Source organism: Janibacter sp. GXQ6167 (genome assembly GCF_041365945.1).
In the GTDB taxonomy this organism is placed as follows: Bacteria; Actinomycetota; Actinomycetes; order Actinomycetales; family Dermatophilaceae; genus JBGFSK01.
In genome coordinates, this window is the sequence record NZ_JBGFSK010000010.1 from 1 (window position 1) to 102365 (window position 102365).

The 102365-nt window shown below is 67.9% G+C and carries 91 protein-coding genes, 2 pseudogenes and 1 riboswitch; of the genes and pseudogenes, 31 read left to right on the plus strand and 62 right to left on the minus strand.

Annotated elements, in window-relative coordinates; translation table 11 throughout:
• Nucleotides 1-133 precede the first annotated feature (133 nt).
• Nucleotides 134-271, plus strand: coding sequence for a hypothetical protein (locus tag AB8K43_RS13460; protein ID WP_370894719.1), 138 nt, complete (start codon nucleotides 134-136; stop codon nucleotides 269-271).
• A 22-nt stretch (nucleotides 272-293) separates the two neighbouring features.
• Here the strand turns inward: AB8K43_RS13460 and AB8K43_RS13465 are convergent, their stop codons facing one another.
• The 13 genes from AB8K43_RS13465 to AB8K43_RS13525 form a co-directional block, all read right to left on the minus strand.
• Nucleotides 294-926: a hypothetical protein gene (locus tag AB8K43_RS13465; protein ID WP_370894720.1), complete on the minus strand. Its 633-nt coding sequence runs from the start codon at nucleotides 924-926 to the stop codon at nucleotides 294-296.
• A gap of 531 nt (nucleotides 927-1457) precedes the next feature.
• Nucleotides 1458-4067, minus strand: coding sequence for a hypothetical protein (locus AB8K43_RS13470; protein WP_370894721.1), 2610 nt, complete (start codon nucleotides 4065-4067; stop codon nucleotides 1458-1460).
• Nucleotides 4009-5223, minus strand: a complete 1215-nt coding sequence (locus tag AB8K43_RS13475) for a hypothetical protein (RefSeq protein WP_370894722.1) — start codon at nucleotides 5221-5223, stop codon at nucleotides 4009-4011. The genes AB8K43_RS13470 and AB8K43_RS13475 overlap by 59 nt, the downstream gene beginning before the upstream one ends.
• Nucleotides 5224-6633: 1410 nt before the next feature.
• Nucleotides 6634-6960 carry a helix-turn-helix domain-containing protein gene (locus tag AB8K43_RS13480; RefSeq protein WP_370894723.1) on the minus strand — a complete coding sequence of 109 codons (327 nt, stop codon included), beginning with the start codon at nucleotides 6958-6960 and terminating at the stop codon, nucleotides 6634-6636.
• A complete protein-coding gene (locus tag AB8K43_RS13485; protein WP_370894724.1) occupies nucleotides 6957-8060 on the minus strand; it encodes a tyrosine-type recombinase/integrase in 1104 nt (367 codons plus the stop codon). The genes AB8K43_RS13480 and AB8K43_RS13485 overlap by 4 nt, the downstream gene beginning before the upstream one ends.
• Before the next feature lie 262 nt (nucleotides 8061-8322).
• Nucleotides 8323-9129, minus strand: a complete 807-nt coding sequence (locus tag AB8K43_RS13490; protein WP_370894725.1) for a hypothetical protein — start codon at nucleotides 9127-9129, stop codon at nucleotides 8323-8325.
• Between the two features lie 163 nt (nucleotides 9130-9292).
• On the minus strand, nucleotides 9293-10240 hold the full coding sequence (locus AB8K43_RS13495) for an electron transfer flavoprotein subunit alpha/FixB family protein (RefSeq protein WP_370894726.1): 948 nt from the start codon (nucleotides 10238-10240) through the stop codon (nucleotides 9293-9295).
• A 32-nt stretch (nucleotides 10241-10272) separates the two neighbouring features.
• Nucleotides 10273-11052: an electron transfer flavoprotein subunit beta gene (locus tag AB8K43_RS13500; RefSeq protein WP_370894727.1), complete on the minus strand. Its 780-nt coding sequence runs from the start codon at nucleotides 11050-11052 to the stop codon at nucleotides 10273-10275.
• A gap of 204 nt (nucleotides 11053-11256) precedes the next feature.
• Nucleotides 11257-11583, minus strand: coding sequence for a hypothetical protein (locus tag AB8K43_RS13505; RefSeq protein WP_370894728.1), 327 nt, complete (start codon nucleotides 11581-11583; stop codon nucleotides 11257-11259).
• A complete protein-coding gene (locus tag AB8K43_RS13510; protein ID WP_370894729.1) occupies nucleotides 11580-12266 on the minus strand; it encodes an acyltransferase in 687 nt (228 codons plus the stop codon). The genes AB8K43_RS13505 and AB8K43_RS13510 overlap by 4 nt, the downstream gene beginning before the upstream one ends.
• A 3-nt stretch (nucleotides 12267-12269) precedes the next feature.
• Nucleotides 12270-13223 (minus strand): methyltransferase domain-containing protein, encoded by a 954-nt coding sequence (locus tag AB8K43_RS13515; protein WP_370894730.1) that lies wholly within the window; start codon nucleotides 13221-13223, stop codon nucleotides 12270-12272.
• Nucleotides 13224-14003 carry an enoyl-CoA hydratase/isomerase family protein gene (locus AB8K43_RS13520; protein ID WP_370894731.1) on the minus strand — a complete coding sequence of 260 codons (780 nt, stop codon included), beginning with the start codon at nucleotides 14001-14003 and terminating at the stop codon, nucleotides 13224-13226.
• Nucleotides 14000-14512, minus strand: a complete 513-nt coding sequence (locus AB8K43_RS13525) for a YbjN domain-containing protein (protein WP_370894732.1) — start codon at nucleotides 14510-14512, stop codon at nucleotides 14000-14002. Before AB8K43_RS13525 ends, AB8K43_RS13520 begins: the two co-directional genes overlap by 4 nt.
• Nucleotides 14513-14548: 36 nt before the next feature.
• Here AB8K43_RS13525 and glgX point away from each other — a divergent pair, with 36 nt between their 5' ends.
• Complete coding sequence (gene glgX / locus AB8K43_RS13530; protein ID WP_370894733.1) at nucleotides 14549-16693, plus strand: glycogen debranching protein GlgX; 2145 nt, start codon at nucleotides 14549-14551, stop codon at nucleotides 16691-16693.
• Between the two features lie 13 nt (nucleotides 16694-16706).
• Here the strand turns inward: glgX and glgP are convergent, their stop codons facing one another.
• Entirely contained in the window at nucleotides 16707-19298 is a 2592-nt protein-coding gene (glgP, locus tag AB8K43_RS13535) for an alpha-glucan family phosphorylase (RefSeq protein WP_370894734.1), read from the minus strand.
• Between the two features lie 158 nt (nucleotides 19299-19456).
• On the opposite strand from glgP, the gene AB8K43_RS13540 reads away from it, so the two are divergent.
• From AB8K43_RS13540 to glgB, 3 genes are read left to right on the plus strand one after another with little or no spacing between them, the layout of a single operon-like run.
• Complete coding sequence (locus AB8K43_RS13540; protein ID WP_370894735.1) at nucleotides 19457-21544, plus strand: alpha-1,4-glucan--maltose-1-phosphate maltosyltransferase; 2088 nt, start codon at nucleotides 19457-19459, stop codon at nucleotides 21542-21544.
• Nucleotide 21545: 1 nt separating this feature from the next.
• Entirely contained in the window at nucleotides 21546-22970 is a 1425-nt protein-coding gene (locus tag AB8K43_RS13545) for an aminoglycoside phosphotransferase (RefSeq protein ID WP_370894736.1), read from the plus strand.
• Nucleotides 22967-25276 (plus strand): 1,4-alpha-glucan branching protein GlgB, encoded by a 2310-nt coding sequence (gene glgB / locus AB8K43_RS13550; protein WP_370894737.1) that lies wholly within the window; start codon nucleotides 22967-22969, stop codon nucleotides 25274-25276. The genes AB8K43_RS13545 and glgB overlap by 4 nt, the downstream gene beginning before the upstream one ends.
• Nucleotides 25277-25362: 86 nt before the next feature.
• Here the strand turns inward: glgB and AB8K43_RS13555 are convergent, their stop codons facing one another.
• The 6 genes from AB8K43_RS13555 to AB8K43_RS13580 all read right to left on the minus strand — a co-directional run bounded on the left by AB8K43_RS13555 (nucleotide 25363) and on the right by AB8K43_RS13580 (nucleotide 30776).
• Entirely contained in the window at nucleotides 25363-25845 is a 483-nt protein-coding gene (locus AB8K43_RS13555) for a C40 family peptidase (RefSeq protein WP_370894738.1), read from the minus strand.
• A gap of 221 nt (nucleotides 25846-26066) precedes the next feature.
• Nucleotides 26067-26999, minus strand: coding sequence for a tetratricopeptide repeat protein (locus tag AB8K43_RS13560; protein ID WP_370894739.1), 933 nt, complete (start codon nucleotides 26997-26999; stop codon nucleotides 26067-26069).
• Between the two features lie 112 nt (nucleotides 27000-27111).
• Nucleotides 27112-28110 (minus strand): hypothetical protein, encoded by a 999-nt coding sequence (locus tag AB8K43_RS13565; RefSeq protein ID WP_370894740.1) that lies wholly within the window; start codon nucleotides 28108-28110, stop codon nucleotides 27112-27114.
• Between the two features lies 1 nt (nucleotide 28111).
• Nucleotides 28112-28975 carry a hypothetical protein gene (locus AB8K43_RS13570; protein ID WP_370894741.1) on the minus strand — a complete coding sequence of 288 codons (864 nt, stop codon included), beginning with the start codon at nucleotides 28973-28975 and terminating at the stop codon, nucleotides 28112-28114.
• Nucleotides 28976-29186: 211 nt separating this feature from the next.
• The gene (locus tag AB8K43_RS13575; RefSeq protein ID WP_370894742.1) at nucleotides 29187-29501 is read right to left on the minus strand and encodes an MTH1187 family thiamine-binding protein; all 315 of its coding nucleotides are present in this window, start codon (nucleotides 29499-29501) and stop codon (nucleotides 29187-29189) included.
• A 69-nt stretch (nucleotides 29502-29570) separates the two neighbouring features.
• Nucleotides 29571-30776 carry an acetyl-CoA C-acetyltransferase gene (locus tag AB8K43_RS13580; RefSeq protein ID WP_370894743.1) on the minus strand — a complete coding sequence of 402 codons (1206 nt, stop codon included), beginning with the start codon at nucleotides 30774-30776 and terminating at the stop codon, nucleotides 29571-29573.
• Between the two features lie 161 nt (nucleotides 30777-30937).
• On the opposite strand from AB8K43_RS13580, the gene mce reads away from it, so the two are divergent.
• Together mce and ccrA are read left to right on the plus strand one after the other, a co-directional pair.
• Nucleotides 30938-31372, plus strand: a complete 435-nt coding sequence (mce, locus tag AB8K43_RS13585) for a methylmalonyl-CoA epimerase (protein ID WP_370894744.1) — start codon at nucleotides 30938-30940, stop codon at nucleotides 31370-31372.
• A gap of 205 nt (nucleotides 31373-31577) precedes the next feature.
• A complete protein-coding gene (ccrA, locus tag AB8K43_RS13590) occupies nucleotides 31578-32918 on the plus strand; it encodes a crotonyl-CoA carboxylase/reductase (RefSeq protein ID WP_370894808.1) in 1341 nt (446 codons plus the stop codon).
• Nucleotides 32919-33002: 84 nt separating this feature from the next.
• On the opposite strand, the gene AB8K43_RS13595 is transcribed toward ccrA, so the two are convergent.
• The 3 genes from AB8K43_RS13595 to AB8K43_RS13605 all read right to left on the minus strand — a co-directional run bounded on the left by AB8K43_RS13595 (nucleotide 33003) and on the right by AB8K43_RS13605 (nucleotide 38094).
• Nucleotides 33003-35000 carry an ABC transporter ATP-binding protein gene (locus tag AB8K43_RS13595; RefSeq protein WP_370894745.1) on the minus strand — a complete coding sequence of 666 codons (1998 nt, stop codon included), beginning with the start codon at nucleotides 34998-35000 and terminating at the stop codon, nucleotides 33003-33005.
• Nucleotides 34997-36730, minus strand: coding sequence for an ABC transporter ATP-binding protein (locus AB8K43_RS13600; protein WP_370894746.1), 1734 nt, complete (start codon nucleotides 36728-36730; stop codon nucleotides 34997-34999). Before AB8K43_RS13600 ends, AB8K43_RS13595 begins: the two co-directional genes overlap by 4 nt.
• 212 nt (nucleotides 36731-36942) lie before the next feature.
• Nucleotides 36943-38094: a 3-hydroxyacyl-CoA dehydrogenase NAD-binding domain-containing protein gene (locus AB8K43_RS13605; RefSeq protein WP_370894747.1), complete on the minus strand. Its 1152-nt coding sequence runs from the start codon at nucleotides 38092-38094 to the stop codon at nucleotides 36943-36945.
• A gap of 213 nt (nucleotides 38095-38307) precedes the next feature.
• On the opposite strand from AB8K43_RS13605, the pseudogene AB8K43_RS13610 reads away from it, so the two are divergent.
• Nucleotides 38308-38445: pseudogene (locus AB8K43_RS13610) on the plus strand (endonuclease); the annotation flags it as partial.
• Between the two features lie 16 nt (nucleotides 38446-38461).
• Nucleotides 38462-39148, plus strand: a complete 687-nt coding sequence (nucS, locus tag AB8K43_RS13615; RefSeq protein ID WP_370894748.1) for an endonuclease NucS — start codon at nucleotides 38462-38464, stop codon at nucleotides 39146-39148.
• Between the two features lie 92 nt (nucleotides 39149-39240).
• Here nucS and AB8K43_RS13620 read toward each other — a convergent pair whose 3' ends face one another.
• Nucleotides 39241-39573 carry a hypothetical protein gene (locus tag AB8K43_RS13620; protein WP_370894750.1) on the minus strand — a complete coding sequence of 111 codons (333 nt, stop codon included), beginning with the start codon at nucleotides 39571-39573 and terminating at the stop codon, nucleotides 39241-39243.
• Nucleotides 39573-39857 (minus strand): ArsR/SmtB family transcription factor, encoded by a 285-nt coding sequence (locus AB8K43_RS13625; RefSeq protein WP_370894751.1) that lies wholly within the window; start codon nucleotides 39855-39857, stop codon nucleotides 39573-39575. Before AB8K43_RS13625 ends, AB8K43_RS13620 begins: the two co-directional genes overlap by 1 nt.
• 98 nt (nucleotides 39858-39955) lie before the next feature.
• A riboswitch (guanidine-III (ykkC-III) riboswitch) is annotated at nucleotides 39956-40022 on the plus strand.
• A 13-nt stretch (nucleotides 40023-40035) separates the two neighbouring features.
• Between AB8K43_RS13625 and AB8K43_RS13630 the strand changes: the two genes are divergently transcribed.
• Nucleotides 40036-40350 (plus strand): multidrug efflux SMR transporter, encoded by a 315-nt coding sequence (locus tag AB8K43_RS13630; protein ID WP_370894752.1) that lies wholly within the window; start codon nucleotides 40036-40038, stop codon nucleotides 40348-40350.
• Between the two features lie 324 nt (nucleotides 40351-40674).
• On the opposite strand, the gene AB8K43_RS13635 is transcribed toward AB8K43_RS13630, so the two are convergent.
• Nucleotides 40675-41556: an aldo/keto reductase gene (locus AB8K43_RS13635; RefSeq protein ID WP_370894753.1), complete on the minus strand. Its 882-nt coding sequence runs from the start codon at nucleotides 41554-41556 to the stop codon at nucleotides 40675-40677.
• Between the two features lie 98 nt (nucleotides 41557-41654).
• Here AB8K43_RS13635 and AB8K43_RS13640 point away from each other — a divergent pair, with 98 nt between their 5' ends.
• Together AB8K43_RS13640 and AB8K43_RS13645 are read left to right on the plus strand one after the other, a co-directional pair.
• The gene (locus tag AB8K43_RS13640) at nucleotides 41655-43430 is read left to right on the plus strand and encodes a biotin carboxylase N-terminal domain-containing protein (protein ID WP_370894754.1); all 1776 of its coding nucleotides are present in this window, start codon (nucleotides 41655-41657) and stop codon (nucleotides 43428-43430) included.
• Nucleotides 43431-43459: 29 nt separating this feature from the next.
• Nucleotides 43460-44872, plus strand: coding sequence for an MFS transporter (locus AB8K43_RS13645; RefSeq protein WP_370894755.1), 1413 nt, complete (start codon nucleotides 43460-43462; stop codon nucleotides 44870-44872).
• Nucleotides 44873-44882: 10 nt separating this feature from the next.
• Here AB8K43_RS13645 and AB8K43_RS13650 read toward each other — a convergent pair whose 3' ends face one another.
• Together AB8K43_RS13650 and AB8K43_RS13655 are read right to left on the minus strand one after the other, a co-directional pair.
• Nucleotides 44883-45311, minus strand: a complete 429-nt coding sequence (locus tag AB8K43_RS13650; protein WP_370894756.1) for a pyridoxamine 5'-phosphate oxidase family protein — start codon at nucleotides 45309-45311, stop codon at nucleotides 44883-44885.
• Nucleotides 45312-45363: 52 nt separating this feature from the next.
• Entirely contained in the window at nucleotides 45364-46764 is a 1401-nt protein-coding gene (locus AB8K43_RS13655) for an NAD(P)H-quinone dehydrogenase (protein ID WP_370894757.1), read from the minus strand.
• 86 nt (nucleotides 46765-46850) lie between these two features.
• Here AB8K43_RS13655 and AB8K43_RS13660 point away from each other — a divergent pair.
• The 3 genes and pseudogenes from AB8K43_RS13660 to AB8K43_RS13670 all read left to right on the plus strand — a co-directional run.
• Nucleotides 46851-46985 (plus strand): annotated as a pseudogene (locus AB8K43_RS13660) (spermidine/putrescine ABC transporter ATP-binding protein); the annotation flags it as partial.
• 227 nt (nucleotides 46986-47212) lie between these two features.
• Nucleotides 47213-48040 (plus strand): purine-nucleoside phosphorylase, encoded by an 828-nt coding sequence (locus tag AB8K43_RS13665; RefSeq protein ID WP_370894758.1) that lies wholly within the window; start codon nucleotides 47213-47215, stop codon nucleotides 48038-48040.
• 57 nt (nucleotides 48041-48097) lie between these two features.
• Nucleotides 48098-49774, plus strand: a complete 1677-nt coding sequence (locus AB8K43_RS13670) for a phospho-sugar mutase (RefSeq protein WP_370894759.1) — start codon at nucleotides 48098-48100, stop codon at nucleotides 49772-49774.
• A gap of 7 nt (nucleotides 49775-49781) precedes the next feature.
• Here AB8K43_RS13670 and AB8K43_RS13675 read toward each other — a convergent pair whose 3' ends face one another.
• Nucleotides 49782-50408: a hypothetical protein gene (locus AB8K43_RS13675; protein ID WP_370894760.1), complete on the minus strand. Its 627-nt coding sequence runs from the start codon at nucleotides 50406-50408 to the stop codon at nucleotides 49782-49784.
• Between the two features lie 19 nt (nucleotides 50409-50427).
• Here AB8K43_RS13675 and AB8K43_RS13680 point away from each other — a divergent pair, with 19 nt between their 5' ends.
• From AB8K43_RS13680 to AB8K43_RS13715, 8 genes are all read left to right on the plus strand, one after another.
• Nucleotides 50428-51045 carry a uridine kinase gene (locus AB8K43_RS13680; RefSeq protein WP_370894761.1) on the plus strand — a complete coding sequence of 206 codons (618 nt, stop codon included), beginning with the start codon at nucleotides 50428-50430 and terminating at the stop codon, nucleotides 51043-51045.
• Nucleotides 51046-51094: 49 nt separating this feature from the next.
• On the plus strand, nucleotides 51095-51868 hold the full coding sequence (gene deoC / locus AB8K43_RS13685; RefSeq protein ID WP_370894762.1) for a deoxyribose-phosphate aldolase: 774 nt from the start codon (nucleotides 51095-51097) through the stop codon (nucleotides 51866-51868).
• A gap of 27 nt (nucleotides 51869-51895) precedes the next feature.
• A complete protein-coding gene (locus tag AB8K43_RS13690; RefSeq protein ID WP_370894763.1) occupies nucleotides 51896-53185 on the plus strand; it encodes a hypothetical protein in 1290 nt (429 codons plus the stop codon).
• Nucleotides 53172-53831, plus strand: coding sequence for a DUF4129 domain-containing protein (locus tag AB8K43_RS13695; RefSeq protein ID WP_370894764.1), 660 nt, complete (start codon nucleotides 53172-53174; stop codon nucleotides 53829-53831). Before AB8K43_RS13690 ends, AB8K43_RS13695 begins: the two co-directional genes overlap by 14 nt.
• Nucleotides 53828-55036, plus strand: coding sequence for a DUF4350 domain-containing protein (locus AB8K43_RS13700; RefSeq protein WP_370894765.1), 1209 nt, complete (start codon nucleotides 53828-53830; stop codon nucleotides 55034-55036). Before AB8K43_RS13695 ends, AB8K43_RS13700 begins: the two co-directional genes overlap by 4 nt.
• On the plus strand, nucleotides 55033-56076 hold the full coding sequence (locus AB8K43_RS13705; RefSeq protein ID WP_370894766.1) for an AAA family ATPase: 1044 nt from the start codon (nucleotides 55033-55035) through the stop codon (nucleotides 56074-56076). The genes AB8K43_RS13700 and AB8K43_RS13705 overlap by 4 nt, the downstream gene beginning before the upstream one ends.
• Entirely contained in the window at nucleotides 56076-57371 is a 1296-nt protein-coding gene (locus AB8K43_RS13710) for a DUF58 domain-containing protein (protein WP_370894767.1), read from the plus strand. Before AB8K43_RS13705 ends, AB8K43_RS13710 begins: the two co-directional genes overlap by 1 nt.
• Nucleotides 57372-57473: 102 nt before the next feature.
• Nucleotides 57474-58400: a hypothetical protein gene (locus tag AB8K43_RS13715; RefSeq protein ID WP_370894768.1), complete on the plus strand. Its 927-nt coding sequence runs from the start codon at nucleotides 57474-57476 to the stop codon at nucleotides 58398-58400.
• Between the two features lie 53 nt (nucleotides 58401-58453).
• Here the strand turns inward: AB8K43_RS13715 and AB8K43_RS13720 are convergent, their stop codons facing one another.
• Complete coding sequence (locus AB8K43_RS13720) at nucleotides 58454-59449, minus strand: stage II sporulation protein M (RefSeq protein ID WP_370894769.1); 996 nt, start codon at nucleotides 59447-59449, stop codon at nucleotides 58454-58456.
• 83 nt (nucleotides 59450-59532) lie between these two features.
• Here AB8K43_RS13720 and AB8K43_RS13725 point away from each other — a divergent pair, with 83 nt between their 5' ends.
• On the plus strand, nucleotides 59533-60366 hold the full coding sequence (locus AB8K43_RS13725) for an RDD family protein (RefSeq protein WP_370894770.1): 834 nt from the start codon (nucleotides 59533-59535) through the stop codon (nucleotides 60364-60366).
• On the opposite strand, the gene AB8K43_RS13730 is transcribed toward AB8K43_RS13725, so the two are convergent.
• The 11 genes from AB8K43_RS13730 to AB8K43_RS13780 form a co-directional block, all read right to left on the minus strand.
• On the minus strand, nucleotides 60329-61531 hold the full coding sequence (locus AB8K43_RS13730; protein ID WP_370894771.1) for an adenosine deaminase: 1203 nt from the start codon (nucleotides 61529-61531) through the stop codon (nucleotides 60329-60331). The genes AB8K43_RS13725 and AB8K43_RS13730 overlap by 38 nt on opposite strands.
• 45 nt (nucleotides 61532-61576) lie before the next feature.
• The gene (locus AB8K43_RS13735; RefSeq protein WP_370894772.1) at nucleotides 61577-63499 is read right to left on the minus strand and encodes a hypothetical protein; all 1923 of its coding nucleotides are present in this window, start codon (nucleotides 63497-63499) and stop codon (nucleotides 61577-61579) included.
• Nucleotides 63500-63543: 44 nt separating this feature from the next.
• Nucleotides 63544-63960 carry a hypothetical protein gene (locus AB8K43_RS13740; protein ID WP_370894773.1) on the minus strand — a complete coding sequence of 139 codons (417 nt, stop codon included), beginning with the start codon at nucleotides 63958-63960 and terminating at the stop codon, nucleotides 63544-63546.
• Entirely contained in the window at nucleotides 63960-65240 is a 1281-nt protein-coding gene (locus AB8K43_RS13745) for a thymidine phosphorylase (RefSeq protein ID WP_370894774.1), read from the minus strand. Before AB8K43_RS13745 ends, AB8K43_RS13740 begins: the two co-directional genes overlap by 1 nt.
• A gap of 72 nt (nucleotides 65241-65312) precedes the next feature.
• A complete protein-coding gene (locus AB8K43_RS13750; protein ID WP_370894775.1) occupies nucleotides 65313-65723 on the minus strand; it encodes a cytidine deaminase in 411 nt (136 codons plus the stop codon).
• 4 nt (nucleotides 65724-65727) lie between these two features.
• Nucleotides 65728-66993 carry an ABC transporter permease gene (locus AB8K43_RS13755; RefSeq protein ID WP_370894776.1) on the minus strand — a complete coding sequence of 422 codons (1266 nt, stop codon included), beginning with the start codon at nucleotides 66991-66993 and terminating at the stop codon, nucleotides 65728-65730.
• Nucleotides 66990-68102 (minus strand): ABC transporter permease, encoded by a 1113-nt coding sequence (locus tag AB8K43_RS13760; protein WP_370894777.1) that lies wholly within the window; start codon nucleotides 68100-68102, stop codon nucleotides 66990-66992. The genes AB8K43_RS13755 and AB8K43_RS13760 overlap by 4 nt, the downstream gene beginning before the upstream one ends.
• The gene (locus AB8K43_RS13765) at nucleotides 68099-69559 is read right to left on the minus strand and encodes an ABC transporter ATP-binding protein (RefSeq protein ID WP_370894778.1); all 1461 of its coding nucleotides are present in this window, start codon (nucleotides 69557-69559) and stop codon (nucleotides 68099-68101) included. Before AB8K43_RS13765 ends, AB8K43_RS13760 begins: the two co-directional genes overlap by 4 nt.
• Before the next feature lie 252 nt (nucleotides 69560-69811).
• Entirely contained in the window at nucleotides 69812-70879 is a 1068-nt protein-coding gene (locus AB8K43_RS13770) for a BMP family protein (RefSeq protein WP_370894779.1), read from the minus strand.
• Nucleotides 70880-71008: 129 nt separating this feature from the next.
• Nucleotides 71009-72211, minus strand: a complete 1203-nt coding sequence (locus AB8K43_RS13775) for an amidohydrolase (protein ID WP_370894780.1) — start codon at nucleotides 72209-72211, stop codon at nucleotides 71009-71011.
• A gap of 67 nt (nucleotides 72212-72278) precedes the next feature.
• Nucleotides 72279-73379 (minus strand): mannose-1-phosphate guanylyltransferase, encoded by a 1101-nt coding sequence (locus tag AB8K43_RS13780; RefSeq protein ID WP_370894781.1) that lies wholly within the window; start codon nucleotides 73377-73379, stop codon nucleotides 72279-72281.
• A 268-nt stretch (nucleotides 73380-73647) separates the two neighbouring features.
• Between AB8K43_RS13780 and AB8K43_RS13785 the strand changes: the two genes are divergently transcribed.
• Together AB8K43_RS13785 and AB8K43_RS13790 are read left to right on the plus strand one after the other, a co-directional pair.
• Nucleotides 73648-74757: an ABC transporter substrate-binding protein gene (locus AB8K43_RS13785; RefSeq protein WP_370894809.1), complete on the plus strand. Its 1110-nt coding sequence runs from the start codon at nucleotides 73648-73650 to the stop codon at nucleotides 74755-74757.
• A gap of 84 nt (nucleotides 74758-74841) precedes the next feature.
• Complete coding sequence (locus tag AB8K43_RS13790) at nucleotides 74842-75999, plus strand: glycosyltransferase family 4 protein (protein ID WP_370894782.1); 1158 nt, start codon at nucleotides 74842-74844, stop codon at nucleotides 75997-75999.
• On the opposite strand, the gene AB8K43_RS13795 is transcribed toward AB8K43_RS13790, so the two are convergent.
• Together AB8K43_RS13795 and trpS are read right to left on the minus strand one after the other, a co-directional pair.
• The gene (locus AB8K43_RS13795; protein WP_370894783.1) at nucleotides 75996-76523 is read right to left on the minus strand and encodes a 2'-5' RNA ligase family protein; all 528 of its coding nucleotides are present in this window, start codon (nucleotides 76521-76523) and stop codon (nucleotides 75996-75998) included. The genes AB8K43_RS13790 and AB8K43_RS13795 overlap by 4 nt on opposite strands.
• Nucleotides 76524-76526: 3 nt before the next feature.
• Nucleotides 76527-77564, minus strand: a complete 1038-nt coding sequence (gene trpS, locus AB8K43_RS13800) for a tryptophan--tRNA ligase (RefSeq protein ID WP_370894810.1) — start codon at nucleotides 77562-77564, stop codon at nucleotides 76527-76529.
• 29 nt (nucleotides 77565-77593) lie between these two features.
• Here trpS and galK point away from each other — a divergent pair, with 29 nt between their 5' ends.
• Complete coding sequence (gene galK, locus AB8K43_RS13805; protein WP_370894784.1) at nucleotides 77594-78757, plus strand: galactokinase; 1164 nt, start codon at nucleotides 77594-77596, stop codon at nucleotides 78755-78757.
• 163 nt (nucleotides 78758-78920) lie between these two features.
• Here the strand turns inward: galK and AB8K43_RS13810 are convergent, their stop codons facing one another.
• Nucleotides 78921-79943: a DUF222 domain-containing protein gene (locus AB8K43_RS13810; RefSeq protein ID WP_370894785.1), complete on the minus strand. Its 1023-nt coding sequence runs from the start codon at nucleotides 79941-79943 to the stop codon at nucleotides 78921-78923.
• Nucleotides 79944-80013: 70 nt separating this feature from the next.
• On the opposite strand from AB8K43_RS13810, the gene AB8K43_RS13815 reads away from it, so the two are divergent.
• Nucleotides 80014-80313 carry a hypothetical protein gene (locus AB8K43_RS13815; protein ID WP_370894786.1) on the plus strand — a complete coding sequence of 100 codons (300 nt, stop codon included), beginning with the start codon at nucleotides 80014-80016 and terminating at the stop codon, nucleotides 80311-80313.
• A 154-nt stretch (nucleotides 80314-80467) separates the two neighbouring features.
• On the opposite strand, the gene AB8K43_RS13820 is transcribed toward AB8K43_RS13815, so the two are convergent.
• From AB8K43_RS13820 to AB8K43_RS13860, 9 genes are all read right to left on the minus strand, one after another.
• Entirely contained in the window at nucleotides 80468-80749 is a 282-nt protein-coding gene (locus tag AB8K43_RS13820; RefSeq protein WP_370894787.1) for a PqqD family peptide modification chaperone, read from the minus strand.
• The gene (locus AB8K43_RS13825; RefSeq protein WP_370894788.1) at nucleotides 80746-81639 is read right to left on the minus strand and encodes a nucleotidyltransferase family protein; all 894 of its coding nucleotides are present in this window, start codon (nucleotides 81637-81639) and stop codon (nucleotides 80746-80748) included. The genes AB8K43_RS13820 and AB8K43_RS13825 overlap by 4 nt, the downstream gene beginning before the upstream one ends.
• The gene (locus tag AB8K43_RS13830) at nucleotides 81626-83113 is read right to left on the minus strand and encodes a sugar transferase (protein WP_370894789.1); all 1488 of its coding nucleotides are present in this window, start codon (nucleotides 83111-83113) and stop codon (nucleotides 81626-81628) included. The genes AB8K43_RS13825 and AB8K43_RS13830 overlap by 14 nt, the downstream gene beginning before the upstream one ends.
• A gap of 154 nt (nucleotides 83114-83267) precedes the next feature.
• On the minus strand, nucleotides 83268-84425 hold the full coding sequence (locus tag AB8K43_RS13835; RefSeq protein WP_370894790.1) for a glycosyltransferase: 1158 nt from the start codon (nucleotides 84423-84425) through the stop codon (nucleotides 83268-83270).
• The gene (locus AB8K43_RS13840; RefSeq protein ID WP_370894791.1) at nucleotides 84409-85356 is read right to left on the minus strand and encodes a GDP-mannose 4,6-dehydratase; all 948 of its coding nucleotides are present in this window, start codon (nucleotides 85354-85356) and stop codon (nucleotides 84409-84411) included. The genes AB8K43_RS13835 and AB8K43_RS13840 overlap by 17 nt, the downstream gene beginning before the upstream one ends.
• A 4-nt stretch (nucleotides 85357-85360) precedes the next feature.
• On the minus strand, nucleotides 85361-86347 hold the full coding sequence (locus tag AB8K43_RS13845; RefSeq protein ID WP_370894792.1) for a GDP-mannose 4,6-dehydratase: 987 nt from the start codon (nucleotides 86345-86347) through the stop codon (nucleotides 85361-85363).
• 36 nt (nucleotides 86348-86383) lie between these two features.
• Nucleotides 86384-87400, minus strand: a complete 1017-nt coding sequence (locus tag AB8K43_RS13850) for a glycosyltransferase family 4 protein (RefSeq protein WP_370894793.1) — start codon at nucleotides 87398-87400, stop codon at nucleotides 86384-86386.
• The gene (locus AB8K43_RS13855) at nucleotides 87397-88608 is read right to left on the minus strand and encodes an O-antigen ligase family protein (protein ID WP_370894794.1); all 1212 of its coding nucleotides are present in this window, start codon (nucleotides 88606-88608) and stop codon (nucleotides 87397-87399) included. The genes AB8K43_RS13850 and AB8K43_RS13855 overlap by 4 nt, the downstream gene beginning before the upstream one ends.
• Nucleotides 88599-89150, minus strand: a complete 552-nt coding sequence (locus AB8K43_RS13860; RefSeq protein WP_370894795.1) for a low molecular weight phosphatase family protein — start codon at nucleotides 89148-89150, stop codon at nucleotides 88599-88601. The genes AB8K43_RS13855 and AB8K43_RS13860 overlap by 10 nt, the downstream gene beginning before the upstream one ends.
• 96 nt (nucleotides 89151-89246) lie before the next feature.
• Here AB8K43_RS13860 and AB8K43_RS13865 point away from each other — a divergent pair, with 96 nt between their 5' ends.
• Nucleotides 89247-90719: a polysaccharide biosynthesis tyrosine autokinase gene (locus AB8K43_RS13865; RefSeq protein WP_370894796.1), complete on the plus strand. Its 1473-nt coding sequence runs from the start codon at nucleotides 89247-89249 to the stop codon at nucleotides 90717-90719.
• Nucleotides 90720-90723: 4 nt separating this feature from the next.
• Here the strand turns inward: AB8K43_RS13865 and AB8K43_RS13870 are convergent, their stop codons facing one another.
• From AB8K43_RS13870 to AB8K43_RS13905, 8 genes are all read right to left on the minus strand, one after another.
• On the minus strand, nucleotides 90724-91815 hold the full coding sequence (locus AB8K43_RS13870; RefSeq protein ID WP_370894797.1) for a glycosyltransferase family 4 protein: 1092 nt from the start codon (nucleotides 91813-91815) through the stop codon (nucleotides 90724-90726).
• Complete coding sequence (locus AB8K43_RS13875; RefSeq protein WP_370894798.1) at nucleotides 91806-94082, minus strand: N-acetylneuraminate synthase family protein; 2277 nt, start codon at nucleotides 94080-94082, stop codon at nucleotides 91806-91808. The genes AB8K43_RS13870 and AB8K43_RS13875 overlap by 10 nt, the downstream gene beginning before the upstream one ends.
• The gene (locus tag AB8K43_RS13880) at nucleotides 94079-94819 is read right to left on the minus strand and encodes an acylneuraminate cytidylyltransferase family protein (protein WP_370894799.1); all 741 of its coding nucleotides are present in this window, start codon (nucleotides 94817-94819) and stop codon (nucleotides 94079-94081) included. Before AB8K43_RS13880 ends, AB8K43_RS13875 begins: the two co-directional genes overlap by 4 nt.
• 18 nt (nucleotides 94820-94837) lie before the next feature.
• Nucleotides 94838-95872, minus strand: a complete 1035-nt coding sequence (locus tag AB8K43_RS13885) for an RNA-binding protein (protein WP_370894800.1) — start codon at nucleotides 95870-95872, stop codon at nucleotides 94838-94840.
• A complete protein-coding gene (locus AB8K43_RS13890; RefSeq protein ID WP_370894801.1) occupies nucleotides 95863-96663 on the minus strand; it encodes a glycosyltransferase in 801 nt (266 codons plus the stop codon). The genes AB8K43_RS13885 and AB8K43_RS13890 overlap by 10 nt, the downstream gene beginning before the upstream one ends.
• Nucleotides 96664-96869: 206 nt before the next feature.
• Nucleotides 96870-97925: an NAD-dependent epimerase/dehydratase family protein gene (locus AB8K43_RS13895; protein WP_370894802.1), complete on the minus strand. Its 1056-nt coding sequence runs from the start codon at nucleotides 97923-97925 to the stop codon at nucleotides 96870-96872.
• A complete protein-coding gene (locus tag AB8K43_RS13900; RefSeq protein ID WP_370894803.1) occupies nucleotides 97922-98482 on the minus strand; it encodes a DapH/DapD/GlmU-related protein in 561 nt (186 codons plus the stop codon). The genes AB8K43_RS13895 and AB8K43_RS13900 overlap by 4 nt, the downstream gene beginning before the upstream one ends.
• Nucleotides 98483-98549: 67 nt before the next feature.
• A complete protein-coding gene (locus AB8K43_RS13905; protein WP_370894804.1) occupies nucleotides 98550-99473 on the minus strand; it encodes a glycosyltransferase family 2 protein in 924 nt (307 codons plus the stop codon).
• A 59-nt stretch (nucleotides 99474-99532) separates the two neighbouring features.
• On the opposite strand from AB8K43_RS13905, the gene AB8K43_RS13910 reads away from it, so the two are divergent.
• On the plus strand, nucleotides 99533-100546 hold the full coding sequence (locus tag AB8K43_RS13910; protein WP_370894805.1) for a glycosyltransferase family 2 protein: 1014 nt from the start codon (nucleotides 99533-99535) through the stop codon (nucleotides 100544-100546).
• Between the two features lie 10 nt (nucleotides 100547-100556).
• Here AB8K43_RS13910 and AB8K43_RS13915 read toward each other — a convergent pair whose 3' ends face one another.
• Nucleotides 100557-101624: a glycosyltransferase gene (locus AB8K43_RS13915; RefSeq protein ID WP_370894806.1), complete on the minus strand. Its 1068-nt coding sequence runs from the start codon at nucleotides 101622-101624 to the stop codon at nucleotides 100557-100559.
• A gap of 40 nt (nucleotides 101625-101664) precedes the next feature.
• On the opposite strand from AB8K43_RS13915, the gene AB8K43_RS13920 reads away from it, so the two are divergent.
• Entirely contained in the window at nucleotides 101665-102303 is a 639-nt protein-coding gene (locus AB8K43_RS13920; protein ID WP_370894807.1) for a capsular polysaccharide synthesis protein, read from the plus strand.
• Nucleotides 102304-102365: the final 62 nt, after the last annotated feature.

Here is a 102365-nt window from a genome sequence, read left to right on the forward strand (position 1 = left end):
GCCCGACGTACGCCGAGGCATCCGCGTCAAAACCGCATAAGCTTCGCGGGCAAAACTATGTGAGGCATCGACAACCTTTCGCGGGCATATTGACATGAGGCATTACGGAACATCGCAAGAAAGGTGCGCTCCCATGACCACCCACTTCTATACTGCTTCAAGCCTCGACGGGTTCATCGCCACCCCCGAGCATTCCCTTGAGTGGCTGTTCAAGCAGGACTTCGATTTCGAAGGCCCCATGGCATACCCGGCTCTTCGCGGTTCGTGGTGAATGACCCTGCCTAGGGACAGCGCTACATCTGAGAGGCTGGCCAACCTGCAGCGGTTCCAAGGAGGACCTGCCCTTCGAAGTGGCAGCTCATCTCGTTCGTCTGCTCGAAACTGAAGCTCTTGCGCTCGATCCGAACCGCATCGGCTAGGGGACTATCCCCGGGCCAGATTATCTGGCCACACGCAAGAATCGGGCCAATCGCACCTGGTGTCGTGAACTCGACCACTGCCTGTCCAGGCTCGGGTGTCGCGAGGTTGGTGATCGGAACCGACCAAGGTTCACCATACATAGTTAGCTCCCCAAAAACATCACAGGCTACCAGACCCAAGAGCCTGTGCGCGGCGGAGAATGCATCGGCATACACCCGGGCTGCGCCCGAAAGAGATTGAATGACGTCTTCCGTCGTGTGGGCGCGATACTGCGACCGTGGCACCGCCAACTCGGCCTCGTGCTTGTCGAGTTGATCGTCAGACAGTCTCGCGGTGAGTTCCTTACGCGCCGCGTGCAGTTCTTCTTTCGCGGGGCGATCAAGGGCCGCGGAAGCTTCGTCGAAGTGCACCCAAATGTCAGACTGGCCCAATTGGGCAGCAAGTTCGCGGCACGCTTCATTAATCCGCCGCTCAGTTGGCTGATCGGCGCCCAAGAGGTGGGCCACGTCGGGCGGAGCTGGCTGAGTGACTAATCCACTTGCTAGCTCCTCCCTACTCCAGATGATTTCCGAGGTCATTTCGTGCGTCGTGTAGGGAGTCCCTGAAGCAAGTTGAGGGGCGCGAAGGAGAGGATATCCGCTGAGGCGAGCCCGAAACCAGCCAAGTGTGTTTCGGTGCGCGCACTCAAGTCTCTGTGCTCGCTGAATCCAACTAGTCCACTCGCTATCGCCTACGTGTGGCCTCCCAAAGTCGGCAAGGTTCGGGTCAGCCATGAGAGCAGGCAACCTGGAACCGTGCTCGAGGGGGCTTCTCACCAAACCACTAACAGCGCTCTCAAAAAACTGAAGCAAGGCAGGAATTCCTGTCGCCCTGTCTCCTCGTTCCTGCAAGCCCTGGTTCCGAGGCAACTTCGCCGCGACCTCCTGAACTGTCGGAGTTTCAGACCATGCGTCAGCAAGTTGCCAAACGGCCTTCCACTGCATCGGCGTAACGCCAGCTCCAATTTTCACTTGATCACACCTTCGGTAGGACGGAATTCAAAGCCAACGGCTCCGGGTGACCTTGTTAATAGCGTCGGTGACGCGTCTAGCTGCTGTCTTCTCCGGCGAGATTGACAGTATGGACTCTACGGTGGTGCTGGTAGTGTGCTCTATATTAATAGTTGCAGAATCCACCTCACGATTCGGCGCCGCAACGAATGAGGTGCCCGGCGTCGATCGGTAGGTAACCGGCCACCTGGACGGGTTGTGGCCGCCGCTCTCGCGCGGATAGACGACACCAGTCGCTCCGAGTGGACCTACAGTTTGAGTGAGCCGGTCGACCGCTACCCGAGGTGCTACCTCTTGAACGAGGGCTCCCCCTTCTGTACAAGCCTCCCTGAAGTGAGCTTCTAGTAGCTCACATCCTTCTTCATCTGAGAGCGGTGACTTGGGCCTGAGTCGCTCACGACGTCGCAAGCGCTGCTGAAGGGTCAGCCTCCAGAGTCCGACAGCCAAGGTCACGGGGCCGTCATCGACCTCCCCGACGATGGTCAGACCATCGAATATTCCTGGAGCACTTGTCCACTCAACCCATCCTGTGCGCGACGCCCCGATCTGAGCGAAAGGACGCCCCCTGCCATCGCGCCACATTGTGACTTCAATGGGCTCAATCTCTGGCACAACGCGATTCAAGATCGCCGCCACCAATTGTGGGCTCTCATCGTCAAGCGGTCGATTACCCGCCTCGCTTATCCGCACCATACTGAACGGCAACTGTGCAGCCACCCGAAGCAACTCATCGCTGGACAACGCCCGCATCTGGGATGAGAAGAGGACGCGGTTCTCATCGCTGTCGGTCAGCGAATCCGGCAATTGCACGAGACCCTCGGCGTGGGCGAATGCCGCGAAGTAGTCACCGAACGAATCATGCACGGGCACACGGACACCTCGGTGACCGGCAACCTTTACAACCGCGTTAACCAACCCGGTGCGCTCCACGGCCTCTTGAATGGACACTGGGTCCACGGCCACTCCCTCGTTCAGCAGGGTGCTAACTGCCTCGCGGAAGAGTCGAGCCCACTCAAGAGGGTTTGCATAGCGCTTTCCCTCGTTCAGCAATTCCGAAAAAACAATTCCCAAGACAGCCGATGCCGTGAAAACGTCCCCAGCATTGTTGTCCTCAGCCATTCGACCAACAGTGAGTTGGTACACCTCTGCTCGGTCACTGAACTTCACCCCACCGGCTACCAACTCAAGTGCTAGTCGCAAGAGCATGGGGTTCCCGGCAGCGTCACCTATGGCATGTTCGACCTGCGCCAAGGCAGCGCTCTCGGGTAACTCAGTCGAAGCAATCCCGGCAAGTACGCACCTGGTCAACTCGAGCCGCTCGTCCGGCCCGAACGCCTGAGGGTAGACCCGCTGGATCGACACAGACGCTGGGAACGTGGATGCGCAGACGCTCTCATCTCGCCCCACTAGCACGAAGTGCGCGCTACGTCCTCCAGCAAGGTGGCCACGCAACTCCTTAGCTAGCTCGGCCCGAGTTCCGGCTGGCACCTCGGAAACCCCGTCAATGATGACCGTTGACTGCGGGTCCCCCAGCACATGCCGACCGACGACGCGCGAGAGGTCCCGCCCCACAACATCACTCACTGCGTCCGCCACAGCGCGATCGAGGCCCCGCGCTAGGTACCCCTCTGCGGGACAAACGATCACGCTGGAACCACACCCAGCAGCTTCCACTCGCCACAAGCAGGCAAGTGTCGATTTGCCCGTTCCGGTGCGTCCCGCAAGCACGAGATGTCCATCGTGGGCGCGCAGGTCATCGACGCCGAGATCGGTTTCGTACCAGCTCGCACGAACTGTGGGAACGACGATTTGATCGATACACTCGGCGGCAGCCTTCGTAACGTACTCAGCAACCAAGCCATCAGCCCATCGATCCTCAGCAGGTATATAGCTCAGCCCGCCGAGCACCTCGAGGATCTCTTCCCGCGAGATGAAGCGCTCCTCAGCGGGCTTGAATCCGGCCCGAGACGATATGAGTCGCCACAGCCCGTTTATCCGATTATTGGCTTCCTGCTCGCTATCGGGGTGGTTCGGCCCGTTCTCCAAAAGTGCTCGAACTTCGGCCTGCGCCTCCAAAAGCCGCGCTTCCACCGTCCAAGGTTCTATGACCACGCGCGCCCGACCGGCAATTTCACAAAGAGGGTCAGTGACTTCTACCTCTAGCATCGCCGCCAACAGTTGATGATCCCCACCTTCGGCGGCTTCGAGGGCCCTCACGACCTCCCGTGCCGAGGGGCCGAGCTCTCCATCAGTCATAAAGAGAAACTCTGAACCGACGCTCACCGGGAGGGAGGCCCACCTCCGCAAGACCTTGAGCAAGTCCGTTTTCGACCACTTGTACGGCGCAGACCGTGACTTCACCTGAATCCCGCGAGACACACGCGTTTCCCCGCGCCCGTCGCCGGACGCGACGTGGACCTCAAGGTCGACGACATCGTCTACACCCTCGACACGGATGCCCGCCAAGGCTGAGTCGGCGGCGACTTCCAGGGCCGTCAACACTCCATGGCAGTGCTGATAGTTGAACCCTGAAACCGCATCAACCCCGCCCATGGGCCACCACTCTCGAACCTCTGCCATGTCCGTGGAGCCGGTCACTGACATATCCCGGCACATGGCCACGAGTTTCGCGCCACTGCTCGGCCGTGATCGCGCTGATGCCGAGGAGGCGGACAAGCACTGGGACTGGGATGTCCGAGGCAAGGTCGGAGAGCGTGGTGTTCCGAGCACGACGCGGGCTGATCCCACGCAGACGCATCATTCGCGACAACGATGTCGGGTCCAAGTGCGCTCCGACACGGTCTCCGGGGAACAACCACACCTCCGGCGATGCAGCTAGGCCGGCGTTGGCGCCGTCTCGATGGCCCTCGGGGAGTTCACGGACAAGGTCGGCCACGCGAGAAGGTAGCTCGATTCGCGCCTGCCCCAAGGACAACCGGATGAGTCTCCCCTCGTGGTGTACCTGGTGGTGGGTCAGGGCGACGATCTGTGACGGTGACAAGCCGTAGAGCAGGATCAGGCAGGCGGCCGCTCGTTCCCGCAACGGCCATGATTCGTCGGTCAAAGCGTCACGAAGCAGGCGTTCGCGTTCCCCCGGCGTGAACCTGTCCCGCGGCGCTCGATAGCGGTCGCTGGGCACTGCAATGTCCGGTAGGTGGCGGTGTCGTTGGGCCCACCGCAGAAAGCGCAATAGTCCGCGGCGCTGCTCGGGGTAATCAGCGAAGTAGCGATCGAGCACAAACTGACTGCATTCGTCCAACGCACTGTCCATCTGCCGCAGCCATGCAAGAAAGTCAGTCACTATGCCGACTTGGTGCATTGCCGAGTACCGCCGACCATGACTCAGGCCCGCTGCGTCAGCGCTCCTGCGCGCCCTGGCTAGGACGTGCCAGAGTGCGTACTGCTCCACAATTCGCCGATCCTTGGTGTGGGCCTCGGCGAGCTTGCGCTCGATCCCCGACTCCAGACGTGCGATCCGGTTGTCTCTGGCCGGGATGGCCCCGGTGGTAACGAGCAGCGATCGCAGGTGCTCGACCGCCCCTGCGGCTCCTCCTCTGGCACCCGCAGCCTCGTCCAGCACCTCATGGCTGGGAGCGAGCCCAGTCTCGGCGGATCGCCGAACGACCCGGGCGCCCTCGCTGTGGCGTAGCCACCGCAGTTGCGTCTTGGGATAGGGAGCCCCCACCAGGATCTCGATGAGCGGCTCCCACCCTGTCAGCTCTCCGGGAATGGGTCCTGCCACCAGGTCGGTCATTGCCGATCGGAGCAGGCATCTCTGGCACACGAGCGTCTCCCCCTCGTGGTAGCACCAGTCGGTCCTCGAGCACCTGGAGCACTGGGCCCACGGGCCTCGGTAGCAGCGTACGCAGATAGTCAGGCCCCGGCGCGACCTGATGGGCTCGACCCGTCCGCACATGTCACACCTGCTTGTTGGTTGCTCGTAACAGGTGGGGCACAACGGAATCTTCGTCTGCGGGTCGGTCCGTGCGACGGGCGCTTCCCGGCCACAGCGGCCACACTCGCGCCACGTGCTTCGGTCCCGGCGACGGCACCGAGCACAGCGGGGGCCACCTGCGCTCCCTTGCCGGTCAGCGACTCTCTTCCATCGGCCGCACACGCTGCACGACTCCAGCGGCTTGGCCTCGTGATGGCACCGGGCACACACGGCGCGCCCCTCCCGTCGAGCAGCCACCTGCCGGTTCTGTCCACAGACGGCACACAGCGCGACGATAGTGCGGCTGAAGCACCTCGCGCACACCCGACGACCTCCCTCCTGTGGATGGGGCAAGCGCAACATCCGTCCGCAGTGATCACAGGCCCATCGGCGTACCGATACCAGCCCGGCGGCGGACAAGGCGTCGATGAAGTCACCGACCACGAGCGGCCCCCGAGGCTCGCCGTCGAGCAAAGCCTCGGGGTGGGCGAGCAGGTGGTTGGCCAGCTGCGCCCGACGCAAAGGCGATGACGCTACGTGCTCGAGGACGACCATCGTTTTCGCGGCACTCCACGGCACAACAGCCAGGTCAGCGACCTTGGCCACCACCTCCGCGATGAACTCGACCTGGCGCCTTTGACGCTGCACACCGTCGGAGCCCCAGGATGGGCCTCGCCGACGACGACAGGGACGACACAGGGGCTCGTCACCGTTACGCGCCGTCACGCTCCGGATCTGTCCGCATCCGGCGCACGGTGCCCAGCCTCGAGGGTCAGCAGCGGTACAAGTCTTGCACCGAGCCTGGCCATCAACCCGTGTGCAGACGGCTCGCAGTTGGCCGCATCCGACACATTCGGCGCGGGCAGCCCTGCGGTAGCACTTCTCGCATTGGCGCCCCTTCGGATGTGGGAGACGCAAAGGGACTTCATCACTGCCACAGGCCGGGCATCTCAGATGGGCCACCCCGGCGACGCCGCTGCGATCCAGTGCCGCGACGAAGTCGAAGCACAGCCGCGAAGTCGACGCATCCGGCGCGGCCAGCAAACCTGGCCTGGCCGCAACCTGACTGATCAGGCGTTTCAACGTGCTCGGTGACGCGGCGATCACATCGGCCACCGCCGCGATCGTCGCGGAGGTGACCTCAGGGTCAACGATCTTGACCAGACTCACCAGCCGGTCGACGTCGACTGCGCGGAGGGCATCAGGCTTGCGTGTGTAGACCACCGGGCCTCACTCTTTGACGATCCGCGCCGGTCGCGGCCGCGGCAGATCTGCCGGGGACAGCTTCGTCTCGCCTACCGCCGTCCGAGTGCGAGCCTTAGCCGCTATCGCGTAAGGCTCGAACAGCTCGTTGGGCTCGCACTCCAGCGCATCACACAAGGCCGCCATGATCGGCAAGCTGAGCCGCTCCGGGGTGCCAGTGACCAGCCGAAAGGCTTGCGAGGCCGACAGTTCGATCCCGCGCTCAGCCAACAGCGGCAACAGATCCGTCGTGGCGTACAGGCCCCGATCAGCCATTAGTTGCCGCAGGTTCCAGTGATACTTCACGACTCTCATGCCGTGTCCTTCCCCTCGGTTGCTTCACCAGCAACGCCGACCATGCTCGGAGCACTCTCCAGCAGCCCCGGCGCAGACCTGTCCAGCGCGGCCCGCAGCGTCGTGTTCATGAAGTCTGAGCTGACGCCGGCATAGATCGAGGTGGTCGATGCCCACGCGTGGCCAGCCTGACGCTGGACGAAGTAGGCATCCCAACCGTCTTCGATCAGGTGAGTGACGTACGAATGGCGCAGTCCGTGCAGTCGCAACTCGGCGGGCAAGCCTGAAGCCTCCCGGTACTGCCTGAACCGGGCCTCTAGGTAACTGGCACTGACCTTGCCACCGCGCTCGGTGGGAAACATCATCGTGCGCTGACCGACCTCGTACAGCGGGCGGACCCGTGTCACGTACTCCTCTAGGACCCCCACGATCCACGGCATCACGGTCAGCACCGTCCGGCGCCGCGGCGGCGATCCCTTCGCTGCCTTCCCATATCGCACCAGGCACGACCCCCACGTACCGAACTCGGGTGAGGAGGCGTTGGTGTAGAAATCGGAAAGCGCCAGCCCGACCAGTTCTGCCCGCCGCAAACCGTAGGCGTAGCACGTCTTGAGCATCACGGCATCTCGAAAGGCAGCAAGCGAGCCCTTGCGCCCCGAGGCAACTGCACGCTCAACCTGCTGATCAGCGAAGTCGAACAAGCGTTGCAGCTCCGATCGAGTGAACGGGCGCACCGCCGGGTTGGCCTCGAACTCACTGGTGTGGCGCGCGATATTCCACTCGTGGAAGACCTGGGCCGGGTGGGCGCCGAACTGCTCAAAGCAGGCCTCGCCCCACCCGTACCGTGGATCAACCAAGTAATCACAGAACATCGCCACCGCGCCCTGATACGCCCGCACCGTCGAGAAGGCCCGTTTGTGTGAGCGCAGAACAACGGTCCATTCCTCGACATCGCTCGGCTGCCACTCCCACGGATAGGTACCCGCGAATTGAAAGAAGCGATCGACCGCCTTCAGACGACTATCGATCGTCGTACGGCTGAGCATCCGCGACTGCTGCTGAATCTCCCAGCCTCTGCACATCGCCGTCCAGACAGCCTCTTGAGGATCGAGATGAACCACCTCATCCTTTAGCAACGCCCACGCAGACCCTGGGTTCCTCTCCCGCTCACCCAACGCATTCACCATCCCGAAGCCCGGTCCATCCGATGCACGATCATTGCATCAGATGCAATCCGACCGCAAGGCCACCCGGATTGCCGGGCCAGGAGCCTCCCAGAGACGATGTCGCCGCGAGCGACAGACGAAGCCCGCAGAACCAAGAATCTCCGGTCCTGCGGGCTTCGTCAGATGCACGAATCGTGCATCCGCTTCTATAATTGGCCTAATGGACCGAGACGTGGACGTGGTCCATGTGGTTCTGAGTGGGTGAACCGCGGTCGGCCATCATCCGCCACGAGCCACCGGGGAACCAGATGCGCTGCTTCCAGATGATGTATTTGATGCCGAGGCTGCCGGCGTTGGCCTGCATGTACGCCGCGATCGCGTCGCCCTCGGCGAAGTTGCACATGATGTCGACGGCGTGACCGCTGCCGTGGTCGAGCGGGTCGCCGGGGCGCAGCCCACCGATGCTCGTAATGCTCGGGAAGTTCTCGCGCACCGCGGCGTACACGAGGACGCCATTGGGCTGCAGGCCGAGCGCGCGGCCGGCAGCGGCCCACTTGCCCGGGTCGCCGGGAGCCGGGGCCGTCGGGGCGTCCGGGGAGGCCGCCGACGGGGCAGCCTTGTCGTCGCTCGTCTCCGTGGCCTTCTTCGGCGCCTTCGGCTTCGGCTTGGCCTCGGCGGTGATCTCAACGACGCCGGCGCCAGCGAGGGTGTTGGCGGCGGGGGCCGCAGCGGGGGCCGCCGTGACGGCGGTCCGGGCGGTCGAGCGCGATGAGGTCTGGGTGGTGCCCCGCTCGCTCAGCAGGGCGCTGGCCTCCGCATCGGAGGTCTGGTGCTCGGCGCTGCCCGGGTTTGCCGCAGCGACTGCGGGGTCGGGCGTGGAGGCTCCGGCAGCGACAGTGCCGGTACCAACAAGCAGCCCGAAGCCAGCCATCGACTTGATGGCCGTGCGGCCGCCCGGGAGGGCAGGAACCACCAGGCGGCGGCGCGCCGCGCCATGGCGCGGCGTGTAGGGCGTGGACGTCACAGGTGTTACCTCAGGGGGGAGTTCGTTCGTGCGGCCGGTCCGGACCACCATAGCCCGGTCCGGACGGGATTGTCACATTTACGTAACGCGGGTTACCTATGAGTTTGGGTCCGGTCCCCCAGAACCGGGAGTCCGGACCCAAACTCATTGGGAGAGAAGGGGGTCAGCCCTTCTTTGCCTTGACCGCGTCGGTGGCCTGCGGGAGGACCTGGAAGAGGTCACCCACGACGCCGAAGTCGACGAGTTCGAAGATCGGCGCTTCCTCATCCTTGTTGATCGCGACGATCGTCTTCGAGGTCTGCATCCCGGCCCGGTGCTGGATCGCACCGGAGATGCCGGCCGCGACGTAGAGCTGCGGGCTCACCTGCTTGCCGGTCTGGCCGACCTGCGAGGTGTGCGGGTACCAGCCCGCGTCCACGGCCGCGCGCGAGGCGCCGACCGCGGCGCCGAGCACGTCCGCGAAACCCTCGACCGGGGAGAAGTCGCCGCCGGTGCCACGACCACCGGAGACCACGATCGCGGCCTCGGTGAGCTCGGGGCGACCGGACGCCTTCTTCGGCTCGGACGCGGTGATCTTCGCGGCCTTGGCGGCGTCGGAAAGGGTCACGGAGACCTCTTCGTACGCGCCGGGAGCCGGGGACTGCTCAGGGGCGGCAGAGTTCGGCTTGACCGTGATGATCGCGGTGCCGGTGGTCGCCTTCGCCTTGACCGTGTAGGAACCGGCGAAGACCGACTGCGTGGTCTCCGGGCCGGCCTGCACGTCGACGGCGTCGGTGATCAGACCGGAGTTGGTCTTGATCGCAAGGCGCGCCGCGACCTCCTTGCCGGCGGGGTTGCTCGGGATGAGCACCGCGACGGGCGAGGTCTTCTCGACGAGGTCGGCGAGGATCTCGGCCTGCGGGGCCACGAGGTATTCGGTGACCTCGGGGTCGCTGACGGCATAGATCTTGTGCGCGCCGTAGCGGGCGAGCAGATCCTTCGCGGTCTCGGCGCCGGGGCCGATGAAGACCGCCGAGGGCTCGCCGAGGCGGCGGGCGATGGTCAACATCTCGGCCGTGGGCTTGCGAACGACGCCAGCGGCGTGATCGACGACAACGAGTACTTCAGCCATGTCGGTTTCTTTTCCTCTCGTCCCTGGCCGGGTCAGACGAACTTCTGGGCAGCGAGGAACTCGGCGAGCTTGGTGCCGCCATCGCCCTCGTCGGTCACGATCTCGCCCTGCTCACGCGGGGGGCGCTTGGTGAAGGACTCGACCGCGGTCCACGCACCGGCCGCGCCGACCTGACCAGCGTCGACACCGAGGTCGGCGAGGCTCCAGGTCTCAACCGGCTTCTTCTTCGCGGCCATGATCCCCTTGAAGGAGGGGTAGCGCGGCTCGTTGATCTGGTCGGTGACCGAGACGAGCGCCGGAAGGGAGGCCTCGATGGTCTCGCTCGCGGTGTCGCCGTCGCGGCGGATCGTGACGCTGCCGTCGCCCACGGTGAGGTCGGAGGCGAAAGTGACCTGCGGCAGGCCCAGTCGCTCGGCGACCATCGCGGGGACAACCGCCATGGTGCCGTCGGTGGAGGCCATGCCCGTCAGGATCAGGTCCGGGGTGCCGATCTTCTTGATGGCCTCGGCCAAGATGAGCGAGGTCGCGGGGGCGTCGGAACCGGCGATCGCATCGTCGACGACGTGCACGCCCTTGTCCGCACCCATCTGGAGGGCCTTCTTGATCGCTTCCGATGCCGAGTCCGGGCCGATGGTCACGACGGTGACCTCGCCCTCGCCGGCTTCGACGATCTTCAGGGCCTCTTCGATCGCGTACTCGTCGAGTTCGGACAGCAGCCCGTCGACGCCCTCGCGGTCAGTGGTGTTGTCATCGTTGAACGTGCGCTCGGACTGCGCGTCCGGCACGTACTTGACGCAGACGACGATGTTCATAGGTCTGACTCGTCCTCTTCCTTAGGTCGGAGATATACCAGCTAAGTCTCGTAAAACGCGGGCGGACGATCGATGACGCCGCGGGCGCCTAGAGGCTGCGCACCCTCCAACCTAGACCCGCCGGGTGAGTGTCCCCTAATCCCTCTCGGGTAATGATCACCACATCGCCGGCGGCGCCCGGCGGCCCATCGGCGCCCGGCCCGATCAGGAGGCGGCGTTCACGAGGACGTGGAAGGCGGGCTCCTCGTAGGGGTGGGCCGCGCGCAGGGTCGCGACCACCGTCTCGCGCAAGGGGCGGGGGAAGGTGAGCTCGACCCGGTTCTCCTCCACGTGCTCTAGCTCCCCCACCGTGCCGATCGTGGGATCGGCTCCGGCGACCGGGCGGAATTGGCCGAGACCGGGGGCGACGAAGGCGCACTCCCGGTAGTCACCGATCGCTCCGGCCCCCATCTCGAAGAGGGCGGCGAGGACCGCGTCGGTGTCCGCGACCGGGACGTAGAAGACGAGGACATCCAGGGGCGGCTGGGTCACCGGAACTCACCGCCCGCCCGGGTGGCGGTCGCGGCGATCTCCGCCGACGCCGCGAGGTCGGCGATCTCCTGCGGGCTCAGCTCCCTCTCGCTGCGGCGCTTGACCACCCTCCCCGGGACGCCGGCGATGATCGAGCGCTCGGGATAGCGGCCGCGGGCCACGGTGCCGGCGGCGAGCACGCTGTGCGCACCGACATCGGTGCCGCGCGTCACGACGACCTTGGTCGCCACCCAGACGTCATCACCGATCCGCACCGGAGACTTCACGATCCCCTGATCCTTGATCGGGACGGTGAGTGATTCGGTCCGGTGGTCGAAATCGCACACATAGATGTCGTCGGCGAAGAGGCACGACGCCCCGATCTCGATGTCGAGCCAGGTATTGACCGTGTTGCGAATCCCGATGACGGTCTTGTCCCCGATCCGCAGCGTGCCCTCGTGGGCGCGCAGGGCCGAGCCACCACCGATATGGGTAAACGCTCCGACGATCATCCGCGCATACCCCCTTCGTACCTGGAACTCGACTCCCGGCCCGATGAAGCAGGGACCTTCAAAGACCAGACCCGGATTGCGCAGCCGCGCGCGAAGCATCCGGGAGTAGCCGAGCAGGTAATGGCGGGTCCAGGCGCGATTAGCAAGGACCCAACCGACCCATCGCCACCAGGTCCACTGCTGGGCGGCCATGGCCTACGCCTCGGGCTTTCGGCCGGTCACCCCGACGTTGTAGAAGAAGCGTTGCGGCACGACGCGCGCGAGGACCTCATCGACCCGCATGAGCCGCTTCCACCCGGTGTAGGCGAAGGTCGCCCACCCCCAGCCGAGCCGCTCGGGCTTGACCGCGTACTCGAAGGTGCGCACCGGCCAGCCGAAGAAGGCCGACGCCAGTTCTTCGGTCGTCGTGCTCACCTCGACCGCACCCGCGCGGCGGGCCATCGCGGCCAACTCACCGGGGTCGAAGGTGTGCAAGTCGACCACCGCTTCGAGCGCTGCCGCGCGCGAGGACTCATCGAGCTCCTCGGGCTCGCGCGCCCACCTCCGCCGGAAGGGAGGCAACGCCGCAACCCGCGTACTGACCTCCCAGGTGATCCGCCCCAGGTGGCGGGCGTACCAATGCCCGATCGTGGTCGGTTCGCCCGCGATGACGAGGCGGCCACCGGGCTTTAAGACCCGCACCATCTCGCGCAGGGCCCCCTCGACGTCCGGGATGTGGTGGATCACCGCATGCCCGACGACGATGTCGAAGGTGTCGTCGTCGTAGGGCAACCGCTCGGCGTCGGCGACCCGCCCCTCGACTTCGAAGCCGAGACGGCGCGCGTTTTCCTGCGCCGCCTGGACCATCCCCGGCGAGAGGTCGGTGACGTGCACCTCGTCGAGGACGCCAGCGAGCTTGAGATTCAGCGAGAAGAATCCGGTCCCCGCACCGAGTTCAAGCGCGGTGCGATACGGGCGGTTTTCCGCGTCACCACGGACCGGTTCGACGATCCGCGAGAAGCGATCGCGCACGATCGAGGTACACCGCTCGTCGAAGGAGATCGCCCACTTCTCGTCGTAGGTCTGGGCCTCCCAGTCGTGGTAGAGCACCTGGGCGAGCTTGTTGTCTTCCCACGCTCGCTCGATGTCTGAGGCGCTCGGCTGGGCCACCTACGCTCCCTCGAAGCGCGCCTTGCCGGGGCCGTTATCGATGAACGACTGCATGCCGTTGGTCCGGTCCTTCGTGGCGAAGAGGCTCGCGAAGAGGAGCCGCTCGATCTCGAGCCCGGACTGCAGGTCGACCTCGAGCCCGCGGTCGATCGCCTCCTTGGCCGCGCGCAGGGCGTACGGCGCGGCATTGACGTAGGGGCGCATCATCGCCTTGGCCTCGTCGAGGACCGCCTCCGGCTCGACGACCTTGTCCACCAGGCCGATCTCGAGCGCCTCATCGGCGTCGACGAAGCGACCCGAGTAGACGAGGTCCTTGGCCTTGGCGGGACCGATCAAGCGGGCGAGGCGCTGAGTGCCGCCGGCACCGGGGATCACGCCGAGGAGGATCTCGGGCTGGCCGAGCTTGGCCCCCTTCGCCGCGATCCGGAAGTCACACGCGAGGGCGACCTCGCAGCCGCCACCGAGCGCGTAGCCGGTCACGGCCGCGACGGTGGGCTTGGGGATGGACGCGAGCGCGCGGGTGAAGTCCTGCAGGCCGCTCGACTGGTCGACCATGTCGGTGTAAGACATCTCGGCCATTTCCTTGATGTCGACGCCGGCCGCGAAGACCCGCTCGCCGCCGTAGACGATCACCGCGGCGATGTCCTTGCGCTCGCTGCACTCGCGAGCGGCCTTGCTGAGCCCCTCCTGGACCTCCCCGTTGATGGCGTTCATCTTCGGGCGGTCCATGCGGATGATGGCGAGGCCGTCTTCGACCTCGAGCCGGACGACGTCGCTCACGCCTGGTCCTCCTGCGCGGTGTTGGCCTCGACGGCCTCCTGCAGGCTCATGCCGGTCACCCGCTGGTGCCAGAGCTGCACGCCCTGCATGACGAGCGGGACGGCGAGGCCCATGAGGCCGCGCACATCGGCGCCGCTCGGCAGGATGTGCTCGCTCGAGACGATCAGGGTGTCGTTCGGGCCGAGGACGGTCTTGATCAGGTTGAACGCGCCGTTGACGTCATTGCACGCCTCGTAGCGCTCGATCGGGTCGGTCGGCACCGGAGCCTCGAGGGACCACTGGCCGAAGACGCTCAGCACCCCGGACTCGTCATTGGCGGTGCGCACGAAGAGGCGCTGCTCGGAGAACTCGAAGGCGACGTCGCCGTCGGTGTCGATCTCGGCCTCCAGGCCGAGTTCGGCGAGGGCGTCGCGCACGCGCTCGGCGAGCGGCGCCTCCGGCGTGTCCGGCTGGTTCGCCGGGGCGGGGGTAGACGGGGAGAAGTTGGGCAGGGCGGTCGGGTCGCTCATGGGTTCCAAACTAGCCGAGACATAGGCTGAGGGCCCATGGAGCCCCCCACCGAAGCTCACCCGCTGGACGTCCTCCCCCTTCCCGGGTTGACGCTCCGCGACGGGGGTGCCGACTTCTCCGTCTTCGCCTCACACGCGACCGCCGTCTGGTTCTGCGTCTTCGAGGGAGATGTGGAGCACCGGATCGCGCTCACCCAGCGCTCGCGCGGCTGGTGGTACGGGCACCTCCCCGGCATCGGGCCGGGCACGCGCTATGCGCTGCGCGCGGACGGACCGTGGGATCCAGGGCGCGGCCATCGCCATAACCCCGCGAAGCTGCTGCTCGACCCCTACGCCAAGGCGCTCGAAGGGAGTCTGGAGACCTCGGCCGCCATCTACGGCCACCGCGTCGAGGAGGACTGGACCACCGACGACGACGAACTGCGCAGTGACCTCGACTCAGCGGCGCAGATGCCGCGCTGCGTGGTGATCGATGACGGCTTCGACTGGGGCGAGGATGCGCGGCCCAACCGGCCCCTGTCGGAGTCGGTGATCTACGAAGCTCACGTCCGCGAGCTCACGATGCAGCACCCCGACATCCCCGAGCACCTCCGCGGGACCTACGCCGGAGTGGCCCACCCGGCGACCATCGCCCACCTGCACCGGATCGGCGTCACCGCGATCGAGCTGCTCCCGATTCACGCCTTCGCCGACGAGCCGCATCTCGTGCGGCTTGGGCTCACGAACCACTGGGGCTACAACACGCTCGGCTTCTTCGCCCCCCACGCCCCGTATGCGTCGGCCGACGAGCCGCAGGCGCAGATCGCCGAGCTGAAGGGGATGATCAAGCTCCTCCACCAGGCCGGCATCGAGGTGCTACTCGATGTGGTCTACAACCACACGGCGGAGCAGTCGGTCGCTGGAGCGACCCTCTCGTGGCGTGGGCTCGACGCCGCCTCGTACTACCGGCTGGACGAGCGCGGGCGGGATGTGGACGTCACGGGCACGGGCGGCACGCTCGACCTGCGGCACCCGGCGGTGGCCCGGATGGTCCTCGACTCGTTGCGGTACTGGGTCACCGAGTACCACGTCGACGGGTTCCGCTTCGATCTGGCCATCGCGCTCGCCCGCGGCGAGCATGACGACTACGACCCCAACCACCCCTTCCTCACCGCGCTGCGGACCGACCCGATGCTCTCCCAGGTCAAACTCATCGCCGAGCCGTGGGATATCGGGCCGCACGGGTGGCGGACCGGCCAGTTGCCCCACCCCTTCAGCGAGTGGAATGACCGGTTCCGCGACTCCGTGCGGTCCTTCTGGCTGCACGATCTCGGCCGGCACCTCGAGCGGCACGAGGACACCGGTCATGGCGTGAGCGATCTCGCCACCCGCCTCGCGGGGTCCGAGGACGTCTTCGGGGCCCCCGAGCGAGGACCCGAAGCCTCGATCAACTTCGTGACCGCGCACGACGGCTTCACCCTGGCGGACCTCACCGCCTACAACCACAAGCACAACCACGACAACGGCGAAGACAACCGGGACGGCTCAGACCACAACCTGTCCTGGAATCACGGCGTCGAGGGGCCGACGAACGACCCCGCTGTCCTCACCCTGCGGCGGCGCTCACTCCGAAACCTCCTCGGGACCCTGCTGGTCTCGACCGGGGTGCCGATGATCGCCTCCGGCGACGAACTCGGGCGCACGACCAACGGCAATAACAACCCGTATGCCCTGAACTCCCCAGTCACCTGGATCGACTGGGATCTCGACGGCTGGCAGGAAGACCTGGTGGCCACCACGGCCCATCTCGCCTATCTCCGGCGAGCGTTCCCGACGCTGCGCCAGCGCCGCTTCTTCACCGGCAACCCGATCACCGACGACGGCTCGACCGATATCGCCTGGTACGACGCGGACGGCCATCTCATGGGCGCGCAGTGGGACGAGCGATGGCGCCGCACGCTGCAGATGTACTTAAACGGCGCCCACCTGGGCTTCGAGTCGGTGCTCGTCGTCCTCCACGGCGATGCCTACGACGGCGCGGTGGTGCTGCCATCGCCGCCCGGACTCGTCGGCTACCGGCTGCTCTGGGACAGCGCCTGGGAGCGGCCCGATGAAGGGAGAGACTCCCCCTCCATCGGGCCGGGCGAGGTCCCGATCGCCGGCGCCAGCATGAGGATCTACGCCGCCGTCGACCCCACCTGAGTCGCGGCTCGGATCAGGCGTTCGCGACCAGACCGAGGGCGGCAGAACTCGCCATCAGCCGGTGGTAAGGCAGCACGCGGACGGTGTAGCCGAACTGCCCCGTGCGCTCGATCGAGACCTGGCCGGTGAACTTGGACTTCCCGTCCTCGTAGCGCTCGACGAAGGTGAGCGGCGTCGTCGACCAGTCGGTGATGTCATCGGTCGTGAGCGCCGCGCGCCCGTGGACGACCTGCACCTCCACCTCGTCGGCTTCGAGCCCGTCGAGTTCGACATAGGCATCGACCTCGAGGACCTCGCCGACCTGCGGGCTGTCGGAGATCCCGCGGGACTCCACGTGGTCCACGCGCACGTCTGACCACCCCGCGCGCACCTTCGCCTTGTAGGCGGCGAGGCCCTTGGCCCCGGCGTAGGTGTCCTCGCGCACGGCCGTATTGGAATCGGACGCGGGGAGGTAGAGCCGCTCGGTGTAGTCGCGGACCATGCGGGTCGCGAGCACCTTCGGGCCGAGGGTCGACAGGGTGTGGGTCAGCATCGCGAGCCAGCGGTGCGGCAAGTCCGCCTCATCCCGGTCGTAGAAGCGCGGCGCCACCTGGGTCTCGATCAGCTCATAGAGCGCAGCGGCCTCGAGGTCATCGCGGCGGTTCGGGTCCTCGACACCGTCGGCGGTGGGGATCGCCCAGCCGTTCTCGCCGTCGTACCACTCGTCCCACCACCCGTCGAGGATGGAGAGGTTGAGCCCGCCGTTCAGGGCAGCCTTCATGCCGGAGGTCCCGCAGGCCTCGAAGGGGCGAAGGGGGTTGTTCAGCCAGACATCGCAGCCCGGGTAGAGGTGCTGGGCCATCGCGATGTCGTAGTTCGGCAAGAAGACGATCCGGTGGCGCACCTCGGGGTCGTCGGCGAAGCGGACCATCTGCTGGATCAGCAACTTGCCGGTCTCATCGGCCGGGTGGGATTTGCCCGCGATGACGAGCTGCACGGGACGCTCCGGGTCGAGCAGGATGCGCTTGAGCCGCTCCGGGTCGCGCAGCATCAAGGTGAGGCGCTTGTAGGTCGGCACGCGGCGCGCGAAGCCGATCGTGAGGACATCGGGGTCGAGCACCGAGTCGGTCCAACCGAGCTCGGCCTCGGACGCACCACGCTTGAGCCACGAGGCGTGCAGGCGGCGCCGGGCCTCGTCGACGAGCCCCTCACGCATCACTCGCTTCGTCGCCCAGATGCGGTCCGCCGGGATGCCACCGATCCGCTCCCAGAGCGCGTGCTCCTCGACCTGGCGGCTGCCGAGGAACTCGGCCGCCAGATCGAAGACCTGGTCATCGACCCAGGTCGGGGCGTGGACGCCGTTGGTGATGCTCGTGATCGGCACCTCGAGGTCGTCGAAGCCCGGCCAGAGGCCATCAAACATCTCCCGGCTCACCACCCCGTGGAGTTGGGAGACGCCGTTGGCCCGCTGGGCGAGACGCAGGCCCATCACGGCCATATTGAAGATGCCGGCGCTGCCCCCTTCGTACGTCTCCGCACCCAAGGCGAGCAGGCGCGAGACGGGGACACCCGGGAGCTCTTGCTCCCCGCCGAAGTAGACCTCGATCAGCTTGGCATCGAAGCGGTCGATCCCCGCGGGGACCGGGGTGTGCGTGGTGAAGACGGTGCCGGCGCGCACGGCCTCTTGGGCTTCGTCGAAGGACATCTCTTCCCCGACGGTGAGTTCGCTGATGCGCTCAACGCCGAGGAAACCCGCGTGGCCCTCGTTGGTGTGGAAGACATCGGGCTCCGGCGCGCCGGTCAGGCGGGACCAGAGGCGAAGGGCGCGGACCCCGCCGATGCCAAGGAGCATTTCCTGCTGAAGGCGTTGCTCGCCACCGCCGCCATAGAGCCGCTCGGTGACCTGACGCATCGCGTCGTCATTGCCGGGGACATCGGAGTCGAGGAGGAGAAGGGGGACGCGACCGACCTGGGCGCGCCAGACATGGGCCCGCAACTCGTGCTCGCCCGGCATGTTGACGGTGATGACACACGGGGTGCCGTCCTCTTCGCGAAGCAACGCGAGCGGGAGGCCCTGCGGGTCGAGGACCGGGTAGTCCTCCTGCTGCCAGCCGTCGCGGTTCAGCGACTGCTTGAAGTACCCGGTCTTGTAGAAGAGCCCGACGCCGACGATCGGCACGCCGAGGTCGGAGGCGGCCTTTAGGTGGTCGCCGGCGAGGATCCCGAGGCCTCCGGAGTACTGCGGCAGCACCTCGGTGATGCCGTACTCCGGGCTGAAGTAGCCGATCGCGCGGGGCGGGTGATGGCCGGCCGCGGCCTGCTCCTCACTCCAACTCTGGTACCAGCGCGGTTCGCTCAGGTACTGGTCGAGATTCGCCTTCGCTTCGCGGACCCGCTCGACAAACTCCCCATCGGCGGCGAGTTCGGTGAGCTCGGTCGATGAGAGGTCAGAGAGCAGTGAGACCGGGTCGCGCCCGACCTGCTCCCAGCGCTCGGGGTCGATCTGGGCGAAGAGGTCGCGAGCGGGGGTGTACCAGCTCCAACGCAGGTTGCTCGCCAGTTCGCCGAGGGCGGCGATCGGCTCGGGGAGGACGGTGCGGACAGCGAAACGACGGATGGCCTTCACCCGGCCCAGCGTAGGGCCCTGCCGGACCGGGAGGAAAACCCGCCGGTCAGCCCACCGCCAGGTGCTCTCGAAGTGAGCGAAGGGGGCCTCGCGGCCACCCCGATCTGCCCCCGCGGGGTCTTCCCACTGCCCGGGGTGCGACCGGTAGGTTTAACGAGGTGAGCCCCGACGTCGCCGCCCCCCGACCGCCTGCCATCCCGAGCCCCAGCGCGACCGTCGTCACCCCCGCGCCGCCACCGGTGACGGCAGCCCCGCAGGTGCCGATCGGCCGCATTCCCGTGCAGGATGTGCGCCCCACCGTCGATCACGGCGCGCGCCCCGCGAAATCGGTCGTGGGTGAGCCCTTTGAGATCACGGCGACGGTCTTTCGCGAGGGACACGACGCGGTCAATGCGAGCGTCGTGTTGACCGATCCCGATGGCGCGTCTCACCGGTACCCGATGACCTCGACCAACCCGGGGCTGAACACCTGGGCCGCGACCGTGACCGCCGACCGCCAGGGCACCTGGTCCTACCGGGTCGAGGGCTGGTCCGACCCCTTCGGCACCTGGATGCACGACGCCACGATCAAGATCCACGCCGATGTCGACGCCGAACTGATGCTCCACGAAGGGGTCAAGGTCTTGACTCGGGCCCTGGACGTGCCCGACCGCACTCCGTCCGGGCGGCAACTCATTCGGGATGCGATCACAGCGTTGCGCGAGGGCGAGCACTTCCCCCTCGCCCGGCTGCACGCGGCGACCACGCCGGAGCTCCTCGCCGAGTTGCGCGCTCACCCCCTTCGCGAGTTCGTCTCCCCCGGAGCGGATCTGCCCCTGCTCGTCGAGCGCCCCCTCGCCCTCACCGGCTCCTGGTACGAGATCTTCCCGCGCTCCGAGGGCGCCTACTACGACGAGGAGGCCGAGCGCTGGGTGACCGGCACGCTCCGCACGGCGATGAAGCGCCTCCCCGCCATCGCCGACATGGGCTTCGACGTCGTCTACCTCACCCCGATCCACCCGATCGGCACGACCGCGCGTAAGGGGCCTAACAACACCCTCGACGCCGGGCCGGAAGACCCCGGTTCCCCCTACGCCATCGGCTCCCCCGATGGTGGGCACGACGCGATCCACCCCGAGCTCGGGGACTTCGACGACTTCGACGCCTTCGTCGCCCGGGCCCGCGAGCTCGGGATGGAGGTGGCCCTCGATATCGCCCTGCAGTGCTCCCCCGACCACCCGTGGGTCGCCGAGCACCCGGAGTGGTTCACCACCCGCGCGGACGGCACGATCGCCTACGCCGAGAACCCGCCGAAGAAGTATCAGGACATCTACCCGCTCAACTTCGACAACGACCCGGCCGGCATCTATCGGGCCGTGCGCGACATGATCCAGGTCTGGATCGATCACGGCGTCACCCTCTTTAGGGTCGATAACCCTCACACCAAGCCGGTCGAGTTCTGGCAGTGGCTGATCGCCGATGTGGCCAAAGACCACCCCGACATCATCTGGCTCTCCGAGGCCTTTACGAAGCCCGCGATGATGCACACCCTGGCGAAGGTCGGCTTCCAACAGAGCTACACGTATTACGCCTGGCGCAACACCGCGCACGAACTCGGTGAGTACGCCGAGGAAGTAAGCGGTGAGGCCGGGGCGTACATGCGCCCCTCCTTCTGGCCGACGACCCACGACATCCTGACTCCCTACATGCAACTCGGCGGCACCGCCGCGTGGAAGGTGCGGGCCGCGCTCGCGGCGACCCTCGTCCCGACCTGGGGGATCTACGCCGGGTATGAGTTGATGGAGCACGTCGCCCGGCCGGGCGCCGAGGAGCAGATCGACAACGAGAAGTACCAGTTCAAGGACCGCCGCTGGTTCGAGTACGAACCGGGCGGACCGAAGGAGGGGCAGTCGCTCGCGGGCTGGCTCACCATGCTGAACCGGATCCGCCGGGAGCACCGCAGCCTCCAGCTCCTGCGCAACTTCACTCGCCATCACGTCGATGACGGCAACCTGCTTGCCTTCTCCAAGACGGCCACCTTGCCCGACGGCACCGAGGACACGGTGGTCGTGGTGGCGAACCTCGACCCGCACAGCACCCGCGAGTCGGTGGTCCGACTACAGATGCCCGCTCTCGGGCTGGACTGGGACGCGAGATTCGCCGTGACGGATCTGATCACCGGGGCCGAATGGGATTGGGGCCAGGCCAATTACGTCCGGCTCGGGCCCGACACCGAGCCGCTCCACATCCTGCACGTTCGGCGCTGAGATGGCGACGATCTACGACGTCACGCTGACGCCCGGCAAGGACGACCTCGTGACCGCCTGGATGGGCGGGCAGCGGTGGTATGCGGCCAAGGGGCGCACCCCGAGACTTCGGCGGCTGGACTCCTGGCGCCTCGACGATCCGGCCGGCGAGGTCGGGATCGAGACGATCATCTTCCTCGATGAGGCCGGCCCGGAACCGACGATCTACCAGGTGCCGCTCACCTACCGCGGGGCTCCGCTGGAAGGGGGCGAAGCCGCTCTCGTCGGGGAGCTCGAGCACCCCGTCCTCGGTCATCGGTGGGTCTACGACGGCCCCCACGATCCGGTGTACGCCGCCCAACTCCTCGCCCTGATCGATGGGCGAGCCGAGGCCCAGCACGGGAGCCGGAGCGATACTCCGGATCTCGATATTGCGGGCGCTCCGCACCCTGCGTGGACCGTCCCGTGGACTCTTCGGGAGACTCGCGTGCTCACCGGGGAGCAGTCCAACACCTCGATCATCTACGACCTCACCGACGACGAAGGGAGTCACCGCCCGGTCATCGCGAAGGTCTTTCGTACCCTCTCCCCTGGCGAAAACCCCGACGTCGTGATCCAGGGGGCGCTCGCCGCGTGGCACTCCCCCTTCATTCCGGCGACCGTCGGGCATGTCGCCGGGGCGTGGGAGCGCCCGGACGGGACGACCCGCGATCACGGGCACCTCGTCTTTGCCCAGGAGTTCCTGCCCGGCGCTGCCGACGCGTGGCGGGTCGCGCTGGACCTCGCCGCGGAGGGGACCGATTTCACCGAGCGCGCCTTCGCCCTTGGCGTGGCCACCGCCGAAGTGCACTCAGCGCTCGCACGCGCCCTACCGACCGAGGACGCGAGCGCCGAGCGCATCGCCGACATCGTCGCGGGGATGCGTCATCGCCTCGCGCTCGCGACCAACGAAGTCCCCGCCTTAAACACCGTCGTCCCCGCCGCGCGGGAGTTGCACGCGATGCTCTCCGACCTCCCGTGGCCCCCGATGCAGCGAATCCACGGTGACTACCACCTCGGACAGGTCCTCGATGTGCCTGATCGGGGCTGGGTGCTGATCGATTTCGAGGGCGAGCCGCTGCGCTCCCTCGCCGAACGCAACCGGCTCGATTCCCCCCTTCGCGATATCGCGGGGATGCTGCGCTCCTTCGACTATGTCGGCGGCAGTTTGGCTCGGGGTGCTAGGCCGGTCGATGCCAGCGCCTGGGTCGAGGCGGCCCGGACGGCCTTCCTCGACGGCTACGCGAGTGTCGGTCAGGACCCCCGCCTCGCGTATCCCGAACTGTTGCGCGCCTTCGAGGTCGATAAGGCCCTCTACGAGGTCATCTACGAGGCCCGGAACCGGCCGACCTGGCTGCCCATCCCGACGATTGCTATCACCCGACTCCTAGAAGAGGTTGCCCCGTGAGCGTTATCCCCCCTTCCGCCCTCTGGGCGCTGTCGCACGGCCGCCATGCGCTGCCCCACGACGTGCTCGGAGCACACCTCGTCGATGGTGCCCTCACCGTCCGGGTGCTTCGCCCCCTCGCCGAGCAGGTGCGGGTGCGCTTCGAAGACGGCGAGGTGGTGACGCTCGAGCACATCGGTGATGGGATCTTCGCTGGCACGCACCCGAGCGCCGACCGGACCATGGATTACCGCGTCCTCACGACCTGGGGCGATGGGGTCGAGCACGAGGCCGATGACCCCTACCGCTTCGCCCCGACCCTGGGTCAGGTCGACCAGCACCTCTTCAACGAAGGGCGCCACGAGCAACTCTGGACGGTGCTTGGCGCGCATGTGCGTCGCTACGTGGGGCCGCTCGGCGATGTCGAGGGGACCTCCTTCGCGGTCTGGGCACCGCGGGCGAAGGCGGTGCACGTCGTCGGGGACTTCAACGGCTGGGACCCCGTCAGTCACCCGATGCGCAGCCTCGGCTCCTCCGGCGTCTGGGAGCTTTTCGTCCCCGGGGTCGGCGATGGCACGACCTACAAGTTCGCGATTCGCGGCGCCGATGACGTGGTGCGGCTCAAGGCCGACCCCATGGCACGGCTCGCCGAAATCGCGCCGGCGACCGGCTCGGTCGTGACCGCGAGCGAGTACGAATGGGGCGACGGCGGGTGGATGGAGCATCGCGCGACCCACAACCCGCACAACGGACCCATGAGCATCTACGAGGTGCACCTCGGCTCCTGGCGTCAGGGGATGTCCTATCGCGATCTCGCCGAGCATCTCGTCAACTATGTGCGCGATCTCGGCTTCACCCACGTCGAGCTGCTGCCCGTCATGGACCACCCCTACCCGCCGTCTTGGGGGTACCACGTCACGAGCTACTACGCGCCGAACGCGCGCTTCGGCTCCCCCGATGACTTCCGCTATCTCGTGGACGCGCTGCACCAGGCCGGGATCGGCGTCATCCTCGACTGGGTGCCCGGGCACTTCGCGACCGATGAGTGGGCCCTGCCCCGCTTCGACGGGCTCCCGCTCTACGAGCACCCGGACCCCCGGCGCGGCTGGCAGCCCGACTGGGGCTCGTTCATTTTCGATTTCGGGCGGCTCGAGGTGCGCAACTTCCTCGTCGCCAACGCCCTCTATTGGCTGGAGGAGTTCCACATCGATGGCCTGCGCGTCGATGGCGTCGCCTCGATGCTCTACCTCGACTACTCGCGCCGCGACGGCGAGTGGCTGCCCAATGTCCACGGGGGTCGGGAGAATCTCGAGGCCATTGGCCTGCTCCAGGAGGCCAATGCCACCGCCTACAAGCGAGTACCAGGGGTCGTCACGATCGCGGAGGAGTCGACCTCATGGCCCGGGGTCACCGAGGCGACGACGAGCGGTGGGCTCGGCTTTGGCCTGAAGTGGAATATGGGCTGGATGAACGACGCCTTGCGCTATCTCGCCGAGGACCCGATCAACCGGCAATACCACCACAACCTGCTGACCTTCGCGATGATGTACGCGTACAGCGAGAACTACCTGCTCCCGATCAGCCACGACGAGGTCGTGCACGGCAAGGGGTCGATGCCGCGCAAGATCCCCGGCGGCGACGGCGACCAACTCGCGACGCTGCGCGCCTTCTACGCCTATCAGTGGGCCTTCCCCGGTAAGCAACTCCTCTTCATGGGGTGCGAGTTCGCGCAGACCTCCGAGTGGGGCGAGGGTCGTTCCCTCGACTGGCACCTGCTCGACTACCCGGCGCACTATCGGGTGCACAACCTGGTCAAGGAACTCAACGGGCTCTACCGCGAGCACCCGGCCTTCTGGGCCCTGGATTCACACCCGAGCGGTTTCGAGTGGCTCGACGCCGATGACAATGCCGGTAACACCGTCTCGTTCCTGCGCTTTGGCACCGAGGACCGCTCCGGCGATGTGGTCGCCGCCGTGATCAACTTCGGTGGGTCCGACCGCGATGACCTGCGGATCGGGCTTCCTCGCCCCGGGCGCTGGCGGATCGTGATGGATAGCTCCGGCTTCGACGAGGCCGGTTCACCCAGCCAGGCCGGCGTGGTCGTCGACACCGAGGATGTCCCGTGGCAGGGACAGCCCTACTCGACGCGGATTCGCGCCGCCCGACTGAGCGGGGTCTACCTGGTGCCCGATGTCGAGCTGATCGAGACCACCCCCGCTGCCGCCTCCGAGGAGGAGCCCGAGGTGCTCGCGCTCGAACCGACCGAGGTGGTGACCGGTCCGATGGCCGAGTCCCTCGACGTCGAGCAGGTCACGCCGAAGCACTAGCGGCCGAGCATGACGAAGGGGGTGTACCGACCAGATTTGGTCGGCACACCCCCTTTCGATCATTGGGGTCGGCGAGGACGCGTCGACTATCGGCGGAGCGTGCCGTAGGTGACCTGGTTGGTCCAGATCTTGCGCTTCTTGACCTTGCGGCCGCTGCCGGGCGAGTCGACAATCTGACCCTTCCCGACGTAGATCCCGACGTGGTACGGGTTGTTGCGGCTGCCGAAGAAGACGAGGTCGCCGGCGCGGACCTTGCCTCGGCTGATGCGCTTGGTGGCGCGGCGCTGCTGCGTCGCCGTGCGCGGGAGCTTCACGCGCTGCTTCTTGTAGACGGCCTGGACGAACCCGGAGCAGTCCGCGCCTCGGGTGAGGCTGGTACCGCCGCGGCGGTACGGGGTCTTGTTGACCCGGGTCTTGGCGAGCTTGGCGGCCTTGTTGGCGCGCGTCGACGAGGTCTTGACGACCGCGGCTTCGGCCTCGGGCGGAGTCACCGCCTGAGCAGCGACGAAGCCGCTCGTGGTCAGGGCAACGGCGGCCAGGAATGAAGTGGGCTTGAGGGCATAACGCACGAATCGATGTCTTCCGCAGGGGTCAGGGACACGGTCGGGCGAGTGGCGACCTCATCGCGAGCGACGGGGCTGCCTGCAGCTCGACGATGAGCCTGATCCACTGTGGCGGTACGCCGACCGGGGAATATCATCACGAAATGGTCACGGCAAAGCAACTTTTCGTGACGAGACCCCAACCACACTCCCCTCTGCGGCGTCACCCGGGGTGCGCCACCGGGACGTTAGAACAGCGCGCTCATCAACGCGGTCCGACCGCGACGCACCCGCTCGTCCTGCGGCCCGACCACGTCAAAGAGGCCGATCAGGTGGTCCTTGGCCCGGGTCCGCTCATCCCCGGCGGTCCGGCGCACGAGATCGACCAGGCGGGAGAAGGCATCTTCGATATGGCCGCCGAGCACGTCGAGATCGGCAACGAGCAGCTGCGCATCGAGGTCGTCGGGGTTCTCCGCCGCGGCAGAGCGCGCGGCGTTCAGGTCCACGCCCGCCGTGCGCTGCATCAATCGCACCTGGCCCAGTCCGAGCGCTGCGTCGGCGTCCTTGGGATTTTCGGCGAGCGCCCGCTCGTAGGCCGAGGCGGCGGCCTCGAGGTCGTCGCGCTCGATGGCGTCGAAGGCCTCTTGGTGCAGCGGCGAGAGTTCCTCTTCGCCCTGGTCCGCCACCGCGGCGGTTTCCACCCGGCCGGTGACGCCGTGCTGCACGGCGAGCGCGAGCAGTTGGTCGACCACGGAGCGCACCTCGGCAGCGCTCACCACTCCGGTGAAGAGGGGCACCGGCTGCCCCTGGACGAGCCCCAGCGCGATCGGCACCTCCGGCGGGCGGAGCGCCTGGGCAAGGCCCGGGTTGGCCGAGATGTCGATGCTCACGACCTGGAGGCGGCCCTCGAGTTCGTTGGCCACGGCGAGCACCGTGTCCAAGAGCTCGCGCGACTGCGGCATCTGCGCCGACCACACCACGGCGATGGCCGGCACGGAGACCGTCCGGCTCACGATCTGGTTAAACGTCGCGTCCGTGCCCTCGATCAGCAGCCCGGTCTCGGTGGCTGCTGCGCCCCCCGGCGGCTGGCCGCCCGGGGCGGCAGGGGTCGCGTTGGCGCCGGTCGCGCCGAGGGAGGTCAGGTCGACAGCGCCGCGCAGGCCAGGAGTCGGTTCGCTCATGGCAGGCATTGTCTCTCACCGCCCCGGCCCGTGATGCCACCACCCCAGAGCTCGTCCGATCGATCTCTTTCGTCGGGGCTCCGCGCCCACCGCGCGCCCGGATGGACGGGGTTTAGGTCGCGACGACCTTCTGCAGGTTTTCCGCTGCCCCCACGATCCGGGCCTTGCCGGTCTCGGGGACAACCATCGCGACGGTCTCGACGTAGGTCCACACAATCTTCTTGCTCGCGGACTTCTTGTTCGCGATCTTGGCCGCGTCTCCGGAGAGCGAGAGCTTTTTGGTGTCCTTGGTCGCCGTCACCGTGTCGGTTCGGGTGGCCGAGACGAAGAGGATTCGGCCGCCATCGGCGAGATCGAAGGAGGCCGCCTGCTTGCCGTCAATGGTCGTCGACCGGGTCAGCTTGCCGAGCTTGCCGACCTCCTTGGCCGCCTCATCGGCATTGGCCCGCAGGGCGCGCGAGAAGCCGTCATTGACCGACACCGAGTCCGGGGTCTTCTTCGGCTTGGGGTAGGCGACCGCCTTCGCCCAGGTGTTGGCCGCAGCCAACGCGTCATTATTGGCCTTTTCGCCAAGGTGCGCGCCAGCACCGTCCTCGGGCGCGCCGAGGCTCGGCACCGAGGCACCGCTTGCCATATCCACCGTGGTGAAGAGGCTAAAGGCGCTCTTGGAGTCCTCCGCGACCAGCAGGTGGAGTCGTTGCACGTCGCCGTCACGGGTGGTCGCCAAGATCGCCCGTGGCCACTGCGCCCCTTCGCTCACCGCCAAGACCTCCGGTTCGGCGGGACGGGTGACATCGGGGGCCGATGCCGGCGTCGAATTGGTCTTAACCGCCGCGGCCGCCTGGGTCTTGGCGGGGCCGGTCAGGACCTCGGCTCGGGCCTTCGCGGCACCGGAACCGGTTTCGCCGAGGGCCGCCTGGGCCGACTCGAGGACCCGGGAGGTGACCTTCTGCGCGGCCGAAGGGGTCATCGCGGCGCCGTCGGTGACCTCGGCCGGGGCGTCATGCACGCCAGCGAGGTCAGATCCGAGCTCACACGCTCCGAGACCAAGAGGGAGGGAGAGGGCGGCCACCACGGCGAGGGCGCGGCGGCGGGTGGTCTGCTGCAACACGTTAGGGCTCCTGCGTCGTCGGAGGCGTCTGCGCGCGCTGGCGCGTGCCGGTCTCCGGCTGAGTGTCGATCGAGGTCTCGGGGTCGGTGACGTCGGCTTCCGCAGCGCGGGGCGCGGCGCGGTGCTCTCTCGTCGTGTCCTGCTCCGCGGAGGGTTCGAGCTCGACCGAGGTCTCGTCGGAGGCGCCGGATCGCGGCTCGGCGTCCACCGGCACGTCGGGTTCGGCGTCCTGCGTGTCGTCAGCGCCGCGCTGTTCCGTGCGCGAGGTGCGGCGGCGAGCCCCCGGGGGACGGACGGCGAGTCCAATCCCAAGGACGAGCAGGATGAGCCCGGCGATCAAGAGGATGAGGCTCTTGGTAAACCACCCGTCATCGCTCACCGTGAAGGTCAGCGAGTCGATGGTCGATCCCTCGGGAGCCGCGACCACGAGCGTCTGCGGCGCCTCTTCTTGCTCGATCGTCGTCGTGAGCGGACCCACGCCGGTCACGATGCCCTGCCAGACATCGAGCGAACGCGGCTCGCGCGCTGCGTCACCCTCGTCGGTGGCCGTCGTGAGGGCCCAGTCCTGCACCTCGACGCCGGTGACGCGGGTGACCTTGGCCCCCTGGGTCACGGTGGTGACATCGGAGGGTCGAGCCGTCCCCATCCAGACCTCGGCATCCCCGGCCGTCGCCGTGACCCGGATCGGGTGATCGACGCGGTTCAAGACCGTCGGCTCCAGCACGACGATCTGGCTCCCGGGGGTCGCCTTAAAGGTGGCGGTCCCCGACGTCCCGAGCGACGAGACAAACCAGCCGCCGATGATCGCCGCGACCAACCCGACCAGGGCAATGACAACCCCGACGGCGCGAATGATCCGCTGCACGCGTGCTCCTTGACAATCGACGATGGTGTTGCGCTACTGCGCTCGAGTAGGCCCCCCACCTTCGCAAATCCCCGCGAAGGTCACAAATCGGTCACGGCGAAGGGGGCGGGGGTAGCGCCGGTGGGCGCATCCACCCGTACCCAACGCGCGCTCGCCCGCCAGGGTTCCGTCGGCTGTGGCGGGAGTCCCTCGGCCGCTGAAACGGAGGCGGTCAGCCCCGGTTGCTCTTCGTGAGGGCCTGCTCGACCCGGGAGACCTTGGCCTCGAGCTCCCCTTCGTATCCGGGGCGGATGTCGGCTTTGAGGACGAGCGAGATCCGCGAGCCGAAGGGTGCCACCGCCTCGGTCGCCCGCCGGACGACATCGAAGCACTCATCCCACTCCCCCTCGATCGTCGTGAACATCGCATCCGTGCGGTTCGGCAGGCCGGAGTCGCGAACGACCTGGACCGCGGCGGCGACCGCCTCGGAGACCGAGCCGTCGGCCCGGCCGGTGCCGCTCGGGGCGATGGAGAAGGCAACGAGCATGATCGGCTCCTTAAGGGTCGTCCCCGCCCCGGCGAACCGGGACGGGGACCGGTAGTCCTCGTCTCCGGATCAGGCGCTTGGGACCCGCACGATGAGCGCATCGCCCTGCCCGCCGCCACCGCAGAGGGCCGCAGCGCCCACACCGCCACCGCGGCGCTTCAGCTCGTTGGCCGTCGCGAGCACGACGCGGGCACCGGACATGCCGAGCGGGTGGCCCATGGCGATCGCGCCACCGTTGGGGTTCACGACCTCATCGTCGAGGCCGAGCTTCTTGGCCGACGCGAGACCGACCGCCGCGAAGGCCTCGTTGATCTCGACGACCTTCAGCTCCGAGGGCTCGATGCCCTCCTTGGCGCAGGCGGCCTCGATCGCGTTGGCCGGCTGGTCCTGCAGGGTCGAGTCCGGTCCGGCGACGACGCCATGGGCGCCGATCTCGGCGAGCCAGGTCAGCCCCAGCTCTTCGGCCTTGGCCTTGCTCATCACGACGACCGCGCAGGCACCATCGGAGATCTGCGAGGCCGAGCCGGCGGTGATGGTGCCCTCGCGGTTGAAGGCGGGGCGCAGCCGCCCGAGCGACTCGGTGGTCGTGTCGCCGCGGACGCCCTCGTCGGTCTTGAAGACGACTGGGTCACCCTTGCGCTGCGGGATCTCCACCGCGATGACCTCGTCGTCGAAGACCCCCTTCTCCCAAGCAGCGGCGGCGCGCTGGTGCGAGCGGGCCGAGAAGGCATCCTGCTCCTCGCGGGTGAACTTCTCGGTCGAGCTGTTGCGGGATTCGGTGAGCGAGCCCATGGCCTGATCGGTGAGGACATCGTGCAGGCCGTCGTAGGCCATCGAGTCCTTCACGGTGACGTCGCCGTACTTGTAGCCGTCACGCGACTTGGTGAGCAGGTGCGGCGCGTTGGTCATCGACTCCTGGCCACCGGCGACGACGATCTCGAACTCGCCGGCGCGGATCAGCTGGTCGGCGAGGGCAATGGCATCGAGCCCCGACAGACACACCTTGTTGATCGTGAGCGCGGGCACGTCGAGCGGGATCCCGCCCTTCACCGCGGCCTGCCGGGCCGGGACCTGGCCCTCGCCGGCGAGCAGCACCTGACCCATGATCACGTAGTCGACATCTTCGCCCTTCACCCCGGCCTTCTCGAGGGCACCCTTGATGGCGAAACCACCGAGGTCGGAGCCGGAGAATCCCTTCAGAGATCCGCTCATGCGGCCCATGGGGGTACGCGCACCGGCGACGATGACGGACTGAGGACGTTCGGACTGCGACACGAGGGGCCTCCAACGGCAGTGGTGGATCCGGCGCGGCCCAATCGCCGCGCTCCTTGATCGCCACTGTACGACGCGGGCGAAGGGGGTGGGCAGGCCCCCGGCCCGTGGTCGTGGCCACACCGGCCTACCGGAGCACCGAGCGCGCCCTAGGCTTACGAAATATGACCGCTGATCTCTTCACCCACATCGACCACGTCGGTGTCGCTGTCCCAGACCTCGACGCCGCGATCACCTTCTACCGCGATGTCTACGGCATGGAACTCGCGCACGAGGAAACCAACGAGGAGCAGGGCGTGCGCGAGGCGATGATGCGCGTCGGGGACTCCGGATCGTGCATCCAGTTGCTCGCGCCGCTCACCCCCGAGTCGACCATCGCGAAGTTCCTCGACCGCAACGGCCAGGGCATCCAGCAGCTCGCCTATCGGGTCGCGGACATCGACGCCGTCGGTGCCACCTTGCGCGAGCGCGGCCTCCGTCTGCTCTATGACGTCCCGAAGCGGGGCACCAGCAACAGCCGGGTCAACTTCATTCACCCCAAGGACGCCGGCGGCATCCTGGTGGAGTTGGTCGAGCCGGCCGCCGACGCCGAGCACTGAGCCATCTCCCCCTTCGGCCGGGCAGCCCGACTCCACGTGAGCCAGGTCACCCGTGCCGTGGGTCTCACGAAGAGGCCTGCTGGCCCCTTGATGAGTAGGTTCGAACGAAGGACCGCCACCGCCTGCCCCAGCGGTAGCCGTGGCGTCATCCACCCATCCCGACCACGACCCTTTAGGCCGAGGAGTTAGTAAAAAACCGATGAGCATGCAGCAAATCAAGGACGCCATCCTCTCCGGCGATCGCTCGCAGGAGACCTACGAGGCGCTGGAGATCCCCGAGACCTACCGAGCCGCGACCGTCCACAAGGACGAGGTCGAGATGTTCGCCGGGATGGCAAGCCGCGACAAGGACCCCCGCAAGTCGCTGCACATCGACGACGTGCCGGTCCCTGAGCTGGCGCCGGATGAGGCCCTCGTCGCCGTGATGGCGAGCGCGATCAACTACAACACCGTGTGGACCTCGATCTTCGAGCCGGTCTCGACCTTCGGTTTCCTCGAGCGCTACGGCCGCCTCAACAAGTACGCCAAGCGCCACGACTTGCCGTACCACATCGTCGGCTCCGACCTCGCTGGCGTGGTCCTGCGCACCGGTGGCCACGTGAGCAAGTGGAAGCCCGGCCAGGAGGTCGTCGCGCACTGTCTGTCGGTCGAGCTCGAAGACGCCGACGGGCACAACGACACGATGATGGACCCGCAGCAGCGCATCTGGGGCTTCGAGACCAACTTCGGTGGTCTCGCCGAGCTCGCCATCGTCAAGGCGAACCAGCTCATGCCGAAGCCGGACCACCTCACCTGGGAAGAGGCCGCCTCCCCCGGTCTGGTCAACTCCACCGCCTACCGGCAGCTGATCTCCAAGAACGGCGCCGCGCTGAAGCTCGGTGACCGCGTCCTCATCTGGGGCGCCTCCGGTGGCCTCGGGTCGTACGCGACCCAGATGGCGCTCGCCGCTGGCGCCGAGCCGATCTGCGTCGTCTCCTCCCCCGACAAGGCCGAGATCTGCCGCGCGATGGGCGCCAAGCTCATCATCGACCGGCGCGAAGAGGGCTACCAGTTCTGGAACGAAGAGGGCACCAAGCAGAACCCGAAGGAGTGGCAGCGCCTCGGCAAGAAGATCCGCGAGCTGACCGGCGGGCACGATGTCGACGTCGTCTTCGAGCACCCGGGCCGCGAGACCTTCGGCGCCAGCGTCTACGTCACCCGTAAGGGCGGCAAGATCGTCACCTGCGCGTCGACCTCGGGCTACATGCACGAGTACGACAACCGCTACCTCTGGATGAACCTCAAGTCGATCGTCTCCAGCCACTTCGCGAACTACCGCGAGTCCTGGGAGGCCAACGAGCTGATCAACCGCGGGCTCGTCCACCCGACGCTGTCGAAGACCTACCCGCTCGAAGAGGTCGGCCAGGCCGCCCTCGACGTGCACAAGAACCTCCACCAGGGCAAGGTCGGCGTGCTGACCCTCGCCCCGGAGGCTGGCCTCGGCGTCACCAACCCCGAGAAGCGGGCGGCCTTCGAGACCGAGATCAACCGCTTCCGTAACGCCTGACCCGTTACGGGGATCGCCCACGCGAAGGGGGCGAGCGGCACCTACCCGGTGCGGCTCGCCCCCTTCCTGCGTGTTGCCCTAGACCTAGGAGTGGCTCGGCTCTGCGTCCAAATCGACTGCGGCAGCAGCGAATTGGGCCTGGTAGAGCCGTGCGTAGGCGCCGCCTGCGGCGAGGAGCTCGTCGTGGCTCCCCTGCTCGACGATCCGGCCGTCCTCCATCACCACGATCAGGTCGGCATCGCGGATCGTCGAGAGGCGGTGGGCGATGACGAAGCTGGTCCGGTCCCCGCGCAGGGCGGTCATCGCCTGCTGCACAAGGCGCTCGGTGCGGGTGTCGACCGAGCTCGTCGCCTCATCGAGGATTAGCAGCGCCGGGTCCGAGAGGAACGCCCGGGCGATCGTGAGGAGCTGCTTCTCACCGGCCGAGATATTGCCCCCTTCGTCGTCGAGTTTGGTCTCGTACCCATCGGGAAGGGAGTGGACAAACCGGTCGACGAAGGTCGCCTCGGCGGCGGCGCGCATCTCATCGGGAGTCGCGCCGGGGCGCCCATAGGCGATGTTTTCGCCGATGGTGCCGGCGAAGAGCCAGGTGTCCTGGAGCACCATGCCGATCCGCGAGCGCAGATCCTCGCGGGTCATCGAGGCGATATCGATGCCATCGAGGGTGATCCGCCCGGAGTTGAGCTCGTAGTAGCGCATGATCAGGTTGACTAGGGTCGTTTTGCCCGCGCCGGTCGGCCCCACGATGGCGACCATCTGTCCGGGTTCGACCCGCAGGTTCAGGTGCTCGATGAGCGGCCGCTCCGGCGTGTACGAGAAGGACACGTCCTCAAAGACCACCCGACCACACGCCGTCTCGATCGTCGGCGCCTCGTCCGCGTCCGGCGACTGCTCCTCGGCGTCGAGGACCTCGAAGACGCGCTCGGCGGAGGCGATCCCCGACTGCATGAGGTTCGCCATCGACGCGACCTGGGTCAGCGGTTGGGTGAACTGGCGCGAGTACTGGATGAAGGCCTGCACGTCACCGAGGGTCATCGAGCCGGATGCGACCCGGATCCCGCCGACGACGGCGATCACGACGTAGTTGAGGTTCCCGACAAACATCATCGCCGGCATGATGATGCCGCTTACGAATTGTGCCTTGAAGCCGGCATTGCGCAGCTCGTCGTTGCGCGCTCCGAAGGTCGCCTCGGCATCGGGCTGCCGACCGAAGACCTTGACCAGGCCATGGCCGGTGTAGGTCTCCTCGACGACGGAGTTGAGCTCGCCGGTCGACTTCCATTGTTGGGAGAAGTACCGCTGGCTGCGCTTGCCGACGACCGCGGTGATCGCCACCGAGATCGGGATCGTCACGATCGCGATGAGCGCGAGCAGCGGCGAGATCCAGATCATCATGGTCAACATCGCGATGACCGTGAGCAGGCTGGTCAGGAGCTGGCCGAGGGTCTGTTGCAAGGACTGGGCGACATTGTCGATGTCGTTGGTCACTCGGCTCAGCAACTCCCCGCGCGGCTGCTTGTCGAAGTATGGAAGGGGGAGCCGGTTCAGCTTGGTCTCGACCTGGGCGCGCAGATCGAAGACGATCCGATTGACCGCCGTCACGAGCACGCGGCTTTGCAGGTAGGACAGGACCGAGGAAGCCAGGTAGACGATGATCGCGATCATCAGCACCCGCCCGATCGCCTCGAAGTCCATGCCCTGCCCCGGGACGAGATAGGGCATGGCAGCAACCATGTCGGCCATCTCGTTTTGCCCGCTCGCGCGCAACCCGGCGGCGACCTCTTCGACGCTTTGACCGGGCTCCATCTGACCACCGACAAAGCCGGCGAAGATCAGGTTGGTGGCTTGGGCGAGGATGGCGGGTCCGGCGGCGGTGAGCGCGACCGAACCGAGGGCGAGGGTGACCGCGGCCATCACGCGGGCTCGCTCCGGGCGGAGGGCGCCGATCAACCGACGGGCGCTCGGCCAGAAGTTCTTCGAGCGTTCGCCGGGGACGTTCATCGCCATCGGCCCGTGCCGCGGACCGCTCGGTTGACGGCGGGCCGCTGCGGCCTTCTCCTCGGCGGTGGGGACCTCGCTCATGCCGCCTCCTCCCGGGTCGCCTGGCTCTCGACAATCTCGACATAGGTCGGGCAATCGACGAGGAGTTCTTGGTGGGTACCGTCGCCGACGACGCGCCCGTCTTCGAGCACCAGGATTCGGTCGGCGGTCACGATCGAGGACACGCGCTGGGCGACGACGAGGACGACGGCGTCGGCGGTCACTGGCTCCAGGGCCGCGCGCAGCCGTGCGTCGGTGTTGAGGTCGAGCGCCGAGAAGGCGTCGTCGAAGATGTAGATCCGTGGACGCCGTGCGATGGCCCTGGCGATGGCCAACCGCTGGCGTTGGCCGCCGGAGAGGTTCGTCCCCCCTTGAGCGACCTCGGAGTCCAGGCCATCGGGTAGGTCTCGGACGAAGTCGGCCGCTTGCGCGATCGTCAGGGCCTCCCAGAGTTCGTCCTCGGTGGCGTCGGGCTTGCCGTAGCGCAGGTTGCTCGCGATCGTGCCCGAGAAGAGGAAGGGGCGCTGTGGGACGAGGCCGATCAGCGACCACAGCTCATCGAGGGCCGCATCTCGCACGTCGACACCGCCGACCAGGACGCGTCCTCCGGTCGTGTCGTAGAGGCGCGGGACCAGGTCGATCAAGGTGGTCTTGCCCGACCCGGTCGACCCGATGATCGCGGTGGTCTGGCCCGGCTCGGCGCGCAGGCTCAGCCCCTGCAGGACCGGAGAGTCCGCGCCGGGATAGGTGAACTCCACCTCTTCCATCACGATGCCCGGGTTGGCGGTGGTGATGGGCTCCGGGTTGGCGCTCTCCACCACACTCGACTCGGTGCTCAACACCTCGTCGATGCGACCCGCCGAGACCGCAGCGCGCGGGATCATCATCGACATCATCGTCGCCATCATCACCGACATCAGGATCTGCATGAGGTACTGCATGAAGGCGATGAGCGAGCCCACCTGGATCTCGCCGGACTCCACGCGTCCGGCGCCGAACCACAGCACCGCGACGGTCGAGACGTTGAGGATCACCATCACGATGGGGAAGGCAAGGGCCATGAGGCGCCCGACCGCGAGGGCCGAGTTGGTGTAGGCGGTGTTGGCCTCTTCGAAGCGCGCTTCCTCGGTCTCTTCGCGGACGAAGGCGCGCACCACGCGGACGCCGGTGATCTGCTCGCGCAGGATCCGGTTGACCGAGTCCACCGACCTTTGCATCCGCCGGAAGTTGGGGATCATCTTGCGGATCACGAGGCCCACCGAGACTGCGAGGGCGGGGACCGCCACGGCGACCAACCAGCTGAGGCCCACGTCTTCGCGCAGGGCCATCACGATGCCGCCGACCATCATCATCGGGGCGCTCACGAGGATCGTCAGGGCCATCGTGGTGAGCTGCTGAATCTGCGTCACGTCATTGGTCGTGCGCGAGATCAAGGTCGGTGGGCCGAAGCGGGCGAGCTCCTGGGCGCTAAACGACCCGACCCGGTGGAAGACCGAGGCCCGCAGCCGCGCCGCCATCTGGGCCGCCGCCCCGGCACCGAGCCAGGTCGCGCAGATCGTGGTGACGACCTGCACGACGGTGATGCCGAGCATCAGCGCGCCATGGCGAAGGATGTAGTCGATGTCCCCGTTGGTGACGCCTTCGTCGATGATCTGCCCGTTGAGGCTCGGGAGGTAGAGCGAGGCGAGGGTCGCGGTGACCTGGAGGACGAGCAGCAGCGCGAGCCGCGGCCCCATGCCGGCTAAGTTGCGGCGGATCAGGCGTAGAAGCACCTTGGGATTGTGTCATCTTGAACGACCAGCCACACGGGGCTCACCACACCGGGGCCACCGTCCCCTTCTTCCACCCCTTCCTTCTTCGCACCGCAAATGCCCGGGCATTCTTCGTCGCAAATGCCCGGGCATTTGCGTCAAGGGGGGGGACAGGGAAGGGGGAGAGCCACCGGCTGTGGTGACTCTCCCCCTTCGCGCTCATTGCGCGGTCGTCAGTAGGTGCGGAAGCCCTCGCCGGTCTTGCGGCCGAGCTTGCCGGCTTCGACGAGCTCGACGAGCGTCGGCGCCGGGGTGAAGCCCTCGTGCCCGAACTCGGCCTTGAGCTCCTCCTGGATCGCCAGGGAGACATCGAGCCCGACGACATCGAGCAGGGCGAAGGGGCCCATGGGGTAGCTGTAGTGCTCCTTGATCGCCTCATCGATTTCATCGATCGTGCCGAGGCCGGCCTCGTGGGCCTTGATCGCGTCGTTGAGGTACGGGAAGAGCAGGGCGTTGACGATGAAGCCCGAGCGGTCGCCGCAGCGCACGGCCACCTTGCCGACCGAGGCGCACAGATCCATGACCGTCGCGAGCACGTCGGCGCCGGTGTCCTCGGTGTGGATGACCTCGACGAGCTTCATGATCGGGGCCGGGTTGAAGAAGTGCATCCCGACGACGTCCTGCGGGCGGGAGGTCACCCGGCCGAGGTCGGTGATCGACAGCGACGAGGTAGTGGTCGCGAGGATCGCGCCGGGCTTACAGATCCGGTCGAGGTCCTTGTAGAGCTCGGTCTTGATCTCGAGATCCTCGGCGATCGCCTCGACGACGAGGTCGACATCGCCGAGCGCCTCACGCTCGGTGGCGCCGGTCAGGCGACCGAGGACGGCGTCGGCATCGCCCTGTTCCATCTTGCCGCGGCTGACGGCCTTGGCGAGCGACTTTTCGATCGCGGCATAAACCCCGTCGACCTTGTCCTGCGTCCGCGCCACGTAGGTGACGGGGTAGCCGGCCTTGGCGAAGACCTCGACGATGCCGGTCGCCATGGTGCCCGAGCCCACGACACCGACGGTCTCGATGGTGCGCGGGGTCGCGGCCTCATCGGTCCCGGCCTCATCGGATTGAGCCTCACCGAGGGTGTCGAAGACCGGCCGCGGCTGGTGCAAGGGGTCGCCGCTCTCGGCGTAGGTCGCCGCCAGTGCGTCGCGCACCTGCTCGGCGCCGATCTGCTCGATCAGCGCGAGCGGTCCGACCGGAAGGCCACACCCGAAGCGCATGCCGTTATCGATGTCGGTCGCGGTGGCGTACCGCTCCTCGTACATCGAGGCGGCGTGGTTGAGGTAGGGATAAACAAGCGAATCAGCGAGCGCGCGGGAGTCCATAGCCATGATTCGATCCTCGCAGTGACGACCGGCCCGCGGCAGGGTGGTTCGGCGTGAGAGTCGCCACGTCTCCCCCTTCCCCCTTCCCTGGCCCTCTCCCCTTTCCTGACTTTGCTTAAGCAACTCCTCGTTGCTCACCCTCGTGGGTAAGCAACGAGGAGTTGCTTAAGCAAAGTCGGGACGGGAGGGGGGGTGGCGGCGCGGGTTAGGGTGGCGCGCGTGCGTTTGGTGATCGCGACCTGCAGCGTCGACTACGAAGGGCGGCTCACCGCCCACCTGCCCCTGGCGACCCGTCTGCTGATGGTCAAGGCCGACGGCTCGGTCCTCGTCCATAGCGACGGAGGCTCGTACAAGCCGCTCAACTGGATGGCGNGTGATCGCGACCTGCAGCGTCGACTACGAAGGGCGGCTCACCGCCCACCTGCCCCTGGCGACCCGTCTGCTGATGGTCAAGGCCGACGGCTCGGTCCTCGTCCATAGCGACGGAGGCTCGTACAAGCCGCTCAACTGGATGGCGCCGCCGTGCGCGATGGCCGAGGTGGCCCCCGACGAGATGGAAGCGGCCGAAGGGGTGACCGCGGTCTGGGTCGTCCAGCACGCCAAGACCGACGACCGTCTGCGGGTAAAGATTCACGAGGTCTTCCACGACATCACCCACGACCTCGGGGTCGATCCGGGCCTGGTCAAAGACGGCGTCGAGGCCCACCTCCAGGCCCTCCTTGCCGAGCACATCCACACCCTCGGCGAGGGGTACCGCTTGATCCGGCGCGAGCACATGACCGCGATCGGCCCGGTCGACATCTTGGCCAAGGATGCGAAGGGCGTGAGCGTCGCGATCGAGATCAAGCGGCGCGGTGAGATCGACGGTGTCGAGCAACTGACCCGCTATCTCGAGCTGATGAACCGCGACCCGATGCTCTCCCCCGTCACCGGGGTCTTCGCCGCGCAGGTGATCAAGCCGCAGGCTCGCACCCTCGCCGAAGACCGTGGGATCCGCTGCGTCGTGCTCGACTACGACGAATTGCGTGGCATCGACTCGAGCGAGCACCGCCTCTTCTAGTCGGCGGCGAGCGGCTCCCCCCTTCATACGATTCGAGGTATCCCACCGTCATAGGTGACGGCGAGATACCTCGAATCAGCAGTCGAAGAGGTTCAGGCGGCGTGCTCGCAGGTCTCGCACGAGCAGTTCGTGCACTCGCAGCTGGCGCACGCGTCGTTGCAGTTCTCGCACTTGCAGACGTTGTGGTTGCAGGTCTTGCAGGAACAGTCGGTGCAGGTGCACTTGGCGCACTCATCCGAACAGTTCTCGCACTGGCAGGTGTCGCAGTCGTCGTAGTGGCCGTCGTGCTTGTGGTGCAGGTGGCCGTCGTGCTCGTAGTCGGTGTGGTCGAGGTGCTTGATCGCGGTGTGGCCGCAGCCCTCGCCATGCTCGTGGTCGTGGTCGGTGTGGGCCTTGTGGTTCGCGTGCAGGTCGTGGTGGCTCATCAGTGCTCTTCCTTCGAGTGAGAAATGGCGTCGAGCACGATGTGAGACACGTGCTCATCGGTGATCCGATAGGTGCGATGCCGCCCGTCGAGGTCGGCGCGGACGAGTCCGGCCATCCGCATGACCCGTAGGTGCTGAGACAGCAGCGTCTGCGAGACGCCGACTGCCTCGGCGAGTTCCTGGACGGCCATGGGCGACTCATGGAGCCGAACGATGATCCGGAGCCGGACCGGGGACGAGAGCACCTTGAACAGGCTGGCGGCTTGCTCGATGCACTCATCCACCCCTTCACCATACATGAAGACCTGTGCATATGTTTAGGAGTGAGAACCACTCCCGGTTGGGTAAGTGGCTGTGCCAACGCCGGTGTGAAATCCTCCCTGCAGAGCCCCACGGAGGGGCTCCCGGACGAGGGGCGCCGTACCCGGTCAGCGACAAGACGGCCCAGGAGTGTGCGCCGTCATGCCATGGATCGTCCTGATTGCCTCCGGTGTCCTCGAAGCCGTCTGGGCCACCGCCCTCGGCAAATCCGAGGGTTTCACCAAGCCCGTGCCGTCGGCGATCTTCGCCGTCGCCCTGGTCGCCTCGATGGTCGGCCTCGCCTACGCGATGAAAACCCTCCCGGTGGGCACGTCGTACGCGATCTGGGTCGGGATTGGGGCCGCCCTCACCGTCGCCTACGCGATGGCGACCGGGACTGAGCCCTTCTCCCTGGTCCGCGCCGCACTCATCGCAGTCCTCATCGGGGCCATCATCGGGCTGAAACTCACCCACTGACGCCGGGCCGGCATGCCAAGGGTGCATAGCTCCGCACCCCGAGCCCCCCCCCTTCACGCGCGGCCTGCCGAAGGTGCGGCGCCTCGCACTCCGGGCACCCCACCTTCACGCGCGCGGCCTGCCGAAGGTGCGCCACCTCGCACCCTCAACACCCCGCCTTCGCGCGCGGCCTGCCGAAGGTGCGCCACCTCGCACCCCGAGCACCCCCCTTCACGCGCGGCCTGCCAAAGGTGCCTTGCTCCGCGCCCCCAGCACCCCACCTTCACGCGCGGCCTGCCGAGGGTGCGCCACTGCGCACCCCCGGCAGGCCGTCGTTGGGCTCGGCTACTCCAGTCCGAGGTGGAAATCGCTCGGGTCCGGACCGATCCGGCCCCCGTGGTCGGCGACGTCGAGGCCCGCGAAGGCGGCGAGGTCTGCCTCGTCGAGGGCGAAGCCGAAGACATCCCGGTTAGAGCGAATCCGCTCCGGGGTGACCGACTTCGGGATCACGACATTGCCGATCTGCAGGTGCCAGCGGATCACGGCCTGCGCCGGAGTCACCCCGTGGCGAGCGGCCACCTCTTCGACGACCGGATCGTGCAGGAGCTCGCCACCTTGTCCAAGCGGACTCCACGCCTCGGTGGCGATCCCGTGCTCGTCGTGGAAGGCGCGCAGTTCGCTTTGCTGCAGGTAGGGGTGGAGCTCGACCTGGTTGATCGCGGGCCACTCCCCCGTCTCCTCGTGGAGCGCGGTGAGGTGTTCGGGCCCGAAGTTGCAGACACCGATGGCCCGGATGAGGCCCTCGTCGCGCAGCGTGCGCATGGCCTGCCAGGTCTCGACGAAGCGGCCCGCGCGCGGCGCCGGCCAGTGGATCAGGTAGAGGTCGAGCACGTCGAGACCGAGCCGCTCCATGGAGCCGGTCAGGGCGGCACGGACCGTGTCGATCCCGCCCTGGTCGTCATTCCACAGTTTCGTTGTGACGAAGACGTCCTCGCGCGGCACCGACATCTGCGACAGCGCCTGACCGACCCCGGCCTCGTTGCCGTAGATCCGGGCGGTGTCGACGTGGCGGTAACCCGCGTCTACCGCGAGGCCGACGACATCGACCGCCACCTCGTCGGGCACCTGCCAGACGCCGTAGCCCAGCGAGGGGATCTCGACCGCGTTCGTCGGGGTGCGAAGGGAGTGAGTGGAGTGCTCGGTCAGGTCAGAAGGGGGGTTGGTCATGCCTCCACCCTACGAAGAGGACGCGCCCCAAGGCACCCCCTTCTCCTCGCGGCGACCGGTGGAGTCATCGGTCTGCACCGCGCGATAGGCTCGCGCGTATGGCGCCCATCAGCAAAGTACTCATCGCTAACCGAGGCGAGATCGCCGTGCGTATCGCCCGCGCATGTAAGGACCACGGCATCGGTTCCGTGGCCGTCTACGCCGACCCCGACCGCGACGCACTCCACGTGAAGGTCGCGGACGAGGCCTACGCGCTCGGAGGTTCGACCCCCGGTGACTCTTACCTCCTGCAGGACAAGCTGCTCGAGGTCGCCAAGGAGTCCGGCGCCGACGCGGTCCACCCCGGCTACGGCTTCCTTGCTGAGAACGCCGACTTCGCCCAGAAGGTCATCGACGCCGGCCTGACCTGGATCGGCCCGGGCCCGGAGGCGATCGACTCGCTCGGCGACAAGGTCAAGGCGCGCCATATCGCTTTGAAGGCCAACGCCCCGCTGGTCCCCGGCACCAAGGACCCGGTGGAGGGTCCCGACGAGGTCGTCGCGTTCGCGAAGGAGCATGGCCTCCCGGTCGCGATCAAGGCGGCGTACGGCGGTGGCGGTCGCGGCCTGAAGGTGGCCCGCACCATCGAGGAAATCCCCGAGCTGTTCGACTCGGCCGTGCGCGAAGCGGTCACCGCCTTCGGTCGCGGCGAGTGCTTCGTCGAGCGCTTCCTCGACCACCCGCGTCACGTCGAGACCCAGTGCCTCGCCGACCAGCACGGCAACGTCGTCGTCGTCTCGACCCGTGACTGCTCGCTGCAGCGTCGCAACCAAAAGCTCGTCGAGGAGGCGCCCGCCCCCTTCATCACCGATGAGCAGCACGCCGAACTCGTGCGCGCCTCCAAGGAGATCCTGAAGGGCGCCGGGTACGTCGGCGCCGGGACCTGCGAGTTCCTCGTCGGTCCGGCCGGGGACATCTCCTTCCTCGAGGTCAACACCCGCCTGCAGGTCGAGCACCCCGTGACCGAAGAGGTCACCGGCATCGACCTCGTCCGCCAGCAGTTCCGCATCGCCGACGGCGAGGAGCTGGGCTTCGACGACCCCGAGCCGCACGCTCACTCGATCGAGTTCCGGATCAATGGTGAAGACGCCGGTCGCGGCTTCCTGCCCGCTCCCGGCACCGTCACCACGATGACCGTCCCCGAGGGTCCCGGCGTGCGCTGGGACGCGGGGATCGTCGAGGGCGACACGATCGCCGGCGCGTTCGACTCGATGATCGCCAAGCTGATCGTCACCGGCCGCAACCGCACCGAGGCCATCGAGCGCTCCCGCCGCGTCCTCGACGAACTCGTCATCGAGGGCATGCCGACGGTCACCCCCTTCCACGTCGCGGTCGTGAGCAACCCGGACTTCGCGCCGGAGGACCCCAACGAGCCCTTCAAGGTCCACACCCGCTGGATCGAGACCGACTTCGACAACACCATCGAGCCCTACTCCGGCGACGCTGCCGAGGGCGAAGAGGCCGAGGAGCGCCAGAAGATCACCGTCGAGGTGGGCGGCAAGCGCCTCGAGGTTGTCCTGCCCGGCGGCCTCTCGCTCGGCGGTGGCGGCGGTGGCGCGGCGAAGAAGAAGGCCCCCAAGCGCTCCGGCGGCAGTAAAGCGGGCGCAGCGGCGTCCGGTGACTCGCTCACCGCGCCGATGCAGGGCACCATCGTCAAGATCGCCGTCGAGGAAGGGGCGGAGGTCGCCGAAGGTGACCTCGTCGTCGTCCTCGAGGCGATGAAGATGGAGCAGCCGATCAACGCCCACCGGGCCGGGGTCGTCACCGGACTGCAGGCCGAGGTCGGCGCGACCGTCGCCAATGGCGCGGTCCTGTGCGAGATCAAGGACGCCTGAGTACCGAAACGGGGCGGATCACCGCCCCGGTGATCGCTGAGGGCGAGCCCCGCCACGACACGCTCGTGGTCGCGGTGCTCGCCCTTTGCGGCACCGTCGTGTCGTTGCAGCAGACGATGCTGCTCCCGCTGCTGCCAGATCTGCTCGGGACGACCTCGGATAACAGCACGTGGCTGCTCACCGCTACCTTGCTCGCCGGCGCCGTCTCGACGCCGATCCTCGCGCGCCTCGCGGACATGCGCGGCAAGCGGCTGATGCTGCTGATTTCGCTCACGGCAGTCACCGTCGGCGGCACGCTCGGGAGCCTCGTCGAGCAGTTCCCCCTTCTGGTCGTGGCGCGACTCATCATGGGGATCGGACTCGCGCTGATCCCCGTCGGCATCGCGACGATGCGCGACGAACTGCCGCCGTCTCGCGTGCCCGTGGCGGTCGCCCTGATGAGTGCGTCACTGGCCTTCGGCGCGGCGGTCGGACTGCCTCTTGGAGGGCTCGTCGCCGCGCACTTATCGTGGCGCGGCACCTTCTGGGTGCCCGCCTTGCTCGCCGCGGCGCTCTTCGTCGCCGTGCATCGGCTAGTGCATCCCACGCCGCGACCCGCGGGCGGGCGCTTCGATGTCGTGGGCGCAGTACTCCTCGGTGGCGCGCTCACCTCCCTTCTGCTGCTCGTCTCGAAGGGGGCCCTCTGGGGGATCCGCGACCCGCGCACGATCGTGGCGATCACCCTCGCCGTGACACTCCTCCTACTCTGGGTGCCGTGGGAGTACCGCGTGCGCGACCCGCTCGTCGATCTGCGCACCTCCACGACGCTGCCGGTCGTGATCGCCAACGTGGTCTCGCTCCTCGTGGGCCTCACGATGTTTGCCAACATGCTGATCTCATCTCAGGCGCTGCAAGCACCGACGTCGACGCCCTACGGGCAGGGGCTGAGTGAGATGCACGCGGGGCTGTGGATGGTGCCGGGCGCGGCGGTCTTCGGGCTGATGGCTCCGGTGTCGGCAAAAATTACCCGGCGCTATGGGCCGGTCATGACGATCCTTGCTGGCTCGCTACTGAGCGCGCTCGCCTACGGCGCCCGGATCTGGCTGACGCACAGCGTCGCCGAGATCGTGATCGGCGCGGCCCTTGTGGCCGCGGGTTCGGCCCTGGCCTTCTCGGGCCTGCCCACCCTGATCATGGGTGTCGTTCCCGCGGCCGAGAGCGCCCAAGCCAATGGGCTCAATACGCTGCTGCGCTCGATCGGCACCTCGGCTGCCAGTGCCGGGACCGCCGCGATCTTCGCGGTGAGCGCGGCCTCTTCGCCCCCTTCGGCGGTGCTGGCCGTCACTCCCTCGCTCGGTGGATTGCAGTTGGTCACTGCGCTCGCAGCGCTGGCGTCGGCGCTCGCCGCCGTGGCGTGCCTACCGATCCTGCGTCGGGGCGCGCTGGATGGATACCCGCGCTAACGGGGAGCGGCTACGCCCGATCAGCGCCGGTCGCCGCTGGGTCCAGGACGAAGGACCGGCCGCTGATCTCGAGGACGTCGAGCACCAGCACGTGCTTCTTCTCGGTGCGCACCCAGGGGCGGAGGTTCATCGTGACCTCGGCCCGCTCATCGTCATCGACGACCTCGGTGACCTTGCCCTGGGTGACCACGCTCGACGCGGTCCGGCCGTCGTGTTCGTCGATCTCGAAGGCGACGATGTCCTCGACCTTGAGCGCATAGAACTTCGAGCCCTCGGCGGTCCGAAACACGATCCGGTCGCCGTCGATGGCGTAGTTAACCGGCGCGATGGTGGTGCGTCCCCGCAGGTGATAGGCCAGGCGTCCAAAACTGTTCTGCCGCAGCAGATCCCAGCACTCATCTACCGTGAGATCGCGAACGACGACGTCACTGTCGGTCATGTCGGGCTCCTCCTCGATACCGCCTACCCGACCTAACCTATCGGCCGCTTCGTCAGTTGGTCCGGGTGGGGTGAAGGCGGCGGGCGGCCTCGGCGAGCGAGCCGGTGAGCGACGGGTAGACCGTGAACGTCCCGGCGACCTGGTCGACGGTCAGCCGGTGCTGGACGGCGAGCGCGATCGGGAAGATCAGCTCCGAGGCGCGCGGCGCCACGATCACGCCGCCCAGGATCACGCCCGAGGCCTTCGCGCAGTACATCTTCACGAAGCCCTCGTTGATGCCGAGCATCTTCGCGCGCGGGTTCGTCGAGAGCGGCATCATCACCTCTTCGACGGCGGCGACACCGGCCATCGAGGCGGCGTTGCGCCCGACCGTCGCGATCTCCGGATCGGTGAAGACGTTGGCGCTCACGGCGTCGAGGTCAAGCGGGGACACCGCGTCGCCGAGGGCGTGCGACATCGCGATCCGACCCTGCATCGCCGCGACCGACGCGAGCGCGAAGACGCCGGTGCAGTCCCCCGCGGCGTAGATCCCCCGGACCGTCGTCCGCGACACGCGGTCGACCTTGATGTGGCCGGACTCGGTGAGTTCGACGCCGACCTCTTCGAGGCCAAGGCCTGCGGTCTGCGGGATGGCCCCGACCGCGATGAGGACGTGTGAGCCCTCGATCTCGCGGCCGTCTTCGAGGTGCACGACGACTCCATCGCCGCGGCGCTCGGCCCCGGCCATGCGGGAGCGGTTCAGGACCTCCATGCCGCGGCGACGGAAGACCTCTTCGATGACGGCCGCCGCGTCCTGGTCCTCGCCCGGCAGGACGAGATCGCGCGAGGAGACGAGGGTGACGCGGGTGCCGAGCCCAAGGTAGGCCTGGGCGAGTTCGGCGCCGGTCACACCAGAGCCCACGACGATGAGGTGCTCGGGGAGTTCGGGGAGTTCGTAGATCTGCTGCCAGGTGAGGATGCGCTCACCATCGGGCACGGCGCTCGCCAGGACACGCGGGGTGGCGCCGGTCGAGACGAGGACCACCTCGGCGGTGAATTCCTCCTGACCCTCTTCGGTCGTCGCCACCACAGACGTCGGCGAGGCGAGGTGACCACTGCCGCGCACGATCCGCACGCCGACCTCTTCGAGACGCTTGGAGATATCGGCCGACTGAGCCGCGGCGAGATCGAGGACGCGCTGGTTGATCTCGGCGAGATGCGCGTGCGCGTCGCTGACGTCGTCGCCTTCCTGGTCCTGCAGGTGCACCCCGAGCTCGTGGGCAGTCTCAAACTCGGACATGTAGTCCGCAGTCGCGATCAGAGTCTTGCTCGGGACGCAGTCGGTCAGGACCGCAGCGCCGCCGAGGCCGTCCCGATCGATGACGGTGACATTCGCGCCGAGGTGCGCCGCCACGAGGGCAGCCTCATATCCACCTGGGCCTCCACCGAGGATGACTACCTTCGTCCCGCGCATATTCACGCCCCTTATCCAACCATCGCCGCGAAGGGGGGCGTGCCTCAGGTCACACGTGGCGCGGGTGATTCTTCACCATTTGCCCTGCCCGTGCGCTCGCCATCGACCCGCAGGTGTTGCTCCTCGACGAGCCCCTCTCCGCGCTCGATGCCAAGGTCCGCGGGCAACTGCGCGACGAGATTCGACGGATCCAACTCGAGGTGGGGACCACCACCCTCTTCGATCTAGGTGGGCAACACCGATTTGGCCAGCTTCGCTCCCGGTGATCCCGTCACCGTGCGACCGCGTGGCGACGCCGCCCTCGCGATCGCGGGCTGACCCCCTTCGGCGCCCCGGAAGCGGTCAACGGGCGGGGAAAGATCCGCGTCCGATGACCGTTTCCGCGACCTGGAAAGGTGCAGGTGCACCGACCTGGGCAGGAGTCGGTAGGCACCGATAGCCTGGCGTGGTGAGCGAGAACACCGAAGTTCAGGCGACCGACGACCCCTTCAAGCTGGCGAAGGAGGCGGCCGAGGTCATCGCCGAGCGCACCGGCCGCGAGCGTCACGATGTCGCGCTCGTGCTCGGCTCGGGTTGGGGGACGACCGCCGAACTCATCGGCGAGACGGTGACGAGCATCGAGCAGGCCGAGGTGCCGGGCTTCGCCAAGGCCGCAGTGGCCGGCCACTCGGGCGTGATGCGCTCGATCGCGATCAGCGGCAGCGACAAGCGCGCCCTCGTCTTCGGGACGCGCACCCACTTCTATGAGGGGAAGGGAGTCCGCGCGGTGGTTCACGCGGTGCGCACCGCCGCGGCCGCGGGCTGCTCGACGATCGTGCTCACCAACGGCTGCGGTGGCCTGCGTCCCGAGTGGGGTCCGGGGACGCCGGTGCTGATCAGCGACCACCTCAACCTCACCGCGACCTCCCCCATCGAGGGCGCGAACTTCATCGACCTGACGGACCTGTACTCCAAGCGCCTGCGCGATCTGGCGCGCGAGGTCGACCCCAGCCTCGATGAAGGGGTTTACGTGCAGTTCCGGGGGCCGCATTACGAGACCCCAGCCGAAGTGAAGATGGCAGGCATCCTCGGCGGCGATCTCGTCGGGATGTCCACCACGCTCGAAGCCATCGCCGCGCGCGAGGCGGGCCTGGAGATCCTCGGCGTCTCGCTCGTCACCAACCCCGCCGCCGGCGTCTCCCCGACCCCGCTCTCTCACGAGGAGGTCGTCGAGGCCGGCAAGGCCGCCGCCGAACGCTGCGGCCAGCTCCTCGCCGCCATCGTCACGCGCCTCTGATCAGGCATCAGCATCATGTTTCGCTACCAGGGCCGCCACGCACACCAGGAGGACGGAATGCCCACCCCCGCCGCACTCGATGACCTCACCGCGACCGCGAGGCTGTGGGCATCCGACGATCCTGACGAGACCACACGAGCCGAGTTGACGGCCGTGATCGAGGCGGCCGAAGGGGGCGACGCGCAGGCCGTCGCCGATCTGGAAGACCGCTTCTCCGGGATGTTGCAATTCGGGACCGCCGGGCTTCGGGGCGCGCTCGGCGCGGGTCCCAACCGGATGAATCGCGCCGTCGTGATCCGCGCGGCGGCGGGCCTCACGGCCCACCTGCAAAAAGACATTCCCGAGCCGATCGTCGTCATCGGCTACGACGCGCGCCACGGCTCGGCCGACTTCGCGCGGGACACCGCCGGGGTCGTGACGGCCGCCGGTGGGCGGGCCATGCTCCTCCCCCGGACCCTCCCGACCTCGCTCCTCGCCTTCGCGGTGCGGCACCTGCGCGCCGACGCTGGCGTCATGGTGACGGCGAGCCACAACCCGCCGCAGGACAACGGGTACAAGGTCTACCTCGGCGACGGGAGCCAGATCGTCTCGCCTGCCGATGTCGAGATCGCCGCCGAGATCGCGAAGGTGGAGTCCGTCGCCTCGGTCCCGCGCGCCCACGCGGGCTGGGAGGTCCTCAGTGAGGACATCGTCGAGGCGTACCTCGACGGGGTCACCCAGGTGATCGACCCCCACAGCGCGCGGGAGGTGTCGATCGTGCACACCGCGATGCACGGGGTTGGCACCCAGACCCTGCTCGCCGCCTTCGACCGGGCGGGCTTCCCCGCCCCGGAAACCGTTGCGGCGCAGGCCGAACCGGACCCCGACTTCCCCACCGTGGCCTTCCCCAACCCCGAAGAGGACGGCGCACTTGACCTCGCGCTCGCGCAGGCGAGTGAGTCGGGGGCGGATCTCCTGATCGCCAACGACCCGGACGCGGATCGGTGCGCGGCGGCCGTGCGCGATCGCGATGGCGGCTGGCGCCTGCTGAGCGGCGATGAACTCGGTGTGCTCCTCGGCTCGCGGATCATCGTCGGCGGTGTCGAACCCGACGAGTCCCTCGCCTGCTCGATCGTCTCCTCCCGCCTGCTCGCCGCGATGTCGGCGGCCGTCGGCGTCAATCACGTCGAGACCCTGACCGGCTTTAAGTGGATCGCCCGCGTGCCGGGCCTGCGTTTCGGATACGAAGAGGCGCTCGGCTACTGCGTCGACCCGCGCCGGGTCAAGGACAAGGACGGCATCAGCGCCGCCCTTCTCATCGCCGAACTCGTCGCGATCTTAAAGGCCCAGGGCCGCAGCGTCCTCGATGTCCTCGACGACCTCCACCGTCAGTACGGCGCGCACGCATCCGGCTCCTTCTCGGTCCGGGTCGACCAGCTCGAGCAGATCGAAACCGTCATGCGCCGCCTGCGGGAGAACCCGCCGCAGCAGATCGCCGGGGTCGACGTCGCGCAGTTCGACGATCTCAACGAAGGGGGCGCCCTGCCCCCGACCGATGGCCTGCGGTGGTATCTCGTCGACGGCTCGCGGGTGATCGTCCGGCCGTCGGGCACCGAGCCGAAGGTCAAGATCTACCTCGAGGCCATCGAGTACGTCCGGGACGAGGGTCTCGACCACGCCCGCTGGATCGCTGGCGAGCGGCTCGGTCGGCTGCGCGAGGCGATGGCAGAACTCACCGCACTGGACGGGCGGTAGCCCGAGCTCAGGCGACGATCGCGAGCACCACGAAGACGATCATCGTCACGGTGAGCGCGAGCGACATGGGGTGCCACCGCGCGAGAGCGTGCTCCCCTTCGCCCATCACGCCCGGTTCGCCTCCTAGCCCGCGGAGCCACTCCTGCTGGGCCTGCTCGATGACGGCCGCGGCGCGCCCGGGGGTGACGCGACCCCGGATCCGCCCGCCCGGTGCGATCTCGCCTCCGACCGGTTCGGAGTGCCCCAGGATCCCCCCTTCGACCTGCCCGGTCCGCGAGCGAAAACTCGCCTGGGAGGTGATCGCGAAGGATTCGTGGCGCCGATCTTCGGCGCTGAAGGCCAGGGTCCAGCCGCTCCCGACGTAGTCCAACCGCCCCCACGGGATCCGGATTTCGCGCCACGGGTTGTGGACCACCACGCCCTCGTCGCGCAGCGTGACGCGCGGCGCGACCATCATGAGGTAGCTGAGGATCGCGATCGCGAGCGAACCTAAGACCATGCGCTGCGATCCGCCACCGATCGCCTGCCAGCCCGCGAAGAGGATGAGGACCACGATCATGAAGAGGCCACTGACCATCGTCGAGTTCTGACGCAGCGTGACGCGAGCAGGGGACCATCGGGGGTGCTCGGGCATCCGCCTAAGATATCGGGCTGTGACGACCCCGCCGACGACCCGCACCGGCCGCATCGTCATCCTCTCCGGCCCGAGCGGCTCCGGGAAGTCGCGCCTCGCCGCGCGCCTCAGCGCTCGCTACGGATGGCCCGTCGTCGGCCTGGACGATTTTTATCGCAATGGCGACGATCCGGAGCTGCCGATCCAGGAGGAACTCGGGATCCCCGACTGGGACGACCCTCGGGCCTGGGACGGCGAGGCCGCCGTCGACGCACTCACGCGCCTCGTCACGACCGGGCGCACCGACACACCGGTCTACGACATCTCCACGAGCACCGCGGTCGACACTCGTGAGGTGGTGAGCGATGGAAGGGGGTTGATCCTCGCCGAGGGGATCTTTGCCGCCGAGATCGTCCCGACTTTGAGGTCGCGGGGCCTGCTGCACTCGGCATGGTGCGTGCGCCACCGCCGAGGGGTCACCTTCGCCCTTCGCCTCGCCCGAGACCTGCGCGAGCGACGCAAACCCCCGGCCACCTTGGTCAAGCGCGGCATCCTGCTGATGCGGGAGGAACCTCGGGTGATCGCCCGCGACGTGCTCCTTGGTTGCCGAGCCGCCCGGGCCCGCGAGGTCGAACGCGCGCTCACCCCTTCCGACTGAGCGTCGCGGGCACCCGCGGTGACCGCCGCACGTGGCATAGGGTGCGAGCATGACCCGCTTCACACCCGGGACCACCGTCACGGTCCACGACGTTGCCGACCTGATCGACCACGCGCTGCTGAAGCCGGAGCTCACGCCGCAAGAGGTCGCCGCCTCGGTCCGTGAACTCGCCGCCGAGGGCATCTGGAGCGTATGTGTGCGCCCGAGCGATGTGACGCTCGCCGGTGAGACGATCGCCGAGGTCGAGGGCAGCCCGACCCGCGTGTGCACGGTCATCGGCTTCCCGCACGGCACCACGTCGACCGCCGCGAAGGTCGCCGAGTCGCGCCAGGCTCTCGCCGATGGTGCGACCGAGCTGGACATGGTCCTTAACATCGGCCGCCTGCGCGGTGGTGACCTGGACGCCGTGCGTGATGACATCGCCGCGGTCGTCGAGGTCGGACATGACGCCGGTGTCATCGTGAAGGTCATCCTCGAGACGTCCCTGCTCGACGACTCCCAGAAGGTGGCCGCCTGCCGCGCGGCGAGCGACGCCGGCGCCGACTTCACCAAGACCTCGACCGGATTTGCCGGGGGCGGCGCCACCCTCCCCGACGTGCGCCTCATGCGCGCCAACACTCCGGAGTCCATGCAGGTCAAGGCCTCGGGCGGGGTTCGCGATATCGAGACCCTCCTCGCGATGCTCGCCGAGGGCGTCACCCGGATCGGCACGTCCAGCACCGCGGCGCTGCTCACCCAGGCCCGCGAACTCGATGCGTTGGGCACGCTGGTGGTGCCTGAGCCCGGCGCGGTGGCCCCGGCTATCGCACCGCAGGGCTATTAATCGACACCCGGGGAAGGGGGGACAAGCGTGAGCGATCCATGGACCGCGCCCGGTAGCCAGCCGCAAGATCCGACGCGACCGTGGGAAGGGAGCGAACCGAGTCCGCCGACCGACCCCGCCCCAACCCCCTTCCCGGGCAACGCCCCGATCCCGCCAGGAGATGGTGGCGCGCCGCCTGCTGACCCTGGTCCGCCCCCTTCTGCGCCCCCCTTCACCGGGCACTCGGGGATGCCGAGCCATCCGGGGACGCCCGATCCGGCAGGCCCGTTTTCTGGGTCGCCTCCGCCGCACGCTCCGCCCGGATGGGGCGCCGCCAGCTTCCAACCCGGCATCGTCCCCCTTCGCGCCCTGCGCCTCGGTGACATCTACTCCGGAGTGTTCAAGGCCGTCCGGGGCAATGCGGGGGCGACGATCGGACTCAGTTTCGTCGTCAACCTCGTCGTGTTGGTCCCGCTCGTCGCCCTGGCCGCGTATCTCGCGAGCCAGACCACCATCTCGGGCGACTGGCTGAGCGAATCGCCGGAGAGCAGCGCGGCCTTCACGAGCGTCGACCTGATCAACCAGATCCCGACCCTGGGCTCGATCATCGTGACGGCCCTGCTGGCAGTCTTCCTCGCGCGAGTCATCCTGGTGGCGGTCACCGGGCGGAAGACCACGATCGCCGAGGTCTGGGCGGCGACCTCGAGCCGAATCCTCCCGGCCATCGGTGCCACGGCCCTGACCTTCGTCGGGTCCCTCCTTCTCATCGCGCTCCTCCTGGGTCCGGGCATCGCGCTGCTGGTCGCGGCGGATGGAGACGGCGGCTCCATCGGGCTCGGCGTGCTCGCGCTGCTCGCGGGGGCGCTGGTCCTCTTCGTCCTCTACCTCTGGTTGTGGACCCGCCTCGCCTTCGTCACCAGTGCGATTTCGATCGAGCGGGTCGGAGTTTTCCGCGGCTTTTCGCGGTCATGGTCACTCACGAGCGGCAAGGAGATGTGGCGCATCCTCGGGATCCGGCTCCTCACCTCGCTCGTGATCTCGATGGTCGTCTCGGTGATCACCCTTCCGCTCGCGTTGGTCGCCATCGGCGCCTTCGCCTTCGGTTCGGGTGATCCCTCGACCTTCGCCATCGGGCTCGTCGTCACCACCGGCATCGCCAGTGTCGTCGCCGGGGCCCTCACGGCCCCCTTCACCTCCGGCGTCGATGCCCTGCTCTACATCGATGAACGCTTCCGCCGCGAGGCCTTCGACGTGCGGATCATCGACGCGACCCAGCGCGGCAGCGATCTCACCGCCGACGGCGTCGACCTCGGACCGCCCGCCGATGCGATTCGCTGACGGACCGCCGCTCGACCCGTCGTCGGGGCAAGCGCGCGACTGGCTCGTCGAGGAGTTGCGCAAGGCGCCGTATCAAGACCAGCGCAGCCTCTTCGACCGCCTCGTCGATTGGCTCAACCGACAACTGACGCGCGGCAGCGAGGTCGGCGCTCCCACCGAGGTGCTCTGGGTCGTCCTCTTCGTGATCATCGCGGCGATCATCGCGCTCATCGTCTGGCAGATGCGTCGTGAACCGGCGACCTCCCGGAGCGGTGATGACCATGACGTGCTCGGCGGGAGCGAACACACCGCCGCCGAGCACCGGGAGCTGGCCCGCGCTGCGATGACCGCGAGCGATTGGAATACGGCAGTCATCGAGGGCTACCGGGCCATAGCTCGGGGCGCTGCGGAGCGCACGATCTTGCCGGACCTGCCGGGCCTCACCGCGCACGAGGTCGCCATCGCTCTGGCCTCCGCCTTCCCCGCCGAAGGGAGCGAACTCGCCACCGCCGCAGACATCTTCGACGCCGTGCGCTACGGCGATGACCGCGCCGATGCGGCGGCCGCCGAGCGCCTGCTCGCTCTCGAGGCCCGCCTGCTGACGGCCCGCCCCGCGCTCTCCCCGCTTGGTCTCCTGCCGACGCCGGGCGCAGGGGGGACGAGGTGACCGCGCCGACCTTGCCCCGGACCGAGAAGGCTGAGGGCACGCCGCACACCGGTCGCGCATCGATCTGGCGGGCCCGCATCATCGTCGTGGTGCTGAGCATCATCGGCCTCGCCCTCCTCGCGATCCTCAGCCTTGGTGAGGCCAGGACGGACAACCCCCTCGACCCATCGAGCGCTGGGCCGACGGGCAGCCGTGCTCTCGCCGAGGTCCTGCGGCAGCGCGGTGTCGCCGTCGAGCAGGTCGGGACCGCCTCCGAGGTGCGTGATCGCGCGCCCGGTCCCGGGACCACCGTCGTCGTCTCCGGGACGGACTTGCTGACCGAGACCAACGCACGCACGGTGCGAGAGGCCGCCCGCGATGCCGACCGTCTCGTCGTGCTGATCCCGAGCCAGGACATCCTGGACGCGATGCGCATCCCACTCACCCGAGGCTCCCCACCGAGCGGGCGTTACGAAGCCGAATGCGACCCCGGGGCCACCGATGGGATCGTTCGCGCAGGCGATCGCGTCAACAGCGCTGACGGCTCGTACGCGAGCACCGATCCCGCTGTCTCCGTGTGCTTCCGGGTCCTCGGAACCCCTCCGTCCGAAGGGGGTGCGGTCGCCATCGTGCCGGCCGAGAGCGACCGCCCGACCACCGTCGTGATCGGCGCCGTCTCGGGCCTCAGCAACCGACACATCACCGAGGACGCCCACGCCGGCGTCGCGATCCGCGCGCTCGGTGCCAGCCCGCGGCTCCTCTGGTACTACCCCACCTTGACCGATGCGTATGGCACGACGGGCGGTCCCGATGATGGCCAGCCGCGAGCCCTCTACCCGATGATGCTGCTCCTCGGCATCACCGTCGTCACGTTGGCCGTCGTTCGTGGGCGCCGTCTCGGGCGCCTCGTCCCGGAGCGGCTCCCGGTGGTTGTGCGGGCCATCGAGACCACGCAGAGCCGAGCCGCCCTCTACCGCCGCGCCGACGATCGCGAGCGGTCAGCCGCGATCCTTCGCACCCGCAGCATCGACGCCCTTCGCCGACGTCTTGGCGTCACCCCCAGCGAACCTCCGGCAGCGCTCATCACCGCGATCGTCGCCGTGACCGGTGACGATCCGAACCGTATCGAGAGCCTGCTGCATGGGCCGACTCCCCCGAACCGCGAGGTGCTCCTCGACCTCGCCCGCGACCTCATGGACCTCAACGAAAGGGTGCGCCGCAGATGACCGACCACCAACCACCCCCTCCCTCTCCAGGGACGCCTCCGGCGGATCCGCCGTACCCGACGGCACCCCCTTCGAGCCCCACCAGCGAGGCCGAGGACGCTCGGGCTGCGCTCCTCGCCGTGCGCGCCGAGGTCGGCAAGGCCGTCGTCGGGCAGGACGCCGCCGTCACCGGAATGCTCATCGGGTTGCTCTGCGGCGGGCATGTGCTGCTCGAAGGGGTACCCGGTGTCGCCAAAACCCTGCTGGTCCGCACCCTCGCGTCGGCGCTCGACGTCGAGACCCGGCGCGTGCAGTTCACCCCCGACCTGATGCCCGGTGACCTCACCGGATCTTTGGTCTTCGACGCCGGGAGCGCCGAGTTCCACTTCCGGCGCGGACCGGTCTTTACCAACCTGCTCCTCGCCGACGAAATCAACCGGACCCCTCCCAAGACGCAGTCCGCGCTGCTCGAAGCGATGGAAGAGCGCCAGGTGAGCATCGACGGCGAGCCCCACCCGCTGCCGACCCCCTTCATGGTCGCGGCGACCCAAAACCCGGTCGAGTACGAGGGCACCTACCCCCTTCCCGAAGCCCAGCTCGACCGCTTCTTGCTCAAGCTCGTCCTCCCCCTTCCGCCGCGCTCGGATGAGATCTCGGTGCTCCTGCGGCACGCGTCCGGCTTCGACCCGCGCGATCTGGCGGCGGCCGGAGTCGAGGCGGTGGCGAACGGCAAGGACCTGGCGAAGGGGGCGCGCGCCGTGCGCTCGGTAGCGATCAGTGATGCCGTGACCGGCTACATCGTCGATATCGCGCGCGCGACCCGCCAATCGCCATCGGTGCAGTTGGGCGTCAGCCCGCGTGGCGCGACGGCGCTGATGCGCACCGCCCAGGCGTGGGCCTGGCTGAACGGCCGCGGCTACGTCACGCCGGATGATGTGAAGGCGCTCGCTCAGGCCACCCTCGCGCACCGGATCGGGCTGCGTCCCGAGGCCGAGATCGAAGGGGTCAAGGTCGCCCAGGTGCTCGACAGTGCCCTGGCGGCGGTGCCGGTCCCCCGCTGATGGCCCTCACCCACCGCGTCGTCTGGTTGCTCCTCATCGGGGCCGTCCCGGTCGTGTTACGCCCGAGCGTCGGCACCGTCTGGCTCTGGGTGGCGCTCGTGGCCGCGCTCGTGGCGCTCGATCTGCTCCTCGCCCCCACGCCAGCGGGGCTCGAGGTGGCGCGACCCGTTCGCACCACCCGAGTGCGCCTCGGCGAGCGCGCCCAGACCGAGATCGTGATCGCGAACCCGACCGGGCGCGGGGTTCGCGGGCTCGTCCGGGACGCCTGGCCCCCTTCGGCTGGGCAGCGTGAGCGCGGGCAATCGCTGCACATCCCGCCGGGTGAACGAGTCCGCGTCGTCACCCACTTCCTCCCGACCCGCCGAGGAGACCGCCACGCCGACCGTGTGACGATCCGCCTGCGGGGTCCGCTCGGGCTCGCAGCGCGACAGTCCTCGATCGAGGTGCCCGGGGTCCTGCGGGTGCTGCACCCCTTCGGCGCGCGTCGCCACATCCCCTCCAAACTGGCGGCGCTGCGCCAACTCGACGGTCGCGCGGCGCTGCGGACGCGGGGACAGGGGACCGAGTTCGATTCGCTGCGCGACTATGTCGACGGCGACGACGTCCGCAGCCTGGACTGGCGCGCGACGGCCCGACGCCAACACCCGGTCGTGCGGACCTGGCGGCCGGAGGAGCAGCGCCGGGTGATCATCGTGATCGACACCTCCCGCACGAGCGCCGGGCGCATCGGCGATGTCCCACGACTCGATGCCGGCATGGACGCCGCGCTGTTGCTCGTCGCGCTCGCCGGCCACGCCCGGGACCGCGTCCACATCATCGCTGGCGATCGTCAGGTCCACGCCCGGATTACCGGTCATGATCGCGCCGAGCTGCTGAGTGCAGCGGTGGATGCGCTCGCCGATGTCGAACCCAGCCTCGTCGAAGCTGATTGGTCGGCGCTCGCCTCCGAGGTTGCCCAGGCGAGCAGCCAGCGCGGGCTCGTCGTGTTGATTACTCCGCTCGAGCCGTCCGCGATCGAAGAGGGTCTGCTGCCCGTCCTGCCTGCGCTCGCCGCCCGCCACCGGGTCGTGCTCGCGTCGGTCAGCGATCCCGAACTGGGCCGGATGAGCGCGCAGCGGGACACCCTGGCCGAGGTCTATGACGCCGTCGCCGCTGAGCGCACCACTCAACTGCGCGAGGCGACCGCCGCGGGGCTGCGGCGGATCGGGGTAAGCGTGATCGAAGGCGACCCCGACTCCCTTCCCCCGCAGCTCGCCGATCACTACCTCGCCCTGAAATCCCACGGCCTCCTCTAGCCCTCTCGCGCTTTTCCACCGTCGCTTCGTGACCGGCCTGATCGTCCACGGGCCCGCGCTGACGGAGCCCTCGGCGACCGCGGACCCGAGACTCTGGAGGTCGTGACACCACGTCAGTTGCTCCAGGCTCGATACCGAGCTGCGACCGAGGAGGCTTCCCTTCGAGGCGGCGTGATCTCGCGGGCCGACCTTCGCGCCTTCGGCATCAGCGCTGACCATGTCCGCCACCAGGTGGAGTCGCGCCGCTGGCGGTGTCATGGCCGCCAAACCGTTGCGACCCATACGGGTTCCTTATCGGAAGAGGCGCGTCGCTGGTCCGCGGTGTGGGAGGTCGGTGCGCGGATCGCGGTGCTGGACGGGGTGAGCGCACTCCACGCCGCGGGGCTGACCGGCTATCGGGATGCGGCCATCCATGTCTCGGTGACGCACACCGCCTCGGTCCGCCCCGTGGAAGGAGTGGTCATTCACAAGGTGGGTCGCCAGCTGACAGCCCATATCCGCTCCGCTGGACTCCCGCGGACCACACCCGCGATCGCGGCGGTGCGCGCTGCCCACTGGGCGGTCAGCGACCGCCAGGCGGCGTTGATCTTGGCCATGACGATTCAGCAACGCCTCGTTTCGGCCGCCGACCTGCAGGCCGCGGTGGACCTCGCGCGAGGCAGAACCCGCCGCGCGTTCATCCGACGGATCGTGGCCGACGTCAGCGATGGAGCACAGGCGCTCGGCGAGCTCGATGTCGCCTCGATGTGCCGGTCCCGTCGGCTGCCGCCCCCCGAGCGCCAAGTCGTGATGCGAGGACCCCGCGGCCGGATCTATCTGGACGCGCGATGGCGCGAGCAACGACTGGTCCTCGAGGTCGACGGGTCGGGCCACACTCAGGGGCTGGCCGTGATGCTCGACCACTTGCGCGCGAACGAGGTGGTGATCGCGGGCGATCGGGTGCTGCGGATCGACCTCATGGGTCTTCGCTTAGCACCGGACCTCTTCCTCGATCAACTCGAACGAGCGCTGCGCTCTGGTTCGAGGTAATACGACGCTCTATAGGCCGTCGGATTACCTCGAACCGGGGAGGAAGGGGGTGATCAGCCGGTGATGGGGTCGAGGGCGCCGCGGTCGCGCTCGCCGAGGTCACCGGTCACCCCTTCGGACACTGCCCGACGCCCTAGCACGAAGACGTAGGTCAAGAAGAGGACCTCGGCGACGATCCCAATGCCAATCCGGGACCAGGTCGGCAGGGACGAGGGAGTGACGAAGCCTTCGATCACTCCGCTGATGAGGAGCACCACCACGAGCCCGAGCGCGACGACCATCGAGGCGCGCGCTTCGGCGGCGAGGGATTGCAGGCGAGTCCGAGGACCCGGTTCGACCCACGACCAGAAGAGCCGCAGCCCGACCGCGCCGGCGATAAACACCGCCGTGAGTTCGAGCAGGCCGTGGGGGAGGATCAACCCGAAGAAGAGGTCTGCGCGTCCGTGGTCGATCATCAGCGCAGCCGCGGCGCCCACGGCGACACAGTTCTGATAGAGCACGTAGAGCACCGGGAGGCCAAGGACGCCCGCGCCGATGCACTGCGCGGCAATCCAGGCATTGTTGACCCACACGAGCGTCGCGAACTCATGGTGCGCGTACTCGCTGTAATAGTTCTCGAAGTCGGTGTTGACGTAGGCGTCGATCTCCGCGGGCGTCAACTGGCTCGTGTAGACCTCGGGATGCTGCAGCGTCCACAGCGTCGCGAGCACGATCAGCGCGAGGCAGGCGAGCGAGACGGCGATCCACCACCGGCGCATCCGGTAGAGCGTGCCCGGCAACTGGTGCGTGAAGAAGCCCCCGACCGCGGCCCAACTCCCCGGCGGTGAGACGGCTGCGTGGACGCGCGCCCGGGCGAGCAGGCTCGACAGGTAACTCACGATGCTCGGGTCCGGACTCGCCGTGCGCACGACCGACAGGTGGGTCGACACCCGCTGATAGAGGTCGAGTAGTTCGTCGGCCTCGGCCGCGGACAGGCGCCGCTGACGCACGAGGTGATCGAGCCGCCGCCAGTGCGGCGCGTTTACCGCGATGAAGGCGTCGAGGTCCACGCGTCGCAGCCTACGTGAGTCCCGCCCGCGATTAAGGTGGGCGCGAGCCACGAAGACCGCATGAGACGAAGGGGGTGAGCGGTTTGAGCTCCGTCGCAGGGTCGAGTTACGCGACCGATGACCAGGTCACCAGCGAAGGGGTGGCGGTTGAGTTGCCGGTCGCCGGATTCGTGATGCGGATCGGCTCGGCCCTGATCGATGCCGCGATCTCCATCGGGGTCTTTATCGCGAGCGTCATCGCCTCGATCTACCTCCTCTTCGGTCGCTCGGACGCGGTCACCGGCGCGGCGACAATCCTGATCATCATCGTGTCCTTCGTGGCGGTGCCGATCGTTCAGGAGACCCTGCTGCGCGGCCGTACGGTCGGCAAACTCATCTTCGGGCTACGCACCGTCCGCGATGACGGTGGGCCGATCCGCTTCCGGCACGCGCTGACCCGCGGTCTCGTGGGCTTCATCGAGGGCTGGATGCTGATGGGTCTGCCGATGGTCCTCAGCGAAATGATCGACTCGAAATCACGCCGGCTCGGCGATTTCACGGCCGGCACCTACGTGATCACCGAGCGCCGATCGATGACGCTCCCTCCGCCGCCTCAGATGCCGCCGAGGCTGGAGGCGTGGGCGCGTACCGCGGATATCGCGACGCTCCCGGGCGGGCTCTCCATCGCGGTTCGCCAGTACCTCGGCCGCTTCGCCACGATGACCCCGGCGGCCCGAGAGCAGACCGGCTCGGGGCTCCTTAGCGCCGTGCTCGAATACGTCTCTCCCCCGCCCCCGATCGGATCCCCGCGGGAGGCCGTCCTCGCGGCGGTGCTCGCCGAGCGCCGCCGCCGCGACCTTGACCGGCTCGCGCGGGACCGGGCGGTCCGCGAGCGCCTGATCAGCCCTGACCCGCTGCAGCCGCGTACGCGGGCTTGATCGTGCCTTCGATGAGCTCGAGCCGCTCGTCGAAGGGGAGGAAGGCCGACTTCATCGCGTTGACCGTCACCCAGCGCAGGTCATCAAGATCCCACCCCGCCTGGTCGACGAGGGCGTGCATCTCCTTGGTCATCGAAGTATCGGACATGAGCCGGTTATCGGTGTTGAGCGTGACGCGGTAGCGGAGCTTGGCGAGCGCGGTGATCGGGTGCTCCGCGATCGACGGCGCGGCTCCCGTTTGGACATTGGAGTGCGGGCACATCTCCAGGGGCACGCGGGTGTCTCGGACATAGGAGGCCAGGCGGCCGAGGCGCAGCGCAGAGGGATCCTCGGCGGCGAGCCGATTCGCCAGCCCCGGATCGTCGGTGACCGTGGTGCCACTTCGTCCGGCGCCGACGAGCTCGATGTCGTCGCCGATCCGCACACCATGGCCGAGCCGGTCAGCCCCGCACCATTGGAGGGCCTCCCAGATGCTCGGGAGGCCAAACGCCTCGCCCGCGTGGATGGTGAAGTGGGCGTTTTCGCGCGCGAGGTACTCGAAGGCGTCGAGGTGGCGGCTCGGCGGGTACCCGGCCTCGGCCCCGGCGATGTCGAAACCACCAACGCCCTGGTCGCGGTAGCGCACGGCGAGTTCGGCGATCTCTCGCGACTTGGCGGCGTGGCGCATCGCGGTCAGCAGGGCGCGGATCCGGATCGGGGTACCGGCGGCGGCGGCCTCGGCCTCCCCTTCGCGAAAGCCTGCGTTCACGGCCTCAACGACTTCCTCGAGTCGCAGTCCCCCTTCGAGATGCTGCTCGGGCGCATAGCGGCTCTCGGCGTAGACGACGCCATCGGCGGCGAGGTCGAGGACGCTCTCGCGAGCCACGCGGCGCAGCGCATCGGCGCTCTGCATGACCGCGACGGTGTGCTCGAAGGTCTCCAAGTACCGCACAAGAGACCCCGAATCCGCACTATCGCGGAACCACGCGGCCAACCCCTCGACGGTGCGGTCTGCTCCGCTCACCGGGAACTCATGGCCGATCTCGTCGGCGATCTCCAGGACCGTCGACGGGCGCACGCCACCATCGAGATGATCGTGCAGGAGGGCCTTCGGCAGACTGCGGATGCCGGCCTCATCGAGGACGAAGGGGGTCGTGGAGGGCTGCTGCGTGGTGGTCTGGCTCACCCCGGACACTCTAGGGGCCCGCGGGCCACGTGTCGGCTCGCGCCGTTAGAACGAGAAGGTTTCTTGGAGTTCGTCGCCGACGATCTCTCGAGCAATCTCGACCCGACCTTCAGCGTCGCCTTCGGCGGCCTCACCTGCCTCTTCCCATGCCCGAGGCAGTACCTCTTCGGCGAACCCCGTCAGGCGATCGAAGAACTCCACCACCCCCGAAGCAATCACCACCACATCACCTTCGGAGACCGCCACCACCTCACCAGCAGCACCCGACTCAGGATCCACCCGCACGACCACACCCTGACGCTGATGCCACATCAGCGGTTGCTGACTACGACGCGAACCCACCTCCTCGGAGGACTCATCCGCACCGGTCAACCACGAAAACTCCCACAACGCCACCTCCACCCCCGGAAATGCCGCTGCCGCCTCCCGGAACACAGGAGCCACCCCCACCCCCGCCTCGACATCCACCCCATCAACCATCCTGACCAGCTCCGGAAACCGCCCCGCCAACACAGCCCACCGCGAAGCGAACCCCTCGAACACATCGCCCGTCATCGCGTGGTCGGGCGCGAATCGGTCGTCCGACCCCGCGGCCGCAGGTGCCGGCGACCGCCGGTCTCCAGCGAGGACGGAGCGGACCTTCGCCCACAGACCGCCTTGGCCCTCGCCGCGGGCCACGCGGCGGGCGCACTCCCTTGTCACCCGGTCGTACTCGGCGACTCCCCGCGAAGGGGTCCCCTCCGCTCGACCCCACGCCAACTCCGCCCCCTCGGGAGGCTCCACGCCGAGACCCTCGGGAGTCTGGGGCTTGCCCGTCGGCTCCCGGCGCTCGGTAAAGCGCGGCTCATCCGCCACCAGATCCCACGCCCCCACCGCTGCCAGTTCTACCTTCATCCACCCCGGCACGCGCGAGGCATCCCGCGGCATCCGCAGCAGCTCCGAGACGTAAAGACCCGGTTCGCGGAACGGACTGCGGTCACCGTCCAGCTCAACAAGCGGGGCCGGATCCCCCGACACCCACACGGACAGCACCCCGCGCGGGGCATCAGCCTCAACGCGAGACCAGAACCAACCCCACCCACCGTCGGCGATCTCACGCTCTCGCTCAGCCTCGAGGAACGGCAGGACCTTGCGGGCCGTGGCGCGTTCCGGACCCTCGTAGGGCGGGTCCTCTCGAACCATGCCCAGTCTGCCGACGAGCAGATACGTGTAGGACGCTGGCGCGATCCCTGCCTCGCGCAACGCCGCTAATGCGCCCACGCGGACCCGCTCCAACGGCTCCCCCGCCAACTCACGCCACGTCACATCCACACCCTGGTCCTCGCGACGGGCCACCCGGCGGGCGCACTCCCTTGTCACCCGGTCGTACTCGGCAAACCCCCGCGGCGTCGTCCCCTCCGCTCGACCCCACGCCAACTCAGCGCCTGCCGGAGGCTCCACCCCGAGACCCTCCGGCGTCTGCGGCGTACCCGTCGACTCTCTGCGGTCGGTAAACCGCGGCTCGTCGGCCACCAGATCCCAGGCCCCCACCACCGCCAGCTCCACCTTCATCCACCCCGGCACCCGCGACGCATCCCGCGGGTGCCACGTGAGCTCCCTCATATACCGGCCAGGCTGACGAAAGGGGATGAGCTCGCCGTCGGTCCCGGTCAGCGGGGGCGGATCCGCCGACACCCACACCGAGAGCAGCCCACGCGGGGCATCAGCCTCGACCCGATACCAAAACCAGCCCCACCCACCCTCGGCGATCTCACGCTCCCGCTCGGCCTTCATCGACGGCCGAACCTTCCCCGCCATCCACTCCTGCAACACCTCGTCGGAGGAGTCGCCGCGGACCATCTCCAAACCACCGACCATCAGGTAGGTGTAGGAGGCAGGCTCGATCCCCGCCTCAGACAACGCCGGAAGCGCGCTCGCGCGGACCCGCTCCAACGGCTCCCCCACCAACTCACGCCACACCTGAGCCATGGATTACCCCCTTCTAGTTCAACCGACCAGGACCGCGCGACGCCTCACCACTTCTTCGCACGGCCGACCCGCCAATCCGCCACCAGGATGGCGAGGACCGCTGCGGGGATTCCAAGGAAGAGCACGCCCGTGTACAGCGCGTAATAAAAGCCAGCAACCGGGATCGAGGCAATCGGCTCTCCGCCGACGATGGCGAGCAGGATTCCGATGGCGGCAAAGCCGGCGAAGAGCCAGCCCACCAGAGCCCACAACCCCCAGAAGAAGGCACCGTCGCGACCGAGATACCACCAGGTGGCGCCCGCGGTGAGCAGCGCAACGAGGGCGACGTCGAGGACGAACCGCCCCGGGGCGCTGGTCATCACGATCAAGGCGACCGCCTGGATCAGCGCCACCGCGAGACCCGCGGCCACGCTAGCTCCGGCCCGGACCGGAGTCGAAGGGGCCTGCAGAGCGCTCGACATCACCTGATGGTGTCAATCACGACCGGGCGCAGCTCCGGCGCGGTGTCGCCGATATCCCAACCGCCGTCGAGAGCAGCACGGGCCCGCTCGAAGCGCTCCGGGGTGTCGGTGAGCAGCGTCATGAGCGGCTCGCCCTTGCGGACGGTATCGCCGGGCTTGGCGTGCATCTCGACTCCGGCACCGGCCTGCACGGGGTCCTCCTTGCGGGCTCGACCCGCGCCGAGCCGCCAGGCCGCAACGCCGACGGCCATGGCATCAAGGCGCGTCAGCACCCCGTCGCGCTCGGCCACGATGGTCTCGGACTCCTTGGCGACCGGCAGTTCGGCGTCGGGGTCACCGCCCTGAGCCGAGATCATCGCCCGCCAGACGTCCATGGCCCGGCCATCGTGTAGCGCTGCCGCGACATCCTGGCCGCCGCGCCCGGCCCCTTCGAGCATTTCTTCGGCGAGACGCACCGTCAGCTCCACGACATCCTTCGGTCCGCCGCCGGCCAGCACCTCGACCGACTCGCGGACCTCGATCGCATTGCCGGCGGTGAGCCCGAGCGGGGTCGACATCTCGGTCATGAGCGCGACGGTGTGGACTCCCGCATCGGTCCCGAGATCGACCATGGTGCGGGCGAGTTCGCGCGCGTCGTCCTCGGTCTTCATGAAGGCGCCGGTGCCGCACTTGACGTCGAGGACCAGCGAGCCGGTCCCCTCGGCGATCTTCTTGCTCATGATCGAGCTCGCGATCAACGGGATGGCCTCGACGGTGCCGGTGACATCGCGCAGGGCGTACAGCTTCTTGTCTGCTGGGGCGAGTCCCGACCCGGCCGCACAGATCACGGCGCCGACCTCTTCGAGTTGGCGCAGCATTTGCTCATTGCTGAGCGAGGCGTCCCACCCGGGGATCGACTCCAGCTTGTCGAGCGTCCCGCCGGTGTGCCCGAGGCCGCGCCCGGACAGCTGCGGCACCGCGACATCAAAGACCGCCACGAGCGGCGCGAGCGGCAGGGTGATCTTGTCGCCGACCCCGCCGGTCGAGTGCTTGTCGGACGTCGGGTTCGTCAGCGAGGAGAAGTCCATCCGCTCCCCCGAGGCGATCATCGCCGCGGTCCACCGGGCGATCTCGCGCCGATTCATGCCGTTCAGCAGGATCGCCATGGCGAGCGAGGACATCTGCTCGTCGGCCACCTCACCGCGCGTATACGCATCGATGACCCAGTCAATCTGGGAGTCGCTCAACTCCCCACGGTCGCGCTTGGTCGAGATGATCTCCACGGCATCGTGCTGACTCATTGCCCCATCCTGGCACGAAGGGCCACGATCGCGCCGCCCCCTTCACCTCGTCGCTTCCGAAGAGGAAGGGGGTCAATCCAGGTCGTCCGGGCCGAAGGCCTGCGGCAGCACCTCGTCCATGCGCTGCAACCCCTTCGGCGTCTGCAGGACACACTCCGCACCGCCGTGCTCCCAGAGCAACTGCCGACACCGGCCGCATGGCATCAGAGTCTCGCCGTTGCCATCGACGCACCAGACGGCGACCAGCCGACCGCCACCGGTCATGAGAAGTTCGCTCACCATCGAGCACTCGGCGCAGAGGCCCAGCCCGTAGGAGGCATTTTCGACGTTGCACCCCGAGACCGTCCGGCCGTCGTCGACGAGGCCCGCTACTCCAACCGGGAAGCGCGAGTACGGCGCGTACGCCCGCTCCATGGCCGCGACGGCGAGAGCGCGCAGCGCTTCCCAGTCGATCGAAGGGGGCTGCGCTGCGGGCGTCGTCATGGCCCTAGTGTCCCTCACCCTTGCGATAGACCTTGCCGTCCGCCGCCGGCATCCGCAGGCGTTGGCTGGCGAAGGCGAGGACGAGCAGCGTCGTGAGGTGCGGCGCAAACTTGGTGAAGTCCTCCGGGATCGTCTCCAGCATGACGAAGGCGACCACGATCAGGACCGCGGTCACGGCCGCGATGCCGGCCTGGATTCGATTCCCGCGACGCCACTGCCAGATGGCAAGCCCCACGAGGAGGAGCGCTAGGACCAGGAGCAGCGCGTGGAGTGCCGCGCCTCCACCACGCAATTGCAGGGCGTCCATGAAGCCGAAGAGGCCGGAGCCGGCGAGCAGACCACCGGGGCGCCAGTTGCCGAAGATCATCGCGGCGAGACCGATATACCCGCGGCCCCCCGTCTGCCCTTCGCGGAAGTGGTTCGAGGCGACCATGGCGAGGAAACCGCCGCCGAGACCGGCGAGGCCACCGGAGATCAGCACGGCGATCGTCTTGTACTTATAGACGTTGACGCCGAGCGTCTCGGCGGCGATCGGTGCCTCACCGCATGAGCGCAGGCGCAGGCCAAAGGTCGTGCGCCAGAGCACCCACCACGTCCCGACGACGAGCACGATCGCGATGATCGTGAGGATCGAAACCCCGGTGGTGAGGGCCCGCAGCAGGGCCGCAAGGTCCGAGACGAAGAACCACCCCTGCTCCTCCACGGTCCCAAGAGCATCGGAGACCCCGGGGATCGTGATCCGAGGCAGGCCGGGCAGCGGCGGCGACTGGGTCGCGCCGCCCCCTTCGAGCCCGGAGAAGAAGCGCGAAGCGAGATAGGTCGCGACCCCGACCGCGACGATATTGAGCGCCACACCCGAGACGATTTGGTCGACGCCGAAGTAGACCGTCGCGAGCGCATGGATCGCGCCGCCGACGGCTCCGGCGATGATCGCCCCGAGGACTCCCGCCCACGGGCCGCCGTTGATCGCGCCGAAGGCGGCGCCCCACGTCCCAAGGATCATCATGCCCTCGAGACCGATGTTGACGATTCCCGCGCGTTCGGACCACAAACCGCCGAGACCGGCGAGCGCGATCGGCACGGCAAGCGCGAGGGCCGCGCCGAGCGTGCCTGAAGAGGAGATGTCCGCCTGGCCGGTCAGGATCCGCACCAGGGAGAGCACGATCAGGACGGCCGCAACGACCGCCATCGACGTCCACCACGGCAGGCGGCGGCGGGTGCTCGGCTCCTGCGGGACGACGTCGGTCCCCACACTCAGACCCGTGCTCATGCCGGCGCCCCTTCCTTCTCGGTCCGCTCGGTTCGCAGTTGTCGCGCGACCTCGGTCTGCTCCATCCGACGTTCGATCCGGCGCACGACCTCGTAGGCGATGACGACCGCGAAGAGGATCACGCCTTGGATGATGAAGACGAGTTGGGGGGCGACCCCTGCCTTCAGTTGCAGGCTGTCGCTGCTCTTGTCGAGATAGGACCACAGCAGCGCCGCGAAGGCGATCCCGATCGGGTGGTTGCGACCCAGGAGGGCGATCCCGATCCCGATGAACCCGATCCCCGACTGGAAGTTCAGGCCATAGGAGTGGTCCAGGCCGAAGAGGGCGGGCATCCCGACCAGGCCAGCGAGGGCGCCGGAGGCGATCATCGCGCCCATCACCATCCGTGGCACCTTCACGCCGCTCGCGACGGCCGCAGTCTCGGACCGGCCGGTCGCGCGGACATCGAAGCCGAAGCGTGTGCGGTTGATGACGAACCAGTACACGAAGCCGACGACGACAGCGAGCAGGGAGAGCGTGAACACCTTCCCGGTCGCACCCGGGACCCAGGCGAAGCCCTCCAACTGAGAGCTGGCGGGGATCTCCCGGGTGCTGATCGTGTTACTTCCCGGCGCGCGCTCTCCGACCGTGCGAAGACCCCAGCCGACGAGACCGGCCGAGATGGCGTTGAGCATGATCGTCGAGATCACCTCAGAGACTCCGCGTCGCACCTTCAGCCATGCGGCGATCGAAGCCCAGAGGCCTCCCGTCACCATCGCGATGAGGATTGCCACGGCGACATTGAGCGGCCCGGGCAGCCAGCCGTTGCCGGCGAAGAGGGCAGCGGCGAAGGTCGCGATGCGGTATTGGCCGTCGACGCCGATGTTGAACAGGTTCATTCGGAAGCCCACGGCCACCGCAATCGCGGAAAGGTAGTAGACCGAGGCGCTGTTGATGATGTTGACGATCGAGCGCGGTCGCGGCCGATCGAGCAGCGCAGCCCAGACGTCTCCGACCGGGTCCCCGACGGCAACGAGGACGAGGGAGGTGACGATGAAGGCGACGACCAAGGCAAGCACTGGCGCGATCAACGCCAGGCCGATGCGGCGCAGGTTGAAGCGTTCCTTCACGACCGCGCACCCCCTTCTTCGTTCGTGGGTGCAGCGGGTGCATCATCGCCGCTGGCGCCGGTCATCGCCCCACCGAGCTCTTCGCTCGTCACCGTGTCAGGGTCGAATTCACCGGTGATCCGGCCGCGCAGGATGACCTTGATCGTGTCGGAGAGGCCGATCAGCTCCTCGAGGTCGGCGCTGATCAGCAGCACCGCGAGGCCTTCGCGACGGGCATCGCGCACCAGGTCCCAGATGGCCGCCTGGGCACCGACGTCGACGCCGCGAGTGGGGTGGGCGGCAATCAGCACCTTGGGGTGGTGGCTCATCTCGCGACCGACGATCAGCTTTTGCTGGTTGCCGCCGGAGAGGGATCCAGCCGTCACGTGGATGCTCGGCGTCCGAACGTCGTAGGCAGCGACAATGCGTTCGGTGTCCTCACGAGCGGCCGCGCCGTCGATGAGTGGGCCCTTGACGTTCGGAGCCTCGGTCTGGTGACCGAGGATGCGGTTTTCCCAGAGCGGCGCATCGAGAAGCAGACCGTGGCGGTGGCGGTCGGCCGGGATGTACCCGACTCCGGCCTCGCGGATCTGACGCACACCCCAGGTCGAGATGTCGGTGTCTTCGAGCCAGACCTCGCCGGACGTGGGCTCGCGCATCCCCATCACGACATCGATGAGTTCATCCTGGCCGTTGCCCTCCACACCGGCGATCCCGAGGACCTCGCCTGCGTGGATCGTCAGGGAGACATCGGTCAGCAGGTCGCGACCTGCACGGGCCGAGCCTGCGAGGCTCACCCCCTTCACCTGGAGCACTGGGCGATCGGTGACCGTCGACTCCTCGGTCTGGGGAGTCGGCAACTCCGAGCCGACCATGAGTTCGGCGAGCTGGCGCGCGTTGACCGATGCCGGGTCGACGGTCGCCACGGTCGTTCCACGCCGGATGACCGTGATCTCGTCGGCGACCGAGAGGACCTCGTCGAGTTTGTGCGAGATGAACAGGACCGTGAGGCCCTCGCGCTTGAGTTCGCGCAGGTTGGCGAAGAGCTCGTCGACCTCTTGGGGGACGAGCACCGCAGTGGGTTCGTCGAGGATGATGATCCGCGCGCCCCGGTAGAGCACCTTGAGGATTTCGACCCGCTGACGGGCGCCGACACCAAGGTGCTCGACCAACTCATCCGGGTCGATTCCCAGCCCGTACTCCGAGGAAATCCGCTGGATCTCGGCCCGGGCGGCGGCCCCGATGCCGTGCAACTTCTCGGCGCCGAGGACGACGTTTTCGAAGACGGTGAAGTTGTCGGCCAGCATGAAGTGCTGGAAGACCATGCCGATCCCGTGGGTGATCGCATCGGCGGGGGTGCTGAGCTCGACCTTCTCTCCGTCGACCTCGATCGTGCCCTCGTCCGGGCGCTGCACCCCGTAGAGGATCTTCATCAGGGTGGACTTGCCCGCGCCGTTTTCGCCGACGATGGCGTGCACCGTGCCGCGCTGGACGGTGAAACCGACATCCTGGTTCGCGATGACCCCGGGGAAGCGTTTGGTGATCCCCGTCAGGTGGACGGCAGGGACCCCATCACGGGTCGGCGCGTCCGTCGTGGCGTTACTGATGATGTTCTCCTCGCCGCTATGACACGTGCGGTACCGACGACGGGGCCCGCCCCGCCGCCGGTTTCCCGGTCGCGAGGCGAGCCCCCTTCATCCGCCCAATGACAGATGAAAAAACGAGACGACTTACTTCTCGGGGACGGTGATCTCGCCGTCCTCGATCTTCTTCTGGTAGTCGTCCAGCTTGGCCTTGATGTCGTCAACCTTGCCGCCGGTCGTCGAGTAGCCGACGCCGCCGTCCTTGAGGTTAAAGACGATGTTGCCGGACTGCGGCTTGCCGTCGACCGACGCCTTGATGTCGTCGAAGACGGCGACGTCGACATTCTTGACCATCGAGGTCAAGATGACATCGCGGACGCTCTCTTCGGCCGTGACGGCCTGGTCGGAGTCGACACCGATAGCGAGCTTGCCCTTCGCCTTGGCGGCGCTGAAGACTCCCGCGCCCGAACCACCGGCGGCGTGGTAGACCACGTCGGCGCCGTTGTCGTACATGCCCTCGGCGGCGGTGCGGCCCTTGGCCGGGTCGGTGAAGCCGGAACCGTCATCGGCGAGGTACTTGGTCTCGACCTTGATGTCGGGGTTCACGGCCTTGGCGCCGGCCTCGTAGCCCGCCTGGAACTTGTTGATCAGCGGCACGTCCATGCCGCCGATGAAGCCGATCTTGCCGCTCTTGGACTTCAGGGCCGCGGCGGCGCCGACGAGGAAGGAGCCTTCGTTCTCAGCGAAGGTCAACTGCGCGACGTTGTCGCCCTTGGAGTCAGCGGAGGCGTCATCGATGATCGCGAAGTGGACGTCGGGGTTCTCCTTGGCCGCGGCTCCGATTGCCTTGGCGTTGATGAACCCGACGGCGATGATGTTCGTGCAGCCGTCTTCGGCCAGCGCGTTGAGCCGCTCCTGACGGGCGGCGTCGTTCTCACCCTGGCTGGCCTCGGCCTCGGCAACCTGCACCCCCAGGTCGGTCTTGGCCTTGTCCAGGCCCTTGGCGGCGGAGTCGTTGAACGACTGGTCGCCGCGACCACCGACGTCGTACGCGAGGCACGCCTTGACCTTCGAGCCTTCGCCACCGTTACCGCTCGCACTGTCGGTCGACGTGGAACTGCCGCACGCGGAGAGGGCGAGCGCCCCGACCGACATGACTGCTGCAACCTTCATCGCGTGACGCAAGGTGCACTCCTTCTTCACAGGGGTATTCATGGGGGCGTAATCACGCCCATCGAGGGATGGTACGTGGCGCTGCGCGGGCCACAGTGCACTCCGGGGTAACGATCCTGACTTGTTACCAACCCGCGATGGCGCGAAGGGGGCTGACGCCTCGGCCGCCGGTTAGAGGTGCGACTCTCCGACGCGGGTCCACTCCCCCGCGGCAACGAGGGTGAGCAGGGACATCCCGGCTCGCACTGCCCCTTCGTCGATGATCAGATCTCCCTGGTGGAGGTCGTAGGTCGGCCCCCCGGGAGTGCGGGTCCCGAGGCGGGCCATCGCCCCGTGTGCCTCGTGGAGCATCCAGGCGAAGTCCTCGCCGCCGAGCGATTGGGCCGTCGAGACCGGAGCCAGGCCGGCGGCCATCGTCGCGCGGCCGAGGGCGGCCACCGCGGAAGGGTGGTTGACGACGGGCGGCACCCCGCGGACATAGTCCACGCGAGCACGGACGCCGTAGGGGGCCACGACATGCTCGACGACATCGATCAGCAGTGGCTCGATTTCCTCCCAGATCGTCGCGTCGAGGACCCGCAGGGTGCCATTAGCGGTGCCGGTGGCGGGGATGACATTGGCGGCGTTCCCGGCGTGAATCTCGCCCCAGACGAGGGCCAGGCCGCTGCGCGGGTCGACCCGCCGAGAGAGCGCTGCGGGGACCTCGGTCATAACCTTCGCGAGCGCGAAGGCGAGATCCTCGGTGAGGTGCGGCCTGGAGGTGTGTCCGCCGCGACCGCCGAGGGTGACCTTGACCCGGTCCGCGGCGGCGGTGAGCGGCCCCTCCTTCAAGCCAATCTGGCCGACGTCGAGCGAGGGATCGCAGTGAACCGCGTAGGCCGTATCGACCCCGTCCATGATCCCGGCCTCGACGTAGGCCTCCGCGCCGCCCGGCATCGCCTCTTCGGCCGGCTGGAAGATCAGTCGGACGCCCACCTGACGCTCGGCGAGTTCGTCCGCGACCTCGGCGAGCGCGAGTCCGGCGCCCAAGAGCACCGAGGTGTGGACGTCGTGGCCGCACGCGTGGCAGGCGCCATCGGTTGTCGAGGACCAGTCGAGCCCGGTCCGCTCGCGGATGGGCAGGGCGTCCATGTCGCCGCGCAGAGCCACCCGACGGGCGGGCTCCTCGGCGCCAAGATCGGCGATGAGTCCGGTCTCGGTCACCGACCTGACCCGCACGCCAGCGGCGGTCAGGCGCTCACGGACCTTCTCGGTCGTGCGGAACTCCTGGAAGGACAATTCCGGGTGGGCGTGGAGGTCCCGACGGAAGTCGATGATTTCGGGCAGGAGGGCGTCGACGGCACGCAGAAGCGTCGGGGCGAGTGGTGCGGTCATCAACCGATCACTCTACTCACGGCCCGGCCCCCTTCTCCCGGCGGTCCGAAACCCCACGACGGGAGATTTAGGTCAGATCCTCGCGGCCAGCGGCCTTCAGCGCCTCGACAATTTGCTTGACGTCTTGGGCGCGTTCGCGGCTCGCGACGAGGAGCGCGTCATCGGTTTCGACCACGACGACATCATCGAGCCCGACGAGGGCCACGAGGCGCCCCGAGTTCGTCACGACCAGGCCGGCGGAGTCGATGGTCTGAACCTGCTCTGGGTCGCCGACGACGGTGACTGGACCATCTCCCTTCGGCAGCAATTCGGTGAGCGACTTGAAGTCGCCGATGTCATCCCAGCCGAAGGCGCCCGGCACGACCGCCACGCGCCCGATATCGGCGGCGGGCTCGGCCACGGCGTGATCGATCGCGATCTTGGTCAGCGTCGGCCAGAGTTCGCCGAGGCGAGCCGGATCGGCGGCGATCGCTCGCAGGCCAGCGGTGAGCATCGGATGCCATTGGGCGAGCAGATCCAGCAGGACCGTCGCGCGCACGACGAACATCCCTGCGTTCCACCGGAATTCGCCCGTCGCGAGATAGGACGCGGCGCGCTCGGCGTCGGGTTTCTCGACGAACTGGCGGACCCGCGCGGCGCTTTGGTGACCCGGCAGCCGCGCGCCTTCCTGGATGTACCCGAAGCCGGTCGCCGGGAAGGTGGGCTCGATCCCGATCGTGACGAGGTAGCCCTCGCGGGCGACATCGACCGCCTCGTGGACCGCCGCGGCGAAGGCCTCCGGGCCGGTGATCACGTGGTCGGCGGCGAAGGAGCCGAGCACGGCGTCGGGATCGTCTCGCCCGAGCAGGGCCGCGGCCAGGCCGATCGCGGCCATCGAGTCGCGGGGCGAGGGTTCGGCGACGATCTGCTCGCGGGGTACGTCCGGAAGCTGCTCGGCAACGGCCTCGGCGTGGGCGGCCCCGGTCACGACCATCACCCGCTCCCCCGCGAGCGGGCGCAGCCGCTCGACGGTCGCCTGGATCAAGGTGGCCCCACTTCCGGTCAGGTCGTGCAGGAACTTCGGGGAGCCCGCTCGTGACACAGGCCAGAGGCGGGTGCCAGCACCCCCGGCCGGGACGACTGCCCAGAAGTTATCGATCGGACCCAGGCCGGTGACGCGCTCGCTCATGGCCCGCAACCTACCGGCCCTGCGCCCGCTTCCTGGCCATCGCCAGCCCATCGAGAGGGGATCTCTCCCCATGGACCGGGGATCGGCCCCGTGTGAGGATCGGTCCTTAAGACCGACCGAGCAGGCCGAAGGGGATCATGTGAAACGGATGTGGGCGCTCGCGGCGATCGCTGCGCTGTCCCTCGCTACCGGGTGTTCGCCGAGCGCACCGACTGGACCTGCGGGCAGCCCGTCCACTTCGCAGGATCGCAAGCCGTATCTCATCGCGATGACGGCAACTCTTACCTCTTCCTACAGGAACGAACAGGCCCAAGGCGAGATGGCCCAGGCCGCAGCGAAGGCCGCGATCGGCGATGTGAACCGTCAGGGCGGGATCGCCGGTCGCACCGCCGAACTTGTGGTCCTCCACAACCATGGCGTCGCCTCCGAGTCGGAAAAGCCCCTTCAAGAGCTGATCGACAAGGGCGGGGTCGATGCCCACCTCACCGTGGGCGATGTGGTGCCAGCGATCACCCTTCCGGTCGCACGAGACGCGAAGATCCTGTCCTTTAATGGCCAAACGGCCGGGGACACCGCCGATCCAGCGAAGTACCCGCTGAACTTCGACATGCTTCCTGAGCGAACCCGGATCGGCGACGGGCTTGAAGAGGACCTGAAGCTGCGAGGCGCCAAGCGGATCGGGCTGCTCACCGAGAGTCTCTCCGGGGCCACATCCGTGCAGGACGACATCGCCGCCGCGCTGAAGGGGAGCCCCTTCACGCTCGTCGGCACGGAGCAGTTCGACGGTCCCACCGGGCCGCGTGGCGCGCTCCGCTCGCTGAAGGCGAAGAAGGTCGACACCGTGCTCTACTGGGATGAAGGTCACCGCCTTGACGCAGTCCTTGAAGCCAAGGAAGACCTCGGCTGGGCTGGCCCGGTCGATGTGTTGAATGACGACGTCATGCGGGTCCGCCGCGTGGATCAACGCAACAGCGGAGTCAGCGTCCTCGTCTACCGCAGTGCCCGGAACTATGACAACCCACCTGAGGTCAAACGTGCGGTCACGCTCATGAAGGGCGCGGGCGGACTTCCCGCCGACGCCAGCCTGATGGAGGCCTACCCGTGGGATGCCATCCACCTCATCAAGGCCGCCGCCGATGAGGTGGGGTCAGCAGACGACGCGCAGGCTCTCGCGCGAGCGCTCGAGGACCCGCAGGTCCAAAGCCGCGCGTCCACGATCGTCCTGCCAACCTACGCCTTCACCGCCGATCTCCACCGGCCGACGGTCACCGGTGAGGACTTCGTGCTCGTCCCCCCGAACACCCTGGTCAATGGTCAATACCAGTTCGACCCACACAGCTACCGGGACCTCGTGATGCCGAGTCGTCCACCGGAGTGACACCCCCGAGGCGTCACCTGATGCTCACCCGACGCGCCTGCGCTCGTCACCTTCGCTCTGTCCGGCCTCGCGACGCTTACTTACGTGCGAGTAGCGATTGCGACCGAATCCTTCCTCCCGAGTCTCAACGGCGTCACCACGAGCGTGTGCCGCGTGGCCGAGTGCCTGCGCGAGCAGGGGCATGAGGCCACGATCATCGCGCCCGGCCCCGGGCCCCGGTCTTACGCCGGGCACACCGTGCGGCCCTTGCCCGGATTCCCCGTGCGCGGCTTCCGGGCCGGACTACCGACCCGAGCGATGAACCGGGCCCTGCGGGAGTTCCGCCCGGATGTCGTCCACCTCGCCTCCCCCTTCCTCGTCGGTGCCCATGGCCAACACCACGCGCAGCGCCTCGACATGCCAACCGTGGCGATCTATCAGACCGATATGCCGAGCTACGTGCGCCAGCACGGACCCGGGGCGCTCGGGCGGAGGGCGGAGGACCTCACCTGGCGCTGGGTCCGCCGGATCCACAGCCGGGTCGACCTCACCCTTGCTCCCTCGCAGCCGACCCTCGATGAGTTGCGCTCGCACGATGTGCCGCGCACGGCACTGTGGGGGCGCGGCGTCGACACCGCTCTCTTCCACCCGCGGTGGAAGGACGATCCCGCCACCATCGCTCTGCGCGGTACCCTCGCTCCGCGTGGCGAGGTGCTTCTCGGCTATGTCGGGCGGCTCGCTCCAGAGAAGGAGCTGCACCGGCTCGTCGAGCTCGCTCAGGTCCCCGGCACCCGTCTGGTGCTGGTCGGCGAAGGACCCAGCCGTCGCGAACTCGGCGCCCGTCTCGCCGAGGCGGTGGCCACCAGCGGGCACCGCCCGAATCTGCCACCGGCCTTCCTCGGCCCACGCACCGGCCACGATCTCGCCCGCGCGTACGCCTCCTTCGACATCTTCGTGCACACGGGCACCAAGGAGACCTTCGGGCAAACCCTGCAGGAAGCTGCGGCAGCCGGATTACCGGTCGTCGCGCCAGCGAAGGGGGGTCCGCTGGACCTGGTCCGCCACGGGCAGACGGGCTTCCTCTTCGACCCCGAGGTGCGCGGCGATCTGGCCCGCTGGGTCGAAGAGATCGTCGATGATCCGGCCCGACGCGCTCGGATGGGCGAGGCCGGGGCCGAGATGGTCGCCCCGCGCTCTTGGTCGGCGCTCACCGAGCGCCTCGTCGAGCACTATCGGGCCGTTGCGCTGAGTCGCGCGGCCTAGCCCGCCGCAGCGCCGACGAGCGCGAACCGGCGGCAGGGTCGCCACACGCCATCGTCTCCGTGCTCGTAGAGGTGCACGGCATCGACGACAAACGCGGCCTCGAAGTCGGCGAGGCGGTTAAACGCCGAGTCGAGCGCCTCCTCGCTGACGGCATGGGCGACCGTCACATGGGGGTGATAGTTGAACTCCAGGGGCCGCGGCACGGGACCGGATCGCACGTGCGACTCGAGCCGCTCGCAGGATGGGATGCCCTTGGCGACCTGGACGAAGACGACGGGGCTCGTCGGCCGGAAGGTACCGGTGCCACGCAAGACCATCTCGAAGGGGGCGTGCGCGCTCGCGACCCGCTCCAGGTGCTCCTCGAAGAGCGGACGCAGCGACTCCGAGACGTCGGTCGGAGGCATCAACGTCACGTGGGCCGGGACCGCCGAGGCTAGGGGGTCACCGAAGTCCTCGCGTTGGCGCTGCAGGAAGTCACCCCATGGCTGCGGGATCGACACGGAGACACCGATGGTCGTCATCATGACCTACCCGCGGACAGCCCCAGCAAGCAGACCGACGCGCTCGCGCACGCGAGTCATTGTGATCGAGGCGACCTCCGCGGCGCGCTCGGCCCCTCCGGCGAGGATGCGGTCCAGTTCGGCGGGGTCGTCAAGCAACGCAGCCAACCGCTCTTGGAAGGGGGCGACGGCCTCGACGACGACGTCGGCGACCTCCCCCTTCAGCGCCCCGTACCCCTGCCCGGAGAAGCGGGCCTCGAGCTGGGGGATCGAAGTGCCGGAGAGGACCGAGTGGATGACGAGCAGGTTCGAGACCCCCGCCTTCGTCTCCGGGTCATAGCGGATCTCGCCGTCGGCATCGGTCACGGCCGAGCGGATCTTCTTGGCGATCCGCTTCGGGTCGTCGGAGAGCAGGATCATGCCCTTGTCCGACGACGTCGAGCCCGACATCTTCGCCTCCGGCTCTTGGAGGTCCTGGATCTTCGCCGACGCCTTGACGATGTGCGGCTCGGGCACGACGAGGGTGTCCGCGCCGAAGCGCTGGTTGACGCGCATCGCGAGGTCGCGGGTGATCTCGAGGTGCTGGCGCTGATCCTCGCCCACCGGCACCTTCGCGGCGTCGTAGAGCAGGATGTCGGCGGCCATCAATACGGGGTAGGTGAAGAGGCCAACGTTGGCGTTGTGCCCCTTGGCGGTCTTGTCCTTGAACTGCGTCATCCGGTTCATCTCACCCATGGCCGTCTGGCAGGCGAGAACCCACATGAGCTCGGGATGCTCCGCGACGTGGCTCTGGCAGAAGACCGCCGAGCGCTGCGGGTCGACCCCGGCGGCGACGTATTGCGCGGCGGTGACGCGGGTGCGCCGACGGATCACCTCCGGATCGGTCGGCACGGTGAGCGCATGCAGATCCGCCACGAAGTAATAGGCATCGAAACCGTCTTGCAAACCCACCCAGTTGACCAGCGCCCCGAGGTAGTTGCCGAGGTGAAGGGAGTCGCTGGTCGGCTGCATCCCAGAGAGAATCCGGGGCTGCGCCGTGGTGGGTGCATCTGACATGTGCCCCATCATGACACCTGCCCGCATAGGGTCGGAGCATGGACACCACCGGCGCGACGGAGCGCTACCTGCAGATGACCGGCAGGTCGCCCGAAGGGGTTTGGTCGGCGCCTGGACGGGTGAACCTGATCGGCGAGCACACCGATTACAACGGTGGTCTGGCGCTGCCGATCGCCCTTCCTCAACGCACCGTCGTCGCGGCCGGACGACGCGACGACGGGATGCTGCGCGTCACCTCTGCTGGCTTTCGCCGGGTGGTCAAACTCGCGCTTGACGATGTCGGTCCGGGCACACCGACCGGCTGGACCTCGTACGTGGCGGGGGTCCCGTGGGCGCTGCGCCAGGCGGGGTACGACGTCGGCGGGATGGACCTCGCCATCACCTCGCAGGTCCCTCTCGGTGCGGGACTGTCGAGCTCGGCGGCGCTGGAGTGCGCCGTCGGGGCGGCCCTCGCCGACCTCTACGGTCTTGGGCTGCTCGACGATGACGCCGGGCGGACCACTCTCGCTGCCGCGTGTGTGCGAGCCGAGAACGAAATCGCGGGAGCCTCGACCGGGGGGCTGGACCAGGCGGCCTCGTTACGGTGTCGGGCCGGGCACGCACTGCTGCTCGACTGCCGCGATGGGTCGGCGACACCGGTGCCCTTCGACCTCACCGAGCAGGGCCTCACCCTGCTCGTCACGGATACGCGCGCACCGCACTCCCTCGTCGACGGGCAGTACGCAGCGCGCCGCCGGGTGTGCGAGGAGGCAGCCGTGATCCTGGGAGTCCCGACGCTGCGAGAGATCTCGTTGCCCGACCTCGATGGCGCGCTGTCCCGGCTGCCCGACGATGAGCATCGGCGCCGCGTGCGTCATGTCGTCACCGAGACCGCTCGAGTCGAGGAGGTGGTCGCCGCCTTGGAGCTCGACGACTGGGTCCGGGTGGGTAAGGCCTTCGTCTTAAGTCATGCCTCGCTGCGCGATGACTTCGAGGTCACCAGCGCGGAGCTCGACCTCGCCGTCGACACGGCCCTTGCTCATGGTGCCCTGGGCGCACGGATGACCGGGGGCGGCTTCGGCGGTTCCACCATCGCGCTGGTCCCGGCCGAGCGCGCTGACGACCTGGCCAGCGAGATCGAGCGGGCCTTCGCCGATGCGAGGATGCGCGCGCCGGTCTCCTTCCCGGTCACCGCGAGCGGGCCGGCTGCTCGCGACGCGTAGCGCGTCGACGCCACTTCGCCCCTTCGCCCCTTCGCCTGGTCGAGGGATCCCGTCGCCCCCGCGAGCGTGCTCGCGATCGGTCCCACGGGTCGCGGGATCCGCACCTCCCCCGGGACGCGCCGAAGCGGCCCTGCCGCGAGGGGCGGGCTGCGGGGCGGGACCGCTACACATGCCACGTGACGCCGGTAGCGGTGATGGTCGCCGTCAGATCCAGTTGGTGCACGCGCGTGTGATGTCGGCGGCAGAGCGCTGCCGCGTTGGTGAGATCGGTGCGGCCGCCGCGCGACCACCAGGTGACATGGTGCAGGTCGCACCAACTGACGGGCATCGTGCACCCCGGGTAGGTGCAGTGCTGATCTCGCTCCCAGACGGCTATTCGCTGGCCGGCGGTGAAGAGGCGGCTGCGACGACCGAGATCGAGCGCCTCGCCGCTTCGGCCGAGCACCATCGGAAGGATCGCGGCATCGCAGGCCATCCGCCTCACGACGGACGGAGCGAGGACCTGACCGGTCCCGGTCACCCCCGCGCAGTGCGTCGGTCGCACTGACGGTGAAGGGGACGCCCAAGGAAGCCCGGCTTCGGACTCGAGCGCGGTCGCTAGGGCCGCAAGCGGCACCGTCACCACGACCTGGGCCTTATCGGTGGTTGGCGCCTCCCCCGGTGCGGACACCCCGCGCTGAACGACTTGGAGGAGAGCATCGGCGTGGCGTTGGGGCGCGGAGCGGGGGTCCGGGCCGTCGTCGTCCGGGCAGGGCTTCCCCAGAGCAGCAATGACCGCGTCAATGATCGCGGCGCCCTCCGGATCGAGGACCAACTTGTAGGCCGTGAGGCCGATTGGACCGGCGATTTTGTACAGCGCTCGCCCGGCGCGGGCCCGGTTGTCATCGTCTTCGATATCCCGCTCGGGGCGCAGGAGGCGCGCGGCGAGATCTATCGCGGTCCGCAGTTGCTTCTCGCTCAGGCCGCGTACGCGATCTGGGGGCACCTCCCCCGAGCCGACAAGCACATCGTCCTTGGCGCTGCGGAGGATCGCGCCAAGCGTCACGGCCAGCAGACCGGGGTCGGCCACCCTCGCCACCTGCTCGGTGAACCTGGTGATCTGGTCGGCCTTGCACAGCGGCAACTCCCCGGCGCCAAACGCTGCCAACACATCCCCGGTGTCCGCCGGCGGCGGCTCCTCGATCACTACCTCTGCTTCGCCAGCTGCGGGATCGATTTGATTCGCTCGGGACGGCCTCGTCGACGGGCAGCAGGCCGTGACGCCCGGCAATCTGCGCGACCCGGACCACTTGCCCGACATGAGCCGAGGCGGGATGTGGAGCCTCCGCACCCTCAACCCTCGCCAGCCAATCCCGCGGACTGTACCCGCCTTCGCTCGGCAGGCCCCGCTCGAGGGCCTCGCGGACGGCCGCAACTTCGAGGACATCGAGGTGGTGCCGCAACGCCCCCAGGTGAGCCAACAGCGCCTCGAGGTCACCGCTGCCGAGTTGCCACAGGCGCGCAGCCGCGTCGGAACCGAGAGCAGAGCAGGCGCGGATCAGGACGTCCGGGAGTGACCCGGTCCACTGATCCACGGCCATCGTACTCATAGAACTAATGTACGAGTGGCCACCGACAACGCTCCTGCACCGCCCAACGTGGGCCGCGGCCACCAGGGATTCGTGGGATATCACCGTCACCCATGGCGACGGATCCATCGATTCGGACGGCTCAGTCGGTCCGGATCAGGACGCGTGCGGTGACGAGGGCGTCGAGGAAGGGGGCGATATCCGCGGCGATGACGTCGGGGTCCTGATCGGCGGGTCCCGCGAGATGGCGGGCGATCTCGGCCGCGGATGCTTCCCCGAGTTCATTCGCGGCGTCCCAGACCGAAGCGCCCGACCCAGGCACCATGAGGGCCGGCCCATCGGGAAGGGGGGCGAGATAGAGCACCCCCTTCTCCTCCGCGGACGCGACCCGATCCGCGCGCCGGTAGCGGGCCACGCTCGTCACGATCGCCTCCGTCGTCGGGTGTCGCGGAAGAGTTGCCGCGCGCGGGCTACCTGCTCGGCGAGGACCTCCCGCTGAGTCGGTCGCCGGCCGAGGCGCATCGCGAGGTGATCTCGATTGATCAGGGCCGAGCGCACCATGATCCGGGCCGCGGCCAACGAGCTCGGGGCAGCCTGCAACCGAGCGCGCAACTGAGCTGTCCGGGAGCCACCAGCGCGCATGTGCTGCCATAGCGCGTACTCCGGGTGGTCTCGGTAGTCCTCCAAGTGTCCGAGCGCGGCAGCGAAGGCGAGTTGCGCCCCGAACTCGTCTCGCAGCCTCATGACGGACGCGCGGAAGTCCTCGCTGGCGTCGAACCAGGTGAGCCGCAGGTCAGGGGCCTGGTCGGGCTGGGCTGCGCTGCGCGCCGTGTGCAAGATGAGCAACAGCGCCTGCGCGGTGACCGATGGGACTGCACACCGCTGCTCGGCGAGGACCACTTCACCGCGCTCGCGCCAGAGCCGGTCGAAGGCGGCCGAGGAGCGGATCGAGATGCCAGGGAATCGGCGATGGACGTCGACATACCCCCAGTGGTCGTGCCAGAGCGTCGCGGCATGTTCGAAGACCGAGCCCGAGGCGAACGAGGCGCGATGGGCCCAGCCCGCGGCCTTGAGCGCTCGGATGAAGCGATCGACATGCTGCGGGCGGACGATGACATCGGCGTCGGTGCTGCCTCGCGGGGTCGGTTGCAGGCGAGGGTCGATCGCCGGGCCTTTGATGTGGAGGATGTCCACCCCCTTCTGCTCGGCCACCTGCTGGATGGCAGCGTGCGAGAAGAGGACTCGCACCGAGAGGGGGATGTCGACACGGGAGCCCGGCGCGATCGGCGACCCCCCTTCGTCAGTAGGCGCCACGGCCCCCCAAGACGGCCCGGACGGTCCGCGCCAAGATCGCGAGGTCCTGGGTGAAGGTCCAGTTGTCGACGTAGTAGAGGTCCAACCGGACGGTGTCCTCCCACGACAGCTCGGAGCGCCCGGACACCTGCCACAGTCCGGTCATCCCGGGTCGCACTCGAAGACGGCGGTGGGTGTCGTCGTCATACTGAGCGACTTCGTCGGGCAGCGGCGGTCGCGGCCCGACGAGGCTCATCTCACCGCGCAAGACATTGAACAGCTGCGGCATCTCGTCGATCGAGAAACGTCGGATAAAGACGCCTGGCTTGGTGATGCGCGGGTCCCGTTCCATCTTGAAGAGGACATCGTTGCCGTCGCTGCGCTCCCGCAGGTCGTCGAGGAGCTCCTCGGCGTTGGTCACCATGCTGCGGAACTTCAGGCACTGGAAGGGCTCGCCGTCGCGGCCGGTGCGGGTCTGGCGGAAGACGATCGGACCGCGATCAGCGATCTTGATCGCCAGCGCCGTGACGATCAGGACCGGCGAGGCCAACAGCAGGATGAGCGAGGCTCCGACGACGTCGAAGGTGCGCTTCAAGAAGCGGTTCGCCATCTCGCGCTGGGGACGTTCGACGTAGACGAGCGGCAGGCCGGCGACCGGCCGCACGTTGATTCGTTGGCGGGAGACATCGCTTAGGGCCGGGACGACGACCATCTGGACCCGGTGCTCTTCGAGATCCCAGGCGAGTCGGCGGAAGTCGCGGGCATCGGTGAAGGCGCCCTCGGCAAAGATCACGGTATCGACGCCGCCGCCTTCGACGACGCGGACGAGTTCCGCGACCTGCCCATAGACCGGCACCCCACGGTGGGTCTCCTCGAGGCGGTAGCCCTCGGGGACTAGCGACCCGACCACTTCGTGACCCAGCCAGGTCTCGCGACCGAGGATCCGGGCGACTCCGTCGATGTGCGTGGGCGACCCGACGATCAATACCCGGGTGCGGATCCATCCGCGGGTGTGAGCCAGGTGAATTACTCGACGCAGGATGTATCGCCCGAGCAGGAGCGCGGGCGTGCCGATCGCGAAGAGGAGGAGGAAGAACCCGCGGGAAAGGGGGAACTGGGTGAGGAAGCACCCGACCCCGAGCAGGCCGGCCGCCGACCCCGTCGCGACCAGGACGCGCTGGTACTCAACCGTGCCGACTCCGGTGTGCCGCGGAGATTGGGCGCCGCTGAAGAAGAGGGCGGCGAGCCAGAGCGCCATGATCTGCGGGCCGATGAGACGGACGGTGCTCTCGAGTCCGTACGCCACATCGAGGCCGTCGAAGAACGCCAGCCGGCTGCGAAGGAGTGCCGCGAGGAGCGCGGCCAGCCCGATCATCACCGCGTCGGTAACGATGAGGGCGAGGCGGGTCGTAAGAAGGGTCCGGGAGCGGCCAAAAATAAGGCGCCGTCGCTGACGAAGCTGCTCGACCGATGGCCAATGATCGATCAACGCCACGCCGCTCCCTCCTCTGTTTTATCGCGGGAAAATAATTATCGGGCCGCAGTAACTCTCCGCAGCACAACCAGGGAGCAAGGTTACTCCAGGTTCATAACCCACTGCTGCCATTTGCATCAAATGTGAAGCAGACGTGACTGAGATCGCTCTCGCGTCAGCGGCGATGAGCGTGCTGGGCGACGATTTGATACAGCCGCTCATGGAAACGTGCCTCGCTGAAATTCTCCGCATGGCCCCGGATGGCCTCGCGGTCCCAGACACGGTCGGCGACGCGATCGAGCGCCCTGGCGATATCCGCAGCCTTCGGTCGCGCGAAGAAGGCGCCGTTGACCGTCTGATCGATGGTATCGAGATATCCCCCGGCGCGCAGGGCAAGCGTCGGAATCCCGAAGGCGGCGGCCTCTAGCGGCGTCAGGCCAAAGTCCTCGTGGCTGGGCGCGACGAGCAGGCGCGCGTGCATATACGCCCAGCGCATCTGCGCATCGGTCAGATCGCGCACCAGTCGGACGTTGTCGGGGGCGCTCGCTCGAAGCGACTCCCATAGCGGCCCATCGCCAATCACTAACAGCCGGTCGGGACGCCCCCGCAGCGCCGCAATGACCTGGTCGGCGTTCTTATACGGCATCAGGCGGGAGACGACCAGCAGGTAGCCCCCTTCCTCCCAGGCCGCGACCTCGGGGATCGGCTCGAGGGAACCATCGGTCGCCACGGTGTGCGGCGGGGCGAGCACCTCGGCGTCACGGGAGTAGGCACGTCCGATGCGGGCTTGCACCACGTGGGAGTTCGCGAGGTACACATCCGCCGATCGGGCCGCCCGCCGATCCCAGAGCCGCAGCCCGGGCCTCAAGAGGGCGAGGGCCCATCCGATCGGGGTCTGGTGCATCGGGCCTCCGAGGTAGACCTCGCTCTGATAGACCCATCGCGCGGGGGCGTGACAGTAGACGATCGTCGGGGCGTCGGTGCGAGCGCCGTGCGCCCAACCACTGCTCGAGGTCAGCACGACATCGGCATCGGGCTTGAGCCGACCCGCCGCCCAGGCGAGAAGGGGGAGCGCCCGCCGGTGGTCGCGGCGAAGGGGGCCGATTCGGTTGAGCGGTGAGGTGATGATCTGCCGCTGGCGAAACTCCGGGTAGGTCGTCTCGGGGTTGTAGAGCGTCGTGTAGATCGGTGCGTCCGGGAAGGCACGCGACATCGACAAGACGACGCGTTCGGCGCCCCCACGCTGGGTGAGGTAGTCGTGGACGATCGCGACGCGCGGGGCCGTCGCGGGCTCGCTCGGCGCCGGGATGCGGTCCTCAAGACTCGAGGTCATGGCGCACCATCTCCTTGACCATTTCCTGGAAGCTCACGCTCGGTTCCCACCCTAGGACCTCTCGTGCCCTTGTGGCGCGGCCGACGAGTTCGGTGGCATCGGCGGGTCGATAGAAGGCCGGGTCGATCGTCACGTGGGGTTCCCACGCGTCGATGCCGGCCGCGGTGAAGGCGGCTTCGACAAAGTCGCGAACTGATCGGGACTCACCCGTCGCGATCACATAGTCCGCCGCCTCGGGATGGTCGGCGGCGCGGACCATGGCGTCAACATAGTCCGGGGCCCAACCCCAGTCGCGCCGAGCGTCCAGATTGCCCAGTCGCAGCTCGTCCTGGTCTCCCCGAGCGATCGCTGCGGCCGCCATGGTGATCTTGCGGGTGACGAACCGCTCCGGACGTCGGGGGGACTCGTGGTTGTAGAGGATCAGGCTCGAGACGGCAAGGCCCCGCTGGCGATACACCTCTGCGCCAAGGTGAGCGAGGGCCTTGGCCGCGCCATAGGGGTTTAGGGGTCGAAGGGGGGTCTGCTCATCCTGGGGAGCCGAGCTGGGTTCGCCGAAGATCTCGGCGCTGGAGGCCTGGACGAAGGCGATCGGCTCTCCCCCTTCCTCCTGCGCCTGCCACGCGGCCTCCATGAGGGCGAGCGCCCCGAGACCATTGACCCTCGCGACCTCGACGGGGTCGTCCCAGGACTGCGCGACCGACGAGATCGCCGCGAGGTTGTAGAGGTGGGCGGGGGTGAGGTCACGCACCACCGAGGTCATAGCGTCGGTGTCGGTGAGGTCGATCTCGTGGGTAGTGATCTCGGCGGATCGGGTGGTGTCGTCCCCGGGGCGGACGATGCCGTGGACCTCCCACCCGTCGGCGAGAAGGCGATCGGCGAGATAACTGCCGTCTTGGCCGGTGACGCCGGTAATCAGCGCGCGGCGAGACACCGCTCTACTTCCCGGCCAGGGCGCGCTGCTCGGCAAGGTCGGAGTCGACCATCATCTGCACGAGCTCTGCGAAGTCCACGGTCGGCGCCCACCCGAGGCGCTCGCGGGCCTTGGACGCATCGCCGATTAGCAGGTCGACCTCGGCGGGCCGCATAAAACGCGGGTCCTGCACGACGCGCTGCGACCAGTCATCGATCCCGACATGGCGAAAGGCCACGTCGAGGAGGTCCCGGATCGAGTGCGTCTCGCCGGTGGCGATGACATAGTCGTCGGCCTCGTCCTGCTGGAGCATCCGCCACATCGCCTCGACGTAGTCTCCGGCGTAGCCCCAATCGCGCTTCGCGTCGAGATTGCCCATCGCAATGGTCTCTTGTAGGCCGAGAGCGATCCGCGCGACCGCGGTGGTCACCTTGCGGGTCACGAACTCGGGCCCGCGGCGCGGCGATTCGTGGTTGAAGAGGATCCCTGAGCTCGCGTGCATCCCGTAGGACTCGCGGTAGTTGATCGTCATGTAGTGCCCGTAGACCTTCGCTACGCCGTACGGCGAGCGCGGCCAGAGCAGGGTGGACTCGTCCTGCGGGACCTGCTGGACTTTGCCAAACATCTCCGAGCTGGACGCCTGATAGAAACGGGTCTTCGTCGGATCATCACCGCAATACAGGCGGACCGCTTCGAGAGCGTTCAGGACCCCCATTCCGGTGACATCACTGGTGACAAACGCGTTTTCCCAGGAATAGGCGACGAACGAGACGGCCCCGAGGTTATAAAACTCGTCCGGCTGGGCCGCGTTGATCGCTCGCATGAGACTCGACAGATCGGTCAGATCGCCCGTGTGCAAGGTCACACCGGGGACGACGCGTTCGACGAGTTCCCGCTTGGGGTTGTTTTGCCCGCGAATGATGGCGTGGACGTCGTACCCCTTCGAAATCAGCAGTTCGGCGAGATAGAGGCCGTCTTGGCCGGTGATTCCGGTAATAAGCGCGCTTGGCATTGCTGGGGAACTTCCTCTAGGTGGTGTCCGGACAGTCTAGAGATGGTTTCGCTCAAGGAAGTCCGCTAGCCGAAGTTGCCCGGCCGCCGGGGAGTAATGCTCCTCCCACCGCTGACGCCCGGCCTCGCCGATGGCTGCGCGCTCGTCTGACGATGCGGCAGCGACCTCGCTCAAAACCCGCGCGAGATCACGCGGATCACCCCTTCGCGCTACCCAGGGGTGGTCCGGCCCGACGACCTCCGGCAGGGCTCCCGCATCGGAGACGACCACCGGGACCGAGGCCGACATCGCTTCGGTCACCACGAGGCCGAATGCCTCGTCGGCGACGGATGGACACGCCAGCACATCAACAAGCCCAAGGAGCGCTGCGGGTTCGCTCCACCCCAACCGCCGACACGCCGGACCGAGTTCTCGAAGCGCGCTGTCGATCGGCTCGGTAGACGAGGCGTCGGAGAACCTTTCGGTACCGGCCACCACCAGTTCGACGGCCGCCCCAGTAGCGCGGAGTCGGCCGACTGCACCCGCGAGGTCGCAGACCCCCTTCTCAGAGGTCAATCTGCCGAGGAACCCGATCCTCAGGTCCTCATGGTCACGCGATCCTTGGGCCAGCACGACCTGCGGAGACCAGTTAGGAAGCGCCTCGGCGCCGAGGGCTCGTGCCAAAAAGGATGACGGCACCACCACTGCGCGGGAGCGAGCCCGCGCGATCTTCACGGCCACACGCTGCCCCCGGCTGCTGGGGAACCGGTGAAGGTGGATCACCCGGTCCGGATGACCAGCCGTCGCGACCGCCGGGACGAGACCGTTGCACCAGAGGGTCCCCTCCCGCTCCCCCCGGTCCCAGCGGCGCAGGGCCGCCATCCACTCGCGACGAGTCTCGGCCTGAAGGTCGACGACCGGGATCTGCCGTCTCGCTGCCTCCTGCGCTACCTCGCTACCCGTCGGAGCAACGATCTGCGTCCTGCGGCCGCTCGCCGCGACGGCCTCGGCCACCTGGAGCAGCATCACCTCTCCCCCGCCGATCTCGGCGTTGTTGGTAGCGACCGAGATCATGGACGACCGGGTGACCCGATGGCTGTGATCGAACTGCTCTCCTCCGAGGGCGGCGACGCGCTGGCCTTGACCGTGAGCACGTGTCTCATGGTCAGACCCAAAGCGATCCATAGCGGGAAGGCGAGGAGTGCCTCGCCGATATTCATCGCACACACCATCGCGGCGATCACGCCACCCTCGAGCCACGGCGCTCGCTTGTCGAAGGGGAGCCGGTGCGCCGCTAAGAAGACACCCACCACGAGTGTGATCAACACAACCATGGCGACGTACCCGCCTTCGGCTCGAATGGCCAAATAACTCGAGTGGTAGAAGAACAGGTCACCGTTGATGTCGACCATCGCCGAGCCAGCACCGTTGCCAAATACGGGGGCCTGAGCCACGTCCACCATTTCCTGGGCCTCGATCCGGGCCCGGAGTTCGTCACTGCCCGCGCGCTGAGCGAACTGGCCTGTCTGCTTCCACTCCTGCGGGACCGACTCGGTTGCCCAGATCAGGCCGCCGAGCAGAATGGCCCCGAATGTTGGTGACAGTCGCCTTCCGACGACGAGCCACAAAACCAGGATCGCTGCGGACAACCATGAGGTGCGAGAGTAGGTCTGCATCACCAAGAACGACAAGACCAAGATCACGGGGATCCGGATCGCCCACGTACGGATAAATGCCAGGCTCACCGCTCCATAGACGACGAGCAACATCCCGGCGACGTTCGGATCACCGAAGAGCCCGGTCAATCGGCCCACATACGCACTCTGCCCGAAGGTCAACAGACCCCACCCGCCGGCGATCCCCAGACCACCCAATAGCCCGAATCCGGCGGATCTCGCGTGGACTCGGCCGGAGGCGATGATCACGCTGAGGAGCACCACAATCCCTACGTGTCCGAGACGTCGCACGGGCGCCAAGCCGTTGATGTAACTCGAGTAGAGCAGGGTGAGCACCAGCAAACTGACGAGGCCCAGGAACCATGCCGGGATCTTCAGGTCACGATCGGGACGCCGTGTCAGGGCAATCAGCACGACGAGGACCGCGGCGGACTCGTTGAGCGGCAGATCGAATCCTGGAAGAGGGATCGTCTCTAGGGGGAAGAGGGCGAAAAGGAGCAGCTCGGGCCAGCGCAACTCCTCGGCGCGGCGCCGCGCAGCCGACTCCTCGACGCGCGAGCGCAACAACCCAGACTCGGACCACGCATGATCTTTGGCTATCGCCACGATGCCCCTCCATCGCCGATCAGCCGGGGCAGGACCCGCGCGAGGTGGTCATCGATTTGCTGGGCACAGGTCGCGGCAGCAGCCGGCCCACGCCGGTAGGGGTCGGAGATATCGTCTTGACGGGAGGCACGGGCACGAAGGGAGTGCACGCCGTGCACCAGGTCTCGCCCCACCCCTTCACCGACGCGCTCTACCTCCCGGGAGAACTGCCCGAGGGTGAAGGTTCGCGGAAGGAGCTGAGGCCAATCTTCGAGAATCCACTGCCGGTGCGATGTCTCGGCCGTCAGGATCACGTCGGCGCTCCGCGCGATGGATGCCGTCAATGGTTCGGAGGTGAAGCCCTCCGGGTCGCCGCCTCGCGTGGCCAGCTCGCTCGCCATCGCTGGGTCCATCGGCATGCCGTCGCGAGCGTGGGTGCCAGCGCTCACCACCTGCGCGCGCCCCGCGAGCAGGTATTCCGCCCGCCGGTGAGCGTATGCCGACCGGCAAATATTGGCCGTGCAGACAAAGAGCACGGTCATCGGTTCGCGGCTGGACGTCACACCCGCGATGGTAACTGGGCCCCTGACATGCCCGGTACCATTATTGAGCCCCCGGACTGCGCTTACGACGCACCATCACACCGCCATGAGGACCACGTGACTGTACTGGACTTCGTCCGCCTCACCCGGACCAACCTCAAGGTCATCGTCCTGATGACGCTGCTCGGCATAGCCCTCGCATACGCCTGGACTCTCACTCGTCCGGTGATCTACACCGCGTCCTCGACCGGCATCGTGCGGGCCGGCGACTCTGGCTCCGTGGGCGACATCATGGCGGGATCGAGCCTGGCGCTGAACCGGATGCAGTCCTATGCCGCGTTGGTCAATACCCGCGCGGTCGGGCGCGCGATGGCCGAGGAGCTCGGGACCGATGAGGACCCCGGGTCCCTCGCCGGGTCACTCGCTGCCTCCCCCAACGCGGCCGCGCCGATCTTGACGATCTCGGCATCGGCGGGCACTCCGGAGCAGGCCCAGGCACGAGCCGATGCCGCGGTGAAGGCCGTCGCCCTGGAAGGCAAGCGCCTCGATACGGGCGGCGACCTGGAGGCCAAGACGAGCGTCGAACTGGTGCCGCAGGAGTCGGCGATCCTCCCGACCTCTCCCACGTCGCCTAATCTGAAGATGAACCTCCTCGTCGGCGCTCTCGGTGGCCTGCTCGGGGGCTACGCCCTGAGCCTGCTCCGTCGGCAGTTGGACAGCCGAGTCCGGATTGCCTCGGATGTCGAGGCCATCACCGGAGTCGGCACGCTCGGAGTCATCCCCGAAACCGCCGAACTGCGCAAGAAGACTCGGGCACTCGACCGGATGGGCCCGGCGGCCGAAGCGATGCGCCACCTGCGCACCAACTTGCGCTTCGTCGATGTCGACAATCCGCCGCGTAGCGTGGTGATCACGAGCGCCACCCAGGGCGAGGGGAAGTCGACCGTCTCCACCAACCTGGCGCGGATGCTGGCGGCAGCTGGCCAACCCACCTTGCTCGTGGACGCCGACCTTCGCCGCCCCAATGTGGCGAATCTGCTCGATCTCGACGACTCGGTGGGTCTGACCCAGGTGCTCGCCGGCGACCTTACGTACAGCGAGGCGTGGCAGGACACCGACCAGCCTGGGCTGAAGGTCCTCACGGCCGGACGCGTGCCGCCCAACCCCAGCGAGTTGCTTGGCTCGCGCCGGATGGGCCAACTCGTGGAGGAGATGGGCCGCGACCACTTCGTCCTCTTCGACGCCCCTCCGTTGCTCCCGGTGACCGATGCCGGCCTGCTCACCACGCAGACCGACGGCGCCGTCCTCGTCCTGCACGTCGGCAAGACCCACAAGGAGCAGGCTGCCCTCTGCCGCAAGATCATCGAGCAGGTGGGTGGTCGTCTGCTCGGTACCGTCTTGAACCGCGCCAGCCGCAAGGGCATGGGCACGGTCGTCTACGGCTACGGGTACGGCTACGGGGGCTACCAAACGGGTTATGGTTCGGGCTACTACTCCTCGGGCAAGGACGATGATTCCGACGCCGGCCGTAGCAAGGGCAGCCGCGGGAAGCGCGGCAAGGGCAAGCGCGGCAAGAAGGCCTCGGTCTGACCTCTTAGGCCCCCCGGGAGCGGCGCCCTTCGTCGTAGAGAGCCGCAATCGATGCGCTCATCTCAGCGACCGACGGCCACGTCGGGTCGAGCATCGGGCGAGCCGCCGGTTCTAGCCCCTGCTCGATGAGCGCCGAGGCGACCGCGCTGGAGTCGTCGGCATCGACGAGGCACGATGCTGGCACGATCTCGGGATTGCCCCCCACGGGGGTCGCGACGACGCCGAGTCCCGCAACCAGCGCGTCGAGCAGGGAGTACGAGGCGTTTTCCCACACCGACAACTGAGCAAGCACGTGGGCCGTGCGCATCAGCTCCGGAGCGTCGACGTGGCCGGGCAGACTGACCAGGTCGCCGAGACCGAGATCATCGACCCGCGCCTCGATCTCCGAGCGAAGAGGCCCCTCCCCTGCGATCGTCAGCCGCGCCTCAGGGCGCTGCGCGGCGATCACGGCGAAGGCGTCGAGGAGCGCGTCGATCCTCTTCTCTGGGGCCAGCCGTGCAATCGAGACGATGTGCAGGCCGGACTCGCGGCGCGCAGGCTCTAGAGGCCGGTCGATCCCGTTGCGGATGACCGTGATGGGCGTTGAGGGATGCCACTTCGCCCGCATCACCCGAGCGGTCGACTCCGACACGGCGATCGCCGCGTCAGCTCGCCGCAAGCGAAGGTGATGCATCGCGGCCTTCGCCCGAGAGCGTGCCCGGGTGCCGTGATACACGAGGTCATCAGCCGCGATCCCGTGCTCGGTCGTCACGACCAGAGGACGGTCGCGCAGCGGGACCGCCGCGGCCACGACCACGTCGGCCCACGACAGGTGAGAGTGCACGACGGCGGGGCGCAGGGTTCGCAGGTGGTGACGCACGGTCGCGATGGAGGCGCGGACCCCTGCGTCGTGACCGAAGTCGTCGGTGAGGACCGGGCATCCGACGGCGCGCAGCCGCTCAGCGAGCGGACCTGGAGGGCAGAGCACCACGAGGCGGTACCCGGGGATCCCCGCCGAGGCGACGTCGAGGACATGGCGGGCCACTCCCCCGAGATTCGAGACCGGGACGACCCAGAGAGCGAAGGGGGTCGCGTGTCCCCCCTCGGCTAGAACCATGCTTCGAGTCGGTCGAGAGCGGTCCAAAAGCCCTCGCCGTTATTGACGTGGCCCTGCCAGATCTCGGGGATGAAGCCGACTCCCGGGGCGAGGCGATCCAGTTGCTCCGCCGCGATCGCCCAATCGATCTCGCCATCGCCGACCTGGACGCCCTCGCCGTCCACACCGGTCGCGTCGACGATGTGGAGGTGGTCGGTGTGCGGCGCGAGAAGCTCCACGGCCTGGGAGAAGGGCATCCCCCGGTGATTCGCGGCCAACTTCGAGTGGGAGAGGTCCAGACACAGGCGACGGTTGTAGCGCTGCGCCCAGGCGGCAGTGTCATCGGCGCCAACGAAAAGGTTGCAGTAGAGCTGCCCGCCCATGTACCAGGGGTACGGGGGGAGCGTCTGCGCGCACATCCGCACGCCTGCCAGATCCACCCGGTCGAGCCCGGCGGCGACTCGTGCGTACATGTCGTCGAGCTCATCGGCCGGTGCGAAGGCATCGCTGGTGAACCCTCCGAGGCTGCAGATCACGACCGGGTCGAGAGGTGCGCCGTCCCGGCCCGTCGGGGTCGTGAACCACTGCCCCATCGACCGGGTGATGTCGACGACCCGCTGGAGTTCGGCGATCGAGCGCTCCCAGTGGGCGTCATCGTCCGAGGCGAGGTTCAGTAGGAAGTCGCCCGAGAAGAGGTCGGGACTGTGGCACGCGTAGTGCATCGGCAGGGGCTCATCGAGACCGGCGAGGACCGTCGCCGGATCGATCTCGAGGTCCTTGTAGGAGAAGTGGAACTCCAAGAAGTCCGGCGTCGCGTCTTCGATCAGGCTCGGGTAGTCGTGGTAGCGCACCGGAAGGCCCCAGGGCCGCCGGAACTCGTACTGGCGGCCGCGGGCCACGGCATCGGAGAGGTCGGTGGCGTAGAAGAAGTCGCCGGCATCGATCGGCCGGCGCATGGTCCGCCCGACGAGTTCGCCCAGTTTGTTTGGCTGCAGACCGCGACCGGGCGACTTGATCTCGATGTCGGCGTCGGTTAGCACCTCACCGGTTTCGATCCGGCGGGTCGCGACCAAGGACTTAGCGAGATTGACCCGGTTCATCATCTCGCCGGTCGAGACCTCACGCGGCTCATCGGTGCCGAGCGACTCTTCGAGCTCACGGGTCTGGCGGACCATCGCCGCGAACTCGTGCGGCAGCAGCGAGACTTTATGGTCGTTGCCCTCCATGCCGCGGTCGATCGTGAAGTGCTTCTCGATGACGCTCGCCCCGAGCGCGATCGCAGCCAGGGGCACGTGATAGCCGCGCTCGTGGCCCGAGTACCCGACCGGGCACTGCCCGATCTCGGCGAGGCGGGCCATGTACTGCAGGTTCACGTCCTTAAAGGGCGCCGGGTAGGTCGACTGGCAGTGCAGCAGCGCGAAGGGGGCGCCGGTGCGGCGGATCACCTCGGCGCTCTCGCGGATCTCACCCTCGGTGGCCATCCCCGTCGAGGCAATGAGCGGGACCCCGTGGCTCCCGGCCTCGCGAAGAAGCGCGTGGTTGGTGAGGTCCGCCGACGCGATCTTGAGCGCGGGGACGCCGTAGTCGACCAGCGCCCGGACGCTCGGCGTGTCCCACGCTGTGCACATGACGGCCAGGTCGTGCTGTCCGGCGTGGTCAAAGACCTCGAAGAGTTCGTCATTCGTCAGGGACATCTTGGACAGCAGATCGAGCGTGTATTGCGGTCCGAGGTCTTCACCGGCACTCGCGCCGCCACCGCCTTGCCGGTAGAGAGCCTCCATGTCGCGCATCTGGAACTTCACGCAGTCGGCCCCGGCCTCCGCAGCCAAGTCGACGAGCTGCTTCGCGAGATCGATCGACCCGTTGTGGTTGATCCCGATCTCGGCGATCAGATAGGCGGGCTCATCGGCGCCGATAACGCGGCCCCCAATGCGCAACTCTGCGCTGCGATCGGTGGCGATCGCGACGAGATGCCCGCGCTCATCAACCAAGGGGATGCGGTCGATCCCGCGCCGGAAAAGCGGCGCGATCTCCTCAGGGGACGCGCCGAACGCGGCGCTCGTCACCTCGCGGTTCGCGATGGACCCGACCGAGACGGTGAGGTCGACGTCGGCCTGCTCCGAGACCCACCGGCGGAAGTCCCCATCAGAGAGGGCGCCCTGGAGCAAGCCGTGCTCGTCCAGGCAAAAGACGATCCGCGCGTGGTTCGCGGTGATCTTGTGGAGCGCGGCCAGCACCGAGTCGCCGGAGTACACGACGAAGGGGGTGAGGTTGCGGTCGATGTTCACGAGGGGGTGCCTTCCTGCTCCGCCGTCACGTCCTGCTCGGCGCGGGCGAAGGCGCGCCGTTGCGTTTCGAGGAGGAAGCCCTCGGTCAAGGTGAGGTCGATATCGGTATCGATGTCGACCCCTTCGATCTCACTCATCTCGAACAAACCGATCCGCCCTCCCAGGCGGTTGTGGTGCTGCTCATAGATCTCGGTCCGCGTCACATAGAGGGAACCGGTCTCCCGGTAGCGGAACTGGTCGTCGGTGAGGTCCTGGCGTCGCGGCCGCGCGTGCACCGGGTAGTCGGCTCGCGGCTCGTCGCCCGCCCACCAGAGGAAGGGGGCCTGTCGCACGACCCCGACGAGGGAGTCGAGGCCGCCGCGATCCAGTTGCTCGAGAGCCCGGTCGATCGTGCCCTCTTCGCGGATCGGCGACGTCGCTTGCAGCAGGACCACCACGTCCGGGCGCTCTCCCAGCGCAGCGAACTGGGCAATCGCGTGCTCGATGACGGGCTCGGTCGCGGTCGTGTCCTGCGCCAACTCCGCTGGCCGAAGGAAGGGGACCTCGGCGCCGGCGGCACGGGCCACCTCGGCGATCTCTGCGTCGTCTGTGGAGACGACCACCCGAAGCGCCGCATCGGCAGAGAGCGCTTGCTCGATCGTCCAGGCGATCAGGGGACGGCCCGCGACCGGGAGAAGGTTCTTGCGGGGGATCCCTTTCGACCCGCCACGAGCGGGGATAAGACACAGGGTGGACACGCCCCCCATTGTCGCCTGTTACGCCAGTAGGCCGGTAATCGCGGCAGCAATGGCCTGGGCCGGTTCCTGGTCCGGCAGGTCGGGAGCGGCGGTCGGCTCTCCCCCCCAGCGACTCATCCCGTACCGGTTCCAGAACTCCTCCAGCCACCTCGGCGGGTCCGGGTAGTAGACCCAGGACGGGACGCCCCGCGCCGCGGCCTCAATCACGCCCGTGGAGAAAGCGCTCACCACAGGGTCATTGACCCGCGCAAGCGGTTCCCCGCTTCGGTCGATCGTGATGCCAGAGCGCTCCCACCGCGTGTGATAAAGCCGACTGACCCGGTCGCGCTCCGAAGGGTGAGGCCGGTATCTGGCTCCGGTCATTCGGCAGAACGACTGCGCCGCCCTGGCTAACCCTCGACGCGGCAACTCTGCACCGTGTAGCTGCCCGAGGTAGAGAGCGCGGTCACCGATCGTCGGCGCTTGGGGCTCCCCCGCGGCTCGCCACAGCAATTGCGACCCGACGGTGTGAGAGTCGAGGTCGTCTCGCCCGCTTGCCCAATACTCGGCATCCGCGGCACTCCACGCGAGGAGCGTCGCCTCTCCGGGAAGCGGCGGGGCATAGGGAGTAAGTAGTCCGTGCTGAACGACGAGCCGGCGCGCTCCATGAGCCCGAGCCCACCGTTCAGCGCGTGCGCCGAGGGGCAGATAGTGGCCAGCGGAGAGGACTACCTGCACCTGACCCACAGATCGCGCCGCGGTGAGGTCTGAGCACGACTCCTCTTGCCAGGCAGCCGGCGGCAGGAGATCAATGACGGAGACCGGCGCCAGGACGGCCACCGATTCAGGTGCCAGCCAGGCGATCGGCCGCAGGAGCGCATCGACTGTGGTGGGCGAACGACTCTCGACCACGACGAGAACCTTGGGCTGCGAACCCGAAGAGGCGAGAAGCGCTGGCTCTTCGTCGCCGCGTCGGAGGAGGCGGCGAGCGGTCCCTTTGAGCTGCCGGACCGGATCCCGGCCCGCCTGCCATCGTTGCCAGGCCTCGAGGTCGCTCGGGTACTTCACGCCCATCGGCGCTCCAGCGCGGCCACGCGATGATCGAATGTGTGCTCGGCTGCCGTCCGTGCCTGGGCGGCCCGGCGGATCGATTCGGCGTAGGGCCGGTCAGCGCGGATTCGTGCGATCAGATCAGCGGCCTCGTCGGCCGTCTCGAAAGTCAGCACTTCACGGCCTGGCTCGTAGAGGCTCACGACGTCAGGCCGATCGACCAGCTGGACTCCGCCGACTCCGGCCGCCTCGAAGGTTCGCATAGTGAAGCCGTCTTGGTCACCGTGGATGTTCAGCGTCGCTGGCGAGCCAGCCATCACCCCATAGGCGTGCTCGCGGTCGAGGTCTCGGCCGGCCGGAATCGTCGGCGACCCGAGGCGCCACGTCCGTAGTCGGTCGACCAGATGACCGGACCAGTCCCTCCCGTAGGCCCGGACCGGTACCCCCTTGTCGACGAGGCCGCGGAGAAGAACCTCGCGATTGGGATAGCGGGCACCGACGAAACTGACCTCATCTGATTCTCGCGCGGTCCAGGTGGCCCTTGAGTCATACGCTAGCGGCAAGTAATCCGCGTCCACGCCCGCCGCCGCGAGGTCCCTAGCGTCGAGGGGGCTGTACGTCGCGATCGGCCCGATGGTCGCTAATCGCTCCGGGGTCCAGGTCGTCCGTCGCATCTCGTCGTAAAGCCACACGATCGAGGCGGCCCCGAGGTCCGCAACGGCCTGCCAGAAGTCGTCACCGAGACCGTCGCCGCGCACGATCACCACGACGTCCGGCCGGGCAGCCTTCAGGACGGCGACCGCAGTCTCGGTCATCTCGGCGGAAGCTCGGCGCGACCCCTCTTCCCCGCCGCGGCGGTCCCTCGCCTCATGGATGATCTTGTGTCGCGCTTTCGCCAAGGTTCCGGGGCGCTCGTCGTAGCGCCATGAAGTCACCTCATGACCCCGGGCGGCCAGTGCCCCGTTGATCGCTCGCCAATACCCGTGGAAGACCGGGCTGACCAGCAATACTCGCCGTCCGGTCACGAGGTGAGGCCCCGAGAGTCCAGCTCGTTCAGGGCCTGATCCCAGGCCTGAGAGGCGGCCCCTGGCTTGTCCCAGGACCAGGCGATGAAGTTCGCCACGGCATCCCCGCTGGTCCATTGCGGCGCTGGCGCACCCAGCGAGGCGCCATAGGAGAGGTCTGCGCACGCGTCGATGATGTCGCCCGCCCGGGTCACCTCGACATGCTCGATCGGGGCGTCAGACAAGGGCGATCCCGCGATGGCGTGGCGGGCCAACTCATTGAGGCTGGTGCGCACTCCCGTCCCGCTGTTGAGGACCCTGGGTGTCCCCACGTCGGCGGGGTGCTCCACCAGCCAGCCCAGCAGCGCGGCCAGATCCGCGACGTGGATGAAGTCACGGGTCTGGCTACCGTCGCCGTAGATCTGCAGAGCGCGGCCTTCGCGTAGTCGGGCGAGGAAGGCGGCGAGAACCCCGGTATACGGGTTGTGCAAGGCCTGGCCGGGACCGATGACGTTCTGGGGGCGGACGATTGAGACCGGCACATGGGGCGCCGCCACGTCGACGAGTTGCGCCTCACCATCGGACTTGGTCTGACCGTAGACCGACACCGGGTGGTGCGGGTCAGTTTCTAAGGAGTCCAAGGGAGTCGAGCCCTCTGGGCGCTCTCCGTACCCAATCGTCCCGTGAGCGGTGCGGTGACGCCCTTCGCCATAGACCGCGCGTGAGCTGACGGCTACCAGGGGTGCTCCCCACCGCACGCTGGCTTCGCCGGCAAGGCGGGTCCCGTCGACGTTGACTCGGACGTACCTGTCTTGCTCGTACATTGACTGCCCGGTACCCGTCTCGGCAGCGAGATGGATCACGGCATCGGGGCGAGGGACCTCACCCCAGACCCCCGGATCTGCGACATCGCCGACGATCACTTCACCCGGAAAGGTGGATCTCGCCGAGTCGGGGTCGAGGTGGACCTGCTCGCTCAGGGAGTCCAAGGCCACGAGTTCGTGAGCGGATGAGAGCCGTCGCGCAAGGTGCTGACCGATGAACCCTGCCCCTCCGGTGATGAGAATCCTCATCCCTGTCCTTCCGTTCCGAGAGAGCGTGCGGGTACTCCCGCCACGACCGAGCCAGCAGGTACGTCCTTTGTCACGACCGACCCGGCCCCGATCGTCGCACCCGAACCGATCCGGACCCCGCCGAGCACGATCGCCCGCTGGCCTAGGAAGACATCGTCCCCGATCTCTACCGGGCCGGTTGCCGAACTGTGTGCCCGGTCGGATCTTTGGTGGTCGGTCGTCGCGATGAACACCCCATCAGCGAGGACGCAACGTGCGCCGATTGTGAGGGGAGCGTCCGCATGGATATGGGCTCCGTGCCCGATGTAGGTGCTGTCACCGATGTGAAGGGGGCCCCGTCCCCCTTCGACCTGAAGCCACGCGCCAGCGAAGATGGCGACGTCACGACCAATGTCAATCCGATCCACCCCCCGAAGGAGCAGCGGGCGGACGATGACGCTGCGTTCGCCAAGATGACCGAAGGCCCGGCGGTAGACGAAGCGGGTCCGGAGGCGCCCAAGGTGCCAACGCACCGATGGCGGTGCCTCGACAACTTCTCGCGTAATCCGTCGGAGCATACGTCCAGCCTAGAGTTCCAGCCTGCTGAACCTCGAATACCGGCTAGTGAAGAGAGCCGGAGGGCCGTCAGGTGGAGGTGATAAGCGAAACTTCCTCCCGCGCCGTCGCCACCGGTGCAGTCTCGCGCCCCATTGCACGACGAACGAGATTCCACACGAAGTTCGCCCCGGTCGCAGCCATCAGCGCGGCAATGAGCCGACGATGCCCGCCCCATTTCCGGGCGTAGGTGAGCCGCGCTCCGACGAGCCATCGGCGGCGGAGGAGCGGGTCAGATGAACCCCCGCCCTCGTGCGTCACGCTCACGTGGCCTAAATACACCGACGGGACACCGGCCTGGCCTAACCGACGCTGCAGGTCAATCTCCTCACAGTTCATGAAGAAACGCTCGTCGAAACCTCCGACCTCACGGAATCGCTCGATCGGGATCAGCAACGCCGCGCCGACCAGCCAATCGACGGGGACAGTGTGCCCCGGGGTGGCCTGCACATCGTGGCCAACACCGCGGTGCCACCATCGACGTCCACGCCAGCGCGCCAGCGGCGTCAGCCACTCGATGACCTGGTGGGAGATCCGTGGGAAGCGGCGGCCGGTGTAGTCCGGCGCCCCGGACGGGGCCAGGATCGCCGGGCCCGTGACGGCCTCACCCCAACCGCTAGACCGCTCGACCATGGCGTCAACAAAGCCAGGCGGCAGGGTGAGATCGCTGTTCAGAATCAGCAGGTGCGAGCCGGTCGCGACGGCAGCGCCGGAGTTCACCGCCGCGCCAAAGCCGCCGTTGACCTCCCGCCGAACGACACGAATGCCCTCCGAGCCCCGCGGGAAGGGTATCGGCGAGCTGTCGTCGGCCACGATCACCTCGTGCAGGTGCCCATCTGCCCCCTCCGCGATCGACGTCGCGAGGGCGAGGGTCGGCTCGGGCCGACCGTAGTGCGGGATTACGACGCTGACCGTGACCTGATCTCCGCTGGGGTCTGTCGTGGCGCGCCGCACCGGATCAGGATACGTGTCGGTGGGCCACCGCATCGCCCATGATCGGGCACGATGTGGCCATGTCCGCTGACCAGTCGCCTCCCGCGGGACCGCGCGCGTCGGTGATCGTCCCCACCCACCACGGAGCGGGCCGATTGCCGGATCTCTTGGACGCCCTCGTCGGACAGGATGAGGGCGACTTCGAGGTCATCGTCGTTGTGGACGGGGCCGACTCCGTGGTCCTAGACGTCCTCGCGTCCTATCGTGATCGGCTGACCTTGACCACCCTCGTCAACGAGGCCAACGAAGGGGTCGGCGCGGCTTTGGCTCGGGGCTACGCCCGCGCGAACTCGCCCATCTTGATCCGCTGTGATGACGACATCACGCCGCCGCCGACCTTCATCTCGGGGCACCTGGCCTGGCACGAGGAAGGGACCGACCGCGGGATCGTCAGCGCGACCCGAGACCGCTTCGAGGACAGCGCGTATGCGCGCGGCTATGGCCGGTGGGCAACTGACGAGGGGTTGCGTCAAACCTACGCCCTTGCGCCCGACCAGCGGTGGTCGGCGTGGGCCGCCTGCAACTCGACCCGGCGTGACTCGTACGAGCGGGTCGGAGGGTTCGACTCCGACCTGACGTACTCCGAGGACCTCGACCTCGGGTACCGGCTCTGGCGCGGAGGGGTCGAGATCATCGTCGACCCCGCCCTGGAAGTCGTCCACCGCGGCCCGCTCACGACAGCGGCCCAGCGGGTGCGCCGCGCCTATGTCTCCGGGGTCGCTCGACGCGAGTTTTGGCGATGCCACCCGGCAGCGGCAGCCTCCGCTCATCGTGACGCAAGCGCTCGCCGCGCCCCACGCGAACGGGTCTGGGCGGCCCTCGTCGCAATGGTGGCGATGCTCGTCCGCTCTCCTCGCTCCGCGACTCGTCTGGGGGAGGTCGCCGACTGCGTCCTCGCCCGAGGCCCGCTTCGTATCGCGCGACGCGTGGTGGCTCTCGCCGTCCAAGCTAGCGGGCGCGCCGGGCGACGCGACTCCGCAGTTGCCTCGTGGGAGCGGGCGCGGGAGGCCGGGCTGCAGCCCACCCATCGATGACCTGGCGGCGCTAGGTCGGCACGATCCCGCGGCGACGCAGTTCGGCGGCCAACTCGGTCCACATGACGGTCGCGTTGAAGCGGCCGTGCACGTTGGCCACGCCCCCTTCGGCGATCCGGTCCCGGTACCGCAGGTCGCCCAGAGCGTGCAGGGCGCTACGCCAACCTTCGACGTCACCCTCATCGACAAGGACCGCGTTGACCCCATCCACGAAGTAGTCGCGCATCGCCCTGGTCCCCGTCACCGCAACCGCGCACCCCGTCGACGCCGCCTCCAATGCGACGCTCGACCCCGTCGGGTAGGCGAAATCCCTCGTCGGGACGGCGACCACCTTGGCGCGGCGCAGATAGTCGCGGTAGGTCGGAAGGGGTACCACGCCGTGGACCGTGACATTGGCCGGGATGCGCAGTCCCGCAAGGTTCTCCGGCTTGGTGATCACATCCAGCCGCAGATCCGTGCCATCGACCGCCGCAAAGAGCGTTGCGTAGTCCCGGCCCCGGTCCTGCCCTACCGCGAGCAGATCGATATCGCGCTCTCGGTCATCACTGACGTAGTACCGGTGCGAGATGCCATAGGTGACGGGGTATAGGCGCTCCGGCCCAATCCCGATCTCGGCAAAGATCTCGCTCTCGTGCGGCGACAGGTGGGTGATGAGGTCCACCCCCTTCAGCTGGCGGGCGATCGCCCGGCGCGTGCGGACATCCGCTGAGCGGATGTCGTCGGCGAGCCAGCAGGACCAGATCACGAGCGGGGTCCGGCTATAGGGAGGGATCTGTAGCCCCTTGAGGCGACCGGCGAGCAATCCCTGCTTCTCGAGCAGAGCCAAGACGAGGTCCGATTTCGCGATCGTCGGAGCGGCCCTGAGGGGACGATGGACCGCGAGTCCGCTGCGATGCTCGAGGACATCACGGATCTTGGTCCCGACCCGCCGCGGATGCGCATCGACGCCAAGCAGGTCAAAGCCGACTGCGCGCATCGCGTCAACCCCGTATGGCAACTCCGCCGGCACATCACCGCTAGCGAAGCGGCGACCCCACTCGCGTGTGTCGTGCTCGGTGAGCAGCACGGTTCGAGTCATGGTCGGGCAGCCTACCTCCGCCGCCCATTAGGATCGCACCATGCCATGGGCTGATCGCGCTCGCCGGGTCAAACATGCTGGATTCCTCGCAAGGAAGAGAGCCTACCGCGGCTATATCCAGGCTAGGGACCTCTCCTTCGCGGCCTACAACACGATCGTTCCATACCAATTCGACCCGGAGCAGCACAAGGATGCCTGGGGCGATTTCCCGCGGATGTACTTCCTCGACCGCGACCCACCACCGGGCGTGAGCGGCGACCGAAGTGTGCCTCGCCAGATTTTTACCTTATGGACCGGCGATAACGAAATGAGCCCCAATCGCATTGCTGGACTCACCTCGCTTCAGTCGCGCAACCCGGATATTCCAATCATTCACGTCACTCCTGATAACCTGTCGGAATATGTCGTGGACGAGCACCCAATCCACCCCGCCTATCAGCACCTGTCTCTCGTTCATCGCTCTGACTACCTGCGGGCCTACTTCATGCACCACCACGGAGGTGGGTATTCCGACATCAAGTCGACATCTCACTCCTGGACTGCAGCCTTCGACCGCATCACGCGCGAGAAGATCCTCTGGATCATCGGCTACCAAGTACCGAGTTCTTCCGCCTGCGGCGGACGTGATCCGCGGCTAGGTGTACCCGGCCATCAGGTTGGTAGCAGCGCGCCTGCTTGAACGAACGAGAACCTCCGAATGGGATGTGGCTTGTCGAAGGCCCACTCCAACCCGGAGGTTCT

Bases quoted from the DNA above. Each gene is read 5' to 3' on its own strand.
- AB8K43_RS13885 (WP_370894800.1), bottom strand. From the start codon at position 95,872: ATGGGCGTGAAGTACCCGAGCGACCTCGAGGCCTGGCAACGATGGCAG.
- AB8K43_RS13785 (WP_370894809.1), top strand. From the start codon at position 73,648: ATGACGGCAACTCTTACCTCTTCCTACAGGAACGAACAGGCCCAAGGC.
- AB8K43_RS13900 (WP_370894803.1), bottom strand. From the start codon at position 98,482: ATGCTCCGACGGATTACGCGAGAAGTTGTCGAGGCACCGCCATCGGTG.
- AB8K43_RS13575 (WP_370894742.1), bottom strand. From the start codon at position 29,501: ATGCTCGTTGCCTTCTCCATCGCCCCGAGCGGCACCGGCCGGGCCGAC.
- AB8K43_RS13710 (WP_370894767.1), top strand. From the start codon at position 56,076: ATGGCCCTCACCCACCGCGTCGTCTGGTTGCTCCTCATCGGGGCCGTC.
- AB8K43_RS13890 (WP_370894801.1), bottom strand. From the start codon at position 96,663: ATGACCGAGACTGCGGTCGCCGTCCTGAAGGCTGCCCGGCCGGACGTC.
- ccrA (WP_370894808.1), top strand. From the start codon at position 31,578: ATGCAGCAAATCAAGGACGCCATCCTCTCCGGCGATCGCTCGCAGGAG.
- AB8K43_RS13675 (WP_370894760.1), bottom strand. From the start codon at position 50,408: ATGCCCGAGCACCCCCGATGGTCCCCTGCTCGCGTCACGCTGCGTCAG.
- AB8K43_RS13670 (WP_370894759.1), top strand. From the start codon at position 48,098: ATGCCCACCCCCGCCGCACTCGATGACCTCACCGCGACCGCGAGGCTG.
- mce (WP_370894744.1), top strand. From the start codon at position 30,938: ATGACCGCTGATCTCTTCACCCACATCGACCACGTCGGTGTCGCTGTC.
- AB8K43_RS13495 (WP_370894726.1), bottom strand. From the start codon at position 10,240: ATGGCTGAAGTACTCGTTGTCGTCGATCACGCCGCTGGCGTCGTTCGC.
- deoC (WP_370894762.1), top strand. From the start codon at position 51,095: ATGACCCGCTTCACACCCGGGACCACCGTCACGGTCCACGACGTTGCC.
- AB8K43_RS13795 (WP_370894783.1), bottom strand. From the start codon at position 76,523: ATGATGACGACCATCGGTGTCTCCGTGTCGATCCCGCAGCCATGGGGT.
- AB8K43_RS13745 (WP_370894774.1), bottom strand. From the start codon at position 65,240: ATGAGTCAGCACGATGCCGTGGAGATCATCTCGACCAAGCGCGACCGT.
- AB8K43_RS13630 (WP_370894752.1), top strand. From the start codon at position 40,036: ATGCCATGGATCGTCCTGATTGCCTCCGGTGTCCTCGAAGCCGTCTGG.
- AB8K43_RS13910 (WP_370894805.1), top strand. From the start codon at position 99,533: ATGTCCGCTGACCAGTCGCCTCCCGCGGGACCGCGCGCGTCGGTGATC.
- AB8K43_RS13735 (WP_370894772.1), bottom strand. From the start codon at position 63,499: ATGGCTCAGGTGTGGCGTGAGTTGGTGGGGGAGCCGTTGGAGCGGGTC.
- AB8K43_RS13525 (WP_370894732.1), bottom strand. From the start codon at position 14,512: ATGAGCGACCCGACCGCCCTGCCCAACTTCTCCCCGTCTACCCCCGCC.
- AB8K43_RS13620 (WP_370894750.1), bottom strand. From the start codon at position 39,573: ATGAGCCACCACGACCTGCACGCGAACCACAAGGCCCACACCGACCAC.
- AB8K43_RS13460 (WP_370894719.1), top strand. From the start codon at position 134: ATGACCACCCACTTCTATACTGCTTCAAGCCTCGACGGGTTCATCGCC.
- trpS (WP_370894810.1), bottom strand. From the start codon at position 77,564: ATGGGGCACATGTCAGATGCACCCACCACGGCGCAGCCCCGGATTCTC.
- AB8K43_RS13705 (WP_370894766.1), top strand. From the start codon at position 55,033: ATGACCGACCACCAACCACCCCCTCCCTCTCCAGGGACGCCTCCGGCG.
- AB8K43_RS13595 (WP_370894745.1), bottom strand. From the start codon at position 35,000: ATGAGCGAGGTCCCCACCGCCGAGGAGAAGGCCGCAGCGGCCCGCCGT.
- AB8K43_RS13695 (WP_370894764.1), top strand. From the start codon at position 53,172: ATGCGATTCGCTGACGGACCGCCGCTCGACCCGTCGTCGGGGCAAGCG.
- AB8K43_RS13655 (WP_370894757.1), bottom strand. From the start codon at position 46,764: ATGCGCGGGACGAAGGTAGTCATCCTCGGTGGAGGCCCAGGTGGATAT.
- AB8K43_RS13635 (WP_370894753.1), bottom strand. From the start codon at position 41,556: ATGACCAACCCCCCTTCTGACCTGACCGAGCACTCCACTCACTCCCTT.
- AB8K43_RS13895 (WP_370894802.1), bottom strand. From the start codon at position 97,925: ATGAGGATTCTCATCACCGGAGGGGCAGGGTTCATCGGTCAGCACCTT.
- AB8K43_RS13475 (WP_370894722.1), bottom strand. From the start codon at position 5,223: ATGACCGACCTGGTGGCAGGACCCATTCCCGGAGAGCTGACAGGGTGG.
- AB8K43_RS13775 (WP_370894780.1), bottom strand. From the start codon at position 72,211: ATGACCGCACCACTCGCCCCGACGCTTCTGCGTGCCGTCGACGCCCTC.
- AB8K43_RS13750 (WP_370894775.1), bottom strand. From the start codon at position 65,723: ATGACGACGCCCGCAGCGCAGCCCCCTTCGATCGACTGGGAAGCGCTG.
- AB8K43_RS13605 (WP_370894747.1), bottom strand. From the start codon at position 38,094: ATGGCTATGGACTCCCGCGCGCTCGCTGATTCGCTTGTTTATCCCTAC.
- AB8K43_RS13510 (WP_370894729.1), bottom strand. From the start codon at position 12,266: ATGGCCGCCCAGCAGTGGACCTGGTGGCGATGGGTCGGTTGGGTCCTT.
- AB8K43_RS13845 (WP_370894792.1), bottom strand. From the start codon at position 86,347: ATGCCAAGCGCGCTTATTACCGGAATCACCGGCCAAGACGGCCTCTAT.
- AB8K43_RS13920 (WP_370894807.1), top strand. From the start codon at position 101,665: ATGCCATGGGCTGATCGCGCTCGCCGGGTCAAACATGCTGGATTCCTC.
- AB8K43_RS13850 (WP_370894793.1), bottom strand. From the start codon at position 87,400: ATGATCTCGGTCGCTACCAACAACGCCGAGATCGGCGGGGGAGAGGTG.
- AB8K43_RS13640 (WP_370894754.1), top strand. From the start codon at position 41,655: ATGGCGCCCATCAGCAAAGTACTCATCGCTAACCGAGGCGAGATCGCC.
- AB8K43_RS13560 (WP_370894739.1), bottom strand. From the start codon at position 26,999: ATGAGCGAACCGACTCCTGGCCTGCGCGGCGCTGTCGACCTGACCTCC.
- glgX (WP_370894733.1), top strand. From the start codon at position 14,549: ATGGAGCCCCCCACCGAAGCTCACCCGCTGGACGTCCTCCCCCTTCCC.
- galK (WP_370894784.1), top strand. From the start codon at position 77,594: ATGGACACCACCGGCGCGACGGAGCGCTACCTGCAGATGACCGGCAGG.
- AB8K43_RS13650 (WP_370894756.1), bottom strand. From the start codon at position 45,311: ATGACCGACAGTGACGTCGTCGTTCGCGATCTCACGGTAGATGAGTGC.
- AB8K43_RS13545 (WP_370894736.1), top strand. From the start codon at position 21,546: ATGGCGACGATCTACGACGTCACGCTGACGCCCGGCAAGGACGACCTC.
- AB8K43_RS13915 (WP_370894806.1), bottom strand. From the start codon at position 101,624: ATGACTCGAACCGTGCTGCTCACCGAGCACGACACACGCGAGTGGGGT.
- AB8K43_RS13780 (WP_370894781.1), bottom strand. From the start codon at position 73,379: ATGAGCGAGCGCGTCACCGGCCTGGGTCCGATCGATAACTTCTGGGCA.
- AB8K43_RS13870 (WP_370894797.1), bottom strand. From the start codon at position 91,815: ATGGTTCTAGCCGAGGGGGGACACGCGACCCCCTTCGCTCTCTGGGTC.
- AB8K43_RS13500 (WP_370894727.1), bottom strand. From the start codon at position 11,052: ATGAACATCGTCGTCTGCGTCAAGTACGTGCCGGACGCGCAGTCCGAG.
- AB8K43_RS13480 (WP_370894723.1), bottom strand. From the start codon at position 6,960: ATGAGAGTCGTGAAGTATCACTGGAACCTGCGGCAACTAATGGCTGAT.
- AB8K43_RS13770 (WP_370894779.1), bottom strand. From the start codon at position 70,879: ATGAATACCCCTGTGAAGAAGGAGTGCACCTTGCGTCACGCGATGAAG.
- AB8K43_RS13755 (WP_370894776.1), bottom strand. From the start codon at position 66,993: ATGAGCACGGGTCTGAGTGTGGGGACCGACGTCGTCCCGCAGGAGCCG.
- AB8K43_RS13740 (WP_370894773.1), bottom strand. From the start codon at position 63,960: ATGTCGAGCGCTCTGCAGGCCCCTTCGACTCCGGTCCGGGCCGGAGCT.
- AB8K43_RS13835 (WP_370894790.1), bottom strand. From the start codon at position 84,425: ATGACCTCGAGTCTTGAGGACCGCATCCCGGCGCCGAGCGAGCCCGCG.